Annotated in this window: 68 protein-coding genes, 5 tRNA genes, 2 pseudogenes, 1 riboswitch and 1 other annotated feature; of the genes and pseudogenes, 56 read left to right on the top strand and 19 right to left on the bottom strand. The window is 54.3% G+C overall.

The window, feature by feature from the left end; genetic code table 11:
• Nucleotides 1-671: 671 nt before the first annotated feature.
• The 3 genes from ychF to U8T64_RS13530 form a co-directional block, all read right to left on the bottom strand.
• Nucleotides 672-1766: a redox-regulated ATPase YchF gene (ychF, locus tag U8T64_RS13540; RefSeq protein ID WP_322184326.1), complete on the bottom strand. Its 1095-nt coding sequence runs from the start codon at nt 1764-1766 to the stop codon at nt 672-674.
• Nucleotides 1767-1924: 158 nt separating this feature from the next.
• The gene (locus tag U8T64_RS13535) at nt 1925-2740 is read right to left on the bottom strand and encodes a GNAT family N-acetyltransferase (protein WP_322184324.1); all 816 of its coding nucleotides are present in this window, start codon (nt 2738-2740) and stop codon (nt 1925-1927) included.
• A 127-nt stretch (nt 2741-2867) separates the two neighbouring features.
• A complete protein-coding gene (locus tag U8T64_RS13530) occupies nt 2868-4226 on the bottom strand; it encodes an MATE family efflux transporter (RefSeq protein ID WP_322184322.1) in 1359 nt (452 codons plus the stop codon).
• Nucleotides 4227-4348: 122 nt separating this feature from the next.
• Between U8T64_RS13530 and U8T64_RS13525 the strand changes: the two genes are divergently transcribed.
• Together U8T64_RS13525 and U8T64_RS13520 are read left to right on the top strand one after the other, a co-directional pair.
• Nucleotides 4349-5257, top strand: a complete 909-nt coding sequence (locus tag U8T64_RS13525; RefSeq protein ID WP_322184320.1) for a LysR family transcriptional regulator — start codon at nt 4349-4351, stop codon at nt 5255-5257.
• A 141-nt stretch (nt 5258-5398) separates the two neighbouring features.
• Nucleotides 5399-5923 (top strand): ferritin-like domain-containing protein, encoded by a 525-nt coding sequence (locus tag U8T64_RS13520; protein ID WP_322184318.1) that lies wholly within the window; start codon nt 5399-5401, stop codon nt 5921-5923.
• A 963-nt stretch (nt 5924-6886) separates the two neighbouring features.
• On the opposite strand, the gene U8T64_RS13515 is transcribed toward U8T64_RS13520, so the two are convergent.
• Both U8T64_RS13515 and eno read right to left on the bottom strand, forming a co-directional pair.
• Complete coding sequence (locus U8T64_RS13515) at nt 6887-7723, bottom strand: purine-nucleoside phosphorylase (RefSeq protein ID WP_322184316.1); 837 nt, start codon at nt 7721-7723, stop codon at nt 6887-6889.
• A gap of 233 nt (nt 7724-7956) precedes the next feature.
• Complete coding sequence (gene eno, locus U8T64_RS13510) at nt 7957-9183, bottom strand: phosphopyruvate hydratase (protein ID WP_322184314.1); 1227 nt, start codon at nt 9181-9183, stop codon at nt 7957-7959.
• 176 nt (nt 9184-9359) lie between these two features.
• On the opposite strand from eno, the gene U8T64_RS13505 reads away from it, so the two are divergent.
• From U8T64_RS13505 to U8T64_RS13460, 10 genes are all read left to right on the top strand, one after another.
• The gene (locus tag U8T64_RS13505) at nt 9360-10892 is read left to right on the top strand and encodes a serine hydrolase domain-containing protein (protein ID WP_322184312.1); all 1533 of its coding nucleotides are present in this window, start codon (nt 9360-9362) and stop codon (nt 10890-10892) included.
• A gap of 16 nt (nt 10893-10908) precedes the next feature.
• A complete protein-coding gene (locus tag U8T64_RS13500; protein ID WP_322184310.1) occupies nt 10909-12858 on the top strand; it encodes a glycoside hydrolase family 127 protein in 1950 nt (649 codons plus the stop codon).
• 769 nt (nt 12859-13627) lie between these two features.
• The gene (locus U8T64_RS13495; RefSeq protein WP_322184308.1) at nt 13628-15406 is read left to right on the top strand and encodes a peptide ABC transporter substrate-binding protein; all 1779 of its coding nucleotides are present in this window, start codon (nt 13628-13630) and stop codon (nt 15404-15406) included.
• Between the two features lie 260 nt (nt 15407-15666).
• A complete protein-coding gene (locus tag U8T64_RS13490; protein ID WP_322184306.1) occupies nt 15667-16635 on the top strand; it encodes an ABC transporter permease in 969 nt (322 codons plus the stop codon).
• 12 nt (nt 16636-16647) lie between these two features.
• The gene (locus U8T64_RS13485; RefSeq protein WP_322184304.1) at nt 16648-17577 is read left to right on the top strand and encodes an ABC transporter permease; all 930 of its coding nucleotides are present in this window, start codon (nt 16648-16650) and stop codon (nt 17575-17577) included.
• Between the two features lie 13 nt (nt 17578-17590).
• The gene (locus tag U8T64_RS13480) at nt 17591-18745 is read left to right on the top strand and encodes an ABC transporter ATP-binding protein (protein ID WP_322184302.1); all 1155 of its coding nucleotides are present in this window, start codon (nt 17591-17593) and stop codon (nt 18743-18745) included.
• The gene (locus U8T64_RS13475) at nt 18738-19736 is read left to right on the top strand and encodes an ABC transporter ATP-binding protein (RefSeq protein ID WP_322184300.1); all 999 of its coding nucleotides are present in this window, start codon (nt 18738-18740) and stop codon (nt 19734-19736) included. The genes U8T64_RS13480 and U8T64_RS13475 overlap by 8 nt, the downstream gene beginning before the upstream one ends.
• An 80-nt stretch (nt 19737-19816) precedes the next feature.
• Nucleotides 19817-20185: a hypothetical protein gene (locus U8T64_RS13470; protein ID WP_322184298.1), complete on the top strand. Its 369-nt coding sequence runs from the start codon at nt 19817-19819 to the stop codon at nt 20183-20185.
• A 1148-nt stretch (nt 20186-21333) separates the two neighbouring features.
• Complete coding sequence (locus U8T64_RS13465; protein ID WP_322184296.1) at nt 21334-22143, top strand: TrmH family RNA methyltransferase; 810 nt, start codon at nt 21334-21336, stop codon at nt 22141-22143.
• 1072 nt (nt 22144-23215) lie between these two features.
• Nucleotides 23216-24046: a class I SAM-dependent methyltransferase gene (locus U8T64_RS13460; RefSeq protein ID WP_322184294.1), complete on the top strand. Its 831-nt coding sequence runs from the start codon at nt 23216-23218 to the stop codon at nt 24044-24046.
• 950 nt (nt 24047-24996) lie between these two features.
• On the opposite strand, the gene U8T64_RS13455 is transcribed toward U8T64_RS13460, so the two are convergent.
• The 3 genes from U8T64_RS13455 to U8T64_RS13445 form a co-directional block, all read right to left on the bottom strand.
• On the bottom strand, nt 24997-26001 hold the full coding sequence (locus U8T64_RS13455) for an N-acetylglucosamine kinase (RefSeq protein WP_322184292.1): 1005 nt from the start codon (nt 25999-26001) through the stop codon (nt 24997-24999).
• 15 nt (nt 26002-26016) lie between these two features.
• Entirely contained in the window at nt 26017-27282 is a 1266-nt protein-coding gene (locus tag U8T64_RS13450; protein ID WP_322184290.1) for a 6-phospho-beta-glucosidase, read from the bottom strand.
• Between the two features lie 323 nt (nt 27283-27605).
• Nucleotides 27606-27682, bottom strand: a tRNA-Val gene (locus U8T64_RS13445).
• Nucleotides 27683-28265: 583 nt separating this feature from the next.
• Here U8T64_RS13445 and U8T64_RS13440 point away from each other — a divergent pair.
• From U8T64_RS13440 to U8T64_RS13405, 8 genes are all read left to right on the top strand, one after another.
• A complete protein-coding gene (locus U8T64_RS13440) occupies nt 28266-29729 on the top strand; it encodes an alpha-N-arabinofuranosidase (RefSeq protein ID WP_322184288.1) in 1464 nt (487 codons plus the stop codon).
• The gene (locus tag U8T64_RS13435) at nt 29726-29983 is read left to right on the top strand and encodes a DUF6171 family protein (RefSeq protein WP_322184286.1); all 258 of its coding nucleotides are present in this window, start codon (nt 29726-29728) and stop codon (nt 29981-29983) included. Before U8T64_RS13440 ends, U8T64_RS13435 begins: the two co-directional genes overlap by 4 nt.
• Nucleotides 29984-30264: 281 nt before the next feature.
• Nucleotides 30265-31224: a glycoside hydrolase family 25 protein gene (locus U8T64_RS13430; protein ID WP_322184284.1), complete on the top strand. Its 960-nt coding sequence runs from the start codon at nt 30265-30267 to the stop codon at nt 31222-31224.
• A 258-nt stretch (nt 31225-31482) separates the two neighbouring features.
• Nucleotides 31483-32745 (top strand): cation:proton antiporter, encoded by a 1263-nt coding sequence (locus U8T64_RS13425; RefSeq protein ID WP_322184282.1) that lies wholly within the window; start codon nt 31483-31485, stop codon nt 32743-32745.
• 141 nt (nt 32746-32886) lie between these two features.
• Nucleotides 32887-34395: a UDP-glucose--hexose-1-phosphate uridylyltransferase gene (galT, locus tag U8T64_RS13420; protein ID WP_322184280.1), complete on the top strand. Its 1509-nt coding sequence runs from the start codon at nt 32887-32889 to the stop codon at nt 34393-34395.
• Complete coding sequence (locus U8T64_RS13415; protein WP_322184278.1) at nt 34392-35099, top strand: ComF family protein; 708 nt, start codon at nt 34392-34394, stop codon at nt 35097-35099. Before galT ends, U8T64_RS13415 begins: the two co-directional genes overlap by 4 nt.
• Complete coding sequence (locus U8T64_RS13410) at nt 35096-35833, top strand: tRNA threonylcarbamoyladenosine dehydratase (protein WP_322184276.1); 738 nt, start codon at nt 35096-35098, stop codon at nt 35831-35833. Before U8T64_RS13415 ends, U8T64_RS13410 begins: the two co-directional genes overlap by 4 nt.
• 13 nt (nt 35834-35846) lie before the next feature.
• On the top strand, nt 35847-36047 hold the full coding sequence (locus tag U8T64_RS13405) for a hypothetical protein (RefSeq protein WP_322184274.1): 201 nt from the start codon (nt 35847-35849) through the stop codon (nt 36045-36047).
• 25 nt (nt 36048-36072) lie between these two features.
• Here U8T64_RS13405 and U8T64_RS13400 read toward each other — a convergent pair whose 3' ends face one another.
• Nucleotides 36073-36666 carry a folate family ECF transporter S component gene (locus U8T64_RS13400; protein ID WP_322184272.1) on the bottom strand — a complete coding sequence of 198 codons (594 nt, stop codon included), beginning with the start codon at nt 36664-36666 and terminating at the stop codon, nt 36073-36075.
• 99 nt (nt 36667-36765) lie between these two features.
• A riboswitch (THF riboswitch) is annotated at nt 36766-36898 on the bottom strand.
• Between the two features lie 451 nt (nt 36899-37349).
• Here U8T64_RS13400 and U8T64_RS13395 point away from each other — a divergent pair.
• The 3 genes from U8T64_RS13395 to U8T64_RS13385 all read left to right on the top strand — a co-directional run bounded on the left by U8T64_RS13395 (nt 37350) and on the right by U8T64_RS13385 (nt 40717).
• Entirely contained in the window at nt 37350-39098 is a 1749-nt protein-coding gene (locus U8T64_RS13395; protein WP_322184270.1) for a polysaccharide deacetylase family protein, read from the top strand.
• 33 nt (nt 39099-39131) lie between these two features.
• Nucleotides 39132-39923, top strand: coding sequence for a sugar phosphate isomerase/epimerase family protein (locus U8T64_RS13390; protein WP_322184268.1), 792 nt, complete (start codon nt 39132-39134; stop codon nt 39921-39923).
• 176 nt (nt 39924-40099) lie between these two features.
• Nucleotides 40100-40717, top strand: coding sequence for a helix-turn-helix domain-containing protein (locus tag U8T64_RS13385; protein WP_322184266.1), 618 nt, complete (start codon nt 40100-40102; stop codon nt 40715-40717).
• Nucleotides 40718-41098: 381 nt separating this feature from the next.
• Here the strand turns inward: U8T64_RS13385 and U8T64_RS13380 are convergent, their stop codons facing one another.
• Nucleotides 41099-43450 (bottom strand): valine--tRNA ligase, encoded by a 2352-nt coding sequence (locus U8T64_RS13380; protein ID WP_322184264.1) that lies wholly within the window; start codon nt 43448-43450, stop codon nt 41099-41101.
• Nucleotides 43451-43510: 60 nt separating this feature from the next.
• Nucleotides 43511-43773 (bottom strand) — a binding site (T-box leader).
• A 221-nt stretch (nt 43774-43994) separates the two neighbouring features.
• On the opposite strand from U8T64_RS13380, the gene U8T64_RS13375 reads away from it, so the two are divergent.
• Nucleotides 43995-44999, top strand: coding sequence for a glycoside hydrolase family 130 protein (locus U8T64_RS13375; RefSeq protein ID WP_322184332.1), 1005 nt, complete (start codon nt 43995-43997; stop codon nt 44997-44999).
• Nucleotides 45000-45255: 256 nt separating this feature from the next.
• Here U8T64_RS13375 and cfr read toward each other — a convergent pair whose 3' ends face one another.
• The gene (gene cfr / locus U8T64_RS13370; RefSeq protein WP_322184262.1) at nt 45256-46302 is read right to left on the bottom strand and encodes a 23S rRNA (adenine(2503)-C(8))-methyltransferase Cfr; all 1047 of its coding nucleotides are present in this window, start codon (nt 46300-46302) and stop codon (nt 45256-45258) included.
• A gap of 959 nt (nt 46303-47261) precedes the next feature.
• Between cfr and U8T64_RS13365 the strand changes: the two genes are divergently transcribed.
• The 3 genes from U8T64_RS13365 to U8T64_RS13355 all read left to right on the top strand — a co-directional run bounded on the left by U8T64_RS13365 (nt 47262) and on the right by U8T64_RS13355 (nt 51882).
• A complete protein-coding gene (locus U8T64_RS13365; RefSeq protein ID WP_322184260.1) occupies nt 47262-49289 on the top strand; it encodes an ABC transporter ATP-binding protein in 2028 nt (675 codons plus the stop codon).
• A gap of 195 nt (nt 49290-49484) precedes the next feature.
• The gene (locus tag U8T64_RS13360; protein ID WP_322184258.1) at nt 49485-51320 is read left to right on the top strand and encodes an ABC transporter ATP-binding protein; all 1836 of its coding nucleotides are present in this window, start codon (nt 49485-49487) and stop codon (nt 51318-51320) included.
• 70 nt (nt 51321-51390) lie between these two features.
• A complete protein-coding gene (locus tag U8T64_RS13355) occupies nt 51391-51882 on the top strand; it encodes a GNAT family N-acetyltransferase (RefSeq protein WP_322184256.1) in 492 nt (163 codons plus the stop codon).
• Between the two features lie 436 nt (nt 51883-52318).
• Here U8T64_RS13355 and U8T64_RS13350 read toward each other — a convergent pair whose 3' ends face one another.
• Nucleotides 52319-52507 (bottom strand): hypothetical protein, encoded by a 189-nt coding sequence (locus U8T64_RS13350; RefSeq protein ID WP_322184254.1) that lies wholly within the window; start codon nt 52505-52507, stop codon nt 52319-52321.
• A gap of 543 nt (nt 52508-53050) precedes the next feature.
• Between U8T64_RS13350 and U8T64_RS13940 the strand changes: the two genes are divergently transcribed.
• The 19 genes and pseudogenes from U8T64_RS13940 (at nt 53051) to U8T64_RS13255 (ending at nt 75541) form a co-directional block, all read left to right on the top strand.
• Nucleotides 53051-53248, top strand: a complete 198-nt coding sequence (locus tag U8T64_RS13940) for a hypothetical protein (RefSeq protein WP_437126007.1) — start codon at nt 53051-53053, stop codon at nt 53246-53248.
• Nucleotides 53161-53436, top strand: a complete 276-nt coding sequence (locus tag U8T64_RS13345; RefSeq protein ID WP_437126006.1) for a TnpV protein — start codon at nt 53161-53163, stop codon at nt 53434-53436. The genes U8T64_RS13940 and U8T64_RS13345 overlap by 88 nt, the downstream gene beginning before the upstream one ends.
• A gap of 228 nt (nt 53437-53664) precedes the next feature.
• The gene (locus tag U8T64_RS13340; RefSeq protein ID WP_322184252.1) at nt 53665-54177 is read left to right on the top strand and encodes a hypothetical protein; all 513 of its coding nucleotides are present in this window, start codon (nt 53665-53667) and stop codon (nt 54175-54177) included.
• A gap of 613 nt (nt 54178-54790) precedes the next feature.
• On the top strand, nt 54791-55804 hold the full coding sequence (locus tag U8T64_RS13330; protein WP_367575425.1) for a rod shape-determining protein: 1014 nt from the start codon (nt 54791-54793) through the stop codon (nt 55802-55804).
• Between the two features lie 167 nt (nt 55805-55971).
• Complete coding sequence (gene mreC / locus U8T64_RS13325; RefSeq protein WP_322184248.1) at nt 55972-56865, top strand: rod shape-determining protein MreC; 894 nt, start codon at nt 55972-55974, stop codon at nt 56863-56865.
• Complete coding sequence (locus U8T64_RS13320) at nt 56862-57374, top strand: rod shape-determining protein MreD (protein WP_322184246.1); 513 nt, start codon at nt 56862-56864, stop codon at nt 57372-57374. The genes mreC and U8T64_RS13320 overlap by 4 nt, the downstream gene beginning before the upstream one ends.
• Before the next feature lie 21 nt (nt 57375-57395).
• Nucleotides 57396-59828, top strand: a complete 2433-nt coding sequence (locus U8T64_RS13315; protein ID WP_322184244.1) for a penicillin-binding transpeptidase domain-containing protein — start codon at nt 57396-57398, stop codon at nt 59826-59828.
• 131 nt (nt 59829-59959) lie between these two features.
• Nucleotides 59960-60700 (top strand): nucleotide-binding protein, encoded by a 741-nt coding sequence (locus U8T64_RS13310; protein ID WP_322184242.1) that lies wholly within the window; start codon nt 59960-59962, stop codon nt 60698-60700.
• A gap of 58 nt (nt 60701-60758) precedes the next feature.
• Nucleotides 60759-61160, top strand: coding sequence for a methylglyoxal synthase (locus U8T64_RS13305; protein ID WP_322184240.1), 402 nt, complete (start codon nt 60759-60761; stop codon nt 61158-61160).
• 411 nt (nt 61161-61571) lie between these two features.
• The gene (locus tag U8T64_RS13300) at nt 61572-61883 is read left to right on the top strand and encodes a MazG nucleotide pyrophosphohydrolase domain-containing protein (RefSeq protein WP_322184238.1); all 312 of its coding nucleotides are present in this window, start codon (nt 61572-61574) and stop codon (nt 61881-61883) included.
• Nucleotides 61884-61928: 45 nt separating this feature from the next.
• A complete protein-coding gene (gene hisS / locus U8T64_RS13295; RefSeq protein WP_322184236.1) occupies nt 61929-63236 on the top strand; it encodes a histidine--tRNA ligase in 1308 nt (435 codons plus the stop codon).
• A gap of 409 nt (nt 63237-63645) precedes the next feature.
• Nucleotides 63646-65436 carry an aspartate--tRNA ligase gene (aspS, locus tag U8T64_RS13290; RefSeq protein WP_322184234.1) on the top strand — a complete coding sequence of 597 codons (1791 nt, stop codon included), beginning with the start codon at nt 63646-63648 and terminating at the stop codon, nt 65434-65436.
• Nucleotides 65437-65639: 203 nt separating this feature from the next.
• Nucleotides 65640-67937, top strand: coding sequence for an anaerobic ribonucleoside triphosphate reductase (locus tag U8T64_RS13285; RefSeq protein WP_322184232.1), 2298 nt, complete (start codon nt 65640-65642; stop codon nt 67935-67937).
• 379 nt (nt 67938-68316) lie between these two features.
• Nucleotides 68317-68439, top strand: a pseudogene (gene nrdD, locus U8T64_RS13280) (anaerobic ribonucleoside-triphosphate reductase); the annotation flags it as partial.
• 279 nt (nt 68440-68718) lie between these two features.
• The gene (gene surE / locus U8T64_RS13275) at nt 68719-69462 is read left to right on the top strand and encodes a 5'/3'-nucleotidase SurE (protein WP_322184228.1); all 744 of its coding nucleotides are present in this window, start codon (nt 68719-68721) and stop codon (nt 69460-69462) included.
• 15 nt (nt 69463-69477) lie between these two features.
• On the top strand, nt 69478-69975 hold the full coding sequence (gene nrdG, locus U8T64_RS13270; protein ID WP_322184226.1) for an anaerobic ribonucleoside-triphosphate reductase activating protein: 498 nt from the start codon (nt 69478-69480) through the stop codon (nt 69973-69975).
• 732 nt (nt 69976-70707) lie between these two features.
• Nucleotides 70708-71742, top strand: coding sequence for a sugar-transfer associated ATP-grasp domain-containing protein (locus U8T64_RS13265; RefSeq protein WP_322184224.1), 1035 nt, complete (start codon nt 70708-70710; stop codon nt 71740-71742).
• 529 nt (nt 71743-72271) lie between these two features.
• Nucleotides 72272-73801 (top strand): ABC-F family ATP-binding cassette domain-containing protein, encoded by a 1530-nt coding sequence (locus tag U8T64_RS13260; RefSeq protein ID WP_322184222.1) that lies wholly within the window; start codon nt 72272-72274, stop codon nt 73799-73801.
• A gap of 839 nt (nt 73802-74640) precedes the next feature.
• A pseudogene (locus U8T64_RS13255) lies at nt 74641-75541 on the top strand (AraC family transcriptional regulator).
• Between the two features lie 153 nt (nt 75542-75694).
• On the opposite strand, the gene U8T64_RS13250 reads toward U8T64_RS13255, so the two are convergent.
• The 7 genes from U8T64_RS13250 to secA form a co-directional block, all read right to left on the bottom strand.
• Entirely contained in the window at nt 75695-76639 is a 945-nt protein-coding gene (locus U8T64_RS13250) for a sugar kinase (protein ID WP_322184220.1), read from the bottom strand.
• A gap of 52 nt (nt 76640-76691) precedes the next feature.
• The gene (locus U8T64_RS13245) at nt 76692-77657 is read right to left on the bottom strand and encodes a type I phosphomannose isomerase catalytic subunit (protein WP_322184218.1); all 966 of its coding nucleotides are present in this window, start codon (nt 77655-77657) and stop codon (nt 76692-76694) included.
• A gap of 283 nt (nt 77658-77940) precedes the next feature.
• Nucleotides 77941-79305 (bottom strand): penicillin-binding transpeptidase domain-containing protein, encoded by a 1365-nt coding sequence (locus U8T64_RS13240; protein ID WP_322184216.1) that lies wholly within the window; start codon nt 79303-79305, stop codon nt 77941-77943.
• On the bottom strand, nt 79302-81083 hold the full coding sequence (locus tag U8T64_RS13235) for an FtsW/RodA/SpoVE family cell cycle protein (RefSeq protein ID WP_322184330.1): 1782 nt from the start codon (nt 81081-81083) through the stop codon (nt 79302-79304). The genes U8T64_RS13240 and U8T64_RS13235 overlap by 4 nt, the downstream gene beginning before the upstream one ends.
• Before the next feature lie 339 nt (nt 81084-81422).
• On the bottom strand, nt 81423-82106 hold the full coding sequence (locus tag U8T64_RS13230) for an acyltransferase (RefSeq protein ID WP_322184215.1): 684 nt from the start codon (nt 82104-82106) through the stop codon (nt 81423-81425).
• A 189-nt stretch (nt 82107-82295) separates the two neighbouring features.
• Nucleotides 82296-83084: a hypothetical protein gene (locus U8T64_RS13225; RefSeq protein WP_322184213.1), complete on the bottom strand. Its 789-nt coding sequence runs from the start codon at nt 83082-83084 to the stop codon at nt 82296-82298.
• Between the two features lie 72 nt (nt 83085-83156).
• The gene (secA, locus tag U8T64_RS13220) at nt 83157-85907 is read right to left on the bottom strand and encodes a preprotein translocase subunit SecA (RefSeq protein WP_322184212.1); all 2751 of its coding nucleotides are present in this window, start codon (nt 85905-85907) and stop codon (nt 83157-83159) included.
• A 211-nt stretch (nt 85908-86118) separates the two neighbouring features.
• On the opposite strand from secA, the gene U8T64_RS13215 reads away from it, so the two are divergent.
• The 10 genes from U8T64_RS13215 (at nt 86119) to U8T64_RS13170 (ending at nt 92081) form a co-directional block, all read left to right on the top strand.
• Nucleotides 86119-86598, top strand: a complete 480-nt coding sequence (locus U8T64_RS13215; RefSeq protein ID WP_322184210.1) for a Dph6-related ATP pyrophosphatase — start codon at nt 86119-86121, stop codon at nt 86596-86598.
• Nucleotides 86501-86767 (top strand): Dph6-related ATP pyrophosphatase, encoded by a 267-nt coding sequence (locus tag U8T64_RS13210; protein WP_322184328.1) that lies wholly within the window; start codon nt 86501-86503, stop codon nt 86765-86767. The genes U8T64_RS13215 and U8T64_RS13210 overlap by 98 nt, the downstream gene beginning before the upstream one ends.
• Before the next feature lie 124 nt (nt 86768-86891).
• Nucleotides 86892-86965, top strand: a tRNA-Gly gene (locus U8T64_RS13205).
• Between the two features lie 476 nt (nt 86966-87441).
• A tRNA-Arg gene (locus U8T64_RS13200) sits at nt 87442-87518 on the top strand.
• A 5-nt stretch (nt 87519-87523) separates the two neighbouring features.
• Nucleotides 87524-87600 (top strand) — tRNA-His (locus U8T64_RS13195).
• Nucleotides 87601-87652: 52 nt separating this feature from the next.
• Nucleotides 87653-87727: transfer RNA gene (locus tag U8T64_RS13190), tRNA-Gln, on the top strand.
• A 691-nt stretch (nt 87728-88418) separates the two neighbouring features.
• Entirely contained in the window at nt 88419-89174 is a 756-nt protein-coding gene (locus tag U8T64_RS13185) for a helix-turn-helix domain-containing protein (protein ID WP_322184208.1), read from the top strand.
• A 735-nt stretch (nt 89175-89909) separates the two neighbouring features.
• A complete protein-coding gene (locus tag U8T64_RS13180; RefSeq protein ID WP_322184207.1) occupies nt 89910-90287 on the top strand; it encodes a terminase small subunit in 378 nt (125 codons plus the stop codon).
• A gap of 46 nt (nt 90288-90333) precedes the next feature.
• Nucleotides 90334-91827 carry a PBSX family phage terminase large subunit gene (locus U8T64_RS13175; RefSeq protein WP_322184205.1) on the top strand — a complete coding sequence of 498 codons (1494 nt, stop codon included), beginning with the start codon at nt 90334-90336 and terminating at the stop codon, nt 91825-91827.
• Between the two features lie 104 nt (nt 91828-91931).
• A complete protein-coding gene (locus U8T64_RS13170) occupies nt 91932-92081 on the top strand; it encodes a hypothetical protein (protein ID WP_322184203.1) in 150 nt (49 codons plus the stop codon).
• Nucleotides 92082-92322 lie beyond the last annotated feature (241 nt).

The raw sequence follows: 92322 nt of genomic DNA, 5'->3' as shown, positions 1-92322 counted from the left end.
TTTCTTGGCGCATTGTTCTGCACCGACCGAACCGACAGGTGAGACCGTTGCTGGGCGTGCCCCACCGGGGCACAGCAACCGAGCCGACAGGCGAGAACGGTGGAAGGGATAGTCACACGTAGAAAGTAGCATAGAATCGCCAGTTTCGATCCCCTCAGTCACGGCGAAGCCGTGACAGCTCCCCTTACTCGCGCAAGTGGAGCCTAAGAGCACTGTTGAATTATAATTTAGCGGGTTGCCGAATAGCACTAACCTCTTGCTTCCCCTGAATAGGGGAAAAAGGTTGCTTTGCAACCTTCTGGGACCACCGTCAGGTGGTGGAGAGGTTCCAGCTCTCTGTAACCCCGCAGTTTTATCAACTGTTCGAGCAGAACCCCTCAGTCACGGCTCCGCCGTGACAGCTTTCTCCGCTTCGCTCCGGGTGCAAAGCGCAGAAAGCCATGGCTTTCTTGGCGCATTGTTCTGCACTGACCGAACCGACAGGTGAGACCGGTGCTGAACGGTCTCCACCGGAGACCAGCACCCCTTTCAGGGGAGCCAAGGGTGACTGCTAAACTATCATTTAGCGGAGACTGTCATAAAGAAAGCAGGGAACAAGAACAGAAAAATGTCCTTGTTCCCCGCTTTTTATCCTTCTTCAGCATCTAACATCCAGTATCTGGAATCCAGCCTCATACATTAAACCGGAACAAAACGATATCGCCGTCCTGCATGATGTATTCCTTGCCCTCGGAGCGAACCAGGCCTTTTTCCTTGGCGGCTACCATGGAGCCGCATTCCATCAGCTCGTCAAAGCCGATGACCTCCGCCCGGATAAAGCCCCGCTCGAAATCGGTGTGGATCTTTCCGGCGGCCTGGGGCGCTCTGGTGCCCTTTTCGATGGTCCAGGCCCGCACCTCGTCCTTGCCGGCCGTAAGGTAGGACATCAGGCCCAGAAGGGAATAGCAGGCGGTAATGAGCCGGTCCAGGCCGGATTCCGTGAGGCCCAGATCGGAAAGGAACAGCTCCTTTTCCTCCGGGTCAAGGGAAGAGATCTCCGCCTCGATCTCCGCACAGATGGGAAGCACCGCGGCATGCTCCTTTTCAGCATATTCCCGCACGGTTTGCAGGAAGCGGTTTTGCTCAATGCCGTTTTTGAAATCCTCCTCGCTCATATTGGCGGCGAAGATGATGGGCTTATTGGTCAGCAGGGAAACGGTGGAAAGCAGCGCGGCCTCTTCCTCGCTGCACTCCACGCTGCGGGCAGAGCTTCCGGCCTCCAGCGCGGCGTGTACCCGCTGGAAAAAGTCCAGCTCTGTCTGGTATTTCTTATCGGCCTTTAAGAGCTTTCTGGTTTTATCGATGCGGCGGTCCAGCACCTCCAGGTCGGAAAGCACCAGCTCCAGATCGATGGTTTCAATATCCCTTCCCGGATCGATGCTGCCCTCCACATGGACGATATCATCGTTTTCAAAGCAGCGCACCACGTGCACAACGGCGTCTACCTCCCGAATATTGGAAAGGAACTTGTTGCCCAGCCCCTCGCCCTTAGAGGCCCCCTTCACCAGGCCCGCGATATCCACAAATTCAATGGTGGCGGGGGTGAACTTGTTGGGCTCGTACATATCCCGTAATTTTTCCAGCCGCTTGTCCGGCACGGCCACCACGCCCACATTGGGCTCAATGGTGCAGAAAGGGTAATTCGCGGACTGCGCGCCCGCATTGGTAATGGCGTTAAACAAGGTGCTTTTCCCCACGTTGGGAAGCCCCACAATTCCTAATTTCATGTTTGCTTTTCTCCTTCGCAGTTACGGGGTCTTTTACGCTTTAAGTATAACAAAAGCCCCGCGGTTTTTCAATACTGCGGGGAAAGGTCATTTTTCCGGAATTTTTCAATAGACTTTCCGCAAGCTATCTGCCGAAGGCCAGCTCCGGCTGCCCGTTCTTACAGAAGGGCATGGGCGGTAATACTGTTTGCGCCTGCCTGTGTCACAAACCCAAGAGACCGATACAGCGCGATCGCGGCGGTATTGTTCGTATTGACCAAAAGCGTCATGCCCCGGGGCCGGTTTAGTTCGATCGCCCTTGCAAGCATTGCCTTTGCGTAACCCTTTCTGCGGTATTCTTCTTTTACAAATACGTCAAAGGGCTCATTTTCCTCATATTGATATGTGATATCCACATAGCCGACCACGGCTTCTCCCTCTATCGCAAGGAGAATCCGGAATCGTTCAGGCGCATTCAGCACCTTTTCCGCTGTCCAGTACCCCTCCTTAGAGTGCAAAGAAAGGTATTGTTCCCGGTATTTCGCGCTGTATAATTCTACTTTTCGGTGGATTTGGCAGGGAAGCGCCTCTTGCAGCACCATTTTCTGCTGCTCCGGATCGAATTCCGAAGCTGCCTGGCGCAGCTTCCCATAAAGCAAACGGTTTTGCGGGTTAAAAACAAAATCAGCGCGATACCCTTTGAAGTTTTCCTTCAGAAAGGAGAATATCTCGTCATATGCCTGCTCACTGCGGGACAACCCGGCCAGCATTTCGAGATACGCTTCCTCTTCCAAAACCAAAAAGACAAACAGCCCGATGAGCTCTTCCCCGTGAAAGCACCCGAAGATCTGTTCTGCAGGATTGCCCGGAGCTTTCAATAAAGTGCTGCGCGCCTGTTCCCTGCTGCCGAGCGTTGGGTCACAAAAGCTTACGTCCCCGTTGATCCTATCTGCAAAGTCCAGATATTCTTTGACATTGTTCAGTTTTTTCAGCATGCCGTTTTTCTCCATTTCCTATACCGCAGGCGCCCCGTGCAGACAGGACAGACTTATAAAGAATATGTCAAAATTATACCCGGTTTTCCTTTCTTTTACAAGCTTTCGTGTCCTGTATTTCGAAAGCTCATTCCATGGAAGGGTCGCTGCCGGAAGGAGCCAAAGCTTTTTGCCAGCTGCCGGTTCGGTAGAAGAGAATGGATAAGAGCCCGCCCACGATCCAGCCAATAGGCCAGGCAAGCCAGATCCCCAGCGCCCCCAGGGGGGCGGAAAGCAGCTTTGCCAGAAGCACCCGCAGAACAAGGTCGGTAAAGGTGGATATCATAAACTGATTCATGTTTTCCGTGCCCCGCAGAACGCCGTCCGCCACAAGTTTGGCGGCCACAACCACATAAAAGGGAGAAAGCACCGATAGAATTTGAATGCCCGTTTCCATGGCCTTTCCGGTAGGCGCTTCCAGGAAAATCCCCACAAGGCTTCGGCCCAGAAAAAGGTACAGCAGGGTGATGGGAACGCAGAGAAGCCATACCAGCTTCAGGCCCGCCCGAAACCCCTCTTTGACGCGGTGCGGCTTTCCGGCCCCGACATTTTGGGCGGTAAAATTGGAAATGCCGTTGCCAATGGTGGTCAGGGAGGTGATTACCAGATTATTCAGTTTGATAGAGGCGGAGTATCCGGCCATAACGGCGGAGCCGAAGGTATTGATGATCCCCTGAATGAGAATGTTCCCTACGGAAACAAAGCTTTGCTGTAAAATACTGGGAATGGCTATTTTGGCGATTTTTCCCAGGATCCGCCAGGAAAACAGACGGGGCGGCGCCTCGGTTTTGATCTTCGTGAGCCTGCCGAACATAAATGAGACAGCCAGAACACAGCTTATCCCCTGGCAGAGCAGGGTAGCCCAGGCCACTCCGGCCACTCCCATGGAAAAAGCGGTGACAAAGAGGATATCCACCGCAATATTCGACAGGGAGGAACAGGCAAGAAACAGAAAAGGCGTTTTGGAATCTCCCAAAGCGGAAAAAACACCTGTCGCGATATTGTAATAGAACACGAAGGGCAGCCCCAGAATGTAGATATCCAGATAGAGCTTGGAATCCCCGAGCACATTTTTAGGGGTGTGGATCCAGGAAAGAAGCTCCGGGCAAAGCAGAGCTCCGGCGCCCATCAAGACGGCGCAGAGGACGCCGCCCGCCAGAAAGGTGGTGTACACAGCGGTTTTCAGCTCGCCGTACTGTTTTCTGCCGAACAGCTGGGATACCACAACGGAGCAGCCGATATTACAGCCAAAGGCAAAGGCGATAAAAATAAGCGTGACCTCATAGCTGTTTCCCACCGCCGCCAGGGCATCTTCCCCGATAAATTTTCCCGCCACAAAGCTGTCGGCGATCTGGTACAGCTGCTGAAACAGAATACTTCCAAACAGCGGCAGGCAAAATTTCCAGAGCACGGTGGAGGATTTGCCCACTGTCAAATCCTTATTCATGAAAAAGACCTCCTGCTTTTTGTTTTTCGGAAAACGATTGACACAGGGACCACCCTCTTTTATAATCGGATAACAGAAATATGTAAAATGTATGATTGATATAGCTGGAATGCTGATTTGATATGATAATTGAAAGAAGGGGTTTCGTGTATATCAACTATGAGTATTACCGGGTCTTTTTTTATGTGGCCAAATACCGGAATTTCACCAGGGCGTCGGAGGCCCTGCTGAGCAACCAGCCCAACATTACCCGTACTGTAAAAAAGCTGGAAAATGAGCTGGGATGTACTCTTTTCGTTCGTTCCAACCGAGGCGTTACGCTGACACCTGAGGGAGAAAGACTGTATGTCCATATTCAGGCCGCAGTAGAACAGATCCAGGCGGGAGAAGAAGCGGTTGCCCTGGAAAAGGGACTGGAAAGCGGGACGGTGTCTATTGGGGTAAGCGAGGTGGCTCTGCGGAGCTTTCTTTTGCCGGTACTGAAAAAATACCGGCAGCAGTATCCCAGAGTGAAGCTGAAAATTTTCAACCACTCCACACCCCAGGCTATCGCCATGCTGAAAAGCGGCAGGGCAGATTTTGCGTTGGTTACAACGCCTACTGGAGAATTAAAAGCAATGAAGGCAAAAGCCGTAAAGGGAATCTGTGAAACGGCAGTCTGCGGCTTAGCGTACCGCAGGCTTTCGGAAAAAAGAGTTTCCTTGAAAAAACTTGCCGAGGCTCCTTTGATCTCCCTTGGAAAGCTGACAAAAACCTATGAATTTTACGCCGAGTGGTTTCTGGAGCATGGACTGGAGTTCAAGCCGGATATCGAAGTGGCAACGGCCGATCAAATTCTGCCGATGGTAAAGAACAATTTGGGCATCGGTTTTGTTCCCCGGGAATTTTTGGAGGGAGAAGAGGGACGAACGATCCTGCCGATTGAGCTCAATGAACAGATCCCCCGGAGGTCTATCTGCCTGGTCAAAAGAACAGATCAGGTGTTGAGCATTGCCGCCAAGGAGTTGGAAAGAATGATCCTGAAAGGCTAAGCTTCAGGCAAACAGAATGCCCGGAACGGGTTTTCCCGCTCCGGGCGTTTTCACTTCTGTGCCAGGTCTTACATATCTCATTTCCGTTTCGCATAGGTATAGCCAGGTAGTGCAGCCATTCAAACAGAAGGAGGGCGTTTTATGGAATTGAAATTGCCTGTAGCCGATGCTTCTCCCTATCCCCAGATCCAGGTGCGGGAGACCAGCCAGCTTTGTGCCAGAGCCATGCTGTCCCAGTTGGGCGGCAGCGCCTCGGAAATGAGCACCATAGCCCAGTATTTCTACAACAGTACCGTTCTGGCCGCCAAATACCCGAAAATAGCGGAATATTTTCACCGGATCGCCGTGGTGGAAATGCACCATCTATCCGTTTTCGCTCAGCTGACGTGCCTTTCGGGCGGAGACCCCCGGCTTTGGAGCTACCGGGAGGGGCGAACTGTTTATTGGAGCCCCAGCGCTCTTTTTTATTCCAATGATCCGGCCGCTCTGTTGAACCGGGCTGTTATGGGGGAAAACAGAACCATTACGGAATACCGCCGTCTGTCGGGGGAATTGCCGGATCCTTGTGTGAAAGCGCTGCTGGAACGTCTGATTTTGGATGAGGAGCAACATGTTTTGATTTTTCGCCAGCTGCTGAAGGAAATGGGGAAAGGCGGCAGGAAATGAGCAATGAGGAATGAGCAATTTTAAGGGCAAGGGCAGAGTTTGATAAATTGGAATTTAGCGGTTAGTGGATAGCAGAAACCTCTTGCCTCCCCTGAATAGGGGAAGAAGGTTGCTTTGCAACCTTCTGGACCGCCGATAGGCGGTGGAGAGGTTCCAGCTCGCTGGAAATTCGCATAAAACCAGTGATTTTCTGCTCTTCTGTCGGAACCCCTCAGTCACGGCGAAGCCGTGACAGCTTTCTACGCTACGCTTCGGTCAGTGCTGGACGTGCCCCACCGGGGCACAGCACCCGAGCCGACAGGCGAGAAAGCCAAGAGTGTGTGCTAAACTATAATTTACCGGTTATTCACTCACCTCTCTCCTGTCATCCTGAGCGAAGCGAAGGATCTCGTCCTTTGTTCTTTTCAGGGATTAAGGACGAGATTCTTCGTCACTTCGTTCCTCAGAATGACAGTTGGGAACTGTGTGATAAACTATAATTTAGCGCACTGACAAATAGCAGTAACCCTTGCCTCTCCTTATTTATAGAGGGGAAACAGACCGCTTCGCAGTCTGCGGGGACCGCCGGACGGCGGTGGAAGGGATAGTCACACGCAGAAGGTGCCATAGAATCGCTAGTTTTGATCCCCTCAGTCAGCCTATTGGCTGACAGCTCCCCTTGCTCTCGTAAGTGGAGCCTAAGGGCATTAAACTATAATTTACCGGTTATTCACTCACCTCTCTCCTGTCATCCTGAGCGAAGCGAAGGATCTCGCCCTTTGCCCTTTTTCCGGAATTAAGGACGAGATTCTTCGTCAATTCGTTCCTCAGAATGACAGTTGGGAACTGTGTGATAAACTATAATTTAGCGGCGTCCCTGTGGTCGGGTCGGAAACTGCCTTCCCGTACCAAGTGGGGGCTCGAGTGCCTGGGGCAAAAATCCCGCGATCCTTTTGAACTGATCGCGGGATTTTTTTAATCAAATCATTCGGAAAGAGCAGGAAGGCTTTTCAGGAGTTTTTCCAGAAGCGCCTGAAACTGCGCGCTTACCCGGTCTGCCGTTTCCTGTACTTCCCGGTGGGAGAGGGGCGTTTTGCCAAGGCCCGCCGCCAGGTTGGTGATGCAGCTGATGCCGCAAACCTCCATGCCCAGGTGGCGGGCGCAGATCGTCTCGCAGGCGGTGCTCATGCCCACGGCGTCCGCCCCCAGGGCGCGGTACAGGTGAACCTCGGCGGGGGTTTCGTATTGTGGGCCGGTGGTTTGCAGGTAAACGCCCTGCTTTAAGGGGATCTCCAGCTCCCGCGCCGCCTTTTCGGCCAGCTCTCGCAGGCGGGGACTGTATGCCGTGGAAAGGTCGGGGAACCGGGGGCCGAAAGCGTCTTCGTTGGGGCCGAGAAGGGGGGAGGGGACAAAGGAGGCAATATGATCCGTGATCAGCATCAGGTCACCGGGGCGAAAGCCTTCTCCCATGCCCCCGGCGGCGTTGGTGAGGATCACCCGCTGCGCGCCCAGGGCATGCAGCACCCGCAGGGGGAGGACGACCTCCTCCATGGAATACCCCTCGTAATAGTGGATCCTTCCCTGCATTACCACCACCGGCTCCTGCCCAAGAAAGCCGAAAACGAATCTGCCACGGTGCCCCGGCACCGTAGAAACAGGGAAGCCGGGGATCTCCTGGTATTCCACCGAAACCGCCCGCTCTATTCTTTCGGCGAAGGCTCCCAGCCCGGAGCCCAGCACCACCGCCGTGCGGGGGCGCAAGCCTGCCCTTTTTTGAAGATACTCCGCGCAGGCATTGACCCGATCCAAAACAGCGCCCATGGAAATTCCCCTTTCGGTTTAGGCAACACCGCACAAAGATTGTGCGCAAGTTGTACAGTCAGATTTTTCGTCAGAGTGCACAGATTGAGTGCGGCCAATCTTGCGATTGGCAAACGAAAGCTGCGTGCTATGACGGAAAATATGCAAGCAAATTGTGTACAAAGGCCTCTGGCCGATCTTTGTGCGGTGTTGCTTTTAGTTATCTGTATTGTAAGGGGAAAAAGGTTGGCCTGTCAAGCCTCCTCAATGCGCAGCAGGCGGTTGTATTTCGCCACCCGCTCGGTACGGCAGGGAGCGCCGGTTTTGATCTGCCCGGCGTTGACCGCCACCGCCAGGTCGGCAATAAAGGTGTCCTCCGTTTCCCCGGAGCGGTGGGAAATGATGGTCTTATAGCCGTTGCGGCGGGCAAGGTCGATGGCGTCCAGGGTTTCCGTCAGGGTGCCGATCTGGTTGGGCTTGATGAGAATGGCGTTGGCCGCCCCTTCGTCGATGCCCTGCTGCAGGCGCTCCATATTTGTGACGAACAGATCGTCCCCCACCAGCTGCACCCTGTTTCCCAGACGGGCGGTAAGCTCCGCCCAGCCCTCGAAATCCTCTTCCCCCAAAGGATCTTCAATGGAGAAAATGGGATATCGATCCGCAAGGCTTTCCCAGTATTCCAGCAGGCCCTCCGTTTCATACTCCACCCCCCGCTTGGGCAAACGGTAGTGGTGATCCACCGCCCATTCGCTGCCCGCGGCGTCCAGGGCCAGCTTTACCTTGCCGGAATAGCCCGCCTTTTCCACGGCGTTCAGAATTTCCTCGATGGCTTCCTCGTCGGAGGCAAGATCGGGCGCAAAGCCGCCTTCGTCTCCCACGGCGGTGGAAAGCCCCTTTTTCTTAAGCTCCGATCCCAGGGTATGGTAGATCTCCGCGCACCAGCGCAGTCCCTCCCGGAAGCTTTCCGCCATCAGCGGCATGATCATAAATTCCTGAATATCGATGTTGTTTCCCGCATGGGCGCCGCCGTTTAGAATATTCATCATGGGAACGGGCAGCTGATAGGCCGCCGCGCCGCCCAGATACCGGTACAGGGGCATGCGGTAATGGGCGGCAATGGCCCGGGCGCAGGCCAGGGACACCGCCAGGGTGGCGTTTGCCCCCAAATGGGCCTTGTTGGGGGTGCCGTCCAGCTTGCGCAGTACGCCGTCGATCTCCCGGGTGGTCAGGGTGTGCACCTTTTCCAGCGCCGGGGCGATGATCTCGTTTACGTTTTTTACCGCTTTCAGAACACCCTTGCCGCCATAGCGCCGGTCGTCTCCGTCCCGCAGCTCGATGGCCTCAAACTTGCCGGTGGAGGCCCCGGAGGGGGAGGCCGCCGTGCCCAGCGTGCCGTCGGAAAGCTGCACCGTGGCGCTGACGGTGGGATTTCCCCGGGAGTCCAGAATTTCACAGCCGTATACCTTTTGGATCGTTACCATAAAAATGACCTCGCTTTTCTTTTTTGCTTCCAGATTTTGCCCTTCCCGGTTAATATTGACAGACAGAACAGGTTTTACTCATCTTGCATCGATTTTCTGATAGCCTTTGGAAAAACGGTGTGATATACTAGACGCTAGATACTAGATTCTAGATACTGGAAAAGGAGTTGTATGATATGGAATTTCAAAGGGTGACGCCGGAAAGCGTGGGGGTTCCCTCCGGGGCGGTTACGGCCCTGCTGGACGAGCTGTACCGGTGCGGTACGGAAATGCACAGCTTTATGCTGCTGCGCCACGGAAAGGTATACGCGGAGGGAAGCTGGAAGCCTTACCGGCCGCAGGTTCAGCACATCATGTTTTCCTTCAGCAAAAGCCTGACCTCCACCGCTATCGGCTTTGCCAGGCAGGAGGGGATCTTATCTCTGAAGGAAAAGCTTGTGGATATTTTCCCGGATAAGCTGCCGGAAAACCCCAGCGAAAACCTGAAGAAGGCGGAGATCCGCCACCTGCTGATGATGGGCTGCGGCCACGAGACGGAGATTCCCAATCTGGGGCTTGGAGACCCGGATTGGATCAAATCGTTCCTTACTCACCCCTTTGTATACGAGCCGGGAACCCATTTCCTGTACAACACGGCGGGAACCAATCTGCTTTCCGCTATTCTTACCCGGAAGACCGGGCAAACCCTGACGGAGTTTCTGCGTCCCAGGCTGATGGAGCCCCTGGGGCTGACAGACATTCCCTGCCAGCCCTTGCCGGACGGCACGGAAATGGGCGGCGCGGGCTGTTCCATGACCATTGAGGATATGGCAAGGTTCGTGCAGTTCGTGGCGAACAGGGGAAAATGGGAAGGCAGGCAGCTTCTGGAGGAAAGCTGGTTTGAGGAAGCCACCCGGAAGCAGATCGAAAACCGGGGCGCGGGCTGGGACGGCGATCCGGACTGGCAGCAGGGCTATGGCTACCAGTTCTGGCGCTGTGAGCCGGAGGGCGTGTTCCGGGGGGACGGCGCCTTTGGACAGTACGGCGTGGTGTGCACCGGACAGGACGCCGTTGTGGTGATCCAGTCGGCCTCCATGCAGCTGCAGGCGGTGCTTACCGCGGTGTGGGAAAAGCTGCTTCCCGCCATGGCGGAGGGCCCCCTGCCGGAGGATCCCCAGGCCCTGCACAGTTTGAAAAACCGCTTAAAGCGACTGGAACTGAACCCCGTGTTGGGCATGCGGAACCCCTGGGCGGAGAAATCTTTGAACAGCGCGGTATACCTGCCGGAAAAGCCCCTGCCCGGCATGGAGGATCTGATTGGCGGGGCGGGCAGCTTTCAGCCGGTGGGCGGAAGGCTGGTTTCCCTGAGCTTCCGCTTTCGGGGGGAGGATGCGGCCCTGCTGTGCAGGCAGGACAATGGCTCCTTTGAGATCCAGCTGGGATTAAACGGGCATTTTGTGACCTCCGATATTCACGGCGTTCCCTATGGGGCCAATGGGCGCTGGAAGCCCGGCGGCGCTTTGGAAATAGAGCTGCGCGACACCCGCAGGGCCACCGGAAAGCGGTTTACCTTCCGGTTTGGAGAAAGCAGCATGGTGCTTTCGGCGGAGTCCACCTTCCCCATGGAGGGCGGCTTAAACGACGAGCCCACGCCGGAAATGACCTTTACCCTGGCGGACGGAGAGGTCACCACCAAAACGAAAATGTACTGGGAAACCGAAGAGCGCTAAAAAGGAGAAAACGGCCATGGAAGAGAAAAGCTTTGCGTACCCTGTCAATGGGGGAAGTTATCATGTGACAGACCGGTTTTACACCAGGCTGCGGGAGCTGGTGCGGGAAAAAGTGATCCCTTATCAGTGGGAGGCCCTGAATGACCGGATAGAGGGCGCGGAGCCCAGCGGCTGCATTCGGAACCTGCTGGCGGCGGCGAATGGTGAGAAAGCGGAACATTACGGCTTTGTCTTTCAGGACAGCGACCTATATAAATGGATGGAAGCGGCGGCCTTTTCCCTGATGTGGGCTCCCGACAAGGCCCTGGAGGAAGAGCTGGAGGAAGCGGTTTCCCTGGTGGCCAAGGCTCAGCGGGAAGACGGGTATCTGGATACCTATTATATTCTGGGCGATCTCAGCCGCCGGTGGACGAATTTGAAGGATCACCACGAGCTGTACTGTGCGGGGCATTTGATCGAGGCCGCGGTGGCCCACTTCCGGGCCACCGGGCGGAGGAGCCTTCTGAGCGTGGCGGAAAAGCTTGCCGGCCATATTGACTCCGTGCTGGGGCCGGAGGAGGGAAAGCTGCACGGCTATCCGGGCCACGAGGAGATCGAGCTGGCTCTTTGCAAGCTGTATGAGGTCACCGGAGAGGAGCGATATCTCCGGCTGGCCCGGTATTTCCTTTCCCAGCGGGGAAAAGAGCCCCTGTATTTCCGGGAGGAGACCCAGCGGGAGGGCAACGGCTTTTATTGGAAGGACGGCCCTCTGCAATACGCCTATTACCAGGCCCACAAGCCCCTGCTGGAACAGGAGGAGCCGGTGGGCCACGCGGTGCGGGCCAATTACCTGTACGCCGGGGCGGCGGCAGCGGCCCGCTGCGCCAGGGACGATGCGCTGTATGAGCACCTGCGCCATATCTGGAAGGAAATGACGGAAAAGCAGATGTATCTCACCGGGCAGGTGGGCTCCTCGGAATATGGAGAAGCCTTCACTTTCCCCTACGACCTGCCCAACGATACCGCCTATGCGGAAACCTGCGCCGGGCTGGCCCTGGCCTTTTTCGCCAATCAGATGCTAAAGATCGAACGCCGGGGAGAATATGCCGATGTGATGGAGCGGGTGCTCTATAACGGCGCCATCAGCGGCATGGATCTCAGCGGAACGGCATTTTTCTATGTGAATCCCCTGGAGGTGCTGCCGGAGGCCTGCCGGCGGGATCAGAGAAAGGGGCATGTAAAGCCGGTGCGCCAGAAATGGTTTGGCTGCGCCTGCTGCCCGCCCAATTTGGCCCGTACCATCGCCTCTCTCACCGATTACGCGGTGAACCGCACGGAAACAGAGCTGTTCCAGCACCTGTATCTGGCGGGGAAATACACCTGCACTTTTGCGGGAATTCCCGTGACGATCTCCCTTCAGGGGAATTACCCCTGGGAGGGAGACTTGAAAATTGCCGTGGAGCCGGAAAAACCGGTAAGCTTTGCCTATGCTTTGCGGATCCCTGGCTGGTGCGAGGGGAAATACTCCCTGAAGGTCAACGGGAAAGCGGCGGCGGAGCAGGCGGGTAACGGCTATGTGAGCCTGCAAAGGGAATGGACGTCCGGCGATGTGATAGAGCTTTCCCTGCCTATGGAGGCAAAGCGAATCTGGGCCAATCGGCAGGTGCGGGAAGACGCCGGAAAGGTGGCCGTTCAGCGGGGGCCCTTGGTCTACTGCCTGGAGGAGGCCGACAACGGCAGGGAACTGCACCGGATTTTGCTGCCCAGAGACAGCGCCTTTACCGAAGAGTATCGCCCGGAGCTGCTGGGCGGCGTCACCGTGCTGCGCTGTATGGGCCGCGCGGAAGAAGGTGAGCGGGAGCGCCTGTACACCACCCGCCCGCCGGAGCTCGGCGAAAAGCGGGAGCTTCTCTGGATCCCCTACTACGCCTGGGCCAACCGGAACGAAGGGGAAATGCTGGTATGGGTGAGAGACTCCAGATGCTAGATGCTGGAGAAGGGCGTATGGAAAATTAGGAATGAGCAATTAAGAGCAAAAGAGTAGTGCGCTAAATTGGAAGTTAGTGGTTATTCACTCACCTCCCTCTTGTCATTCTGAACGAAGCGAAGAATCTCGTTCTTTGGGCCTTTTTGAAGGGCTTTCAGGGCGAGATTCTTCGTCACTTCGTTCCTCAGAATGACAGTTGGGAACTGTGTGATAAACTATAATTTAGCGGTGTCCCTGCGGTCGGGTCAGAAATCATTTTCCTGCACTAAGTAGGGGCACGAGTGGCCGCGGCACCTCGCCGCTAAACTATTATTTATTGTTTTCCCTTACCCTTCATTTCTCCTTGCTCATTGCTAATTCCTCATGGCTCGTTGAATATGCCGCCGCTATCTGGCGTCCAGCGTCTAAAATTTCCCGTTCCGCAGCTGGACTTCAGAAGGTTACAAAATTGCAATCACTGTGTTTGGTTTATGCAAACGAGAGTGACGGAAAATAGCTTAATTTTTTGGTAAAATTGCTAAAAACTGCATAGGAAAGCGCTTTACATTTTCCTTGACTTTTGAGGCTTTTTGCAATATAATTTAGCAAAAGCAAGACGGAGCGGTAAAAATTGCAGGAGCCAGGCAGACAGCCTGCGCGGTTCCGCGCCACTTCGGCTTGTGAAAGCTTTTTGGTACCATGGCGTATCCGTTGGGGTTCTCAATGGGTACGGTTTTGCTTATCAAAAAACTGAACAAAAGCCCTAAATTTTCAAAAGGAGATGCAGAACATGAACATGAAACGTATTTTGTCTCTGGCGTTGGTTGCTGTGTTGGTGCTCGGCCTGGCTATGTCCGGCTGCAGCAACAGTAAAACTCCCAACAGCAGCGCGGCGTCTACCCCCGGCAACGAGAGCTCTTCCACCGCTCCCGTTTCCTCCGATGTTGCCAGCAACAGCGGCGAGGAAAAGATGGCTGAGGATCAGACCATCTATGTCAACCAGGAGCTGGCAGCTACCTTCGACAGCACTCAGGTTCAGGACGTTCCTTCCGGTACGATCGTAAACATGACCCAGGAGGGCTGGTTCCGCTACAGCTTTGACGATGCCGGCACCGCCACCATAAACAAAGCGGCCTGCGCGGACTACACCATTTCTGATGATGGCCTGACCTACACCATGAAGATGATCGATTATAATTGGAGCGATGGCAAGCCCGTTACCGCCGATGACTATGTATACGGCGCTCAGTGCGCGCTGGATCCCGCTGCGGCCGCTCCCTACTCCTTCTTCCTTACCGGCATTGTGGGCGCTGCCGATTTCAATGCCGGCAAGACCACCGATTTCTCCACCGTTGGCGTAAAGGCCATCGATGAGAAGACCGTTGAGTACACTCTGGCTGCTCCCGACGCTACCTTCCTGAGCAAGCTGGCGAACTCCATTTTCTTCCCCAAGCGTCAGGACATTGTTGAGGCTGCCGGCGGCGAGTACGGCAACACCAACAACTGGCAGTCCCTGGTTTACTGCGGCCCCTACACCATTACCGAGTGGACCGATAAGGATCACGGTGTTCTGGAGAAGAACGAGGCTTATTGGGACGCCGAAAATGTATTCCTCACCACCATTGATATGACCTATGTGGCCGAACAGGCCACCTCCGACCAGCTGTTTGAGGCCGGTCAGCTGGCCTTCACGGGCGCCAGCAGCGAATACTTGCAGAAGTACAAGGATAAGGCCGCTGCCGGCGAGTGCGAGATGGTAAACGCCGATTCTACCATGAGTGTTTTCTATCTGCTGTACAATACCAAGCGTGATCTTACCTCCAACGCTAAGATCCGTAAGGCTATCGGCTACGCTGTGGATAACGTGGCTTTCTGCGATACTATCATGGGCCGCTACACTCCCGCTGAAGTGCTGGTACCCGGCCCTGTGGCCATGGGCGAGGGCAACTACCGCGAAATGGCCGGTGTTGATCCTTGGAGAGCCGGCCGCGAGGAGTACGGCAACAACCCTGAAAAGCTGCAGGCCCTGTTCAAGGAAGGCCTGGAGGAGCTGGGCAAGGATTCCAGCGATCTGAGCCAGTACACCCTGACCTACCTGACCATGAACGACAGCTCTCAGGATGCGCAGATCATCGAGTTCATTCAGCAGGCTCTGGAGACCAACCTGGGCGTGAAGATGGAAGTGAAGGTTTCCGCTGACTGGGGAACCTTCCTGAACGACATGGAAGGCGATGAGTGGGATTTCGTGCAGACCGGCTGGTCTCCCGACTACAACGACCCCATGACTTATCTGGATATGTTCGAGACCGGCAACGGCTCCAACCATGGTAAGTATGAGGTTGCCGAGTATGACCAGATGGTGCGCGACGCTTATGCCGCCACTGATGAGACCGCCCGTTTCGAGCTTTACAAGCAGATGGAGCAGAAGCTGGCTGACGACATGGCCCTTACTCCCCTGTTCATTCAGGACGTATGGCAGTTCCGCCAGAACAATCTGCGCGGTCTGGGCATTGCCACTATCAACACCAACTGGGAGCCCAAGGGCGTGTATCTCGTTGCTGAGGAATAAGCAGAGCGGGAAGCCTATAAAATGAAATAGTAGGGCGTTTGGGACCTGTGTAAGAATGCCCAAGCCCCTGGTTTGGGAAGCGTGCGGACGGCCGATGGGCTGTCCGCACCTTCTTTCTTTTTGAATGCAGGATTTCACATTGAAAAATTCATTTTCTCTTTGTTTTTGAGGGGAAAGATGTTGCAAAATACGGAAGTTCATGGTATTCTAAGTAAGTATACTTTATTCATAAATCTGAAATTATTGAAGGAGGTGGGGTCATGGCGAAATTTGTCGCGAAGCGTTTTGTTTATATGATCATTACGCTGTTTTTAGTATTTACCGCCACATTCTTTTTGCTGGCGTCCATTCCCGGCAACGCCCTGACTATGAAGATCCACAAGCTGCCTGCCCAGGCGCAGGAGCGCATTCTGCAAAAATACGGATACGATAAATCCGCAGGAGAGCGGTATCTGCTCACTCTGAAAAATGTGGTCACAAAAGGGGATTTCGGCGAGTCCATTGCCAAGTCCGGTGATACGATGGGAAGCATTTTGCAAAAGAGGCTGCCCCCTACGATCCGCCTGAATGTTCAGCAGATGATCGTAGGCGTTACCCTGGGGCTGATCCTGGGAATTATCGCCGCCATGAAACGGGCAAAGGCGCCGGATTTCATTATACTTATTTTCTGTATGTTTATGACCTCGGTACCTTCTCTGGTGATCGCGCTGATTTTACAGCTGACGATGACCGGGCCGGACAGCCTGTTTAACTTACCCATTATCGGCTGGCCCAAGGGAAAGGACCTGTGGTTCGGCGGCTGGAAGTTTACCATATTGCCCACCTTCGCGGGCGCCTTGTTCTATGTGGCGGGTTATGCCCGTACCACAAAAATTGCCATGCTGGATTCTATCTATCAGGAGTGCACCACCACTGCCCGGGCCATCGGTATGTCCGAGACCCAGGTGATGATCCACCATGTGGTGCGCAATTCCTTTATTCCCATTGTTACCTATCTGCCCGGCACCATCGCCGGTGTGCTGTCCGGCTCGCTGTTCATTGAGCGTGTGTTCTCCGTTCCCGGAATCGGCAGTTATTATGTAGAATGCATTACACAGCGCGATGTTCCCATGGTTTTGGGCTTTACGGTATTTTACAGCGCCATTACCATTATTTCCATCTTTGTTTCCGATGTACTCTACGGCATTGTAGACCCGCGCATTAAGCTGATCAGCGGGTCATCCAGGTAAGGGGGGAAAAGCATGAGCACAGAGACTATAAAGAGGCCGGAGGATCGTTTCGCGTTTGTGGATCAGGATACCCTGTACGCCGATGAGATCACCCGGAAGAATATCGGCTTCTGGGCCGATGCCGTTCGGCGGTTTAAGCAGAACAAGGTGGCCATGGTTTTCCTGATCATCCTTCTGCTGCTGGTGGTCATGTCCCTTTTAGGGCCTGTGATTTCCGGCAAGGATTACATCACCATTAACGGACAGGATAAAAACCTGGGGCCCTGCTCTCAGTACTGGCTGGGTACGGATAATATGGGCCGCGATCTGTTCACCCGTTCCTGGGTGGGCCTGAGAACCTCTCTGGTCATTGCCGTTGTAGCCGCCGGGATCCAGCTGATCGTCGGATGCCTGTACGGCGCGATCATGGCCACGATCGGCGGTATTGTAGACGACGTGATGATGCGTATTGTGGAGGTTATCAGCAGTATCCCCAACCTGATTTTGTGTACGCTGCTGCTGGTGGTGTTCGGCAACGGCTATATTCAGTTGCTGTTTGCTCTGAGCATCACCTCCTGGACGGGCACGGCCCGCTTGGTGCGCGGCCAGATCCTGAAGCTGCGGGAAAGCGAATACGTGCTGGCCTCCAAGGCCATGGGCGGCTCCAACATGCACCGCATTTTGAAGCACCTGCTGCCCAATACTCTGGGTCTTTTGATTTTGGAGCTGGCCCAGGCGATCCCCAGCGTGATCTTCTCTGAAACCAGCCTTTCCTTCCTGGGTATCGGCCTGATGCCCCCGAATTTCAGCTTGGGCACCATGCTGCAGCAAGGACAGAGCACCATGAATTTCTATCCCTTCCAGCTGCTTGTTCCCTGCGTGCTGCTAAGCCTGCTGGTGCTTTCGTTCAACGTGGTGGGCGATGCTCTCCGCGACGCGCTTGACCCGCAGCTGCGTAATTGAGGAGGGAAATACAATGGCAGAAGAAAAAGTAATGACTCCCGAGGTGGAGGAAGAAGCCAAGGAAATTGGCAAAAACTGGAAAGCAAATCCCCATAAATGGACTGGAGACCCCAACCAGCCCCTGCTGGAGGTCAAAAATCTGCGGGTCTCCTACAATACCTACGCGGGCGAGGTACAATCTGTCCGCGGCGTGAACTTTGACGTAAAGCACGGCGAGATTTTGGCCGTGATCGGCGAATCCGGCTGTGGCAAAAGCGTAACTGCCCGCACCATTATGTCTTTGATCCGTCACCCTGGCGTGGTCAAGGAGGGAAGCGAGATCATCTTCGAGGGCAAGAACGTGCTTTCCATGTCCAAGAAGGAGCTTTCCCAGTATCGCGGCGGAGACTGCGGCATGATTTTCCAGGACGCCCTTGTGGCGCTGGACCCCACCATGCGAGTGGGCAAGCAGATCATGGAAAACCTGCGGATCCACAGCAAAATGAGCAAAAAAGAGGCCAAGGAGGAAGCCATTCGTCTTTTGGACGTGGTGGGTATTCCCAACGCCGAAACTCGCTTTAAGCAGTATCCCTTTGAATTTTCCGGCGGCATGCGCCAGCGCGCCATGATCGCCATGGCGGTAGCCTGCCAGCCCAAGCTGGTCATTGCCGATGAGCCCACCACGGCCTTGGACGTGACCATTCAGGCGCAGATCATGGAGCTTTTGAAGCGTCTGCGGGACGAGGACGGCACCTCCATTATTCTGATCACGCATGATTTCGGCGTGGTGGCCGGCTTTGCGGATAAGATCGTGGTCATGTATGCCGGCCAGATCGTGGAACGCGGCAGCAGGCAGGAGATCTTCTATCACCCCCAGCACCCCTATACCTGGGCGCTGCTGGGCGCGGTTCCCCGGCTGGATTGGGAAAATAAGCAAATGCTCCGCACCATTCGCGGCACGCCCCCGGATCTGGTGGCGCCGCCCAAGGGCTGCCCTTTTGCCCGGCGCTGTGAGCTGTGCATGAACGTCTGTCTGGAAGAAATGCCTCCGGTAAAGGAATTCCCCGGCGAAGATCCGGAAAATCATGGGCACAGCGCCATGTGCTGGCTCTATGCGGACGACGCTCCGGCGGAGGTTCGGGAAAAGGCCGAGGCTCTGCGGGTGAAAGGAGGAGAAGGCCATGAGTAATGAAGTGGAAAAGACCACTGCCGCGGCTGGCGCAAAGCCGCTTTTGGAGGTCTCTCATTTGAAAAAATACTTCAAGGTGGGCAAAAAACGCACCCTGAAGGCTGTGGACGATGTTTCCTTTCACATCATGCCCGGTGAGACTCTGGGCGTGGTGGGGGAATCCGGCTGCGGAAAAACCACCTGCGGCCGTACCTGTGTGGGCATGTACGATCCCACAGGCGGCACCGTGCTGTATAACGGCAAGAATATTCATGAGCTCAAGGGCGCTGAGAAAAAGGCCTTCACCAAAGAGGTACAGATCATTTTCCAGGACCCTTATGCCTCTCTGAACCCCCGTATGACCGTTGCGGAGATCATCGGCGAGGGCATGGACGTGCATGGGCTGTACACCGGCAAGGAAGAGCGCCAGGAGCGGATCGGCCAGCTGCTTCGCATGGTGGGTCTGAACCAGGAGCACGCCAACCGCTTTATCCATGAATTTTCCGGCGGCCAGCGCCAGCGAATCGGTATCGCCAGGGCCCTGGCGGTAGAGCCGAAGTTCATTTTGTGCGATGAGCCCCTGTCTGCTCTGGACGTGTCCATTCAGGCGCAGATCGCGAACCTGCTGATCCGCTTCCAGAAGGAGCTGGGCCTTACCTATATGTTTATCGCCCACGATCTGGCTATGGTAAAGCATATTTCCGACCGGGTGGCAGTGATGTACCTGGGTTCTGTGGTGGAGCTTGCCTCCGCCGCCGAAATTTACAGCAACCCCCTGCACCCCTACACTGAGGCGCTGATGTCCGCTATTCCCATTGCGGACCCGGATATTGAAGATAACCGCCAGCGCATTATGCTGGAGGGTGAGGTCACCAGCCCCATCGATGTGCCCCCCGGGTGCAAGTTCCAGAGCCGGTGCCCCCGCGCTCAGGAGTGCTGCCGCAAGGACGCTCCCGAACTGAAGGAGGTTTCTCCCGGGCACTTTGTGGCCTGTCACTTTGCCGGAAAATAAGACGGCGGACTGTGTAAGAGTCTGCTAACCCGTCTTTTTGCCGGTTTTACAACAGACCCTGGGAAGGAGGCATTTTCAGCATGGAAAAGAAAAAGCGGGCTACCGCTTCCGATGTGGGTCATGACCTGCTGCGCTGCCTGATCGCGGGGATCTTGGTTTCCGCCATTGCCGCGGCGGTAGGAGCCACGCTGGGACTGTTGCTTTTTACGGAGGAAGTGGCTTTTCCGCCTTTGCAGGGAGCGGTCAGCGCCCTAATGCTGGCCGGCAGCTTCAGTATGCTGTGCTCTGCCTTCTTCTTCGCCAAATGGCGCAGGAAAGAGGATTCCGGTATGAGCAAATTCTGGAGCCGGAAATTCCGGTGCTTCAGCTACCAGGTGGGTTTTCTGCTCATCAGTGTGTTCGTTCTGATCCTGGGCTGTGTACTGGATATGGTTCTCCTTGCGCTGTGACATTTTTAGAGATTTTATAAAAATGAAACCCCGCCCTTTCGCTTCGGCAGAAGCGAAAGGGCGGGGTTGTTATGCCTTCATCAGATGCCGGATACTGGGTTTTAGACGCTGGACGGTGGAAAAGAGCAGATACAATGAGCAATTAAGTAATGAAGGACAGGGAAAGAGCAGTAAATGATAGTTTAGCGAACTAGTCGTTAGCTGTTAATAGTTAGTTGTTAGAGAAGAACAAGCCCTCTCTTTTGTCATTCTGAGGAACGAAGTGACGAAGAATCTCGTCCTTAACTCCAGGGCAAAAGGGCAAAAACGAGATTCTTCACTTCGCTCAGAATGACAGGAGGGAGGCGAGCGGATAACCGGTAAATTCCAATTTATCGTACTAACCGCCCCCTTGTCATTCTGAGGAACGCAGAAAGCTATAGCTTTCTCAACGAAGAATCTCGCCCTTAATGCCTGACTAAAAGGGCAAAGGAGCGAGATTCTTCACTTCATTCAGAATGACAAGAAGGATAGCCTCTGAGCTTACCATAAGAAAGCAATAAATTGTAGTTTACAGGCTGGAAAATAGCAGCAACTCTTTCCGCCCCTGAAAGGGGAGGTGGCGCAGCGAAGCCGTGACAGAGGGGTTATAGGACACTGGAAATCCGCATAAAACCTGAGCTTTCTACCTTATCACCACGGAACCCCTCAGTCAGCCTGTGGCTGACAGCACCCCTTTCAGGGGAGCCAAGGGTGCCATGAAAATTATAATTTAGCGTCACTCTTGACTTTCTCGCCTACCGGCTCGGGTGCAAAGCGCAGAAAGCCATGGCTTTCTCGGCGCTTGCCCTGCACCGACCAAGTTGACAAACGAGAACGGGTAGGGCGGTTGCTGAAGCGACAACTGACTTCTCCACTGGAGACCTCCCCCCTCACCGGGACGCACTTTCTCTTCTATCGGCTCGGTTGCTGTGTGCCTATGGGACATGCTCACTCCCCTGATGGTTTTCTCTCATTTTTCTTGCGTTCCTTATGGTCAGAGGATTTATTGATAGAGCTGAGCTTATTTTCTAAAAGACGGACTTTTTTTGTAACAGCGCTCCCTCTTTTCCCGGTTGACTTGCCTTCGGCTTTATGGTAAGGTTATCAGCGGAAAAGGGGGCTTTCACATGGCTGAGATCGTGGAAATTACAGAGTTCGCCGCGCCGGAGCTGGATATTTACGCCCGGCTTACGGAAAACCAGTTGCTGAACCGGGCGGATCCGGAAAACGCGCTGTTTGTGGCGGAAAGCCCGCTGGTCATCGGCAGGGCGCTGGACAGCGGGTGCGTTCCGGTCTCCTTTTTGATGGAACGGAAGCACGCCGAGGGAAAGGGGAAGGAGCTTCTGCTCCGCTGCGGGGAAATTCCCGTGTTTGTGGCGGAAAAGGAGGTGCTTTGTCAGCTTACCGGCTTCCACCTGACCCGGGGCATGCTCTGCGCCATGCGAAGGCCGAAGCTGCCCTCCGTGCGGGAGATCTGCGAAAACGCCCGGCGGATCGCCGTGCTGGAAAATGTGATGAACCCTACCAATATCGGCGCTATTTTCCGTTCCGCAGCCGCGCTGAACATTGACGCCGTGCTGCTGACCAACGCCGGCAGCGATCCCTTATATCGCCGGGCCGCCCGGGTGAGCATGGGCACGGTATTTCAGGTACCCTGGACGTATCTGCCGGAGGAGCGGCCCTGGCAGGAGCTGTTACAGGAGCTGGGCTTCCAAACGGTTGCCATGGCCCTGCGGGAGGACTCCCTGAGCATTGAGGATCCCCGGCTGGCGGCGGAAAGGAAGCTGGCCATTGTTCTGGGCACCGAGGGAGACGGTCTTGCGCCGGACACCATTGCCCACTGCGATTACACCGTGCGCATTCCCATGTCTCACGGGGTGGATTCCTTAAACGTAGCAGCTGCCAGCGCCGTGGCGTTTTACGAGCTGACGAAGTAGATGAGAAGGCATGTTGCAAAATGCGATCGCGGGTATCGTGAGCAATTAGGAATGAGAAATGAGCAATTAAGTTCAAGGGCATTGCAAACAGCGCTCGGCTGCAAGCAGCACAGACATTGTAACTAACACAAGCGTTGTGACCAACACAAGCGTTGTGACCAACGCTGGTAAATTGGAATTTACCGGTTATCCGCTCGCCTCCCTCCTGTCATTCTGAGCGAAGTGAAGAATCTCGTTTTTGCCCTTTTGCCCTGGAGTTAAGGACGAGATTCTTCGTCACTTCGTTCCTCAGAATGACAAAAGAGAGGGCTTGTTCTTCTCTAACGACTAACTATTAACAGCTAACGACTAGTTCGCTAAACTATAATTTAACGGTTTCCTTGTGGTCGGGTAAGAAATTATCTTCCCGCACCAAGTAGGGACACGAGTGCCTGCGGCGGCTGGCCGCAAACTACAATTCATCGTACTAACTGCCCTCTTTGCCATTGCTGAGCAAAAAGCGAAGTAAACTCCGCTTTCCCGGCGAAGGATCTCGACCTTATTTCCTGGGAAAAGAACCAAAGGGCGAGATTCTTCATAAAGAAAGCAAAGCTTGCCTTGCTTTTTGTTCAGTAATGACAGGAGGGAAGCGAACACCTTGACGCCAATTTCAATTTCTGCTGATTTTCTTTTGCTTTTTTCTTGCATGAAAGCATCTGAATCACATAAGGAGGTTTTTTTACTGCGCAACAGTGCTGCCGCTGTCCAGCGTCTAGAATCCAAAAGGAAATTGAAAATCATTTTTCATTATAATGTTGATATTACAAAATAAACGGGGTAAAATAAGAGTATAAATTTAATTAGGAAAAGGTGATGTTAGTCCGGCGTACCAGATGCTACACGATCAGTAACATGGGTATGACTGGCAAAGAGTAGATAAAATCAATTCAATAGGGAAAGAAAAAGCTGTGTAACAGTTTACTTTTTGTACCTAATGCTTGATTTTATTTTACTCTTTAACTAATCGTCTTTCAAAAGATTAGCCGTAGAGTAAAAGCTACGGCTTTTTCTTTTGCACAGAAAAGGAGAAAAAATGAATCACAATCTCATTGCATCGTTAAGAAAACCTTCTATTTACACAAAGTCAACGGCTGAGTTTTGGAATGATGAATACATTTCAAAGCAAATGCTCAAAGCGCACTTAGACCCGGACTTTGATGGAGCAAGCAGAAAATTAGATTTTATTGAAAAATCCGTTGCGTGGATTACAGAACAGATCCCGCCTGCCGATTATCCTTTGCTTCTTGATGTTGGGTGCGGCCCGGGGATATATGCTGAGCGGTTTGCCCAAAGGGGGTATCACATTACCGGAGTAGATTTTTCAAAACGCTCTATTGACTATGCGCAACGATCCGCTTTCAGCAGGAAGTTAGATATTTCATACGTGTATCAAAACTACTTGGAAATGGATTTGAATAAGAGCTTTGATTTTTGTACCATGATATATTGCGATTACGGCGCGCTGTCAACCAAGGACAGACAAGTAATTATGAAAAAGATTCATCATCATCTGAAGCCCGGTGGGAAATTGTTATTAGATGTATTTTCCATGACAAAGTTCTGGAATTTTCAAGAGCGGCAAACTTGGGAAATATGCCCTAACGGTGGTTTTTGGCGTCCAGATGAATATATGGTGTTGAGTGGATTTTACAAATACTTAGACAATGTAGCACTGGATTTCATAACGGTTGTTTCAAAAGGGGAAGTAACTCCCTACTATTTGTGGAATACATATTTCTCAAAGGAAAGTTTAATACAAGAAGCGGAAAGCGTTGGTTTTAAGATATGTGGGCTGTTTAGTGATGTTGCCGGGCGCAGCTATCGATCTGAAAGTGACACGATCGCAATCATTCTGGAGAAATAGCAGCTCTGAAAATGCAGCTTCACAAAACTCGAAAAAACGCGCTCAGAGAGCTTCGAAAGGAACGCGGGCAACGTCCTTGTCTTGTCATTACTGAACAAAAAGCAAGGAGAACCTTGCTTTCTCGGTGAAGAGTCTCGTTCTTCGAGCCTTTTTGAAGGGCTTTACGGGCGAGATTCTTCGTTGCTTCGTTCCTCAGAATGACAAAGGAGGGGGCTTATTATTCTCTAACAACTGAGGACTTATGGCTAACAATCTGCATGGAAAATTAGAATTTAGTGGTTATCCGCTTACTTTCCATCTGTCATTACTGAACAAAAAGCAAGGAGAACCTTGCTTTCTCGGTGAAAAATCTCGTTCTTCGAGCCTTTTTGAAGGGCTTTAAGGACGAGATTCTTCGTCACTTCGTTCCTCAGAATGACAAAGGAGGGGGCTTATTATTCTCTAGCAACTGAGGACTTATGGGTAACAATCTGCATGGAAAATTGGAATTTAGTGGTTATCCGCTTACTTTCCATCTGTCATTACTGAACAAAAAGCAAGGAGAACCTTGCTTTCTCGGTGAAGAGTCTCGTTCTTCGAGCCTTTTTGAGGGGCTTTAAGGGCGAGATTCTTCGTCGCTTCGTTCCTCAGAATGACAAAGGAGGGGGCTTATTATTCTCTAGCAACTGAGGACTTATGGGTAACAATCTGCATGGAAAATTGGAATTTAGTGGTTATCCGCTTACTTTCCATCTGTCATTACTGAACAAAAAGCGATAGCTTTTTTGTGAAGAATCTCGTTCTTCGAGCCTTTTTGAAGGGCTTTACGGGCGAGATTCTTCGTTGCTTCGTTCCTCAGAATGACAAAGGAGGAAGTTTACCCTTCTCTAACGACTAACAACTAACGGCTAACAACTAATACGCTAAACTACAATTTACCTGTTAATTTCCTTTTGTCTTCTTTTTCGCTGCTATGCAGCGCCACCGCCGTCCGGCAGCCTTCTCAGCGGAAATTTTCTGCTGGTTTCCTTCATTGCCCGGGAGACCTCTTCCGGGAGCTCTCCGTGCAGCTGGCGCAGCCCCAGCACGATCGCGCCCATGACGGGCTCGTATTCCGCTTCCACAATATCGGCCTTCGGCGCCAGCCGCAGGATTTCTTCCTTGACTGTTTCCTGGAACTGTCGGAACCGGCACTTGAAAATGCTGCCTGAAAGCACCACGTCCACAGGCTCTTCGGCAATCCCCATTTTTTGCAGGCGCGCCGTCAAATACCCCGCTATGGTCCTGCCGAAGTGCTTCCAGATCTCCCCGGCCACCCGGTCTCCGGCCAAAGCCTCCTCCTCCAGAATGAGGGGGAGCCGCAAGTATTCCCGGCTGCTGATTTTTTCCTTTACCCGCAGGAAAAGCAGGTCGTCCACACTTTTCGTCTGAAAAAAATCCAGCAGTCTTTTTGTCAGGCTGGTGTCTGGAAGCAGGCCCATATGGGAATCAAACACGGCCTGTACCGCTCTTTTTCCCAGGCTTCCGCCGCCCTGGTATTCGTCTGGAATGTAAAAGCCGTAGGCAAAGCTTTCCTGTCCGTTTTGCACGGCGCAGTTTAACCCGGAGCCGGCGCATAAAATGCCGCAGCGGCTTTTTCCCGTGGCCGCGCGCATGGCGATGATGCAGTCATTTACCACGGTGTTCTTCGCCCGGGGAAAGTATTTTTGAAGCTCCGCTTCTAACAGCTCAGCTTCGTAATCCCAGTCGATCCCAGTCAGGCCGCCCACTGTCGCCGTTATGTTTTCCCGCCGCAGCCCGGCGTGCGCAAGGGCACGGTCGGAAGCCTCCAGAATGGCCTTTACCGCATAGGCGAGGCCTTCGCTGGAATGGCAGGCCCCGTAGCTTTCCCCCATGCCCAGGATCCTTCCCCGCTCGTCCGATACGATGGCGTGGGTCTTGCTTCCTCCCTGATCGATCCCCAAAATATATTTCATAGGAGTTCTCCCGGCTTACAGATGAAATTGGGGCAGGTATTCCCTGTTGGCCTCCAAAAGCTCCGGGACCAGCTTTTCCACATACTCCCACTGCCGCACCAGCGGGTGAGCCAGCAGGGCAAGCTTCATTTTGCGGAGATCGCCCTCTACCGCGGCCTCTACCGCAAGCTGTTCATAGTTTTTCACCGCCGCGATCAGGCCCCAGCACATTTCCGGAACCTTCGCCACATGCAGGGGCTGCATGCCGGTTTTATTCACCAGGCACCCGATCTCCACCACCGCGCTGTCCGGCAGGAAGGGGACCGCGCCCTGGTTCGGCACGTTCACTACCATTTTGGTATCCACATTGTTATACACCGCGTTCACAAAGCTCATGGCCACCTCGGAATAGCCGCCTCCGCCTCTCTTGGCCAGGGCCGCGGGCTTGTGGCAGTTCGTCTTGTCCCCGTAGGCGGCAAAGACCTCTTTTTCCAGCTCCTGTACATATTCCCCTCTGGTTTGGGGGGCTTTTTTGCAGCGCGCCACCCGTTCATCGGTGTGGAAATACCATTGCAGATAGGGGCTTGGGATCACGCCCAGGAGCTTGATCAGCTCCAGATCCACATCTCCGTTTTCCGCCGCGATCTTCAGGAATTCCTCCTCCGTGGCCGGACGGCCATTCAGAGTGATGTTGCTGATGAAATTCATATGGTTCAGGCCCACATAGTCGTACTGCACCTGCTCATAGGGGACGCCCAGGGCCGCCTTTGCCCACATCTTCGGGAAGATGCCGCCGGAACAGAAGCCGGCAATGCGGGCCTTGGTGTACCTTGTCACGGCCTCTGTCACCAGCCCGGTAGGGTTGGTATAGTTGACCAGCCACCCCTCGGGAGCCTCCTGCTCCATTTTTTTCGCGACCTCCAGCATTACCGGAATGGTGCGGAAGGCCTTCATCATACCGCCGGCGCCTGTTGTTTCCTGCCCCACCAGGCCGTACCGCATGGGGATCTTTTCGTCCTTTACCCGCTGTTTGTTGCCTCCGACCCGGATCTGGGTATCGGCAAAATCCGCCCCGTAAAGCGCTCGGCTTAAATCGGTGGTACTTTTGATCTCCAGGGAAAGCCCCAGCTTTTCCGCAAATCTTCCGCAAAAGCCCTCCATGATCTCCAGGCGCTTTTCATCGATGTCATAGAGCATCAGTTCCCGTACCGGAAGCTGTTCCCTGCGAAGGGCCATTTCCTCCAGCAGCTCCGGCGTGTAAGAGCTTCCTGCTCCTACAATGGTAAATTTCATTCCCTGCATGCTTTGTTCCTCCCTTTGAAAAACATTCGGAAATTCTGCCTGATTTTTACAGGGTGAACCTGCCGGAAGTCCACCCGCCATACTCACGATCCATTATAGCCGATTGTTTCCCGAAAATCTACAGCAAAACAGTGAAAAAAGAGAGCACAAAAGCAAGTGACGCTGTGAATAGAAAGCGCCTGTATTTGCCCCAAATACGCTATTTATGATTTTTCAAATAAGCTTTAACTTTCTGTTTTCCAAAAATTGATCCAGGTTGTCAGAAAAAATGAAGAGTGAAAAAGTAAAAATCGGTAAGCTTCGTTTTGAAGCTTACCGATTTTTGGTGGGGACAACAGGACTCGAACCTGTGACCTCCTACGTGTGAAGCAGGCGCTCTAACCAGCTGAGCTATGCCCCCGTAACAAGAATATAGTATAGCAGGTTCCCGTCGGTAAGTCAAGAGTTGGGGGAGGAAAATCTTTCTTTTTGTTGTAGATATTACAATGACGAGCGACAAGAAGGGATAAAAAAGGTGACGAACAGGAAGAAAATATGCCAGGGTCCAGTTGGCAGGACCGAACCGAAAGCAGGTGTCCCTATTTGCTATGAAATTGAGTGCGTTTGACCCGGCAGCGGTGCTGAATTTACCAACCACCCCACCTCTTCCGGCCGCCAGACTCTTTTGAGAACTCCTGAAGGAGCCGGAGATCCGCCGCAAGCCGGTCCGTCCCTACACTCCGCGGCACGGGGGCAAAATCGGGTGCAGCCACCGGAAGGATAACAAAATTTTCCCTTTTGTCCTCTTAATTGGCTCTCCCCGAAGCTTCTCCTCGACTCCTTTGCTCTTTTTGTAACTCATCATTGACCTACAGCCGGGACTTTTTCCGGGCGGAAGGCGAGTTGACTTTATCCGGGCCCCGTGCTATCATGGCCCTGTTGGCCGGGTGTTCGCCCGGCTGTCCGGCGGAAGCGGGAAAATCAGCTTGAAAGAGGGCAAATAAATGAGAAAAATCATCGTCAACGCTTTGGAGAAGAAAAGCAGGATCAACAAAAACATCTACGGCAATTTTTCCGAGCATTTGGGCCGCTGCGTTTATAACGGCCTGTTCGTGGGAGAGCATTCCGATATTCCCAACGTCAACGGGATGCGCACCGATGTGGTGGAGGCGCTGAAGAACATCAGGCTTCCCGTTCTGCGCTGGCCCGGCGGCTGCTTTGCCGACGAGTACCACTGGAAGGACGGTATCGGCCCCAGAGAAGGACGGAAGCGCATGGTGAATACCCATTGGGGCGGTGTGACAGAGGATAATTCCTTCGGCACCCACGAGTTTCTGGAATTCTGCCGTCAGGTGGGCTGCGAGCCTTACATCAACGGCAATGTGGGCAGCGGCACCGTGCAGGAGATGAGCGAATGGGTGGAATACATGACCTTTGACGGCGTATCTCCCATGGCGGAGCTTCGGGAAAGGAACGGCCGCAAGGAGCCCTGGAAGATAAAATACTTTGGCGTGGGCAACGAAAGCTGGGGCTGCGGCGGCAATATGCGGCCGGAATATTATGCCGACGAGTTTCGCCGTTACCAGACCTATTGCAGAAACTATGGCGATAACCGGTTGTTTAAGATCGCCTGTGGCCCCAGCGACGGAGATTATGACTGGACGGAAAAGCTGATGAAGATCGCCGGGAACTACATGGACGGACTTTCCCTGCACTATTACACCGTTCCCACCGGCGATTGGAACGACAAGGGCGCCGCCACCGGCTTTACCGAGGCGGAGTATTACGCCACCCTGAAGACGGCCGGCCGCATGGAAGAGCTGGTCGCCCGTCACAGTCAGATCATGGACAGGTACGATCCCGCTCACAAGGTGGGGCTTGTCGTGGACGAGTGGGGTACCTGGTACAATGTGGAGCCGGGAACTAACCCGGGCTTCCTCTATCAGCAGAACACCATGCGGGACGCCATGGTGGCCGCCCTGACGCTCAACATCTTCAACCGCCACAGCGACCGGGTGGTCATGGCCAACATCGCCCAGCTGGTAAACGTGCTTCAGTCCGTGATTCTCACAGAGGGCGGCAAAATGGTGCTTACCCCGACTTATCACGTTTTCGATCTGTACAAGTGCCATCAGGACGCCACCCTGCTGAGCTGTTTTGCGGAAAGCGGGATCGTAGAGGGCGTTGCCGATCTCTCTGTTTCCGCCTCGGAGGACAGCGAGGGCACAGTCCATATTACAGCGGCGAACCTGAACGCCGGGGAAGCCTGCCCGGTGGAGATCCAGTTGCTGGGGAAGGAAACCGACAGCGCGGCCGGAAGGCTGCTGACAGGCGGTATGGGCGCTTATAACGACTTTGACCACCCCCATGACGTACAGATCACGGCGCTTGATGAGATAGAGCTGGAAGCGGGCAGGGCACGTTTCACGCTGCCCCCCTGCTCTGTGGCGGAGATCGCCCTGAAATGAACCGGAGAGTATGCAGGCGCTGTCTGCTGAAGGAGCTGGACGGGGAATACTTTCAGTCCGTCTACCGGTACATCGAAAGCATTCCATTAGAACAGAAAACGCCGCCGGAGGAGTATCGCCGCCGCCTGGAGCTTTGCAAGGCCTGCGGCCAGCTGCAAAACGGCATGTGCGCCCAGTGCGGCTGCTTTGTGGAGGTTCGGGCGGTAAAAAAGAAAATGGGCTGCCCGGTGGGAAATTGGAGCGGCATAGAATAGGATGCGGAAAGGAGCTTGAAGCAGGCAATACTTTTTAGCAATAAAGTTCCCTTTGAATGCCGGATAAACAGCGAGGTACTGCCGGGAATGGATGAACCCGCAGCTCTTCAGCCCCAACATACCGGCTGCCGGGCGCGCCTGCCAAATGGGTCATGGGGCGGTCTGCATACAGGAAAGACCGCCGGCGGCGGACAACTTTTCTTCCTTTTGAATACCATAAGAGTGGGGTATCGAGCATATACTCCAACAGAAAGAAAAGGAAGAAGGTGTAAAACAGCAGTATGGCAGCATTACCGGTAACAGGCATTGATATTTCCGAATTCAACGGCGATGTTGATATTGCCGCTCTGAAGGGGCAGATCGGGTTCGCGATCATTCGCTGCGGCTATGGCAGCGATTATTCCAATCAGGACGACAGCCAATATGAGGCCAATGTAAGAAAATGCGAGGCGGCCGGACTTCCCTACGGAGTGTATCTCTATTCCTATGCCAAAAATACGGCTATGGCGGAAAGCGAGGCGGCCCATACCCTGCGCCTGCTTCAGGGCAAGCGCCCGCTGTACGGTGTGTGGTATGACGTGGAGGACAGCTCTCTGCCCACGGGAGAGCAGCTGATCGACAACTGCGTGACCTATTGCAGGGCCATCGAAAAAGCCGGATATTACTGTGGGATCTACGCTTCCCTGTATTGGATGGAAAACCGGCTGAACAGCCCTCGGCTGGATCCTTTCGACAAGTGGATCGCCCAATGGAACGACACCCTGGACTATGAGGGCCCCTTCGGCATTTGGCAATACACCAATAACGGGCTCTTAAACGGCAGAAGGTTTGACATGGACCGGGCCTACAAGGACTATCCGGCGATCATTGAAGGAATGGAGGGAACAGATATGACGAGAGATGAAGTGGCGCAGCTTGCCAGGCAGGAGGCGCAGAAGGTGGTGGCGGAAAACGAAAACCGCTATAAAACGGTGGATTCCGTGCCCAGATGGGCCAGAGAAGCGGTACAGCAGGTCTATGATGATTTAGAGCTTACGGGTACGGAAAATAAGGAGAACGGCACTATCAGGATCGACGCCAGCCCAACCTATGTGCGGGCGCTGTATGTGATCGCGAAGGTGCTGGACCGCATGGACGAAAAGGAAACGCAAAAGCTTGCGGAAGAAATTCAGCAGGAAGAAGCGGCGGAACAGGAAGAGGCAGAGGAAGCAATGGAAGCGTCTGAAGAAGCAGAGAAATAAAAATACTGTTAACAGCCTTTAAACGCTGCCGCCTGGATCGTTTCAGGCGGCAGTTCCTTTTAAAGGATATTTTGGGGAAAAGGACAGAAAATCGTTGTGGAACAGTTGACAAGAAAAGGGGAGAGGAGTAAGATAAGGAGCGTTGGTTTTCAAGGGGTCGAAAGGGGAGCGTACCGCCTGTGCTTACAAGTTCAGGAGAACTGCCCGGAAGGACTTTTTGTTTTTTGACAGGATAAAAATGGGAAAAAGGTGTTCAAAATGACAGAGCTGTTATGTATTTCCGTTGCGCTGGTAGTGGGCCTGATGATGACTCGCCTGCTCAAGCGTTTGCATTTGCCCGATGTTACGGCATATCTGATCGCCGGTGTGCTGCTGGGGCCCTGCCTGTTGGGGCGGCTGGGGATCACGGGCATCGGTTTTACCTCCTTTGAGCAGGTAGAGGTGCTTTCGCCCATTTCCGATGTGGCGCTGGGCTTTATCGCTTTTGCTATCGGCAGTGAATTCCGCCTTTCCTCCCTGCGCTCTACCGGCGGGTCGGCGGTGGTAGTAGGTATTTTCCAGGCTGTGACCGCCACGGTTCTGGTAGACGTTGCGCTGCTGGTCGTTCATATTTTCCTGGGCGATAAATTGCCGGTTTCGGCGGCAATCACCCTGGGAGCCATTGCCGCCGCTACCGCCCCCGCCGCCACCCTGATGGTGGTACGGCAGTATAAGGCCAAGGGTCCCGTTACGGATATCCTGCTGCCTGTGGTGGCGCTGGACGACGCCGTGGGCCTGGTGGTCTTCGCCATTTCCTTCGGCGCGGCTCAGGCCATGACCACAAACGAGGCCAGCGCGGTTTCCATTATTGCCGAGCCGCTGCTGGAGATCGTGCTTTCCCTGCTGCTTGGCGCGCTGCTTGGCTGGGTGCTCACCTTTATGGAAAAGTGGTTCCGCTCCAACCGCAACCGCGTGGCAATGATCGCGGGATTTGTGGTGCTGGCGGTGGCCCTTTCCATGTCCTCCCTTCAGTTCGGGGGAGTGCACATGAAGTTTTCCTCCCTGCTGGTGTGCATGATGCTGGGGACCGTGTTCTGCAATACCTGTCCCACCTCGGAGGACCTGATGAACCGGGCGGATAAATGGTCCGCGCCTTTGCTTACCCTGTTTTTTGTGCTCAGCGGCGCGGAGCTGCGGCTGGACGTGTTTCAGGATCTGGCCACTGTGGGGATCGGTCTGGTGTACATTCTTTCCCGCTCTGTGGGAAAATACCTGGGCGCGCGGGCCAGCAGCCGAATGGCCCACTGTTCCCCGGCAATTCAGAAGTATCTTGGTATTACACTGCTGCCCCAGGCCGGTGTGGCTTTGGGCATGGCCTCTCAGGTGGGGGCTTTGGGGGAGATCGGCTCCACCATTCGCAGCATCGTGCTGTTCGGCGTGCTGATCTACGAGCTGGTAGGCCCCACGCTGACAAAGCTGGCGCTGACTGCCGCCGGAGATATCCAGCCTAAGGAAGAAACTGCCGCTTCTGTAAAAGCTTGAAGTAGAATAAATATGTGATAGAAGACAGAGGACTGAAAGCAGAAAAGCTTTCAGTCTTTGTTTTTTTGCTGTCTATCTTGCTTCCTTCTGGAAAATGATGTAAAATAAACAAAATAAAATAAAACCGGAAGAGGGGTATCTATGAACGTGGTGGAGGTAAGCCGGGAAATCAGCCGTCTGGTTCGGTATGGGCTGCAAAAGGGGCTTTTGGCCCCGGCGGACGAGGCGTACGCAGTGAACAGGCTGTTGGCCGTGCTGGGCGCGGCTTCCTTTGAAAAGCAGGAGGTGGAAGAAACGCTGCCCTATCCGGCGGAGCCCCTGGAGCGGCTGTGCGATCACGCGGCGGAGCAGGGGCTGCTTTCCCCCGATACCCGGGACGCCAGGGATCAGCTGGATACGGAGCTGATGAACTGCCTCATGCCCCGCCCCTCTGAGGTGATCGAAAAATTTTACGCTTTGTACCGGCGGGACAAAAAGGCTGCTACCAATTACTATTACGGCTTGAGCAAGGCCTCCAACTATATCCGGGTGGACCGGGTGGAACGGGACCGAAAGTGGACGGCCCCCACGCCCTATGGAGATCTGGTCATCACCATTAACCTTTCCAAGCCCGAAAAGGACCCCAAGGCCATCGCGGCGGCCAAGAACGCCCCGCAGACCGGCTACCCCAAGTGTGCCCTGTGCCGGGAAAACGAGGGCTTTTCCGGCAGCCCCAATCAGGCGGCCCGGGCAAATCACCGGCTGATCCCCCTGACGCTGTGCGGCGAACCTTGGTTTTTACAGTATTCCCCCTATGTTTATTACAACGAGCACTGTATCGTGCTGAGCGCGGAGCACCGCCCCATGAAGGTGAGCAGGGCTTCCTTTGAGCATTTGCTGGATTTTGTTACGGTGCTGCCCCATTACTTTATCGGCTCCAACGCCGACCTTCCCATTGTGGGCGGCTCTATCCTGTCCCACGATCATTTCCAGGGAGGAAGCCATGAGTTCCCCATGGCCAAGGCCCCTTTGCGGGAAAGCCTTTCCTTTCCTGGCTTTGCGGAGGTGGAGGCGGGGATCGTCAACTGGCCCATGTCCGTGATCCGCCTGCGCAGTGAAAAGAAAGAGGCGCTCATAGAGCTGGGGGACCGTATTTTACAGGCCTGGCGGGGCTATTCCGACAAAAGCGCCGGCATTTTGGCCTTTACCGGCGATACGCCCCACAACACCGTCACGCCCATTGCCCGCCGCAGGGGAGAAGCCTTCGAGCTGGATCTGGTGCTGCGGAACAACCGCACCACAGAGGAGCACCCGATGGGGCTGTTTCACCCTCACGGGGAGTACCACCATATCAAAAAAGAAAATATCGGCCTCATCGAGGTGATGGGCCTTGCCATTCTGCCGCCCCGGCTGCTTTCTGAGATGAAGCTGATGGAGGAGGCCCTCTCCGCCCCGGAGCAGGCGGAAAAGATCTTTTTACGCCCGGAAATGGAAAAGCACCTGGCCTGGTACAGGGAGCTGAAGGCCGCGGGCGTTACGGCGGAAACCGCGGAAAAGGCCGTTCAGGACAGCATTGGCGAAATTTTCGGGAAGATCCTGGGCAACGCCGGAGTCTACAAGGATACCGAGGAGGGCAGAAAGGCCTTTCGGCGGTTCTGCGAAAGCGTATGAGAGAACGAAACGCCGGGCTGGGGGAATGGCTGTTACAGCTGCTTTTTCCCGCCCGCTGTTTGTTTTGCGGAGCGCTGGTTCCGCCGGAGGAAAACCATCCCCTTCGCAATGTCTGCGAGGCGTGCGAAAAAGAACGGCTGCAAACGCCTCTTCTCCGGCGGTACAGTCTGCCGGGAGCGGGAGAAGCGGGCTTTTCCGTTTTTTCCGCCGCGGCCTATGAGGGCGGCTTTCGGAAAACGCTGTACCGGTTTAAGTTTCGGGGAGAAAAGAGCCTTTCCAAGCCCCTGGGAAAGCTTTTGGCGGAAACGGCCAGGCAAACCGGACAGAGCTTTGACGGCGTGGCCTGGGTGCCTATGACAAAGGCCAAAAAGAGAAAGCGGGGCTATGACCAAAGCGAGCTTTTGGCAAGGGAGGCGGCGAAGACGTTGGGTCTTCCCTGTCTGCCGCTTTTGGAAAAGAGGAAGGAAACGGAGACTCAGCACCAGCTTCCCCGGCGGCAGCGGCTTTCCAATGTAAAAAATTCCTATGAGGCAAGGCCCGAGGCACGGGGAAAGGCGTTGCTTCTGGTAGACGATATCGTCACTACAGGCGCTACCCTGCGGGAGTGCGCGAAAGCGCTGTACGAAGCCGGTGCGGCGAGAGTAACAGGCCTGTGCGCGGCAGACTGCGCGGCGGTAAGAACAGAGGAGGAAGGAAGCCTATGATCCATCGGTTTTCCCGGGAGGAATTGCTTTTGGGCCCGGAAAAGCTTCAAAAGCTAAAGGCCTCCCGCGTGGCCGTATTCGGCGCGGGGGGCGTGGGCGGCTACGCCATAGAGGCCCTGGCCCGCAGCGGGATCGGCGCGCTGGATCTCATTGACGGCGATACCGTAAGCCTGACAAACATCAACCGCCAGCTGTTTGCCCTGGAAAGCACCCTTGGCATGCAAAAGGTGGAGGCGGCCGCCCGGCGGGTAAAAGAGATCAATCCCGATTGTGAAGTCGGGGCCTATCCCCTGTTTTTCACGGCGGAAACGGCAGAGAAATTCGATTTTTCCCGGTACGACTATGTGGCGGACGCCATCGATACCGTCACCTGGAAGCTGCTGCTAATCTCCCGGGCAAAGCAGGCGGGAGTGCCGGTGATCTCCTGCATGGGAACCGGAAATAAGCTGGATCCCATGGCCTTTCGGGCGGCGGATATTTCGGAAACCGCCGTGTGCCCCCTGGCAAGGGTGATGCGCAGGGAACTGAAAAGGCGGGGGATTTGTGGGGTAAAGGCGATATTTTCCACAGAAGAAGCAAAAACGCCCCTGCCTGTGGAGGCAGGGGACGAAAAGGGCATGGGCGGCGCCGGGGAAAGCCGCACCGCCACGCCGGGAAGCCTGGCCTTTGTACCTGCCGCCGCGGGCCTGCTGCTGGCGGCGGAGATCGTGAAGGAACTGACAAAAACTGCCTGAAGGGAAGAACAAAATGAAAAAGGTGTTTCTCATTCAAGTGCTCTGTCTGCTGGTGCTGGTATTGGGCGTGCTGCTTCTGGGGATCGAGATCTTTTGGAAGCATCCGATGGACCCGGACCGGATCACTCTCTTTGCGGTATTCACAGGCGCGGGCCTGCTTGGAACCTGCGGCTGCGCTTTGTGGAGGGTGGTTTTTCAACAGAAAAAGCAGTAGAAACGGAAGGATTACGGAGAGCTTTTTACAGCCAGGAAATTTTGTCGCTGCTTTGGGCCGGCAGAAAGCCGATCCGGCCTAAAATGGGCAGTAAAGCGGCAAACAGCACCGCCAGCATCGCCGTTTGGATCGGAAGCATTACCACGTTTTTTACGAGACTCGCAGAAGCATAGTAGAGATATCCCTTTCCGTACAGGATTGCGCTCCACAGGGCCCCCAGGGTGACGTTCAGAATATTGGTGGAAAGCTTCGCCAGGAAAATGCGAAGGATCGTTACCCTTGCGCGGTACAGAAACAGAGCGTACAGCAGCGTGCCAAGCATGGTGGTGAGAGTATAGCCCGGGAAATACGGCCCGGTGGGGTGGAGGAAAAAGGAAATGGTATCTTCAGCCGCCCCAAATACCAGGGCGTTTACAGGCCCCCCGACCATACCGCAGAGAGCTCGGGCTAAAAAGCCCCAGGAAACCCGCACCTTATCCCCAATGGGAATGGAAGGGATCAGGGAAAGCGCCAGACAGGCGGCGATCATCACGGCGGAAAAGGCCAGGGTGGGAAGCTTGGCAAAATCTCTTAGAGCGGTTTGCCAATACGAACGGGAAAAAGGGTGCTTGTAGAGCATAAAAAATACCTCCTGAAATGTGGATTCGGCAGTTTACCCCGGCAGAAAAATTCTGCTTCGGAGCTATGCCGCACAACAGGAGGAAAAATCCGGTTCCGCGGCAGCGGGATGCGGGCGGCGCACTGCAAGCGAAAAAAACGGAACACGCTTTTCCGGCTTTTCGTCCGGCGGACAACTCCCCGTTCCGCCGGCACTGCTCCCAAAAGGGAAACACACGCCGCCCTACTCTGCCTATGTTCTGCCAGTATAGCACAGGAGAAGGGAAAAGGCAATGGGGAATTAGTAGTTAGTTATGAGTAGTTAGTTGTTAGAGAAGGGCGCATAGTTAAGTTAATGAGCAATTTAAGGATAAGGGCACAGTTTGATAAATTAGAATTTATCTGCCCTTTGCCTCCCCTTATTTATAGAGGGGAAACAAACTGCTTCGCAGTCTGCGGGGACCGCCGGACGGCGGTGGAAGGGATAGTCACACGCAGAAAGTATAAAATCGCTAGTTAGAATCCCCTCAGTCACGGCGAAGCCGTGACAGCTCCCCTTGCTTGCAAGGGGAGCCTAAAGGGAGTTAAACTATAATTTATCAGCTTGCCTCCGGTCGGGTCAGAAACTACTCTCCCGCACTGAGCAGGGGCACGAGTGCCTGCGGCGTGGACGCCGCTATCAGAAAAGAAAAGAGGAAAAAGGAAATGAACAGGAAAACAGGGAAACGGATTACGGCGGCGGTGCTGACGCTGGTGCTGCTTTTGGGAATGGCTGGTACCGCGCCTCCGGCGCGGGCGGCGGCGAAGAAACTTGCGGCCATTACCTTTGACGACGGCCCCGGGCCGTATACTGATCGCCTGCTGGACGGGCTGAAGGCGAGAGGGGTAAAGGCCACCTTTTTTATGCTGGGCAGCCGGGCGGAGGCTTACCCTGAGGTGGTAAAGCGTGTGTACCGGGAAGGCCACCAGGTGGCAAACCACAGCTACGGTCACCCGGATCTGACCACCCTTTCCGACGCCGGCGTGAGAAGCCAGATCCAGACCACCAATCAAATTCTGGACCGGGCCTGCGGCAAGGGGACAAGCTATCTGGTGCGTTCCCCCTACGGCAGTGAAAACAGCCGCACCCGTTCCCTGATCGGTGCGCCTTTGATCTTCTGGTCAGTGGACCCGCTGGACTGGAAGTACCGAAACGCGGAAACGGTGAAACAGAATATTCTGCGGGATACCTTCGATGGGGCCATCGTGCTGGTTCATGATATCCACTCCACCAGTGTGGACGGGGCCCTTGCCGCCATCGACGCCTTAAAAAGCAGAGGCTATGAGCTTGTTACGGTGCGGGAGCTTTTCCGCCGCCGGGGAAAGGCCCTGCAAAAGGGGGCGGATCACTATAGCTGCAAGCCCACCGGGAAGGACCTTGGCCCGGTCAAGGCCCCGGTGATCACAAACGAGGCGGAAAGTGGAAGGCTGAAGATCACGATCACCGCCCAGGCGGGGGCGCGGATCTATTATTCCATAGATGGCTCCGCACTAAACGGGGAAAGCAAGCGGTATACCGGGCCGTTTTATGCGGATTCGCCCTGTACGGTGCGGGCTGTGGCGGCTTTCGATATGAACGGAAGCCGCAGCGAGGAGGCTATGGCGGCGATCACCAGGCCAACGGCCAAAGCGCCCCGGATCCAGGTGGAAAACGGTGTCCTGACCTTGAAAAATGTCACCGAGGGCGCAAGGGTGTTTTACACCCTGGACGGCACGGCCGCCACCACGGCCTCCACGGAATACACAGGGCCGGTGGAGCTTTCCCCCGGCACGGTGATCTCCGCCTGCGCCGGCGGAGGGGAGCTGCTTTCCAGCGGGGAAGCACGGGCGGTGTATTCCCACCGGGGCAATTTCTTCCGGGATATTTTTCCTGGCCAGTGGTATTACAGCGATGCGGACAGAGCGGTTTCCGAAGGCTACCTCTACGGCATGGGAGACGGACTGTTCGCCCCGGAGAAGCCTGTTACCAGGGGACAGCTGGTAACATTTCTATATCGGTATTCCGGGGAACAGGCAGCGGCGGAGGAACTGGGGGCGCTGCCCTTTGCCGATGTGGCGCCGGAGGAATACTATGGAGAAGCGGTGGCCTGGGCCTACGGGCGGGGGATCGTCAGCGGTTACAGCGAAACGGTGTTCCGCCCGGAACGAAAAGTCACCCGGGAGGAAATGAGCGTGATCTTCGCGAAATTTCTGAGGTACCGGGGAACTCCCGTGCCGGACAGCAAAGGGGCCGCCAAAAAATACCTGGATTCCGAAAAAATCTCCCCCTGGGCGATGGAATCGGTGGAACAAATGACAGCCTGGGGGCTTCTGGCGGGAGATACCAACGGGAAATTTCTGCCCGGCGCGGGCTCTACCCGGGGGCAGGCGGCGTCGGTGCTGATGCGCCTTGCTGATTTAGTTGTTAGTTCTTAGTTATTAGTTGTTAGAGAAGGGCGGAGGTTTTTTGTGAAGATCGGGTGCTGTGTTTCTCTGTTTCACGATGCTGTTTTTACGCTTTCCGAGCTGGGGGTGGACTATGCTGAGATCGGCCTCAGCGAACTTTCTTTGCACAGCGGGGAGAAGATCTCAGAGCGTGCGGAGCGTCTTTCTGAGGCGGGGGTTCCCTGCCTTGCGGGCAACGTGCTGTTTCCCGGCGAGCTTGCCCTGACCGGCCCCCACACAGAGCTTTCCGCCATTTCCGAATATCTCGGGGCCACGCTGGAAAAGGCCGCCTTACTGGGAGTGCGAACGGTGGTTTTCGGCAGCGGCGGCTCCCGCCGGGCGCCGGAGGGTTTTCCCCGGGAGGCAGCCTGGGAGCAGCTGCGCGGTCTTTGCGCCGAGCTGCTTTCTCCCGCCCTGCAAAAGCATGGCATGACCTGCTGTATCGAGCCCTTAAACCGGAGGGAATGCAATATTTTGAATACCAGCGAGGAGTGCGCCTGTCTGGTGCGGGAGGTGGGAAAGCCTAATATCCGCCTTTTGGTTGACCTGTACCATTTTGACCTGGAGCGGGAACCCCTCTCCGTATTGGCGGGCTATGGGGATATTTTAGCCCATGCTCACATTGCCAGCGCCAAAAACGGCCGCGCGCTCCCCAAAGAGGGAGACGGAGAGGATTATGCCGCTTTCTTTCAGGCCCTGAGATCCATCGGCTATTCCGGAAGTCTTTCTCTGGAAGGCTCGGTTTCCGGGACCTTTGAAGATTGTATCGCGGAAAGCGCCGCTTATGTAAGGAAGTTTTCCGCTCTGAAGGCCTGAATTTGCTTCCGGTGGGGCACGCCGAGAGAAAAAGCCGTGAATGCCTTTTGCAACTGACGGTTGCGGAGGTTCCAGCTCCGCTTTGTGTTTCGTGGCCGGAAAAAGCGATAGAATAGGGAAACAATATTCCCCCGTTCGAAGTTGTTTTTCCGCCGAACGGAAAAAGGAGGCTTTTTATGAAATTCGGAGAAAAATTGCAGACCCTTCGGAAGTCCCGGGGCATGTCTCAGGAGCAGCTGGCGGAGCGGCTGGAGGTTTCCCGGCAGTCGGTTTCCAAATGGGAGCTGGAGGAATCCGTCCCGGAGCTGGATAAGGTGATCGCGCTCAGCGAGGTGTTCGGCGTGACCACCGATTATTTGCTGAAAGACGCCGCGGAGCCCCAGCCCGCTTTGCCCGCGGCCCGAGAGCCCTGCCGGAAAACAGTGGGGCAGGTGCAGTATGTGTGTTCCGCAGGTCTTATGGCCATTGGGCTTTTCGCCGCTTTTGCGGAATGGTACGAACAGCAGGCCGACCCCGCCATTTGGATGGGACTGACTTTCCAAACGGCGGGCGTTGTTTGGTACTTTGCGGGGAAGCTGATCTGCCGTCAGGAAGCCCCTTTTTTTCTGAAGCTTCTGAATTGGGCCCTGGGCCTGTTCTTACCGGTATCCATGGCGGCGAGCTTTCTTCTGGAAAGACGGCTTTGCCCCTATCCCGCGGAACTTCCAATGACCGCCCTGTTCCTGGCGCTGTACCTGGGGGCGTTGGCAGCTGCCTTTTTCCTGCTGAGAAAAGGGGAAAAAAGAAGGAGCTAGAAAGCGGCGGATATGTGTGAAGTGGGAGGGTAATTCCTAATCCAACCGGAAGGAAAGCGATAAATTATAGTTTAGCGAACTAGTCGTTAGCTATTAGTTGTTAGTCGTTAGAGAGGGGCGAGTTCTCACTTTTGTCATTCTGAGGAACGAAGAATCTCGTCCTTCATTTCCTGAATAGAAGGGAAAAGGGCGAGATTCTTCACTTCGTTCAGAATGACAGGAGAAAAATAAGCGAATCACTATTGGTCGGGTCAGAAACCGATTTCCCGCACCAAACAGCTTCACGAGTGGGTGCAGCGGTAGGCTGCAAATTCCAATTTATCGGACTAATCTCTTGCCCTTCATTCCTCATTTTTCTTTTCTCTTCCTCGTTGAGAAGCTTCACAAGTACTGGAGCTCCAACCTTTTCGCCCTTGCGCAGGCAAGGAGGTCTCCCTCGCTTTCCTGAAGCAGGGGGAGGAGATCCTTTTCCGCTTGCAGGGAGAAGCAGTCGATTTCCGCCCGCAGGGAAAGGCCCTGCTCGGTTTTTTCCTTGCGCATGGCGGAGAGACCGTTTTTGATACATTCGCCGAAGCGCAGCAGCCGCTGATCTGGGGCCTCGGGGCGTGGCCAGCGGGTCTGGTGCAGGGAAAGCTCCTGTCTGTTTTTGCGGAAAAGCTCCTGATAGATCGCCTCCGTAATGTGAGGAGCGAAGGGAGCGTACAGCTGCAAAACGGAAAACAGGCCGTGGTACAGCGCGTATTGGGCAGCCCTGCGGGGCTGCTCCTTTTGTTTTTCCGGGGAATACAGCCTGTCCTTTACAAGCTCGATATAGGTATCGCAGAAATCGTTCCAGAAAAACCGGTCGATCTCCTTTCTGGCCTGGCCCGCCTCGTACTGCTCCAAAAGGGAAACGGCGGCGCACAGCGTTTCGTCCCGCCGGGCCAGAAGCCAGCGGTCTGCCGGAAGCGGCGGGGCGGGGGAATCGGCGGGGGAAAAATCCTCCAGCAGGGAGGCGGCGAATCGGGCGGCGTTCCACAACTTTGTGAGCAGGCGCTTTTCCGGCTGCAGCTCCGCCGGGGAGAAAAAGGAATCTGTTCCCAGGCGGGCGTTTGCCGTCCACAGCCGAAGGGCGTCTGCCGAGTGCTCTCCGATGAGGGCGGAGGGGTCCGCTCCGTTTCCCTTGGATTTGCTGATTTTTTCTCCCTTCTTCGCCAGCACGAAGCCGGTGATCATCAGCTCCTTCCAGGGCAGCTTTCCGGTGTGGAACAGGCTGCGGGCAATGGAATAGAAAGTCCAGGTGCGAATGATCTCGTGGGCGTGGGTGCGCATGGTCATGGGATATTCCGCAAGGCCCCGGCTTTTGTGGAGCAGGGGCGTGATAGAAGAAGTAGCCCAGGTGTCCAGTACGGCGGTTTCCGGCAGAAATTCTGTACAGCCGCAGGCACATTTGCCCTCATAAGGTGTTTCCATGGGGTCTATGGGCAGGGAAGCTTCTTCAGCGAACGCGGGCTTTCCGCAGCTTTTGCAGTACCATACCGGGAAGGGAACGCCGTAGTACCGCTGGCGGGAAACGCACCAATCCCATTTCAGGTTTTCCACCCAATCCAGATACCGGTCCTTCATTTGCGCCGGGCGCCAGCAGATCTCTTCCGCTGCTTCCCTAAGCCCTTCCCGCTCCGGCAGAACGCGGATATACCATTGCCGGGAGGGTAAAATTTCCACCGGGGTGCCGCACCGTTCGTGCACCGCCACGGTGTGGGAAATGGGTTCCCGCTGAAGGATCAGCCCGGCTTCCTCCAGAAGTTTTACGATCTCTTTTCTTCCTTCCCTGACGGAAAGCCCGGCAAGCTTCGGCACTTCGGGGGCGAAAACGCCCTCCGGCAAAAGCACCTTTCGTATGGGAAGCTGATGCTCCTCCACCCACTGGGCGTCGGTGCTGTCTCCGAAGGTGGCGCACATCACAATGCCGGTGCCTTTTTCCGGGTCCGCCTTTTCGTCCGGCAGAATGGGGATCTCAAAGCCGTAAAGGGGCACCTTCGCCGTTTTTCCCAAGTAGTTTTGGTACTGCTTGTTTTCCGGGTGGATCAGCAGGCACACGCAGCCATAAAGCAGCTCCGGGCGGGTGGTGGCCACGGGCAAAAGCTCTTCGCCGCAGGAAAAGGGAAGGGTGTAAAAAACAGAGTCTGTTTCCCGGGTTTCCAGCTCCGCTTGGGCAATGGAGGTGCGGCACTGGGTACACCACAGCACCGGGGCCTCCCGGCAGACGGCTTTTCCCTCCCGGGCAAGCTCCAGAAACAAAGCCTGAGAAAGCCTGCGCGTTTCCGGGGAAGCGGTTTCGTATTGCAGGCTCCAGTCTACGGAAAAGCCCATGGAGGAAAAAAGCTCCCGAAAGGCTTTTTCGTACCGGGCGGCGGTTTCCCGGCACTTTTCGATAAACTCCCGGCGGGGCAGGTCTCTGGCCCGAAGGCCCTGCTCCCGCTCCACCAGCCGCTCGGTGGGCAGGCCGTTATCGTCAAAGCCGAAGGGATAGTACACGTTTTCGCCCCGCATTCGGTGAAACCGGGCGATCATCTCCGCCTGGGTGTAGGAAAACAGATGGCCGATGTGCAGGCTGCCGCTGACGGTGGGCGGAGGGGTGTCGATGGAATAAAGCTTTCCCTCCCTGTTGGGATCGAACCGATAGATCCCTTCTTTTTCCCAAAGTGCCTGCATGGCAGGCTCCCAGCTGTGAAAATCGTAACGCTTTTCCATAAAATGACCCTCTTTCTCAAAAATAGGTGGGAAACAAAAAACGCCCTAAGCAGCTTTACTGCTTAGGGCGAAAGAAATTCCGCGGTACCACCTAAGTTCGGGAGGCAAAGCTCCCGCGCTCATTTCCGTGCGGGGCCAAAGGGCCCGATACGGCTTTCCCTGTAACGGCGGAAACTGTTCCGGCGGCGCCTACTCAGGGGGGTCATCCCCTTTGGGGCCGCAGCTCCGAGGCTACTTCCGCGTTCCCTTCACGAAGGCTTGCACCAACCGCCTTCTCTCTCTGCTTCGGGGGATCGCGTACTCCTCCTCTTCTCAGCCTTTGCTCTGTTATTCGGCGAAATACTCTGTTTCCCATCGCCGTGCTTTCAGGTTTACCACAGGAATGGAAATTTGTCAAGCGGAAACTTTTGGAGCGGTACAGGGAAATCTCTATCAAAAAGCAAAATACCGCACATTTTTCCCTTTCTTTTCCAGGAAAAGGGTGTTATACTGAATTCAGGAGCTGGAACAGCCAGCCTCCACGCAAAATCAGAGAGGAGCTCTAATTATGGCAAAGATCATCGGCAGACCGGCCTTACCCAACATGCCCTGGCAGGACAAGCCCGCGGGGTACGATAAGCCCGTGTGGCGCTACACGGAAAACCCTATTATTCAGAGAGACGCAATCCCCACCTCCAACAGCATTTTCAATTCCGCCGTGGTGGTATTCGGCGACGCTTATGCGGGCGTGTTCCGCTGCGATAACAGAGGCGTGGAAATGGATATCTTTGCCGGCTTCTCCAAAGACGGCATTCACTGGGACATCAACCCCGATCCCATCGTGTTCGAAGGCGAGAAAGAGGTTACCCGCAAGGAGTACCGTTATGATCCCCGGGTGTGCCTGATCGACGGAAAGTATTATATCACCTGGTGCAACGGTTACCACGGCCCCACCATCGGCATTGGCTGGACAGAGGATTTCAAAACCTTCCACCAGCTGGAAAACGCGTTTTTGCCCTATAACCGCAACGGCGTGCTGTTCCCCCGGAAAATAAACGGCAACTTTGCTATGGTCAGCCGCCCCAGCGATACCGGCCACACTCCCTTCGGAGATATTTTCTACAGCGAGAGCCCCGACCTGTGCTACTGGGGGAAGCACCGCTGGCTGTTTGGCACCGCCAACGGCTGGCAGAGCAAGAAGGTAGGCCCCGGCCCCACCCCCATTGAGACCGATGAGGGCTGGCTGATGATCTATCACGGCGTGCTGAATTCCTGCAACGGCTTTGTCTACCGCTTCGGCGTGGCCCTTCTGGATATCGACCGCCCCTGGATCGTAAAGGAGCGCTGCAACTTCTATGTGTTCGGGCCGGAAGAGCAGTATGAGCTTACCGGAGACGTGCCCAACGTCACCTTCCCCTGCGCCACCCTCACAGACCCGGAGACCGGGCGCATCACCATTTACTATGGCGCTGCCGATACCGTAACAGGCCTTGCCTTTACCACCGTGGACGAGCTGTTCTCCTATATGAGAAAGTATCCCATGAACGTAGGCGACCAGGAAAATAAATAATTGACAGGAAGCCGCTTCGCAAAAGAGTCGTCATTTGTGAAGCGCGCAAAAAATACCCGCTGAGGAGCAAGGGCTTCTCAGCGGGTATTTTTTGATAAACTAAATGATAAATCAGGCGGAGAGGCGAGAACGGTGGAAGGGATAGTCACACGCAGAAAGCAGGATAGAATCGCTGGTTATAATCCCCTCAGTCAGCCTTCGGCTGACAGCTCCCCTTGCGGAGCAAGGGGAGCCTAAGGGCACAAACACCCCACAACTAATTTTTGATCTCCAACGGCTGCTTTTCTTCCGCGCACAGCTGGCCGCAGGCGGCGGAGATATCGGAGCCGAACTGGGTGCGGGCGGAGCAGCTGATGCCCATTTGCCGCAGCACCCGCAGGAATTCCCGGACGCGCTGGGGCTCCGGTGAGGTGAAAAGCTCTCCGGCGCGCTCTGCCGCGTTATAGGGGATCAGGTCAATATGATACAGGGGAAGTTCCCGGGGATTCCGCCGAAGCAGCTGCCCCAGCCTTCTGGCGTGGGCGGTGCTGTCGTTCAGGTTTTTCAGCAGGATATAGGCCAGAAATACCCGGCGGTTGGTGCGGCGGATATGGGCGTTCAGGGCGGCAAGGACCTGCTCCATGGGCCAGCGGCGCTCCACAGGCATCAGCCTTTTTCGCAGCTCCGGAGCAGGGGCGTGCAGGGAATAGGCCAGGTTCACCTGGGGGTATTCCAGGGTAAGCCGCCGGATCCCCGGCAGCACGCCTACAGTGGAAACCGTGATCCTGCGCTGGCTCAGGCCAAAAAGGGCGGGGTCTGTCAACAGGGAAAGGGCGGAAAACAGGTGCGGGTTTGCGAAGGGCTCGCCCATGCCCATAAAGGAAACGCTGTGGAGCGTATGGCCCTGCAAATGGAAGTATAAAAGCTGCTCCACGATCTCCCAGGCGGTGAGATCCCGCCTTTTGCCCATGCCGCCTGTGGCGCAGAATTTACAGCCGAAGGCGCACCCGCATTGGGAGGAAATGCAGAAGGATTCCCAGCCCTTGCGATAGTGAAGGCGCACAGCCTCCACCCGTTCGCCGTCCTCCAGGGCAAACAGCAGCTTATCCGCCTGGCCGGAAAGACTTTCGTGGACCGGGCGCAGGGTGAGAACGGTTTCCCCCAGCTCTTGTGTCAGCCTGTCCCGCAGCCCGGCGGGCAGAACGGTCATCTCCTGAAACCGGGAGATCCTTCGGTGAAACACCGCCTGAAGGATCTGGCGGTATCGGTAATCAGGCTGCTCCCAGCAGCCCAAAAGCTCCTTGCATTGTTCTAATTTTGTCATGATCGGTTCTCCTTTTACAGATTGAAGTACAAGGCACCGATCTTCCGGCTCTTAAAATAATCGCTGCGCGATCATCGCGGTTGACGCTTATGATAAGATAAGGCAGGCAAAGGCCGCCGGAAAAACCGGCTTTGTCTGCCGGAAGCGGCAGACGACGACTTTGCGGGAAGAAATTAACATGACGGCTCCTCCTTTCAGGAAAACGACAAAAAGAAAAGGCTGTGAGAAGGCACCTTCTCACAGCCTGGTTTTCATGCTACGCCGCCCAAAACGGTGGCGTCAGCGAGAAACAGGGAGAGACAGGACCTTTCTTACACGGAAAAAACCACCGCGAACTGCGGTGTGAGTTTCACAGGTAAGCAAAGTACTGTCGCATTTCTCCGTCCTCGTTTTTCTTTCAGTCTTTTCCGAGTATAGCATAGTAAAAAAGGAATTGCAAGTAAAAACAGCCGGGCTTTTTCGGAAGATGTTTTTACAAAAGAACCTGTTGACTTTTCCGCCCTGACGTGGTAGAGTGAAAATACCGTCGTTACCAAATGCCGGAAGGAACCGTGAACTCCTGTCCGGCGCAGAAGGATATCGAATAGATATCCTTCCTTGTTGGCTTGCCTTTTTCCATGTATATAACATGTGCGGCACATTTGTGCGCAACGCACGTTCTTGTAGCCAGACGGCGCGAATTTGAACCACGGTTTTGCCGGGCGTATTTTCGCCCGCCCGTTGTTAAAATGCTCGTGAATCCGAAAGGATTCACTCCGCTTTTGCCTAGGTTGGACAAAAATCCACTCCGGCAAAACTTCTTCGAACTGAAAACTGGTGAGATGTTGTTGATTTTCAGTGCAGAGAACGACGGCAGGCTGGCGCCTGCCTAGGCCGATAAACTGAAAAGCGGCAATATATCGCCTGTTTTCAGCGGGTTCAAATTTGCGCCGTCTGGCTACGCATGGAAAAGAAAAAGGATGCCCTGGGGGGACGGCAGGCTTTCGGGGGGAAAGTCTGCCGCCGCCCCTTTTTTAACAGCCGGATATTTTGCGCTGCCCGGCTTTGGGGATTCATTTTTGAACGGCACAGGCCATCAGCATGAAATACGAAGGATCGTCCGGCGGGGCTGCTGCTCCCGGCGATCCGGGAGAGGAGAGAACAATACTACTTTTATGAAAGAGCTTCGGAAAGAAAAACAGAAAAAATCCAGTATACTGCGGTTTTTCCCCTTTACAAAAGGATACCGGAAAAATTTTGTAGTAACGCTTTTGATGATCGTTGTTTCCGTGATCGCGAACTATATGACCCCGCAGGTCATTCGGGTGACGGTGGATTCGGTCATCAATGACAATCCCTTTAACCTGCCCGGCTTTTTGGTAAGCTTGATCGATTCCATCGGCGGCAGGGAAATGCTGCGCACGCATATCGTCATTTGCGCGGGTGTGGCGCTGTTGTTCGCGGTGATTTCAGGCCTTTCCAACTATGCCTACCGCATGAACCTTGCCAAGGCCTGCGAGAGTACGGTGGCGAGGATCCGCAACACCCTGTTTGACCACATTCAAAGGCTGCCCTATGCCTGGCACAATTCTCACCAGACCGGGGAGATCATTCAGCGCTGTACCAATGACCTGGATCTGGTGCGCAATTTTGTTACGGATCAGCTGATGGGCTGTATTCGCGTGCTGCTTCTGATGGTGGTTTCCCTGGGGCTTATGTTTTCCATGAACGCTCAGCTTTCTTTCATTGTGCTGTGCTTTATTCCCCTTTCCGTAGGAGCCTCCCTGGTGTTTTTCATCATTCAGGGCAAGCGGTTCCAGAAGGCGGACGAGACCGAGGGCGAGCTGACCGCCATGGTGCAGGAAAACCTCACCGGCGTCCGGGTGGTGCGGGCCTTTGGCAGAGAGCGGTTTGAGATCGATCGGTTTACGAAAAAGAACCGGGAGTATACGGATTATTGGGTGAAGCTTGGAAATATCATGGGTGTAAACTGGGGACTTGGCGATTTTCTTGCCGGGCTTCAGGTGCTGGTGGTGCTGGTGGCTGGCGTGTTTTTCGTGGAAAACGGCAGCCTGACAGAGGGCGAATACCTTGCCTTCACCGCCTACAATTCCATGCTGGTCTGGCCCACCCGCAGCTTGGGCCGCCTGTTGGGCGAGCTTTCCAAAACATCCATCAGCTCTACCCGCCTTTTTGACATTCTGGACGCGGAGGAGGAGCAGGACTGTCCCGACCCCCAGGAGCCCGATGTGCGGGGCGATATTGTGTTTGACCACGTGAGCTTCCATTATCCCGACAGCAATACCGGCGTGCTGGACGATGTGTCCTTTACCATCAAGGCCGGAAGCACCTTTGGCATTTTAGGGGCCACAGGCAGCGGAAAATCTACCCTGATGTACCTGTTGGACCGCCTTTATGATCTGCCCGAGGGCGCGGGTACGATCACGGTGGACGGTGTGGATATCCGAAAGATCAGGCGCTCTCACCTGCGGAAAAACATCGGTATCGTGCTGCAGGAGCCCTTCCTGTTTTCCAAGACCTTCCGGGAAAGCATTGCCGACGGCGCTTCCCGCCAGGATATTGAGACCGTGCGGCATTACGCCAGGCTGGCGGTGATCGACGACGCCATTGAAAACTTCGCCCAGGGCTATGAAACGCCTATCGGCGAGCGGGGCGTTACCATTTCCGGCGGCCAGAAGCAGCGTGTGGCTATTGCCAGAATGTTGATGCAGGATACGCCCATCAAGATCTTTGACGATTCCCTTTCCGCGGTGGATATGGAGACCGACCAGAAGATCCGCCAGTCCATCAAGGAAAACGTACATGGCACCACGATCCTGATCGCCCACCGGATCACCACCCTGATGAACGCCGACCAGATCCTGGTGCTGGATCATGGCAGGGTCTCGCAAATGGGCACCCATCAGGAGCTGATCCGGCAGGACGGGATCTATAAGCGTATCTTTGATATGCAAAAAGGGAATCCCGTAAACGGGATTCCCTCCTAAAGAAGCCCTGAAGCGCGAAGCGCTTCTCTTTTGCTTCGCAAGAAGCACAAAGCCGCAAAGCGGCTTGACTTCTTTACCCCTTAAATACGTTTAGATATAAAAATCCCGTAAACGGGATTCCCTCCTGAAAAGTAGTTAGTAGTTAGCTGTTAGAGAAAGGAAGCCTTTGCGTTGGCAGGGGCGATGGTATGATACATGGAACATATGACGCAGGAAACAAAAAAGGACAAGGTTTCTTCCCTGAAGATATGGGGGAAAATGCTTCCTTTTTTGAAACCCTATAAAAAGAAAATGGCGCTGCTGGTCACGGTGATGATCGTTTCCGCCGCCATTGATATCGGCTATACGCTGATGACAGGCTACGCGGTGGACAATTTTATCACCCCCCGCAGCCACGAAGGGCTTTTGCCCTTTGGCCTGCTGTACTTACTGCTGGTGCTGGTCGTTACCTGCTCTACCATGCTGATGGGCCGTACCGGCATTGGGGTGGAGGTCCGGCTGAACAGGGACATGCGGGAAAAGCTGTTTACCCATTTGCAGACCTTGAGCTTTTCCTACTACAACCAGACTCCGGTTGGCACCATCATGGCCCGGGTGATGAGCGACAGCAGCCGGATCAGCGATGCTTTGGCCTGGAGCCTTGTAGATGTGTTCTACAGCGGCATTTACGTGCTGGGCTGTATGGCGGTCATGCTGGTTCTGAACTGGAAGCTGGCGCTGCTGGTCATTGCGGTGGTTCCTTTCATTGTGCTTCTGACTCTGTATTTTCAGAAGCGCATTCTGGCGGTGAACCGCCAGGTAAGAAAGATAAACGCCGAAATCACCCGCCACTACAACGAAGGCATTTCCGGGGCGAAAACCTCGAAAACCCTGGTGATCGAGGATAAAAACACGGAAAACTTCAAGGAAGTTACCGGACGCATGAAAAGCACCACCATTCGCTCCGTCATGCTCAGCGCGGTGTATGTGCCTCTGATCGGCTTGCTTACCGCCCTGGCGGTGAGCCTTGTGATCACCGGCGGCGGCACCATGGTGCTGGGGGATTTTATCACCATCGGCGAGCTGACCATCTTTGTGAACTATGCGTTGATCATTGCGGACCCGGTGCAGAACCTGGCCGGAACCATTTCCAACTTCATTTCCACCCAGGCCAATATCGAGCGCGTTACGGCCCTGCTGGAGATGGAGCCGGAGATCACCGACACGCCGGAGGTCATTGAAAAATACGGCACGTCCTTAGACCCCAAGCGGGAAAACTGGGAGCCCCTTCAGGGGCGCATCACCTTCGACGATGTGACCTTCCGCTATCCGGACGGCACGGAAAATGTGCTGGAGCACTTTAATTTAGAAGTGCCCGCCGGTACTACTGTGGCTATTGTAGGCGAAACGGGAGCGGGAAAATCCACTCTGGTCAACTTGGCCTGCCGGTTCTTTGAGCCCACGGAAGGCAAAATTTTGATCGATGGCAGAGACTACAAGGAGCGCAGTATGCTGTGGCTGCACAGCAATATCGGCTATGTGCTGCAAACGCCCCATTTGTTTTCCGGCTCGGTGAAGGAAAATATCCGCTATGGCCGGCTGGACGCCACTGATGAGGAAATTATCGCCGCGGCAAAGCTGGTAAACGCTCACGATTTTATCACGCGCATGGATCACGGCTATGACAGCGATGTGGGCGAGGGCGGCGGCCAGCTCTCCACCGGAGAAAAGCAGCTGGTTTCCTTTGCCAGAGCGGTGCTGGCGAACCCCAAGATCTTTGTGCTGGACGAAGCCACCGCCTCCATCGATACCGAAACAGAGGCGCTGATCCAGGAGGCCATTTCCACCCTGTTGACCGGGCGAACCTCCTTCCTGATTGCCCACCGGCTTTCCACCATTCGGCAAGCGGATATGATCCTGGTGGTGCGGGGCGGAAAGATCATCGAACGCGGTACCCATCAAGAGCTGATAGAGCAGGGGGGCTATTACGCCGATTTGTACAATAAGCAGTTTGAATCGGAGTCGGCCGAAACAGTATTCGGCGCCCGATAATAAAAAGGAAAATGCCAGGTTAGCCGCCCGGCATTTTCTTTCGTAACAGCGGAAAAGGAGTGAAAATCACATGACTGAGCTTACGGAATACCGTGGGGAAGAAGCGCGGGCCGTGTCATTGATCCAGAGCTTCTGGAAGGAGCACAACGGGTACAATATGCCGCCTGAGGAGGCAAAGGAGGATCTTGCCGCCTGGACGGCTTCGGGCCACGCGTTTTATTTTATCTGCCGGGAGCAGGAGCCCGTGGGCTTTCTGCACCTGGGCAGCCGCGGCGGAAAGGTGGATTGGCTGGAGGATCTGTTTGTGCTTCCCACCTGTCAAAACCAGGGGATCGGCAGCGAGGCGGTGCGCCTTGCGGAGGAGATCGTAAAAGCATACTCTGAGAGTATGTATATTGAAGCCGCCGCCCGAAACGAAAGGGCCATTCGCCTTTACAAAAGGCTGGGTTACGACTGCCTCAACACCGTTTCCGTGCGCAAAGACTTTCCCGGCCATGAGTACCAGACGGTGCGGGAGGAAACGATTTACGGAGAGCGGTTTGAGATCAGAAAAAGCAGATGACACACCGGCTGCCGGAGAGGGAAGACAAGCAGCGTGAGGGTATTTGTATCGCCGCTGTTCTATATTCGGAAAGCACTTCTCTAAAAACTGAGCACAAAAAAGCGACAAGAGAGCTATAGCTTCCTGCGCTTTTTTGTTTTAGTAATGACAGGCGGAGAGTCTGCGGGGGGAAGCCGCTAAATAGATAGTTTAGCGAACTGGTTGTTAGCTGTTCGTTGTTAGTCGTTAAAGAGGGGCGGGCTCCCCACTGTCATTCTGAGGAACGAAGTGACGAAGAATCTCGTCCTTAGTGCCTGAATAAAAGGACAAAGGACGAGATTCTTCACCGAGAAAGCAAGGTTTCCTTGCTTTCTGTTCAGTAATGACAAAGAGGGACCTTTTCCCTTTCTAAACAACTAACTACTAACAGCTAACAACTAACACGCTAAATTCCAATTTAGCGCTCTGCTAATGGTCGGGTCAGAAACCAAATTCCCGTACCAAGCGGCTTCACGAGTGGCAGCGGCGCCTCGCCGCCAAATTCCAATTTATCGAACAGTTCCCCACTGTCATTCTGAGGAACGAAGCGACGAAGAATCTCGCCCTTCATTGCCTGAGTAAAGAGATGAAGAACGAGATTCTTCACAAAAAAGCTATAGCCTTTTGTTCAGTAATGACAGGTGGAAGGTAAGCGGGCAACCACTAAATTCTAATTTTCCATGCAGATTGTTAGCCATAAGTCCTCAGTTGTTAGAGAATAATAAGCCCCCTCCTTTGTCATTCTGAGGAACGAAGCGACGAAGAATCTCGCCCTTAAAGCCCTTCAAAAAGGCTCGAAGAACGAGATTTTTCACCGAGAAAGCAAGGTTCTCCTTGCTTTTTGTTCAGTAATGACAGATGGAAAGTAAGCGGGCAACCGCTAAATTCCAATTAGAAACTCATAATTTTACAGGTGTTTATCACACCTCATAGGGTTTTAATAAAATCCTCCGAAAGCCTTGAAAACAAAGGATTTATCGCAATCATCACACCTTATTTCTTTATATGATTTCACACCATGTTACCCTTGTTCTGCACAATCATAAGGGCAAAATCAAGGGCAAGAAAATCTCATAATAAGTTATAACAGAGTGTGGTAATCGGAGAACTGTGATATATGTGCGAATATATTATAACGGAGGACTTTTTAATGGATAAGTATATTTATGATGAAAGCAACGGTCTTTGGTATGAACTGCAAGGAGATTATTATATTCCTTGCCTTGCCTTACTTTACCAGCCGAAAAAGGACACAAGCCTATCGGCTTATGGGGGCAGCGACACAAACACTATTTGCAGGAACATAAACGGGCAGTTTACACCACGCTTCTCACAAGCGGAAAATTGAACTGTTATCTTGCTGATATTGACGAACAAGCAACGAAGATGATGTTTCGATTGGTCGAACAAATGGCTGACAAGGAGGGCGTGACTGAACAACTAAAAGCAGAAAGCATGATATTGTGGATTGGAAGAATGAATGAAATACAAGCGAGGGCGAGAGAAATTGTATATAGCGAACTGATTTATAACTAATGAGCGTAACGCTTATTGCCTTAAAATACAGTGGGTGGAGGATAATACTTCCCCTACTGTATTTTGGGCTTGCAGATAGTAACAAAACAAGGCTTCTCATTAGGCAATAGCGTTACATTGACACGCTACTGCTTATGCAAATGAACAACAGTATAGAAATCTTCACGCCTTCGTGATATACTTTTTATACAGGAACAAATTAGAATTTGATAAGGAGCGAAAAGAAAAATGTGTGAAGAATGTTACTCTGATGAAAATAGAATAACACCATTACTAAATCCCTTGGACTGCTTAGAAAACCACACTCAATATATTTGTGGAACTTGTGGACGTTGCATTTGTATTGAACATGACCCAAACAGAGGATTACAAAGATGGAATTTTCCTTTTAAGTCATTGGAAATTGCAAAACTTTATTTACGAACAGCCGATTATACAACGAAAAGTTCATGTGGTATTTATGAGATAGAGAACAGTAAAGGCAGAGTATCTTATAAAATATTCGCCGGGAATGAGGATTTACATCTATTCTTGAAAAAGAATAAAGACAAGAAATGCAAACAAATGACACCTGTGTTTAATGTTGGAGAGTATAAAGAATATTCACATACAGAAGTACGAAAATTGACTTCTGATGAAATAAAACAATATATGAGTGAACGTCAAATTCCAGTTTGTATGACGAATTTTTTCAAACAGCCTCATTGCATAGGAATGCCAAACAGATTATCCTTAAAGTAGGAGGTGGCAGAAATGGCAAACGAAGATAAAAAAGATTTTAATGCTATGTTGCACGATAATAAGGATATGCCAAAATGACAATTTAGCATACTACCTTTTGCCCTTAATTACTAATTATTAACTGCTCATTCCCATTGCCCGGAGCGCAAATTGCAAGCGCAACAAATTGTGCTTTTGCCCTTCTCTAATAACTAACCACTTACAACTAACGACTAAATACCTAAATATTGTACCGTGTCTGAAGACGTCCGGCACATATGCGGTATTTTGGTTTTTTCTGTGTTTATGTAAACTTTGTTGTTGAGAAACCGGAGAAAATGATGTATAATGAATTATAATTTCCCTGTTATCGGGTGAGCTTTTTTCTGTGTTTTGCGGAAAGAATCAGGCAGTTAGGAATTTTTACCGGAATTGGGAAACGATAAGAGAGAAGATACGATCCGTATGGGTGTGCAAAATCTGTGTACTGGGTGAAACCCGTTACCGTGGATCAGGCAGTCTGTGCGTGTGAAATCCGTTTCTTCGCGGATCAAATATGGCAGGCCCGGGGTATGGGCCGGAAAGGCAGAGTTTTCAGATGGCAGGGCTTTCAGGACTTTTTTCCATGTTTTCTATGTTTTCCAAGGATATCGGCATTGATTTGGGAACTGCCAATACGCTGGTATTTATGCGGGGCAAGGGCATTGTAATGCGGGAACCCTCCGTGGTGGCCGTGGACGTGCGTACCGATGAGGTTTTGGCGGTGGGTAAGCAGGCCAAGGAAATGCTGGGCAGGACCCCCGGCTCCATCGTGGCGGTGCGTCCCCTGAAGGACGGCGTGATCGCCGACTTCGACGTAACGGCGGCAATGCTGAAATACTTTATCAAAAAGGCGCTGAAATCCGGTACCTTCAGCCGGCCCAGGATCGTGATCTGCATTCCCTCCGGAGTTACGGAAGTGGAGCGCCGGGCAGTGGAGGACGCCGCCCGTCAGGCCGGCTCCAACAATGTGGATCTGATCGAGGAGCCCATGGCGGCAGCTATCGGCGCGGGCCTGCCCGTGGGGGAGGCTACCGGCAGCATGGTGGTGGACATCGGCGGCGGCACCTCCGAAGTGGCCGTGATCTCCCTGGGAGATATCGTTACCGCCGTTTCCGTGCGCATGGCGGGCGATAAATTTGACGAGGCCATTGTCACCTATGTAAAAAAGAAATATAACCTGCTCATCGGCGAACGTACCGCCGAGGAGATCAAGGTGAAGATCGGCTCGGCGTTTCCCACGGAGGATACCATCAATTCCTTTGTGGAGATCAAGGGCCGGAACCTGATCGACGGCCTGCCGAAGAATGTGACCATTCATGCCGACGAGGTGCGGGAGGCCCTGATGGACAGCGTGATGATCGTGGTGGACGCCATCAAGGATACTTTGGAAAAGACCCCGCCGGAGCTGGCGGCGGATATTATTGACCGGGGCATCATGCTCACAGGCGGCGGCGCTTTGCTGCGGGGCCTGGACAAGCTGGTAAGCCAGGAAACGGGGATCCCCGTTCATGTGGCGGAGCGGCCCCTGGACTGCGTGGTAGAGGGCACGGGCAAAAGCCTGGAGGTGGATCTGCCCAAGTCCTATTATCGCTCCAGAAAAAAGTGAGTGAAGCATCGGCAAAAAGGGAAAGAACAAGTTTTTGGGAAGTAGAGGAGGACTGCTGTGGAAGGCGGCAAGCGGCGCGGGCCGCGTTCCGCTCTGCGGCAGTCCGCCTTTGACTGAACGGGAAGAACCATATCTGCGGGAGATTTTCTGAGAAAGGGGGCTTGGGCTTGAAGGAGTTTTTCAAAAGCAGCTCGTTTAAGGTGCTGATGATCACCGTGTTCGTGCTGCTGGGGCTGATCATCTTTACTGCCACTGCGGGCGGCTCGTTTCTGGCAAGCCTGTTGGGCTTCGTTTCCTCTCCCATGCAGGGAGTGGCCACCACGGTAACGGAAAATGTTACGGAGTTTCTGGATCTGGACGGGCTTTCCAAGGACGAGCTGAAGGATATGGTGACAAGGCTTCAGGATAAGAACGCCCAGCTTCAGCAGAAGCTGGCGGATTTTGAGACCATCAAGCAGGAAAACGAGCAGCTGAAGCTGCAGCTGGAGATCACCGGCCAGCGCCCGGAAAATAAATCTCTGGCCGCCTCTGTGATCGGCCGGGACCCCAACGATGTGTTTTCCGGATTTTCCATTGACAAAGGCACCTTGGAGGGCATCAGCGTGGGGGACCCTGTGATCACCAGCCGGGGGCTGGTGGGCATTGTGACACAGGCCTATGCCACCACCAGCAAGGTCTCCTGTCTGCTTTCCGAAGATGTGAAGGTGGCGGCTGTGTGCATTGAGCGCCAGGAAAGCGGCGTGATCACCAGCGATATCATGACTGCCAGCTCCGGTTTGCTGCGCTTTAACTATCTTTCCGGGGACACCCAGCTGCAGGAGGGGGACATCGTGACCACCTCCGGCGCGGGCAGGAATTACCCGGAAGGGATTTTAATCGGCGAAGTGAAAAGCGTGGAAAAGGCGGAGAATGATATTTCAAAATACGCGGTGGTACAGCCCTGCGAGGATCTTTCCGCCGTAAAGGACGTATTTGTCATTGTCAGCTTCCCCGGAAAAGGGGAGGAGATCCCGGAGGTGGATCTTTCCTCTCAGCCCCAGGGCGGGGAGGATGCGGAATGAGAGACTTTAACCGTGTGATTCGGTACCTGGCCTATGTGCTGGAGCTGCTGGTGCTGTTTATGCTGCAGGAAACTCCCGGGCTGCTGCCCGCCGTGTTCGGCGTTCGCCCGGTGCTGATTTTTCCGGCGGCGATCACCATTGCCATGTTTGAGGAGGAGCTGCCCGCCATGGCCTTCGGCGTGGTGGGGGGGCTGTTCTGTGATTTCGGGCTGTCCGGTATTATGGGCTTTCACGCCGTGGTCCTGGCGGTGCTGTGCTGCTTTGTCAGTATTTTGAGCAAGGTTTATTTACAGGTCAATCTTGTCACCGCTTTGATCACCGGCCTCTGGACCATCGGGCTGACCGTTTGCGCCCAGTGGTTTTTCCTGTATTATTTTTCCTATTCCATGCCGGAATACGCCTTTCTGCACCACTATCTGCCGAAATACTTTTACACGATGATCTTTGTTCCCCTGGTGTATTTGCTGAACCGGGGCCTGTCTCAGGCGGTGCGCACCCAGGAGAACTGACCTTTTGAGAGGGCTTTCTGTATGATGAAACTGCCGAAAATCAGAAAAATAGGGAGATACGCGTTCTGTGTGCTGCTGCTTCTGGCGGTGTTTGCGGGGTATGAGCTCCGGCTGTTCCAGTGGCAGGTTTTGGAGGGAGAGCGCTTTGAGCAGGAGGCCCTGAACGACCGTACCGACACCATTGAATTAGATGCGGCCAGAGGCCAGATCCTGGACAGAAACGGCAAGGTGCTGGCGGGGAATCAGATCTCCTATGATATCGTATATAACGCCCTGCACATGGTCTACAGGGAGCGCAACGCCACCATCATCAAGGTGATCGACCTTCTGGAAAGCCGGGGAGAAAAGTGGCGGGACAGGCTTCCCATTGTGCTCACGGAGGAAAACGAGTATCAGTTTGCCGAAGGAAAAGAAGAGGAGATCGAGACTCTGAAGGGCCAGGATATGCTGAATATGGCGGAATACGCCACGGCGGAGGAGTGCATCGCGGAGCTGGCCCGCCGGTACGGCTGCGAGGGCTTTTCCAAAAAGGATACCAGAGACGTGGCCTCTGTGCGGTATTCCATGGAACGGGACGGCTATTCCCGAACCAACGCCTATGTGATCGCGGAAAACGTATCGGCGGAAACAGTGGGGGTCATCAGCCAAAAAGGAAACGACCTGAAGGGGATCGAGCCCAAGGTATCGGTGGCGCGTTACTATGGAGAGGACGGCGCTCTCGCCCCCCATGTGGTGGGCAACGTGGGCGCTATTTCGGAAGAGGAATACGATGCCGCCGTGGAAAATGGGACGGCCTATGACTATAAAAACAATATTTCCGGCTATAAATGGACGGACCGCTTGGGAAAGGGCGGTATCGAAGCAGCCTTTGAATCGGAGCTTCGGGGCCACCGTGGGGAGGAAACCATTTTCGTGGACGATACGGGGGAAGTGAAAAACACCGCCGTTACCGTGCAGCCGGAGGAAGGAAATACCGTTTATACCACGCTGGATTCCGACCTGCAGCGGGTGGCGAACCTGTCTCTGAAGAAAAATATCGAGAATAATACCAAGGCGAAAAACTGTACGGCCGGGGCAGTGGCTGTGCTGGACGTAAAGGATTTCGGGGTGCTGGTGAATTCCTCCTACCCCACCTTTGATATGAACCTTTATACCACGGACGACGCCTATATCAATGAAAAAACCAACGATAAAAAACAGCCTATGCTGAACCGCGCTCTGGGCGGCGTGTACACACCGGGCTCGGTTTTTAAGCCCATGGTGGCGCTGGCGGCTCTGCAGGAAGGGGTCATCGGCGCGGACACCACCTATGACTGCAACGGCGTGTTCGAGTATTATGATATGAAAACGAAATGCCTGAATGAAACGTTGGGGCCTAAAAATGTGTACAGCGCCATTGCGGAATCCTGCAACGTGTTTTTTTGCAATGTGGGCCTGAATTTGAAAATTCGGAAAATGGACGCCTATGCGGAGTATTTTGGGCTGGGCGAAAAAACCGGCGTAGAGCTGGGCGAGCGCACAGGCATTATGGCGAACCCCCAGGAATATAAGGAAAATCACGCCGGTGAGGAGTGGGTGGACGGCGTTACCGCCCAAGCGGCCATCGGCCAGGCGGACAATATGTTTACCCCCATGCAGCTTGCCGCTTACTGCGCTACCGTTGCCAACGGGGGAAAGCGGCTGGAGACCCATTTTCTCCACAAGGTAACAGACTATACCGGTGAGGAGACTGTCAGAGAATATCAAACAAAGGAGCTGTCTGACGCGGATCTCTCTTCCGATGTGCTGGGCGTGGTACGCGAGGCTATGTGCATGGTGGCAACCTCCGGTACGGCTTCCGATGTGTTTGGAGACTACCCGGTGTCCATCGCCTGCAAAACGGGAACCGCAGAAACCTCGGAGGACGACAGCACGGAACCGAACATTAGCTTTATCTGCTATGCCCCGGCGGACGACCCGCAGATCGCCATCGCAGTGATGATGGAATACGGCAATAAGGGGCCTTACGCCCAAAATGTGGCGAAGGACATTTTAGACCAGTATTTCGGCTTCTATACCTGGGACGAGGAAGGCAACCGCTATGACAGTGAGGGCAACCTGGTAGACGATGAGGGCAAGGTGCTGAAAACCAAGGAACAGCTGGCGGAGGAAAAGGCAAGGCAGGAAGAGAAGGAAAAGGATAAGTTTTTGTCTTCCGCTTTGGAAAATGGGGACTCCTCCATGGGAGAGAGCTCTGTCGGAGCAGGGAACGGAGAAACTTCTTCTCAAAAACCGGAGGATCCTGAGAATTCCGGTAGGGGAGATATTCCCACAACGCCCTTTACCGGGGAAACTTCCTCCTCGCCAGTAAGCTCAGCGCCGGAAAACGGAGTCTCTTCCACGCCTGGCGGAAGCTCTGCCTCCGGAGGAGAGGACAAAAAGAAGCCGGTATCGCCTTATTACAGCGGCGGATAACGGCCCATCGCGTAAGTGCCGAAAAAACGAAGAAAATTTTATTTATTATGCCTAAAATTCATTGAAATTAATATTTGTTTTTGACAAAGCCGTTCCGGTGTGCTAAGATGAAAAGAACGAGGTAAGCAGCTATGGGAATTTCAACTGTGATAACGTCCGGAAAAGGCGGCGTGGGAAAATCCACGGTGTCTGTGGGGCTGGGCAGAGCGTTGGCCCAAAGAGGCCGGCGTGTGCTGTTGATCGACTGCGACGCAGGCCTGCGCAGCCTGGATCGTATGACGGGAACAGAGGAAAACCTGGTGTTTGATATCTCAGATGTGGTATACGGCAGGTGCGCTCCGGCGGAGGCGATTTATCCCTGCGCCGATGCGGAAGGGTTGTTTTTACTGCCCGCGCCCTCCTCCGGGGAAAACATGATCCGCCCCGGGGTGATGCGAAAGCTGGTACCGCTCTTAAAACGGTATTACGACTATGTGCTGCTGGATTCCCCCGCGGGAGTGGGGGGCGGCTTTCGTTCGGCGGCCTGCGCGGCGGATCGGGCACTGATCGTTTGCAGTCCCGATCCGGTATGCGTGCGGAGCGCCAACGCGGTCAGCGGACTGCTTAGTAAGCTGGCGGTATCGGACAGAAGGCTTGTCATCAACCGCTTTAACGGTGAATTTTTCGATGAGACCGGCGTATACGGCGATCTGGACGCGGTGATCGACGCCGCCGGAATTCGGCTTTTTGGCGTGGTACCGGAGGATTTTTCCCTGGCGGCGGCCTTTCTGAAGGGAAAAAAGGCAAAGGACGCGTCAAAGGGAATGATGGCTTTACACAGAATGGCGGGACGGCTGGAAGGAGAAGGAATTCCTGTTCCCGCCTTGAAATGATTTCTTTTGGGAGAGCACGAAACATTTTAGGATGAAAAAAGAAGGAGGAGTTTGTTTTATGAACATTGCTTTGACAGCCCACGACGCGAAAAAAGAGCTGATGGTGCAGTTCTGCATTGCCTACTGCGGGATCCTCAGCCGCCACACGCTGTGCGGCACGGGCACCACGGGAAAAATGGTTTCAGAGGCCACCGGGCTGAAGCTGCAGCGGTTTTTAAGCGGGTCTCAGGGAGGGGATCAGCAGATCGCCGCGCGGATCGCCTGCAACGAGATCGATCTGCTTCTGTTTTTCCGGGATCCCTTGAATCCCAAGCCCCAGGAGCCCAACGACATGAACCTGCTTCGCCTGTGCGATATGCACAATATCCCCGTGGCCACCAATATCGCCACGGCGGAGGTGCTGATCCACGGCCTGGAGCGAGGGGATTTGGACTGGCGGGATATCGTAAGAGAGCCCTGATCACCGTAGCAGAGAGAAAAACGGCGTTTTCTGCGCTTTTGCGGAAACGCTTTTTTTCTTTCCTGCCTGAAATTAGGGCTTGCAAAATAACAGATCCTGCTTTATAATTTGAGGCAGTCAGTACGGTGACGACGCAGGAAGAGTACTTCGGGAGGCCCGCCAGAGAGCAGGGGTCGGAGGCAGGGAAGCTGCTTCCGGTTGGAAGCCCCTTCGGGACAGAACGAAGGAAAGACACCTGAAGAGCCGAAAACCGAATCAACCGAGGAAAGCGCCGCTTTATGACTTTAGAGCGAGTCGCTTTTGAAGTAGGGTGGCACCACGAAGATACCTTCGTCCCTTGTTCCGGCTTCGCCGGGGGGAGAGGGTTCTTTTTCTATTTAGTTATCTTCAGGTCTTGAGGAGGAAGCGCCCATGGAAAAACGTCAGCGGGAAGCGGCGGAATTTTTAAGGAAGCACGGCCTGGAGGCAAAAGCGGAGACCCGGCTTTTAGACCTGCTCTCCGAGCTGGGAGAGCTGTCGAAGGAATTGCTGAAGGCCTCCGATTATGGAACCCGGGAGCTTATGGCCGGGAAAGCCATGGAGGAGGAGCTGGGCGATTGCGTGTTTTCTCTGCTGTGCCTTTCCGAGGCTTTGGGAATCAACGCGGACAGGGCCTTTGAAAGGGTTTTGGAAAAATACAAGAGCCGCATGGAGCAAACAGGCCAGATCGGAAGTGGGAAATAAGCGAAAGCTTTTGATAGGGAAGAAAAAGAAGAAAGGAGATCAAATATGGAACTGATCACAAAAGCGCCGAAGGGCACCGATGATGTGATGCCCGGCACAAAGGATGGCTGCTGGGCTTCCTCGGAAAAATGGCAGCTGCTGGAAAGCGTGCTGCGAAGCGAGGCGGAATTAAACGGCTTTGGGGAGGTGCGCACCCCGGTATTTGAACACACCGAGCTGTTTTTGCGGGGCGTGGGGGACACCACCGATGTGGTGGAAAAGCAAATGTACACCTTTGAGGATAAGGGTGGGCGTTCCATCACTCTGCGGCCGGAGGGTACCGCCGGGGCGGTTCGGGCCATGCTGGAAAGCGGCCTGTACAACGGGGGGTACCCTGTGAAGCTTTACTACACGGATACCTGCTACCGCTATGAAAAGCCCCAGGCCGGCCGGTGGCGTGAGCTGCATCAGTTTGGCGTGGAGTTGTTCGGCGCGGCGGAACCCGCGGCGGACGCCCAGGTGATCGCCATGGGGCTTTCCGCCTTTCAAAGGCTGGGCCTGACCGATGTGGGCCTGCAGCTGAATTCCATCGGCTGTCCCCAGTGCCGGAAAGAATATCACAAGGCGCTGACGGAGTATTTTTCCGCCTACAAGGACAAGCTTTGCGAGACCTGCCTTTCCCGGCTTGACAGGAACCCCATGCGCATTCTGGACTGCAAAAGCCCCGTTTGCGGGGAGATCGCCAAGGGCGCGCCGAAAATCACAGATTACCTTTGCGAAGACTGCCGGGCACATTTTGAACAGGTGCAGAAGTATTTGACCGCTTTGGGGATCTCCTATGAGCTGGATCCCGGCCTGGTGCGGGGGCTGGATTACTACACCCGCACGGTATTTGAGTTCCCCTCCAGGAGCATGGGGCTTGCCCTGGGCGGCGGCGGCCGGTACGACGGCCTGGTGGAAGAGCTGGGCGGAAACCCCACTCCCGGCCTGGGCTTTGGCTTGGGGCTGGACCGCATTATGATGGCTTTAGAGAAGCAGGGGGTGGAGTTCCCGGCTCCCGTGCGCTGTGAGGTCTATGTGGCTTCCCTGGGAGAGCAGGCCCTGGAAAAGGCCATGCAGCTGGTGGATACCCTGCACAAATGCGGCATTCCGGCGGACTGCGACCTGTGCGGCAGAGGGCTGAAGGCCCAGATGAAGTATGCGGATAAGATCGGCGCCGCCTACACCCTGGTGCTGGGGGAGGACGAGCTGCGGGAAAACAAGGCGGAGCTGAAAAACATGAAAACCGGGGAAAAGAAGAAAATTTCCCTGGGAGATGACTTTACAGACGAGTACCTCGCCGCCTGCACCAGCCAGGAGGATTTGACGTTTTAACACTAAAATGAGCAATTAGCAATGATAAAGACGCGGAGAGATGAATTGGGATTTAGCGGTGAGCGAAAGCCTTCCCTTATTTATAGAGGGGAAACAGACTGCTTCGCAGTCTGCGGGGACCGCCGGACGGGTGAGCGCGTCCCGGTGGGGGGAAGGTCTCCAGTGGAGACCGCTCTGACCCGACCGAGCCGACAGGCGAGACCGCTGGTGCGAACCGACCGAACCGACAGGTGAGACTCGGTGGAAAGGATAGTCACACGCAGAAAGCGGGATAAGGCCGCCGGTTTCAATCCCCTCAGTCACGGCTATGCCGTACAGCTCCCCTTGTAAACAAGTGGAGCCTAAGGGCGCTAAACTATCATTTATCAGTTACTTCAACCAGGAGAAAAGTGAAAAAGGAGAAAATACCATGACGAAATACAGAACGCATACTTGCGGGGAGCTGCGGCTTTCTGACGCGGGGGAAAAGGTCACTCTCAGCGGGTGGATGGAGAACCTGCGGGAGGTAGGCGGCGGCATCGGTTTTTTGGTGCTTCGGGATTTTTACGGAATTACTCAGGTGGTGGTGGAAACTGAGGCGCTTTTGCAGCAGGTGAAGGCACTGAACAAGGAAACCACCATTCAGGTGACGGGTACCGTGCGGGAGCGCACCAATAAAAATCCCAAGCTTCCCACCGGAGAGATCGAGATCGTGCCGGAGACCGTTCAGGTGCTGGGCCGCTGCCGCTATAACGAGCTGCCCTTTGAGGTGAATTTCTCCCGGGACGCAGACGAGGCCCAGCGCCTGCGCTACCGTTACCTGGACCTGAGAAATCCTCAGGTAAAGGGAAATATCATCATGCGCTCTCAGGTGGTCTCCGCCCTGCGCAGGGCCATGGAGGAGCAGGGCTTTTTGGAGATCACCACTCCCATTTTGACCGCCTCCTCCCCGGAGGGGGCAAGAGACTATCTGGTGCCCTCCCGAAAGCACCCCGGCAAGTTTTACGCGCTGCCTCAGGCGCCCCAGCAGTTTAAGCAGCTGCTGATGGCCTCCGGCTTTGACAAGTACTTCCAGATCGCCCCCTGCTTCCGGGACGAGGACGCCAGAGGCGACCGTTCTCCCGGCGAATTCTATCAGCTGGATATGGAAATGGCCTTTGCCGGGCAGGAGGACGTGTTTGCCGTAATGGAGCAGGTGCTGCCCCCGGTATTCGCAAAATACGGCGCTTATCACATTGCTTCCAGCGCCCCCTTCCGCCGGATTCCCTATTTGCAGGCCATGGAGGAATTTGGCACGGACAAGCCGGATCTTCGCATCGATCTGCGGGTTTCCGATGTGACGGAGCTTTTGGGGGCCTGCGGTTTCGGCCCCTTTGAAAACAGCATTATCAAGGCGGTGCCGGTATCGGGCTGTACCCTGACCCGGAAGCAGATCGATAAGCTCTGCGAAGAAATTGAAGTGCAGGCCGGGCAGAAGCCCTATTGGTTCAAGCTGGATGAGGCCGGGGAGATCGCGGGGGGAATTGCGAAATTTATCAATGCTGATCCCGTTCTGGCCGCCGGAGTAAAGGAGGCCTTGGGCCTTACACCGGGCGCTTTGGTCATGCTTTCCGCGGGTTCGAAAAACGAGGCCAGAAAGACCGCCGGCGTGGCGGTAAAGCTGCTGGGCGCTTCCTGTGAGGGCCATATGGACAAGGAGCGCTATGAGTTCTGCTGGATCGTGGATTTTCCCATGTACGAGATCGGGGAGGAAAGCGGGAAGCTGGAGTTCTGCCACAATCCCTTCTCCATGCCCTCCGGCGGTGTGGAAGCCCTGGAAAAGGCGGAGCGGGGAGAGACCGATCCCCTGACGCTGCTGGCGGAGCAGTATGACCTGGTTTGTAACGGCATTGAGCTTTCCTCCGGCGCGGTGCGAAACCACGACCCGGAGATCATGGTGAAGGCCTTTGAGCTTGTGGGCCTGGGGGAAGAGGACGTAAAGCGGAAATTCCCGGCCATGTACAACGCCTTCTGCTACGGCGCGCCGCCTCATGCGGGCATCGCGCCCGGCGTGGACCGCATGGTGATGCTGCTTTCCGGCGAAGCCTCGATCCGGGAGGTGATCGCTTTCCCCATGAACAAGAGCGCCCAGGATGTGATGATGGACGCTCCCTCCACGGTGGAGCAGGCACAATTAGACGAGCTGAATATCCGCACTGTGGAACATAGCGCGCAGGACTAAAAAAGCCAGAAGATACCTGAAAAAGCCGCCTTCGGGAAAGTCGTGAAACAATCCCGGAGGCGGAATATTTTGGGTCAAAAAAGGAAAAAAGATGAAAAAACCACCATATATTGTATTGACATAATTTGATCCAGCGCATATAATAAGAGACGTTCTCCCCGGAAACGGGGAAGCCGAAATAGAGAAGAAGGGTTGGTTCGGGAATGTTGAAGTCCATCGTCAAAAGAAGCGGAGAGAAGGTAAACTTTGACGCGTCCAAAATTCGGGGCGCTATTTTTAAGGCCAATGTGCGCAACGCCACGGAGAAGTTCAGCGATGAGGAGCTGGACAGACTCACAAACAACGTGGTGGATAAGCTGAATAAAATGAAAAAGACTCCCACAGTAGAGCAGATCCAGGACCTGGTGGAGGAGGAGCTGATCGCGGCCGATTACCCCAAGACCGCCAAGGCCTATATTTTGTACCGGGCAGAGCATCAGAAAATCCGCGAAATGGACGATGAGCTGGTCAAGGTGTATTCGGCGCTGACCTTTGTTTCCGCCGAGGATTCCGACCTGAAGCGGGAAAATGCCAACATCAACGCCGATACCGCCATGGGCACCATGCTGAAATACGGCTCAGAGGGCTCCAAGAGCTTCTATGAAAAATACGTGATCCCCCCGGAGATCGCCAGAGCCGATATTGATGGGGATATCCACATTCACGATAAGGATTTTTACACGCTGACGGAAACCTGCTGCCAGATCGACCTGATCAAGCTGTTCAAAGGCGGTTTTTCCACCGGTCACGGCTATCTGCGGGAGCCAAACGATATCCGCAGCTATGCCGCCTTGGCCTGTATCGCCATTCAGGCAAACCAGAATGAGATGCATGGCGGCCAGAGCGTGCCGATCTTCGATTACGCCATGGCTCAGGGTGTGGATAAGACCTATTGCAAGGAGTATTTCAAGGCCCTTATCGAATTCCTCCGGGTGCACAACGGAATGTCCTATGAGGACGCCAAGGCTCTGGTCACTGCGGCAAAGGAAGAGCTGGGCCATACCGTTACCATGGACCAGGCCCAGGAATACGGGGAGAAATTTGCCGAATATCTGCCCAGGCATCAGAAGGAAAACGGCTTTGAGGAGATCACAACGGAAGAGGCCTTCGACTGCGCGAGTTATGCCAGGGAGACCGCCTGGCGGGAGACTGACCACGCTACCTTCCAGGCCATGGAGGCTCTGGTGCACAATTTGAACACCATGAATTCCAGAGCGGGCGCCCAGGTTCCCTTCTCTTCTCTGAATTACGGCACCGACACCTCCGAGCAGGGCCGAATGGTCATTCGGAACCTGCTGTTGGCCACAGAGGACGGCCTGGGAGACGGGGAGACCCCCATTTTCCCGGTGCAGATCTTCAAGGTAAAGGAGGGTGTCAACTACAACGAGGGTGACCCCAACTACGACCTGTTCAAGCTGGCCATGCGGGTTTCCGCCAAGCGGCTGTTCCCCAATTTCAGCTTTATTGACGCGCCCTTCAACCTGCAATATTACAAGGCCGGAGATTACGATACCGAAATTGCCTATATGGGCTGCCGCACCAGAGTCATGGGCAACGTCCACGATAGAAAGCGGGAAACAACCTGCGGCAGGGGAAACCTGAGCTTTACCTCCGTAAACCTTCCCCGTATCGGCATTGAGGCCAAGGGCGATATCAAGAAATTTTACGAGATCCTGGACGAGCGCATCGACCTGTGTATTGAGCAGCTTTTGCACCGTTTCAAGATCCAGTGCAGCAAGAAGGCCTATAATTATCCCTTCCTGATGGGCCAGGGTGTGTGGATCGATTCGGAAAAGCTGGGCCGCAACGATTCCGTGGCGGAGCTTTTGAAGCACGGCACCCTTTCCGTGGGCTTTATCGGCCTGGCGGAAACCCTGAAGGCTCTGACCGGCAAGCACCATGGCGAAAGCGAGGAAAGCTACAAGCTGGGCCTGGAGATCGTCACCTATATGCGCAAGCGCATGGACGACAAGTCCAAGGAAACCGGCCTGAACTTTACGCTGCTGGCCACACCGGCGGAGGGGCTTTCCGGCACCTTTGTGCGCATCGACCAGAAGAAGTTTGGAAAGATCCCCGGCGTGACGGACAGGGATTATTACACCAACTCCTTCCATGTGCCGGTGTATTATCCCATCAACGCCTTTGAAAAGATCAGGAAGGAAGCGCCCTTCCACGCCTTGACCAACGCGGGCCATATCAGCTATGTGGAGCTGGACGGCGACGTGTGCAAGAACATCGACGCCTTTGAAAGCGTGATCCGCTGCATGAAGGAAGCGGGGATCGGCTACGGCTCTGTAAACCACCCGGTAGACAGAGACCCGGTGTGCGGCTATAACGGCATTATCGACGATGTTTGTCCCCGCTGCGGCCGCCATTCCGGCGAGGGTGTGCCGGTCTCCAAGCTGGAGGAGCTGCGGAAGAAGTACCACGACGTACCGGACTATTCCTGCCTGATCCATTGATGGCATAATCGACGATGTGTGGTCTCGCCTGTCGGCTCGGTCGGCGCTGGATGATCCCCACTGGGGATCAGCGCCCCCGCTGCGGCCGCCATTCCGGCGAGGGTGTGCCGGTCTCCAGGCTGGAGGAGCTGCGGAAGAAGTACCACGACGTACCGGACTATTCCTGCCTGATCCATTACAGGAGATACCGCACAATTCACAGCTGCCGCCTTGGAAGTTTTTTCGCGGCAAAAATATTTGAAAAATTGGAAAATTTCTCTGGACAACCGGAGGAAAATCGGATATAATAAAAACAGTAATCATTTTCATTTTTATCTTTCAGGAGGAAACTATCATGGCAGTGAAAAAAACCGCAAAGGCTCAGGAAGCGTTGGTAGGTGAGGGAAGAGATTTTGAGCGGATCCGCCGGATCACCGGATACCTGGTTGGCACCATGGACCGCTGGAACAACGCCAAGCGTGCCGAAGAAAAGGACCGGGTAAAGCATACTATGGCCAAATGATTGCGGCGAAAAAGCGCCGCAATCATCCAGAAGAAGCTTCTGAACAAAAGAAAGGCAAAGCCTTTCTTCTCGCAGCGGTTCTCTTTTCCCTTCGGGAAAAGCACCGAGCTTCTTCCCAAGTGGGAAAATGAAGGCAATGCCTTCGCATTGCAATCATCCTGGAAAAGGAAAGCAGCGTAAAAGCGCCGGGATCATTTCCCCACGATAAGAAAAGAATTATTTCAGAAAGCCCTGGATCGCAATGCGATTGGGGCTTTTTTGAAAATAGGGGAAAATAATATGCATATTTTGTTGGTGAATGATGATGGGATCGAAGCGCCGGGGCTGCGGGTACTGGCACAGGCTTTGGGGGAAACGCACCGGATCACGGTGTGCGCTCCCGATGGGAACCGCAGTGCCGTAGGGCATGGCATTACCCTGCACGAGCCGCTTCTGGTGGGAGAACGGCAGGTTCCCGGCGCGGAAAGGGCCTATGGGATCTCCGGTACTCCGGCGGACTGTGTTCGGCTGGGGCTGGGCGCTTTACTCGGGGAGCCTGTGGACCTGGTGATCTCCGGCCCCAATATCGGGCTGAACGTGGGAATGGACCTGCACTATTCCGGCACGGTGTCCGCCGCGCTGGAGGCCGCCATGCAGGGGGTAAAGGCCCTTGCGCTGTCTGCCCCGCCCATGGCGGAGCCCCGGGAGGTGGTGGAGATCTTTCTGCGCATTCTGGAACAGCTGGATCCTCAGGCGGATATTTCCCATGCCTTAAATATCAATCTCCCCGCCCTGCCCCTAGCGGAGCTGAAAGGCGTAAAATGGGTGCCCCAGGGCCTCTTTTTCCCCTGGGAGGATACTTACGAGCAGCTGGATTCCTCCGGGCAGGAATTTCAGTATCATGTGAAAGGCGTGGAGGCAGCCGTTTCAGCGGACTGCGCTACAGACGTATCAGCCGTGATAAACGGCTGGGCGGCCATCACCCCCATCACCTTCCGGTTTACGGAAGCGGGGGAGCTGCCGCAAAAGAAATTTGTTTTATAAAGGACGGGAAAAACCATGAAGCTGAAGGTTTCCGGGATCGTAAAGGAATCGATCGTAGACGGAAAGGGGATCCGGTATACGGTGTTTACCCAGGGCTGTCCCCACCATTGCCCGGGGTGTCATAATCCTCAAACTCACCCCTTTGAGGGCGGCACGGAAATGGAAATTTCCGAAATTTTTGAAGATTTTCAAAAAAACCCCCTGCTGAAGGGGATCACTTTAAGCGGAGGAGAGCCCTTCTGCCAGCCAGCCCCGCTGGCGGAGCTGGCCCGGCTGGTGCACGGCGCGGGAAAGGACGTAACGGTGTTTACCGGCTATACCTACGAGCAGCTTCTGGAAAAGCAGGATCCGGAAATCGACGCGCTGCTGGGAGAAACCGATGTGCTCATCGACGGGCCCTTCCTGGAGGACCAGAAAAACCTGGAGCTGGTATTCCGGGGCAGCGAGAACCAGCGGCTTATCGACTTGAACGCCACCCGCCGGGAGGGCAGGGTAATGCTGTTGGAGCTGTAAGCGGCGAGCCGCCGCTGGCACTCGTGAAGCAGCTTGGTGCAGAAGGGTGATTCCTAACCCGACCGGAAGGAAACTGATAAATGAAGTTTAGTGACAAACCGCTGCTGGCACTCGAAAACTGGACAAAAGAGGAAGTAGGAAAGCTATAGCTTTCTTACTTCCTTTTTTCAGCCAATTTATGGTATGCTGCCAAAAGGCGTTTCTGGCCCGACCGGGGGCAAGTCACTAAATTATAGTTTAACACGCAGTTCCCACCTGTCATTCTGAGGAACGAAGAATCTCGTCCTTCATTTCCTGAATAGAAGGGAAAAGGTCGAGATTCTTCACTTCGTTCAGAATGACAGGAGGAAAATAAGCGAATCACTATTGGTCGGGTCAGAAACCGATTTCCCGCACCAAACAGCTTCACGAGTGGGTGCAGCGGTACGCTGCAAATTCCAATTTAGCGAACTAAGTTCTTGCCCTTAAATTGCTCATTTCTCATTGCTAATTTTTTATTGCCCTTTCCAAAGGCGTGTTACATTTTTGCCCTCTTCTGCGTCTAAATATATAGAAAACAGATGTAAAGGCGAAAAGGAGAAAAAGCGGATATCTTACAAAAATCATAAAATGTGTGAAACACTGTGACAAAATCAGATTTGTGTGATAAAATATTAACCATGGTTGAGCCGCACGAGGAAGGCGGCCGGCAAATTAAGGTTTCGTTGAGAAGCAGGGAAGGTAAGAGGAAAAATGAAGTTGTTATCCCGTTTGGGCTATGTGGGCAGGGTTTTAAGCGGCGTTCGGTTGGAGGAGCTGAATAAATCTCTGGAAAAGGCAAAGGAGCGGTCGGGAAAAAGCAAGGTCCGGCTGTTTTGTGATATGCTGTGGTGCTCCGCGCGGTATGGCGCGGGGTATCACGACTATGTGATGTTCGGCTTTTACGATATGGACGGCAAGCACCGGGATACCTATGTGACCAGGCTGAGGAACAAAAGGCTGATCACCATGGTCAACGACCCGGAAACCGCGGAGATCTTTGATCATAAGGTAAAATTCAACCCCAGGTTCCGGGAATACCTGGGCAGAGACTTTCTGGTGGTGGAGGATATGACGCTGGAGCAGTTCAAGGCGTTTCTCAGCGATAAGGAAAAGGTATTCTGTAAGCCGGATGTGGGCGAAAGCGGAAAGGGGATCGCACGGCTGGCAAAGGCCGATTTTGAAAGCGAGGAAGCCATGTTCCGCTATATCAAAGAGGGCGGCTTCGGGGTGATCGGCGAAATGCTGGTTCAGCACGACGCCATGAAGAAGCTGTACCCCCACTCCGTGAACACCCTGCGGATCGTGACCCTGCTTACCGGCACGCCAGAGCACTGGACGCCTCAGCTGATCTATGCTGTGGTGAAGATCGGCGCGGGCGGAAAATACGTGGATAATCTGGAAAACGGCGGAATGTTCTGCCCCATTGATTACGAAACCGGGAAGATCACCGGCGTTGGCCATACCTCGGCGCTGACTACCCTGACCCACCACCCGGAAACTGGCGTAGAGCTGATGGGCTATCAGATCCCCTATGTCAAGGAAGCCATCGCGCTGTGCAAAAAAGCGGCGCTGGAAGAGCCTGGCATGCGTTTTGTGGGCTGGGACTGCGCCATCACCCCCAACGGGCCCGCCATTATCGAGGGGAACGATTACCCCGGCTACGATTTCTGGCAGCAGCCGGAGCACACCCCGGACAGGATCGGCCTGTGGCATGTGTACAAAGAGCTGATCCCGGGGCTGAAATGATTTTTGCCGGATACCGGAAAGGAACGAAAAAGGAAAATAGTCTTTACATTGGAAGAGCTTTGTGATAGAGTATAAAAAACGGAGTCTGAAAGGGACCGGAGGAGAGTACGATGGGATATCAGTTGAAAAGCCAGCTTGCCAGGTGAGAAGCTCTGTACGATCGCTGCCGATGAGGCGTTGTACAGGGCATAGCAGGGTTCGCGTTTTTTAGTCATCGGGAAATTTGCGGAAGCGAAGGCGCTGTCCGCTTGTTTCCTTGTGTCTTTTCGGTGCGGAGGGCTATGGCCTTCCGCTTTTTTGTTTTTTGCAGGAAGCGGAGTGATCTGCTTTCTGCTTTTTTATTTAGAGCTTATCCCGAAATAAGAGGCGCGCAGATAGCGCCGTCAGATTTTCAGCCAGACAAGGCGTTTTTTCGCAGGCGAGCTGTCGCCCGGCAAGGAAAACTAACGATGTATGGTTGAAAATATGCAAGCAAGATGTGTGCCGATTATTTTGGGAGAGGCTCTTACTCTGGAGAGGATTGATTTTTATGAGCTATTTGGAAATAGAGGGGCTTTCCCACTCCTTTGGGGATACAGTGCTGTTTCGAAACGCCGAAATGGTGCTGAACCGGGGAGAACACATTGGGATCGTCGGGCAAAACGGCGTGGGGAAAAGCACCCTGATCAAATTTTGCACCGGGCAGCTGATCCCGGATCAGGGAACGGTGCTTTGGCAGCCGGGCGTTTCTATCGGATATCTGGACCAATACGCAGAGGCGGATGAAGGCTTCGCCATGGGAGAATTTTTGCGCTCGGCCTTTGAGCCGCTTTTCCTTCTGGAGCGGGAAATGGAAGTCTGTTACCGCAAGGTGGGAAACGGAGACATGGAAGCGCTTTCCCGGGCGGCGGAGCTGCAGGACCAGCTGGAAGCGGCGGGATTTTATGAGCTCGACACCCGAATCAGCCGGGTGATCTTCGGCCTGGGACTGGACGCCATAGGCCGGGAACGCCCGTTGGGGAAAATGAGCGGCGGACAGCGGGCAAAGGTGATTTTGGCAAAGCTGCTGCTGGAACAGCCGGAGGTTCTTTTGCTGGACGAGCCCACGAATTTCCTGGATAAGGAGCAGATCGCCTGGCTGGGAGAGTATTTGGCGCAGCTGCCGAACGCCTTTTTGCTGGTGACCCATGACCACGAATTTCTGGAAAAAACGGCGACCGCCATCTGCGACCTCAGCGAAGGAAAAATCACGAAATACCGGGGTGCCTATTCGGAATTCCTGAAAAAACGGGAGGCGCTGCGGGAGGACTATCTGCGCCGGTATACGGCGCAGCAGCGGGAGATCAAGCGGACAGAGGAATTTATCCGCCGGAACCTTGCGGGGCAGCGCACCAAAATGGCCCAGGGAAGAAGAAAGCAGCTGGAACGTCTGGAGAGGCTGGAGGCCCCTGACCTTGCGGAGATCAGGCCCGTCTTCCGGTTTTCCGCCCTTGCGGTGACGGAGGCGGAGCAGCTTCAGGTAAAGCGGCTGAGGGTGGGCTATGATTTCCCTCTGCTGCCCCCACTGAGCTTTTGCGTTCGGGGCGGGGAAAAGGTAGTGATCTCCGGTTTCAACGGGATCGGAAAATCCACCCTGTTGAAAACGCTGCTGGGGGAGCTTCCCGGACTGGGCGGCGGATTTGCCTTTTCACCCCGCACCACTCTGGGCTATTTCGCCCAGGAGCTTTTTTGGGAGGACCCGGAGCTCACACCCCTGAAGGTCCTTTCCGCTGCCTATCCCGTTCTTTCCCAAAAGGAGTTGCGGCAAAGACTGGCCCGCGGCGGCATCTCCAGCAAACACGCCCAGCAGCCCCTGGGAACACTCAGCGGCGGTGAGCAGGGAAAGGTGAAGCTCTGCCTGCTTATGGAAAAGCCCTGCAATTTTCTCATGCTGGACGAGCCCACGAACCACTTGGACCAAAACGCCAAGGAGGCCCTGGGGCAGGCGATCCGGGAATTCCCCGGCACAGTGCTGCTGGTTTCCCACGAGGAAGCCTTTTACCGGGAATGGGCGGATCAGGTGATCAAAATAGGGAGGTAAGAGTTTAGATGCTGGACGGCAAATGCGATGAGCAATTAGCAATGAAGGGAAAGAGTGGCAGTAAATTATAAGTTTAGCACACAGCCCTTGGATCCCCTGAAAGGGGAGCTGTCAGCCGATAGGCTGACTGAGGGATCTTGCCGGGAAGGTTGGTAAAACGCAGGTTCTATATGGGTTTTCACTAAGCTGGAACCCCTCCGTCACGGCTTCGCCGTGCCACGCAGACTGCGGAGCAGTCTGTTTCCCCTATTCAGGGGTGAGCGCGTCCCGGTGGGGGGAAGGTCTCCAGTGGAGACCGCCCTGCCCCGTTCTCATCTGTCGCTTCGGTTGCTGTGCCCCGGTGGGGCACGTCCAGCAATGTCTGAGCCGACAGGCGAGAAAGGCAAGAAGTTGCTGCTATTGGTTAGTTGCTAAATTCCAATGTAGTAAATTATGCTCACTGCCATTCTAAAAGAAAAAAGCCTGCCCTTTTGCTTGCTCAGGATAACCATTGAAAACTTTGTCCTTAATAATTCCTCATTATATGAGCTTTTTTCTCTCTTGCCGAATCTGCTGCCGCAGGGTTATAATATCCGCAAAGAGCGTGCGGAGGCTGGGTAGCTGCTCGACCTTGCGCGTAAACTGAATATGGAATAGTAAAGAGCCCCATGAAAATATCTTTTTTATCGTGGGATACGCGCTCTAAACAGAGTGTTTTTTGTAGTGATCAATACAGACCATTACAGGCTTGTGTATCACAAGCCTGTTTGAAGCTTCCGGCGCTCTCTTTTTTGTGCAGGAAAAGAGAGGCGGTAAACAGCCTAAAGAAGTATGATGATCACTGAAAAGAAGTGAAGGAAATGGGATGGATCGAAAAACTAAATAAAACGATTTCTTATATGGAGGAGCATCTTGCGAAGAAATAAGCTATGACGAGCTTGCGCGCATCGCGTGCTGCTCCACGTACCACTTTCAAAGAATGTTTGTCTATATAGCAGGGATCCCGCTTTCCGAATATATCCGCCGGAGGCGCATGTCTTTGGCGGCTGTTGATCTGCAAACCGGAACTGAAAAAATTATCGATATCGGTATGAAATACGGGTATTCTTCCCCAACGGCATTTAACAGGGCCTTTCAAAGCGTGCATGGCATAGCGCCTTCCCTGGCGAAAAAAGGGGGAGCACCCATGAAATCCTTTCCCCCCATCAGCTTCAAAATAACCATAAAAGGAGTAGAGGAATTGAATTATCGAATAGAGGAAAAAACAGCCTTTCGTATTGTGAGGAGTATCTCATCCACTGGATAAGGAATATAGAAAACAATTTCTCAGCCGTACCGCAAATGTGGCAAAACGCGGCTGTAAACGGCACATTTGAAAAAATCACACCGCTTATGAACGACCAGCCTATGGGCGTTTTAAGCGTAAGCGTTTGCAATGACAAAGAGGAATGGCGCTATTTCATTGCGGTAGCTTCCACCGCCGATATTGACGATTCCTTAGAGGAATATGTTGTTCCCGCCTGTACATGGGCTATTTTTAAGGCAACACCGCACAAAGGCCTCAAGCCGGTCTTTGTGCGGTATTGCCTTAATGGAAGCGGTACCGGCATATCCATTCAGGAACTGGAACAGCGCATTGTAACAGAATGGCTCCCCACCTCCGGCTTTGAATTTGATAACGCCCCCGATATCGAAGTCTATCTAAATCCAGATCCAAACAATATGCAATATGAAGTTTGGGTGCCAATCAGAAAAGTATAGGCAATGCCACCTAAGGCGAGAGCCGCAAATTGTGCGGCAGCCTATAGCTTCACTTGACAGAGCAGAGATAGTCCAATGGCGGCTTTGCATGATCAAAGCCGCCATTTTTCTTTCTTTAATAATAATGTGTTTTTTTAAGCATGCTCTGGCTTTTTACGCCGTTCCGGCCAAAATGATCTTCCCTAGCTGTTCTCTGGTGGGAAGCCCTTCGTTGTCGCTTTGATGGGAGATCTGGATCGCGCCCATCACATTGCCCCGGAAGACGGCTTCCTCCAGGCTTTCCCCCTCCGCCAGGGCGCTGATGACCCCGGCGGCAAAGCCGTCTCCCGCGCCGACGGTATCCACCAGCTTTCTGACGGGAAAGGCGGGGGAAATCCCGGCGCGGCCGCCCTGCTCCGAGAAATAGGCGCCGTCCTTTCCGAGCTTTACAACGACGTTTTTCACACCCCGGCCGTGATAAAAGGCCGCAATGCCTTCCGGCGAGCTTTCTCCGGTCAGAAGCTTTCCCTCGCCGATGCCGGGCAGCACGGTTTCTGCGTCCTCCGCCAGAGAATTTAAGGCGGCGATCATTTTCTTTTCACTTTCCCAGAGCTGGGGGCGCAGGTTGGGGTCAAAGGAGATCGGCAGCTCCAGGGCCCTTGCCCTTGCGATCAAGCGCTTGACAGAGGCCAGGGCGCTTTCCGACACGGCGGGGAAGATCCCCGTTACGTGCAGGCGCTCGCAGCCGAAAAGATCCAGCCTGTCGATTTCGTGAGGGGTGATCCGGGAGGCTGCCGAGCCTTTCCGGTAATAGGCGATCTCCGGGTCTCCCTGCTGGGTAAAGCTTTTGAGCATCAGCCCGGTAGCCTCTCCCTCCGCCTGGGTGACAAGATCGGTGGAGATGCCGTTTTCCCGCAGTCCCTGAAGGATCCTTTCCCCCAAGGGATCAAACCCCAGCCGGGTACAGTAGGCGGGCTGGTGCCCCAGCCGGGCCAGCCCCACCGCCACATTGTATTCCGCCCCGGCGATAGAGGCGGAAAAGGTGTTCACCTCGCTGAGCGCTCCGGGCTCCTTGGCCATAAACAGCCCCATGGGCTCCCCCAATAAAACGATTTTCATGATGCTTCTCCTTTTCTGAAGCCAGCCCCAATGGAAACCCCGGGGGTTCAGCTTACACAGTTGTCTTGATGATGGAGCATGTGCCGGAAACCGTAAGCCTTCCTGTGCCCGCCGGAACAAAAATACTTTCCCCGGCCGTTGCTTCCACGGTATTTTCCGGGCCCGAGAGCTTTGCCTGGCCCTTCAGCACGATGAGGGACACAAAGGATTCCTTCGTTACTTCCAGCTCCATTTCCCCGGAAATATCCAGCTTTTCCGTGGTGAAATATTTGCAGGAGGCCAGCTTTTTTACGGTCCCGCCGGGAACCTGCTCCGATTTTCCCTGCTTATCCGCCGTATCAGAGGGGGTAAAGCGGGAAACTGCCAGGGCCTTTTCCACATGGAGCTCCCGGGGCTTTCCGTCCGCACCCCGGCGGTCGTAATCATACACCCGGTAGGTGCAGTTGGAATTCTGCTGGATCTCACAGATCAGGATCCCGGCCCCGATGGCGTGAATGGTGCCGGATTCGATAAAGAACACGTCTCCGGGGTGCACGTCTACCCGGTTCAGCACCTCCAGCACCGTATTGTTTTCAATGCGCCGCCGGAATTCTTCTTTTGTGATCTCCCGGTTCACACCGAAATACAGAAATGCGCCGGGCTCACAGTCCATCACATACCACATTTCCGTTTTTCCGTATTCCCCCTCCACTTTCAGGGCGTACTCATCGCTGGGGTGCACCTGGATCGACAGGGGATCCTTGGCGTCAATAAATTTGATCAGTACGGGAAAAAACTCAAATTTCTCACAATTTGTGCCGCACACCGCCCGGCCCTCGCCTACGGAATTCAAGTATTCCCCAAGAGTCATGCCGTCAAACCGCCCGCCTGTGATCTTGCTTTCTCCGGCGGAATGAGTGGAAAGCTCCCAGCTTTCCGCAACCTTGTCAAAATCGCAGGGCTTCCCGTACACGTCCCGCAGCTTCGTGCCGCCCCACAGGTAATCCTTAAAAGCGGGAGTCAGCTTTTCGATTTTCATAAATGATCTCCTCCTGTAATTTAGATGCGGCGAGCCGCTGACCTTCTGCCTGTCATTCTGAGCCGCCAGAGGCGGTGAAGAATCTCGCCCTTGTCCTTTTGTGGGGGATTAAAGGACGAGATTCTTCGTCACTTCGTTCCTCAGAATGACAATAGTGATAGCGGAATCAAGGCGCTAAACTATATGCAAGCAACACTTGTACCCTTGCCCTTCATTGCTAATTACTCATTATTCATTGTGATTGCGCTGCTGCGCAGCGCCGCCGGCCAGCATCTAAATCCCGTCACCCTACGATTGCCCTTAAAACAGCGGCGGCGGCGTTTCCGGCGCTTTCGATACCGCCGGAGCCCTCCTCCACCAGCACGGAAAAGGCATAGGGGTATTCCTCGGAATCGCAGAAACCAATGATCCAGCAATTGGGGGCTTTGTCATTGCCTACCTCGCCGGTTCCGGTTTTGGCGCAGACCTGCAGGCCCTCCGGGAACATCCAATCTCCGTAATAATTTTCCACATTGCTTCTCAGAAGCGTTTTCAGCTGGGAGGCCGTAGAGGAGGACATCAACCGCCTGTCTTCCTTTCCGAAGCCGCCGAACAGATCCAGCTCTGTGGTAAGCCGGGGCTCCGCGTATTCGCCACCTCCGGCCACAGCGCCCATCAGCGCCATCATGTGGTAGGGGTTTACCAGAAGCGTATACTGCCCTACGCCGGCCCAGCCCAGTTGGTTCGCGTTGCAGCCGGAAAGATCAATAGAGCTTTCGGAAATGGGGAGATCGCCGAAGGAAAGCTCCCGGTTAAAGCCCATTTCCTCCGCCTTTCTTTGCAAAGCTTCTTTCCCGATCTCCTGGGAAAGCTGGGCAAAATACACATTACAGGAATTTCCCAGGGCGGTAAACAGATCCTGAGTGCCGTGGGCGTCGTTGTGCAGGCAGGTGATATCGTCCCCATCGATCTCCAAAGAGCCCTCGCAGCCATAGGTTTTTTCGCTCCAGGAATCCGGCCATTTTTCCATAGCCGCGGCGGCGGTGACAAGCTTAAAAATACTGCCGGGGGTAAAGGAGCCGGACAGGGTGTTATCCAGATACACGCCACGATAGGCGTCGTTGGTCTCCACGTCCTCCGGCACGTTTTCCGGGTCTATGGTGGGGGTGCTGACCTTGCACAGAATATCCCCGGTTTTGTAATTATACACAAGGATCCCGCCGTTATGCCCTTCCAGCGCGTGATAGGCCGCCGTGCAGACCTCCTGATCCACCGTCAGGTTGATATTGCTGCCCATGCGGTTAAACACGGTATCGTTGAGCCCGGTGATCACATTGTAGCCGGAAAGCTTGTCGCTCATGGTGTGCTGTACGCCGGTGCTGATGTAGCCGTAGGTATCGCCCACCGTGTGAAACAGGGCCCGGCGCACGTCCTCTGAATCGCTGTATACCCGCCGGCCTTCTTCTGTGGAGGCCAGTAAATTTCCATTTTTATCCTTGATATCCCCCAGCCTTACGGTGGAGCTTTCCGCATAGATATGCCCGTTATAGGGCTGCATGGCCCACTCGTTTCCGTGCAGGAAAAGAGTTACCACAAAATATCCCAGCCCGCCCAAAAAGGCGAACAGCAGGAGATAGAGCACAACGGAGCGCATTCCCACAGTTTTCATGAGTAGATATCCTCCATTTCCCGCACGCCTCTGCCGGAGGGAGCGGCTCTGCCCCCTCTGGGAGAAGGCGGCGCAGCTTTGCTTTTCCCGCCGCCGTGGCGTGAGGCCCGCCGGGCGGCATAGGTGCGCTCGTCAGAGGCTTTCAAAAACGCCATCATTGCCCACACGGACATCATGCTGGAGCCGCCGGCGCTGATAAAGGGCAGAGTCACACCGGTAAAGGGCAGAACGTCCACAGGGCCAAATACGTTCAAGCAGGTTTGAAACAGCAGCATACCTGCCGCCGCGCAGGAGGCAATGGAAAAAAAGGTGGAGCGGCTGCGGGTCACATCGCTTCTGGCGTACAGGACAAACAGCGCCATGGCAAAAAGCACCACCAGGCCCAGCAACAGACCTTGTTCCTCACAGAGCAGGCCGAACACCAGGTCACTTTCCGCCATAGGCACCGTGGGCATACAGCCCTGGCCCAGCCCCACGCCGAACAGCCCGCCGCTGGCGATATAGGTAAGAGTGTGGGTCTGCTGAAAGCCCATGCCGTAAATATCGTCCCAGGCATGGCCCCAAAGGGAAAACCGGGCGATCACATGGGATTTGAATTTCAGCACCAGCAGCACGCCCAAGGCGGCTCCGGCCAGCACCAAGGCAATGGTGCGCACGCTGCCGGAACGCATGAAGGCGATGATCAAAAAGCCCGCGAAAAACACCAGAGCGGAGCCGTAATCTCCCATCAGCGCGAGACAGCCCACACAGGCCCCGGTAAAGATCAGAAATTCCGTGATGTTCTTTTTGGTTTGCAGTCTGTCCAGGGTGGAGGTGCCCACAAAGATAAAGGCAATTTTGATCAGCTCCGAGGGCTGGAAGCTCAACGGGCCGATGATGATCCAGTTTTTTGCGCCGCCGATCTCTCTGCCGATAGCAAGGTTCAGGGCAAACAACAGAAGCGCTCCAATGCCAATGGCCAGGCGGTATTTCGCCACCCGCTCCATATCGCCCATAAACCAAAGCAGGAAGCAAAACAAAAAAATGCCGATCAGCATGGCGGCCAGCTGGGTTTTTACCCCCTGCAGGTCATAGGCCGAAAGCAGCAGAATTCCAATACCCGAAAGCAGGTACGCCGCCGTTTCGATCTCGAAGCTCACATGGTGCCGAAAGCCCATGAAAAAAACGTAAAGGCCCCAGCCCGTCAGCAGCACCAGCAGAAAGGGGACCAGCTGCTCCGGCGCGAAACCGCCGTTGGCGAAGCAGCTTTGGGCCGCCATGAGAAAATGCACCAGAGAGGCCGTGAACATCAGCTTCAGGGGGGAAGCGGCGTTTTTGGAAAAGCCTACAAAGCTCCGCCGCTTCTTTTCCGGCTGCTTGTCCGAATTCCAAAGGGAAAGGGTCGTGGAGCCCATGGTGAGCTTGTCCCCGATGTTTACCAGCTTTTTGCCGTCCACCTTTTTGCCGTTGACAAATACGCCGGATTTGGAGCCGGTATCGCAAATAAACCAGCCCTCGTCCCGGCGCATCAGCACTGCATGGTCCCGGGACGCCGTGGCGTCCGGCAAATACACGTCGCAGCTTTTACTGCGCCCAATGGAATTTTCCCAGTACAGCACCGGAAACCGGGTGCCGGAGGCCTCGTCCCACAGGGTAATGACCGGGTCCCGCTTTCGCTGGCCCTTCCGGAAGGAGGTATAGCACCGCCACACCACATACAGCGCCAAAAACGGCACGATGATCCGCACCACCAGAAGCACCACCGGCAGCACGCCGGACTGTAAAAACTCTGTGATCATTTCCAAAAATCTCACCTCCCGAATTCCCGGTTTCTTTTTTCATTCATTTCCCTGTCTCATTTCTCCTATGAGATCTAGTACCACGGGACGATGTGGCATCGTCCCCCTACAGTTAGATTTGATCAGGCTGACAAATTGGAATAGGCGGTTAACTACACGTTCTCCTCTTGTCATTCTGAGCAAAAGCAAAGCAAGCTTTGCTGCCGTGAAGAATCTCGTCCTTTGCCCCTTTTCCGGGAATTAAGGGCGAGATTCTTCGTCTGCGGCTCAGAATGACAAGAGGGTAGTTAGTTCATTAATTTTCAATTTATCGAACTCTGTCCTTGACCTTATAATTGCTCATTCCTCATTTCTGATTTTCACAAGCTCTCCCCGCTTGAAAATATACCCTGCGGGGATAAAGCCGCGGGCCATAGAGAGGGGGTAAATTCTGGAGCCCTTGCCCACTACCGTGCCGGGGTTTAAGACGCTGTTGCAACCCACCTCTACATGGTCGCCCAGCATGGCGCCAAATTTCTTCAGGCCGGTTTCCAGCCTTTCCTCTCCCGCGCGGACGGTCACAGGGGTTTTATCCTGCTTCACATTGGAGGTCACCGCTCCGGCGCCCATGTGGGAATAGTAGCCCAGAATGGAATCGCCCACATAATTGTAATGGGGCACCTGTACATGGTCGAACAGGATCACGTTTTTCAGCTCGGTGGAATTTCCCACCACGCAGCCCGTCCCCACCAGGGCCTTTCCCCGGAGAAACGCGCCGGGACGCACCTCTGTTCCGGGGCCGATGATGCAGGGCCCGGCAATATAATTGTTGGGGTAAATTTTCGCGGTTTTGTGGATCCACACGTCTTCTCCCCGTTTCTCATACTCCTCCGGGGACAGCGTTTTTCCCAGCTCCAGAATAAACTCTCCGATCCCGGAAAGAGCCTCCCAGGGGTATTCCGTTTTTTCCAGCAGGGGCCTGGCCGCCGTGTGGCTCAGATCGTACAGCTCTGCCGTGCGGGAAACACAGATCTCCTTTGCCATAAAAACAAACTCCTTTCAAGCTTCAGTGAAAGCCGCGCCCTAGATACTAGATGCTAGATGATAGAGACACCGCTTTTCCAAAAGTATGCTATGGAATTCAATGGTCCCCCGCAAAGAAGAAAGAACAAGGTCGGAGAACTTCCATTGCTAACTACTAATTGCTAATTACTAATTACTAAATAGGCTTTCTTATCGTGTAAACCGCAGCACCGTTTGGTCGATCTTTTCGATCTGGTTTAAGTCCAGCTGCAATTCTCCTTTTTCCGTTTGCCGGATATCCAAAGCAATGGTGCGCATTTCCGGGTCATAGGAAATGTTTGCCAGCTCTTGCTTGCAGAAATCCAGCACTTTATTGAGAAACAACTCGTTGGCGTCTACCTTCTCCCCGCCGGACTCCTCCTGATCTGGCTCCGGAAGGGAAGAAGTCTCTTCTTCCTCATCAGAATCCCCGTAACTGTCGTCTTCCGTATCGGTATTTCCCGTTCCGGGAAGAACTGAGGGCTTGGCGGTATTGGCGGCGGTAGCCTCCTGCTGGGCAGCTGTTTTCAATTTTTCAATATCGGCCTGCCGCCCTTCAAAATTGGTGATGGAAGCGATCTCCACCTCCAAATAATACCCGGTGTCTGTTTTCCGCTCGTCCTTCACCATGTATTTTGTCAGGGCAAAAGCCTGCTTCATCACCTTTTGCAGCTCCTGAAGCTGTGCCTCCGAAGGGGAAAGCTCATAGGTGTTGCAAAAATTGACCACAGCATTTTCCACCGTTGTGGTATTGTTTGCCCTGGCCTTTTCCTCCGTGATCTTCGCAAGCTCCATCAGATCTTCATTGGAATCGTGATAGCTGCTGTCCAGCAGGGCCTGAATATAGGCGGAAACATCGTAATCGGCAAAGCCGGGCACGGGGATGGTACAGCCGGCAAGGCTTACCGCGAGAGAAGCCGCCAAAAACAGGCTGAGCCAGGCTTTCAGCATTTTTTTCATGAAAATTCTCACTTTCCGCCTCAGGCAGTTTTTACCGTTCCATGAAAAACAAAAAGATGCATGGCTTTGGGCTTATTCGTCCCGCCCGCAGCACTTCTTATACTTCAGGCCGCTGCCGCAGGGACAGGGATCGTTGCGGCCCGGTTTTTTCTGCTTGTGAACGGGCTGCTTTTTCACGGTATCGTCTCCGCCGGTACCGGCGCTGGTCTCCTTTGCCACCTGCTCCCTCTTGGGAGCCTCCTGCTGGCGCAGCCGAACCGTAAGCACCATTTTTGCTGTGTTTTCCCGAATGGCGTCAATCATGGCGTCAAACATATCGGAGCCCTCCACCCGGTATTCCACCACCGGATCCTGCTGGGCATAGGCCCGCAGGCGAATGCCGTCCTGCAGCTGCTCCATGGCGTCGATGTGATCCATCCACTCCTGATCCACGTTCCGCAGCAGCACCACGCGTTCCACCTCGCGCATGACAGAGGGGGTGAACTCCTGCTCCCTGCTCTCGTACAAAGCGGCAGCCTTTTCCTGCAATTCTCTTGTGACGAATTCCGGCTCCAGATCCTCCAGCTCCGCCTTGGTAAACCGCAGGTCATTTTCTTCCAGCAGCCAGCCTGCGTAATGCTCCCTGAGGCCGTTCAAGTCCCAGTCCTCATGGGGCGTATCGGCGGGCAGGAAGGTCCTTACCGTGGTTTCGATGGCCCCTTCGATCATTTTGGAAATGGATTCCTTCATGTTTTCGCCGTCCAGCACCTGATCTCGCTGGCTGTAGATCTTGGCGCGCTGCAGATTCATCACATCGTCATACTGCAGCACGTTTTTCCGAATGGCGAAGTTCCGGCTTTCCACCTTGCGCTGGGCGCTTTCGATGGAATTGGATACCAGCCCCGCCTCGATGGGGATATCGTCTTCAATGCGCAGGCGATCCATCATGTTGGAGATCCGCTCTCCGCCGAACAGGCGCATCAGATCGTCCTCCAGGGAAATATAGAACCGGCTCTTGCCCGGGTCTCCCTGACGGCCCGCGCGGCCCCGCAGCTGGTTATCGATCCGGCGGGACTCGTGGCGCTCTGTGCCGATGATATACAGGCCCCCCAGCTCCTTGACCTCTTGAGCCTCCGGGGCGATCTCCTCTTTATATTTCTGATTCAGCTGGGCAAAGGTGCGCCGGGCGTTTAAAATTTCCTCGTCTTCTGTGCTGCTGTAGGCGGTGGCCTCCACTAGCTGTTCCTCGGGAAAGCCCATTTTACGCATTTCCGCTTTTGCCATAAACTCGGCATTGCCGCCCAGCAGAATATCCGTGCCGCGGCCCGCCATGTTGGTAGCAATAGTCACAGCGCCCTTCCTGCCCGCCTGGGCCACGATCTGGGCTTCCTTCTCGTGGTACTTGGCGTTCAGTACCTCATGCTTGATTCCCCGCTGCTTCAACATTTTGCTGAGCTGCTCGGATTTTTCAATGGTGATGGTACCCACCAGCACGGGCTGGCCCTTGGCGTGGTGTTCGGCAATATCGTCGATCACGGCGTGGAATTTGGCCTGCTCGTTTTTGTAGACCACATCGGCGCAGTCCTCCCGGATCATGGGGCGGTTGGTGGGGATCTCCACCACGTCCAGCCGGTAGATCTCCGAGAATTCCTCCTCTTCGGTCATGGCTGTGCCCGTCATGCCGGAAAGCTTTTCGTACAGGCGGAAATAGTTCTGGAAGGTGATGGTGGCCAGGGTCTTGCTTTCCCGGGCGACCTCCACCCCTTCCTTGGCTTCAATGGCCTGGTGAAGGCCCTCGTTATAGCGCCGGCCATACATCAGGCGCCCGGTGAATTCGTCTACGATGATGACCTCGCCGTCCTTCACCACATAGTCCTGATCCCGGTGCATGATGCCCCAGGCGCGAATGGCCTGGTTTACATGGTGTTGGATCCGAATGTTGTCCGGGTCGGTCAGGTTTTCCAGCTGGAAATACTCCTCCGCCTTTTTCACGCCCCGGCGGGTGAGAGAACAGGTTTTCAGCTTTTCATTGACGATGTAATCATAGTCCTTATACAGCTCGTCGTTGTCCTCTTTTTCATCGGTCTCCTTGACCTTGATAAACCGCAGGCCCCTGGCAAAGGTATTGGCCCTGGCGTAAAGATCGTCCGCCTTGTCTCCCTGCCCGGAAATGATCAGGGGGGTCCTGGCCTCGTCGATCAAAATGGAGTCCACCTCGTCCACAATGGCGTAATGGTGGCCTCGCTGCACCTTGTTTTCCTGATAGATCACCATGTTGTCCCGAAGGTAATCAAAGCCCATTTCGTTGTTGGTGCCATAGGTGATATCGCAGGCGTAAGCCGCCTTCTTTTCCTCAGAGGTCATGCCGTTCATGGCAAGGCCCACGGTGAGCCCCATGAAATTGAAAACGCGGGCCATCATTTCCCCCTGGTATTTGGCCAGGTATTCGTTGACCGTTACCACATGAACGCCTTTTCCCGTAAGGGCGTTCAGGTAGGCGGGCAGGGCCAGGGTAAAGGTTTTACCTTCGCCGGTTTTCATTTCGGCAATGCGGCCCTGATGCAGGATCACACCGCCCTGCACCTGCACGGGGAACAGCCGGATCGAAAGCACCCTTGCCATGGCCTCCCGGCAGGCGGCAAAGGCCTCGGGCAGAATATCGTCCAAGCTTTCACCCTGCTCCAGGCGGTTCTTCAAAATCCCCGTCTGGCTTTTCAGGGCCTCCTCACTCATGGCCTTGTATTCTTCTTCCATGCCAAGGACCCGATCCACCAGGGGCTGGATCCGCTTCAGCTCTCTCTTGCTGTAGTTTCCGAACAGCCTCGCTAAAATATTATTTGCCATAGGTAAATTACCATGCCCTTCCATGATACCGATAAGTACCCATATTATGAAAAGTAGTATACCACATCTGGTACACAGATTGCAAGAAAAGCCATAGTTTGTTTACAAAAAGCTTTTGAAGGAAATATAAGGCAATACACCCCTTGTATTTGCTCCTGAAACCCGCTATACTGGCTTTTAGAAACGCCAAAGCGGCGATCGGAGGCCTTTTATGAAATTCGCCATGTCCTACAGCTGCGGGAAAGACAGTACCCTGGCCCTGCACAAAATGATAGAGCAGGGTCACGAGCCCATGTGCCTGGTAGTGATGGTAAATGAAGCCGCCGGGCGCTCTTATTTTCATGGGGCGGACCCGGTCATGCTAAAACGCTATGAAAAAGCGCTGAGTCTCCCTATGATATCCTGCCCCGCGAAAGGCGAAACCTACCAGGCGGCCTTTGAGGCCGGGCTGGCAAGAGCAAGATCCATGGGAGCAGAGGCCGTCTGCTTCGGCGATATCGATATCCAGCAGAACCGGCAGTGGGAAGAGGACCGCTGCAAAGCGGCCGGGCTGACCCCGTGCTTTCCTTATGTGGCAGCAGGAAAGGGAGAAGATCGTTCAAGAGCTGCTTCAGCTTGGCTACAAATGTCTGATCAAAACCATCAACCGGTCGATCCTGCCAATGGAGCTTTTGGGAACGGTTCTCGATGAATCAGCTGTTTCCGTAATGAAAGCGAAGGGGATCGATGTCTGCGGAGAAAACGGCGAATATCACACCCTTGCGGTGGACGGGCCTGCTTTTCAGGAGCCCCTGCTTTTTCATGTCGGCGGAAAGATCCTATTGGGAGATTACGCCGTATCGGAGATAACAGCTTTCTGACTCCGGCCCGGAAGCTGCCGGAACCGCAAAGCTCTCCCCAAAAAACTTCTTGACGGAGGAAAAAGCCTATGCTATAATAACTAGGCTATAGAAGCGGGCCAAAGCGTTTGCTTCCTTTCATCATGCGGGTGTAGTTCAGTGGTAGAACTCCAGCCTTCCAAGCTGGTCGTGTGGGTTCGATTCCCATCACCCGCTCCAATTTTTCCATAAGCTTGACAGGAATCGAACCCCAAGGGGGTCTTCTCGTGAAGAAAATGTGCCTGCGGCACATTTTTAGAGAAGAGCGGTGAGTCCGGTACCACAAGCCACAAGCTTGGGGTGGACGAGCCAGCAGCGGCGCAAGCCGCTGGTCGATTCCCATCACCCGCTCCAATTTTTCCATAAGCTTGACAGGAATCGAACCCCAAGGGGGGTCTTCTCGTGAAGAAAATGTGCCTGCGGCACATTTTTAGAGAAGAGCGGTGAGTCCGGTACCACAAGCCACAAGCTTGGGGTGGACGAGCCAGCAGCGGCGTAAGCCGCTGGTCGATTCCCATCACCCGCTCCAATTTTTCCTATTGATTCGGAAAGCCTTTGGCTTTCCGCAGGCGGTTTTGACCGCCTAAAAATTTGCCGGAATCACCGTGCTTACGGTTTTCCCTGTTTTGCGGGCCGGGAAACAGCCCCTCACATACGCGCCAATAGCTCAGCTGGATAGAGCAACTGCCTTCTAAGCAGTAGGCCAGGGGTTCGAGTCCCTTTTGGCGCGCCAATATGGTGGATGTAGCTTAGTTGGTTAAAGCGCCAGATTGTGGCTCTGGAGACCGTGGGTTCGAGTCCCATCTTCCACCCCACCTAAAAGATGCGGAGTTTAATTTTAGCGATTAGGCTCCGTATCTCCTATATTGGGCTGTCGCCAAGCGGTAAGGCAACGGACTTTGACTCCGTCACCCGTGGGTTCGAATCCCGCCAGCCCAGCCATATCAGACCTATCCGAACATTGTCTTTGTTATTCCGGGACGAGTATTGCTGGGTATGGTCATTAAAAAATGAAGAAACCGGGGAGATCAATTCTCCCCGGTTTCTTCTATCAATGCCACGGTGCTTTTTTCAAAGAGCTTTCTTTATACATACTCAGGCGCAGCGCGCCCTTCTGCGCGGTAGATGGCGGAAAAGCGCTGATATACGCCCACACCTTTTCCTGCTTTCCTTTCCTGGAATATTTTCCAATATCCCGCGGGAACTTACAGTATGTATATGTACTTATTGTCTGTATCATGGGGTAAAAACCCTCGCCTTAAGGCGAACCCTTTAGGTCAATCGAAGAAGCTTTAAGTTTAGTAGAGGAAAAGAAGATACTAAACTTGAGGTGAAAAAGATGGAAAATTACCAAAAATCGTCACATTTCACATACGACATAAAATACCATATTGTATGGATTACAAAGTATAGAGAATAGCGAAGAACCCAATAAAAATACATATTCTACATTGGAACCACAGGCATTCGCCCTGCTGGTTTTTTTATTGTTTTGGCCGTACAGTCGCATTTGGAATGCTTTACCTATCAACCTGTGGTTGTGCATTTTTGATTTTTCCCCGGAAAAGGATAGCGTTGTAGGGGGAGATTTCGTATGCTACAATGCAGGAAAACAGGAACGGAGGAATAAAAAATGTTTTGTCAGGCTGATTTTGGGGTAAGGATCAAGGAGCTTCGGCGGGTAAAGGGGCTGTCTCAAAGAGAGGCGGCGCTGCAGATGGGGGTTTCGGAGCAGGCGATCTCCAAATGGGAAAGCGGGGCGTGCCTGCCGGACGTGTACCATTTGAAGCTGCTGGGAAAGGTTCTGGGGGTTTCGGTGGACTGCCTGCTGGATGTGGAGCGGGAGCAGCCGGAGAAGGTGCTGGAAACCTTTCAGGCAGGCGGGGCCGTTTTTGAGCTGGTGGAAAAGCCGGAGACGATTTTAGCAGGGAAGCTGCTGTACGCAAAGGATTTTGGATCGATCCAGGAATTTGATTCCGCCATCGAGGCGTTTTCGGAGGAAGAGAAGCAGGCCGTATACGGGCGGCTTGCGGGCAGTGTGCTTCCGGTGCGGGATATTCAGCTAAGCGTCAATTTCTGGCTGGCGAAAAAAACTCGCGGGTTTGGGTTCATGCGGGAGGTCACGTCAGTGCAGCAGCCGGGGGGAGTGGACGTTTATCAAATGCCGGCTTCCCTGTTTTTAAGAGCCTATACGGATTGGCCCGCCGCGCAGCTGCTTTCCAAGGAGCGCTGTGAAACCTGGGAGCTTTTTGCCTATTTCAGAGAGTACTTTATGCCGGCCCACGGCTTTGAAATGGCCGAAAACGGGGCCCAGGAGCTGGAGGTGTTTGACACCTCCCTGCATGATACCGGTTACGCGTATGTGCCGGTGGTCAGGAAAAGGGTATGAGGAACGGCCAAGCCCCATGGAACGAGGATAGTTTGGGGCTGCTGCAAAATACAGCCGCGGTGTGAAACCAAGGCAATAGAAAATGAGCAGTTTGGAATGAGAGCGATGAAGGGCCAAGGGCAAAGCTGGTTTAATTGGAATTTGGGCACCCGTGAAGCTGTTTAGTACGGGAAACCGGTTTCTGACCCGACCATTACCAGAGCGGTAAACTGGAATTTAGCAGCAAGCCGCTTTCTTTCCTTTTGTCATTACTGAACAAAAAGCAAGGAAACCTTGCTTTCTCGGTGAAGAATCTGCCCTTTGCCCTTTTTCCGGAATTAAGGACCAGATTCTTCGTCACTTCGTTCCTCAGAATGACAGTTGGGAACTGTGTGATAAACTATAATTTATTGCTCTACCTTTTTTTCTATTGCTGCCGGATAACCGGGCAACGCTCGGTTATTTGCGCCGCCACCGTCCAGTATCTAGTATCTAGAATCTAAAATCTAAAATCTAGCAGGGCCCGCCGCAGTTTTTTCTTCTGCAGCGGGCTTTTTTTGCATGGACAGCTCTGGAGCAGATAGTTGTCCGTTTTGTCCCAATTGTCCGAAATGTTTTTTTATACTGAGAATAGAGACAGTAGGCCGCCGGGGAAACGGGCGGCTGGCCGTCTCTGAAAACACGCTTTTGCCGGGACAGCAAAAAGCTTTGCTTTGTCAAACGGCGGAGAAAAGCGTTTGAAAAGGGGGTGAAGGCATGGCAGGACCGACAGAGAAAAGGAGATGGCGCTCTCAACGGGCGCTGCGGGAAGCGATAGACGGCTATTTCAGAAGCTGCGGGGAAAAGGATGATTTTCCTTCCTTAGTGGGGCTTTCCCTCGCGCTGGGGTTTTCCGGCAGGCAGGCCCTTTCCGGTTATCTGGAAGGAGGCGGCGAAGAGGAGGAGGGCTTTCTTTCCCTTGTGACGCAGGCCAAAAGCAGGATCGAAGAGGCGAATTTGCAGGCGGTATACGACAAGGAAACCTCCGCCGGGGCCAGGCTTGTGCTGCAAAGCTGCTTTGGCTATGGAGAAAAGGAGAAGGGAAGTCCCGTCCAGGAGGAGATCCGGGTAACGCTGACAGAGCCCGGAGGCTGACAGCCAGATCACATGCCGCTTCGGAAGGTCCTGCCGGAAAGGCGCCATGGAGGTAAGTATTTCCAAGGAGGTATTTAACCCCTGCTTTCTGCCGCTGCTGGAGGACGACCGCCACCGGTATCTGGTATTGTACGGCGGGGCAGGGTCCGGAAAATCAGTTTTTGCGGTACAGCGGTATCTTTGGCGGCTGCTGAAACAGCCCATGTGCAATTTGCTGGTGGTGAGAGCGGTGTGGGCGACCCACCGGGACAGCACCTATGCGCTGTTTCGACAGGTCATTTCCCTTTGGGGGCTGGAAGGCCTGTTCCATTGCCAGGATTCCGCCCTGCGGATCCAGTGCAAAAACGGAAACAGCGTCATCTTCAAGGGGCTGGATAACGTGGAAAAGCTGAAGTCCACTACCTTTCCCAAGGGTGAGCTGACGGATATCTGGGTGGAAGAGGCCTCGGAGATCGAGGAATCCGCCTTTGACCAGCTGGACGTGCGGCTGCGGGGCGGCGGCACAAAAAAGCAGATCACCCTGACCTTTAACCCCATCTCCTCATTGCACTGGCTGAAAAAGAGATTTTTCGACCGGGAGGAGCCCCGGGCAGCGGTACTGAAAACCACCTATCGGGACAACAGATTTATTGACGAGGATTACAAGCTGACGCTGGAAGGGTACCGGGAAACGGACCCTTATTTTTACGCGGTCTACTGCCTGGGAGAGTGGGGTGTACTGGGAAAAACGGTGTTCCACGCCCAAAAGGTGGCGCAGCGGCTGGCCGATGTGGGGAAGCCCCTGCGGCAGGGCGAGTTTCTATTTGAGACCCGGTACAGCCAGGAGGCCGATGAGGTGCTGATCGACGACAGCTCCATTCGTTTTGCGGATTCCGATACGGGGGCAATTTCCGTATACCGGGAGCCGGAGCAGGGAGGGATCTACGTGGTCGGCGGAGACACGGCGGGGGAAGGCTCCGATTTCTTTGTGGGCCAGGTGATCGATTGCGTGACGGGAGAGCAGGTCTGCACCCTGCGGGGAAAAATGGACGAGGATCTTTACGCCAAGCAGATGTACTGCTTGGGAAAATGGTACCATACGGCGCTGCTTTCCATCGAGGCGAATTTTTCCAGCTACCCCATCAGGGCTCTGGAGCGCCTGCGGTACAAGAACATGTTTGTCCGGCAGACGGAGGACAGCTTTACCCACAGGATTCGGCAGAGCTACGGCTTTAAGACCACCTCGATCACAAGGCCGGTGATCCTGGCGGGGCTGGTGGAGATCGTGCGGGAACACCCGGAATGGGTAAACGACAAAGAGACGCTGGGCGAAATGCTCACCTTTGTGAGAAACGAAAAGGGAAGGCCTGAGGCACAGAGCGGGGCCCACGACGACTGCGTGATGGCGCTGGCCATTGCCTATTACAGCAGGGAGCAGCAAAGCGGCGGCTCGAAGCAAAAGCGGACAGAGTGGACGCGGGATATGTGGGAGGATTACGATCGGGCGAGCCCGGAGGAAAGGGCGCTGCTGCGGCGGCGCTGGGGCTCGCCCAAAGCATAGGAAGATTCCATCAAAAATGATTGCAAGATTTGCTTTTCCGGCAAAGCTGGCTTCGCGTTGCAATCATTGTGCGAGAAAAATCACAGAGGAAAGGAGGAAAAGAAATGGCAGAGAAGGGATATGCGGGAAAGGTGAAGAACACCGGTTCCCAGTATGTACAGGCGCCCTTTGCGCAGAGCAAAAAGTCCCGCGGCACGGTAAAGCGCGGGGAAGATCTGCGTGACAGCGTGGAAAAGGCAAAGGGCGGAAAGTAAGCGGACAGGCTTTTGAGGCACAGGCGGCCCTGTAAAAGAGCCGCGCGCAGATTCCTTATGAATCTTGGAAAAGCGGAAAAATCAAAATGCTTGCAATGTCTTCGCATTGCAAGCAAAAACACTTGCAATGTCTTCGCATTGCAAGCAAAAACACTTGCAATGTCTTCGCATTGCAAGCAAAAACACTTGCAATGTCTTCGCATTGCAAGCAAAAACACTTGCAATGTCTTCGCATTGCAAG

It is taken from the genome of Neglectibacter caecimuris (assembly GCF_034335015.1).
In the GTDB taxonomy this organism is placed as follows: Bacteria; Bacillota; Clostridia; order Oscillospirales; family Acutalibacteraceae; genus Acutalibacter; species Acutalibacter caecimuris_A.
This window is presented reverse-complemented; position numbering and strand designations above follow the sequence as displayed.

Excerpts from the sequence above, each read along its gene's own strand:
- ychF (WP_322184326.1), bottom strand. The coding sequence starts at position 1,766 with ATGAAATTAGGAATTGTGGGGCTTCCCAACGTGGGGAAAAGCACCTTG.
- U8T64_RS13535 (WP_322184324.1), bottom strand. The coding sequence starts at position 2,740 with ATGCTGAAAAAACTGAACAATGTCAAAGAATATCTGGACTTTGCAGAT.
- U8T64_RS13530 (WP_322184322.1), bottom strand. The coding sequence starts at position 4,226 with ATGAATAAGGATTTGACAGTGGGCAAATCCTCCACCGTGCTCTGGAAA.
- U8T64_RS13525 (WP_322184320.1), top strand. The coding sequence starts at position 4,349 with ATGATAATTGAAAGAAGGGGTTTCGTGTATATCAACTATGAGTATTAC.
- U8T64_RS13520 (WP_322184318.1), top strand. The coding sequence starts at position 5,399 with ATGGAATTGAAATTGCCTGTAGCCGATGCTTCTCCCTATCCCCAGATC.
- U8T64_RS13515 (WP_322184316.1), bottom strand. The coding sequence starts at position 7,723 with ATGGGCGCTGTTTTGGATCGGGTCAATGCCTGCGCGGAGTATCTTCAA.
- eno (WP_322184314.1), bottom strand. The coding sequence starts at position 9,183 with ATGGTAACGATCCAAAAGGTATACGGCTGTGAAATTCTGGACTCCCGG.
- U8T64_RS13505 (WP_322184312.1), top strand. The coding sequence starts at position 9,360 with ATGGAATTTCAAAGGGTGACGCCGGAAAGCGTGGGGGTTCCCTCCGGG.
- U8T64_RS13500 (WP_322184310.1), top strand. The coding sequence starts at position 10,909 with ATGGAAGAGAAAAGCTTTGCGTACCCTGTCAATGGGGGAAGTTATCAT.
- U8T64_RS13495 (WP_322184308.1), top strand. The coding sequence starts at position 13,628 with ATGAACATGAAACGTATTTTGTCTCTGGCGTTGGTTGCTGTGTTGGTG.
- U8T64_RS13490 (WP_322184306.1), top strand. The coding sequence starts at position 15,667 with ATGGCGAAATTTGTCGCGAAGCGTTTTGTTTATATGATCATTACGCTG.
- U8T64_RS13485 (WP_322184304.1), top strand. The coding sequence starts at position 16,648 with ATGAGCACAGAGACTATAAAGAGGCCGGAGGATCGTTTCGCGTTTGTG.
- U8T64_RS13480 (WP_322184302.1), top strand. The coding sequence starts at position 17,591 with ATGGCAGAAGAAAAAGTAATGACTCCCGAGGTGGAGGAAGAAGCCAAG.
- U8T64_RS13475 (WP_322184300.1), top strand. The coding sequence starts at position 18,738 with ATGAGTAATGAAGTGGAAAAGACCACTGCCGCGGCTGGCGCAAAGCCG.
- U8T64_RS13470 (WP_322184298.1), top strand. The coding sequence starts at position 19,817 with ATGGAAAAGAAAAAGCGGGCTACCGCTTCCGATGTGGGTCATGACCTG.
- U8T64_RS13465 (WP_322184296.1), top strand. The coding sequence starts at position 21,334 with ATGGCTGAGATCGTGGAAATTACAGAGTTCGCCGCGCCGGAGCTGGAT.
- U8T64_RS13460 (WP_322184294.1), top strand. The coding sequence starts at position 23,216 with ATGAATCACAATCTCATTGCATCGTTAAGAAAACCTTCTATTTACACA.
- U8T64_RS13455 (WP_322184292.1), bottom strand. The coding sequence starts at position 26,001 with ATGAAATATATTTTGGGGATCGATCAGGGAGGAAGCAAGACCCACGCC.
- U8T64_RS13450 (WP_322184290.1), bottom strand. The coding sequence starts at position 27,282 with ATGCAGGGAATGAAATTTACCATTGTAGGAGCAGGAAGCTCTTACACG.
- U8T64_RS13440 (WP_322184288.1), top strand. The coding sequence starts at position 28,266 with ATGAGAAAAATCATCGTCAACGCTTTGGAGAAGAAAAGCAGGATCAAC.
- U8T64_RS13435 (WP_322184286.1), top strand. The coding sequence starts at position 29,726 with ATGAACCGGAGAGTATGCAGGCGCTGTCTGCTGAAGGAGCTGGACGGG.
- U8T64_RS13430 (WP_322184284.1), top strand. The coding sequence starts at position 30,265 with ATGGCAGCATTACCGGTAACAGGCATTGATATTTCCGAATTCAACGGC.
- U8T64_RS13425 (WP_322184282.1), top strand. The coding sequence starts at position 31,483 with ATGACAGAGCTGTTATGTATTTCCGTTGCGCTGGTAGTGGGCCTGATG.
- galT (WP_322184280.1), top strand. The coding sequence starts at position 32,887 with ATGAACGTGGTGGAGGTAAGCCGGGAAATCAGCCGTCTGGTTCGGTAT.
- U8T64_RS13415 (WP_322184278.1), top strand. The coding sequence starts at position 34,392 with ATGAGAGAACGAAACGCCGGGCTGGGGGAATGGCTGTTACAGCTGCTT.
- U8T64_RS13410 (WP_322184276.1), top strand. The coding sequence starts at position 35,096 with ATGATCCATCGGTTTTCCCGGGAGGAATTGCTTTTGGGCCCGGAAAAG.
- U8T64_RS13405 (WP_322184274.1), top strand. The coding sequence starts at position 35,847 with ATGAAAAAGGTGTTTCTCATTCAAGTGCTCTGTCTGCTGGTGCTGGTA.
- U8T64_RS13400 (WP_322184272.1), bottom strand. The coding sequence starts at position 36,666 with ATGCTCTACAAGCACCCTTTTTCCCGTTCGTATTGGCAAACCGCTCTA.
- U8T64_RS13395 (WP_322184270.1), top strand. The coding sequence starts at position 37,350 with ATGAACAGGAAAACAGGGAAACGGATTACGGCGGCGGTGCTGACGCTG.
- U8T64_RS13385 (WP_322184266.1), top strand. The coding sequence starts at position 40,100 with ATGAAATTCGGAGAAAAATTGCAGACCCTTCGGAAGTCCCGGGGCATG.
- U8T64_RS13380 (WP_322184264.1), bottom strand. The coding sequence starts at position 43,450 with ATGGAAAAGCGTTACGATTTTCACAGCTGGGAGCCTGCCATGCAGGCA.
- cfr (WP_322184262.1), bottom strand. The coding sequence starts at position 46,302 with ATGACAAAATTAGAACAATGCAAGGAGCTTTTGGGCTGCTGGGAGCAG.
- U8T64_RS13365 (WP_322184260.1), top strand. The coding sequence starts at position 47,262 with ATGCCCTGGGGGGACGGCAGGCTTTCGGGGGGAAAGTCTGCCGCCGCC.
- U8T64_RS13360 (WP_322184258.1), top strand. The coding sequence starts at position 49,485 with ATGGAACATATGACGCAGGAAACAAAAAAGGACAAGGTTTCTTCCCTG.
- U8T64_RS13355 (WP_322184256.1), top strand. The coding sequence starts at position 51,391 with ATGACTGAGCTTACGGAATACCGTGGGGAAGAAGCGCGGGCCGTGTCA.
- U8T64_RS13940 (WP_437126007.1), top strand. The coding sequence starts at position 53,051 with ATGGATAAGTATATTTATGATGAAAGCAACGGTCTTTGGTATGAACTG.
- U8T64_RS13340 (WP_322184252.1), top strand. The coding sequence starts at position 53,665 with ATGTGTGAAGAATGTTACTCTGATGAAAATAGAATAACACCATTACTA.
- U8T64_RS13330 (WP_367575425.1), top strand. The coding sequence starts at position 54,791 with ATGTTTTCCAAGGATATCGGCATTGATTTGGGAACTGCCAATACGCTG.
- U8T64_RS13320 (WP_322184246.1), top strand. The coding sequence starts at position 56,862 with ATGAGAGACTTTAACCGTGTGATTCGGTACCTGGCCTATGTGCTGGAG.
- U8T64_RS13315 (WP_322184244.1), top strand. The coding sequence starts at position 57,396 with ATGATGAAACTGCCGAAAATCAGAAAAATAGGGAGATACGCGTTCTGT.
- U8T64_RS13310 (WP_322184242.1), top strand. The coding sequence starts at position 59,960 with ATGGGAATTTCAACTGTGATAACGTCCGGAAAAGGCGGCGTGGGAAAA.
- U8T64_RS13305 (WP_322184240.1), top strand. The coding sequence starts at position 60,759 with ATGAACATTGCTTTGACAGCCCACGACGCGAAAAAAGAGCTGATGGTG.
- U8T64_RS13300 (WP_322184238.1), top strand. The coding sequence starts at position 61,572 with ATGGAAAAACGTCAGCGGGAAGCGGCGGAATTTTTAAGGAAGCACGGC.
- hisS (WP_322184236.1), top strand. The coding sequence starts at position 61,929 with ATGGAACTGATCACAAAAGCGCCGAAGGGCACCGATGATGTGATGCCC.
- aspS (WP_322184234.1), top strand. The coding sequence starts at position 63,646 with ATGACGAAATACAGAACGCATACTTGCGGGGAGCTGCGGCTTTCTGAC.
- U8T64_RS13285 (WP_322184232.1), top strand. The coding sequence starts at position 65,640 with ATGTTGAAGTCCATCGTCAAAAGAAGCGGAGAGAAGGTAAACTTTGAC.
- surE (WP_322184228.1), top strand. The coding sequence starts at position 68,719 with ATGCATATTTTGTTGGTGAATGATGATGGGATCGAAGCGCCGGGGCTG.
- nrdG (WP_322184226.1), top strand. The coding sequence starts at position 69,478 with ATGAAGCTGAAGGTTTCCGGGATCGTAAAGGAATCGATCGTAGACGGA.
- U8T64_RS13265 (WP_322184224.1), top strand. The coding sequence starts at position 70,708 with ATGAAGTTGTTATCCCGTTTGGGCTATGTGGGCAGGGTTTTAAGCGGC.
- U8T64_RS13260 (WP_322184222.1), top strand. The coding sequence starts at position 72,272 with ATGAGCTATTTGGAAATAGAGGGGCTTTCCCACTCCTTTGGGGATACA.
- U8T64_RS13250 (WP_322184220.1), bottom strand. The coding sequence starts at position 76,639 with ATGAAAATCGTTTTATTGGGGGAGCCCATGGGGCTGTTTATGGCCAAG.
- U8T64_RS13245 (WP_322184218.1), bottom strand. The coding sequence starts at position 77,657 with ATGAAAATCGAAAAGCTGACTCCCGCTTTTAAGGATTACCTGTGGGGC.
- U8T64_RS13240 (WP_322184216.1), bottom strand. The coding sequence starts at position 79,305 with ATGAAAACTGTGGGAATGCGCTCCGTTGTGCTCTATCTCCTGCTGTTC.
- U8T64_RS13235 (WP_322184330.1), bottom strand. The coding sequence starts at position 81,083 with ATGATCACAGAGTTTTTACAGTCCGGCGTGCTGCCGGTGGTGCTTCTG.
- U8T64_RS13230 (WP_322184215.1), bottom strand. The coding sequence starts at position 82,106 with ATGGCAAAGGAGATCTGTGTTTCCCGCACGGCAGAGCTGTACGATCTG.
- U8T64_RS13225 (WP_322184213.1), bottom strand. The coding sequence starts at position 83,084 with ATGAAAAAAATGCTGAAAGCCTGGCTCAGCCTGTTTTTGGCGGCTTCT.
- secA (WP_322184212.1), bottom strand. The coding sequence starts at position 85,907 with ATGGCAAATAATATTTTAGCGAGGCTGTTCGGAAACTACAGCAAGAGA.
- U8T64_RS13215 (WP_322184210.1), top strand. The coding sequence starts at position 86,119 with ATGAAATTCGCCATGTCCTACAGCTGCGGGAAAGACAGTACCCTGGCC.
- U8T64_RS13185 (WP_322184208.1), top strand. The coding sequence starts at position 88,419 with ATGTTTTGTCAGGCTGATTTTGGGGTAAGGATCAAGGAGCTTCGGCGG.
- U8T64_RS13180 (WP_322184207.1), top strand. The coding sequence starts at position 89,910 with ATGGCAGGACCGACAGAGAAAAGGAGATGGCGCTCTCAACGGGCGCTG.
- U8T64_RS13175 (WP_322184205.1), top strand. The coding sequence starts at position 90,334 with ATGGAGGTAAGTATTTCCAAGGAGGTATTTAACCCCTGCTTTCTGCCG.
- U8T64_RS13170 (WP_322184203.1), top strand. The coding sequence starts at position 91,932 with ATGGCAGAGAAGGGATATGCGGGAAAGGTGAAGAACACCGGTTCCCAG.